The 115,071-nt window shown below is 57.8% G+C and carries 97 protein-coding genes, 3 tRNA genes and 1 pseudogene (2 of these 101 only partly in view); 44 read left to right on the forward strand and 57 right to left on the reverse strand.

Annotation, left to right across the window (positions count from 1 at the left end; translation table 11 throughout):
• Positions 1 to 1,280, reverse strand: the 5' portion of a protein-coding gene (gene pflB / locus NQ519_RS08480) for a formate C-acetyltransferase (protein WP_019151587.1). Its footprint begins 949 nt before the window's first position; the window shows 1,280 of its 2,229 coding nt (coding positions 1-1,280); it begins with the start codon at positions 1,278 to 1,280; its stop codon lies off the left edge, out of view.
• 316 nt (positions 1,281 to 1,596) lie between these two features.
• On the opposite strand from pflB, the gene NQ519_RS08485 reads away from it, so the two are divergent.
• Positions 1,597 to 1,992 carry a DUF2721 domain-containing protein gene (locus tag NQ519_RS08485; protein WP_019151586.1) on the forward strand — a complete coding sequence of 132 codons (396 nt, stop codon included), beginning with the start codon at positions 1,597 to 1,599 and terminating at the stop codon, positions 1,990 to 1,992.
• 269 nt (positions 1,993 to 2,261) lie between these two features.
• On the opposite strand, the gene NQ519_RS08490 is transcribed toward NQ519_RS08485, so the two are convergent.
• From NQ519_RS08490 to NQ519_RS08520, 7 genes are all read right to left on the reverse strand, one after another.
• The gene (locus NQ519_RS08490; RefSeq protein ID WP_019151585.1) at positions 2,262 to 4,487 is read right to left on the reverse strand and encodes an inorganic phosphate transporter; all 2,226 of its coding nucleotides are present in this window, start codon (positions 4,485 to 4,487) and stop codon (positions 2,262 to 2,264) included.
• A gap of 97 nt (positions 4,488 to 4,584) precedes the next feature.
• On the reverse strand, positions 4,585 to 6,033 hold the full coding sequence (locus NQ519_RS08495) for a sensor histidine kinase (RefSeq protein ID WP_026076699.1): 1,449 nt from the start codon (positions 6,031 to 6,033) through the stop codon (positions 4,585 to 4,587).
• Positions 6,011 to 6,691, reverse strand: coding sequence for a response regulator transcription factor (locus NQ519_RS08500; RefSeq protein ID WP_019151583.1), 681 nt, complete (start codon positions 6,689 to 6,691; stop codon positions 6,011 to 6,013). Before NQ519_RS08500 ends, NQ519_RS08495 begins: the two co-directional genes overlap by 23 nt.
• 121 nt (positions 6,692 to 6,812) lie before the next feature.
• Positions 6,813 to 7,880 (reverse strand): bifunctional 3-deoxy-7-phosphoheptulonate synthase/chorismate mutase type II, encoded by a 1,068-nt coding sequence (locus NQ519_RS08505; RefSeq protein ID WP_019151582.1) that lies wholly within the window; start codon positions 7,878 to 7,880, stop codon positions 6,813 to 6,815.
• 31 nt (positions 7,881 to 7,911) lie between these two features.
• Positions 7,912 to 8,757, reverse strand: coding sequence for a prephenate dehydratase (locus NQ519_RS08510; protein WP_019151581.1), 846 nt, complete (start codon positions 8,755 to 8,757; stop codon positions 7,912 to 7,914).
• Positions 8,758 to 8,999: 242 nt separating this feature from the next.
• Positions 9,000 to 9,755, reverse strand: coding sequence for a lipopolysaccharide kinase InaA family protein (locus NQ519_RS08515; protein ID WP_019151579.1), 756 nt, complete (start codon positions 9,753 to 9,755; stop codon positions 9,000 to 9,002).
• 149 nt (positions 9,756 to 9,904) lie between these two features.
• Positions 9,905 to 9,976 (reverse strand) — tRNA-Thr (locus tag NQ519_RS08520).
• Positions 9,977 to 10,090: 114 nt separating this feature from the next.
• On the opposite strand from NQ519_RS08520, the gene NQ519_RS08525 reads away from it, so the two are divergent.
• From NQ519_RS08525 to NQ519_RS08535, 3 genes are all read left to right on the forward strand, one after another.
• A complete protein-coding gene (locus tag NQ519_RS08525; protein WP_019151578.1) occupies positions 10,091 to 11,041 on the forward strand; it encodes an NAD-dependent epimerase/dehydratase family protein in 951 nt (316 codons plus the stop codon).
• Positions 11,042 to 11,044: 3 nt separating this feature from the next.
• A complete protein-coding gene (locus NQ519_RS08530) occupies positions 11,045 to 12,001 on the forward strand; it encodes an alpha/beta hydrolase (protein WP_019151577.1) in 957 nt (318 codons plus the stop codon).
• 74 nt (positions 12,002 to 12,075) lie between these two features.
• Complete coding sequence (locus tag NQ519_RS08535) at positions 12,076 to 12,525, forward strand: hypothetical protein (RefSeq protein ID WP_019151576.1); 450 nt, start codon at positions 12,076 to 12,078, stop codon at positions 12,523 to 12,525.
• Between the two features lie 142 nt (positions 12,526 to 12,667).
• Here the strand turns inward: NQ519_RS08535 and NQ519_RS08540 are convergent, their stop codons facing one another.
• Complete coding sequence (locus NQ519_RS08540) at positions 12,668 to 13,669, reverse strand: class II fructose-bisphosphate aldolase (protein ID WP_019151575.1); 1,002 nt, start codon at positions 13,667 to 13,669, stop codon at positions 12,668 to 12,670.
• Between the two features lie 182 nt (positions 13,670 to 13,851).
• On the opposite strand from NQ519_RS08540, the gene NQ519_RS08545 reads away from it, so the two are divergent.
• The 5 genes from NQ519_RS08545 (at position 13,852) to NQ519_RS08565 (ending at position 19,895) form a co-directional block, all read left to right on the forward strand.
• Complete coding sequence (locus NQ519_RS08545) at positions 13,852 to 15,465, forward strand: fumarate hydratase (RefSeq protein ID WP_019151574.1); 1,614 nt, start codon at positions 13,852 to 13,854, stop codon at positions 15,463 to 15,465.
• A 62-nt stretch (positions 15,466 to 15,527) separates the two neighbouring features.
• On the forward strand, positions 15,528 to 17,396 hold the full coding sequence (locus tag NQ519_RS08550; RefSeq protein WP_390622103.1) for a BatD family protein: 1,869 nt from the start codon (positions 15,528 to 15,530) through the stop codon (positions 17,394 to 17,396).
• A 5-nt stretch (positions 17,397 to 17,401) separates the two neighbouring features.
• Positions 17,402 to 18,220, forward strand: coding sequence for a tetratricopeptide repeat protein (locus tag NQ519_RS08555; protein ID WP_019151572.1), 819 nt, complete (start codon positions 17,402 to 17,404; stop codon positions 18,218 to 18,220).
• Positions 18,221 to 18,823, forward strand: coding sequence for a recombination mediator RecR (gene recR, locus NQ519_RS08560; RefSeq protein WP_019151571.1), 603 nt, complete (start codon positions 18,221 to 18,223; stop codon positions 18,821 to 18,823). It begins immediately after the preceding gene.
• A gap of 73 nt (positions 18,824 to 18,896) precedes the next feature.
• Positions 18,897 to 19,895 (forward strand): malate dehydrogenase, encoded by a 999-nt coding sequence (locus NQ519_RS08565; protein ID WP_019151570.1) that lies wholly within the window; start codon positions 18,897 to 18,899, stop codon positions 19,893 to 19,895.
• A 73-nt stretch (positions 19,896 to 19,968) separates the two neighbouring features.
• Here NQ519_RS08565 and NQ519_RS08570 read toward each other — a convergent pair whose 3' ends face one another.
• Entirely contained in the window at positions 19,969 to 20,397 is a 429-nt protein-coding gene (locus NQ519_RS08570) for an META domain-containing protein (RefSeq protein ID WP_019151569.1), read from the reverse strand.
• Positions 20,398 to 20,473: 76 nt separating this feature from the next.
• Here NQ519_RS08570 and NQ519_RS08575 point away from each other — a divergent pair, with 76 nt between their 5' ends.
• From NQ519_RS08575 to NQ519_RS08585, 3 genes are all read left to right on the forward strand, one after another.
• Entirely contained in the window at positions 20,474 to 20,848 is a 375-nt protein-coding gene (locus NQ519_RS08575) for a RidA family protein (protein ID WP_019151568.1), read from the forward strand.
• Positions 20,849 to 21,041: 193 nt separating this feature from the next.
• Positions 21,042 to 23,594 carry an adenosylcobalamin-dependent ribonucleoside-diphosphate reductase gene (locus NQ519_RS08580; RefSeq protein ID WP_019151567.1) on the forward strand — a complete coding sequence of 851 codons (2,553 nt, stop codon included), beginning with the start codon at positions 21,042 to 21,044 and terminating at the stop codon, positions 23,592 to 23,594.
• 173 nt (positions 23,595 to 23,767) lie between these two features.
• Positions 23,768 to 24,970 (forward strand): OmpA family protein, encoded by a 1,203-nt coding sequence (locus NQ519_RS08585; protein ID WP_019151566.1) that lies wholly within the window; start codon positions 23,768 to 23,770, stop codon positions 24,968 to 24,970.
• Between the two features lie 52 nt (positions 24,971 to 25,022).
• On the opposite strand, the gene NQ519_RS08590 is transcribed toward NQ519_RS08585, so the two are convergent.
• A complete protein-coding gene (locus NQ519_RS08590) occupies positions 25,023 to 25,295 on the reverse strand; it encodes a DUF721 domain-containing protein (protein WP_019151565.1) in 273 nt (90 codons plus the stop codon).
• A 14-nt stretch (positions 25,296 to 25,309) separates the two neighbouring features.
• A complete protein-coding gene (gene recF, locus NQ519_RS08595; RefSeq protein ID WP_019151564.1) occupies positions 25,310 to 26,434 on the reverse strand; it encodes a DNA replication/repair protein RecF in 1,125 nt (374 codons plus the stop codon).
• A gap of 106 nt (positions 26,435 to 26,540) precedes the next feature.
• Between recF and NQ519_RS08600 the strand changes: the two genes are divergently transcribed.
• Together NQ519_RS08600 and ribH are read left to right on the forward strand one after the other, a co-directional pair.
• Entirely contained in the window at positions 26,541 to 27,224 is a 684-nt protein-coding gene (locus NQ519_RS08600; RefSeq protein ID WP_019151563.1) for a tetratricopeptide repeat protein, read from the forward strand.
• A 15-nt stretch (positions 27,225 to 27,239) separates the two neighbouring features.
• A complete protein-coding gene (gene ribH, locus NQ519_RS08605) occupies positions 27,240 to 27,770 on the forward strand; it encodes a 6,7-dimethyl-8-ribityllumazine synthase (RefSeq protein WP_019151562.1) in 531 nt (176 codons plus the stop codon).
• Between the two features lie 35 nt (positions 27,771 to 27,805).
• Here ribH and NQ519_RS08610 read toward each other — a convergent pair whose 3' ends face one another.
• The 4 genes from NQ519_RS08610 to NQ519_RS08625 form a co-directional block, all read right to left on the reverse strand.
• Positions 27,806 to 29,155, reverse strand: coding sequence for a sodium-dependent transporter (locus tag NQ519_RS08610; RefSeq protein ID WP_019151561.1), 1,350 nt, complete (start codon positions 29,153 to 29,155; stop codon positions 27,806 to 27,808).
• Between the two features lie 57 nt (positions 29,156 to 29,212).
• Complete coding sequence (gene folB, locus NQ519_RS08615; RefSeq protein WP_026076696.1) at positions 29,213 to 29,566, reverse strand: dihydroneopterin aldolase; 354 nt, start codon at positions 29,564 to 29,566, stop codon at positions 29,213 to 29,215.
• A gap of 1 nt (position 29,567) precedes the next feature.
• Positions 29,568 to 30,872 carry a tyrosine--tRNA ligase gene (gene tyrS, locus NQ519_RS08620; protein WP_019151559.1) on the reverse strand — a complete coding sequence of 435 codons (1,305 nt, stop codon included), beginning with the start codon at positions 30,870 to 30,872 and terminating at the stop codon, positions 29,568 to 29,570.
• Positions 30,873 to 30,975: 103 nt separating this feature from the next.
• Positions 30,976 to 32,883 carry a DNA polymerase III subunit gamma/tau gene (locus NQ519_RS08625; RefSeq protein ID WP_195497807.1) on the reverse strand — a complete coding sequence of 636 codons (1,908 nt, stop codon included), beginning with the start codon at positions 32,881 to 32,883 and terminating at the stop codon, positions 30,976 to 30,978.
• 165 nt (positions 32,884 to 33,048) lie between these two features.
• Between NQ519_RS08625 and NQ519_RS08630 the strand changes: the two genes are divergently transcribed.
• A complete protein-coding gene (locus NQ519_RS08630; protein WP_019151556.1) occupies positions 33,049 to 33,465 on the forward strand; it encodes a hypothetical protein in 417 nt (138 codons plus the stop codon).
• A 206-nt stretch (positions 33,466 to 33,671) separates the two neighbouring features.
• Positions 33,672 to 36,269, forward strand: a complete 2,598-nt coding sequence (clpB, locus tag NQ519_RS08635) for an ATP-dependent chaperone ClpB (RefSeq protein WP_019151555.1) — start codon at positions 33,672 to 33,674, stop codon at positions 36,267 to 36,269.
• 52 nt (positions 36,270 to 36,321) lie between these two features.
• On the opposite strand, the gene NQ519_RS08640 is transcribed toward clpB, so the two are convergent.
• The gene (locus tag NQ519_RS08640) at positions 36,322 to 37,179 is read right to left on the reverse strand and encodes a CE1 family esterase (protein WP_026076695.1); all 858 of its coding nucleotides are present in this window, start codon (positions 37,177 to 37,179) and stop codon (positions 36,322 to 36,324) included.
• Positions 37,180 to 37,190: 11 nt separating this feature from the next.
• On the reverse strand, positions 37,191 to 38,120 hold the full coding sequence (locus NQ519_RS08645; RefSeq protein WP_019151553.1) for a glycosyltransferase family 2 protein: 930 nt from the start codon (positions 38,118 to 38,120) through the stop codon (positions 37,191 to 37,193).
• Positions 38,121 to 38,185: 65 nt separating this feature from the next.
• Between NQ519_RS08645 and NQ519_RS08650 the strand changes: the two genes are divergently transcribed.
• Entirely contained in the window at positions 38,186 to 39,067 is an 882-nt protein-coding gene (locus NQ519_RS08650) for a hypothetical protein (protein WP_019151552.1), read from the forward strand.
• Between the two features lie 3 nt (positions 39,068 to 39,070).
• On the opposite strand, the gene NQ519_RS08655 is transcribed toward NQ519_RS08650, so the two are convergent.
• The 16 genes from NQ519_RS08655 to NQ519_RS08730 form a co-directional block, all read right to left on the reverse strand.
• A complete protein-coding gene (locus NQ519_RS08655; RefSeq protein WP_019151551.1) occupies positions 39,071 to 39,724 on the reverse strand; it encodes an acylneuraminate cytidylyltransferase family protein in 654 nt (217 codons plus the stop codon).
• 169 nt (positions 39,725 to 39,893) lie between these two features.
• Positions 39,894 to 40,859 carry an acyl-CoA synthetase family protein gene (locus NQ519_RS08660; RefSeq protein ID WP_019151550.1) on the reverse strand — a complete coding sequence of 322 codons (966 nt, stop codon included), beginning with the start codon at positions 40,857 to 40,859 and terminating at the stop codon, positions 39,894 to 39,896.
• A gap of 452 nt (positions 40,860 to 41,311) precedes the next feature.
• Entirely contained in the window at positions 41,312 to 41,929 is a 618-nt protein-coding gene (gene infC / locus NQ519_RS08665) for a translation initiation factor IF-3 (protein ID WP_083871121.1), read from the reverse strand.
• A 37-nt stretch (positions 41,930 to 41,966) separates the two neighbouring features.
• Entirely contained in the window at positions 41,967 to 43,919 is a 1,953-nt protein-coding gene (gene thrS, locus NQ519_RS08670; protein WP_019151548.1) for a threonine--tRNA ligase, read from the reverse strand.
• Positions 43,920 to 44,006: 87 nt separating this feature from the next.
• Entirely contained in the window at positions 44,007 to 45,101 is a 1,095-nt protein-coding gene (pdxA, locus tag NQ519_RS08675; RefSeq protein ID WP_019151547.1) for a 4-hydroxythreonine-4-phosphate dehydrogenase PdxA, read from the reverse strand.
• A gap of 204 nt (positions 45,102 to 45,305) precedes the next feature.
• Positions 45,306 to 46,061, reverse strand: coding sequence for an RNA methyltransferase (locus tag NQ519_RS08680; RefSeq protein ID WP_019151546.1), 756 nt, complete (start codon positions 46,059 to 46,061; stop codon positions 45,306 to 45,308).
• On the reverse strand, positions 46,058 to 46,981 hold the full coding sequence (locus NQ519_RS08685) for a ribonuclease Z (protein ID WP_019151545.1): 924 nt from the start codon (positions 46,979 to 46,981) through the stop codon (positions 46,058 to 46,060). The genes NQ519_RS08680 and NQ519_RS08685 overlap by 4 nt, the downstream gene beginning before the upstream one ends.
• Entirely contained in the window at positions 46,978 to 47,901 is a 924-nt protein-coding gene (trxB, locus tag NQ519_RS08690; RefSeq protein WP_019151544.1) for a thioredoxin-disulfide reductase, read from the reverse strand. Before trxB ends, NQ519_RS08685 begins: the two co-directional genes overlap by 4 nt.
• 214 nt (positions 47,902 to 48,115) lie before the next feature.
• Positions 48,116 to 49,120 carry a WG repeat-containing protein gene (locus NQ519_RS08695; RefSeq protein WP_044118770.1) on the reverse strand — a complete coding sequence of 335 codons (1,005 nt, stop codon included), beginning with the start codon at positions 49,118 to 49,120 and terminating at the stop codon, positions 48,116 to 48,118.
• A gap of 2 nt (positions 49,121 to 49,122) precedes the next feature.
• On the reverse strand, positions 49,123 to 49,980 hold the full coding sequence (locus tag NQ519_RS08700) for a vWA domain-containing protein (RefSeq protein ID WP_019151542.1): 858 nt from the start codon (positions 49,978 to 49,980) through the stop codon (positions 49,123 to 49,125).
• 7 nt (positions 49,981 to 49,987) lie between these two features.
• Positions 49,988 to 51,718 carry a DUF4954 family protein gene (locus NQ519_RS08705; RefSeq protein ID WP_019151541.1) on the reverse strand — a complete coding sequence of 577 codons (1,731 nt, stop codon included), beginning with the start codon at positions 51,716 to 51,718 and terminating at the stop codon, positions 49,988 to 49,990.
• 39 nt (positions 51,719 to 51,757) lie between these two features.
• A complete protein-coding gene (locus tag NQ519_RS08710) occupies positions 51,758 to 52,936 on the reverse strand; it encodes a WG repeat-containing protein (RefSeq protein WP_026076694.1) in 1,179 nt (392 codons plus the stop codon).
• Between the two features lie 339 nt (positions 52,937 to 53,275).
• Entirely contained in the window at positions 53,276 to 53,821 is a 546-nt protein-coding gene (locus NQ519_RS08715; RefSeq protein ID WP_019151540.1) for an FKBP-type peptidyl-prolyl cis-trans isomerase, read from the reverse strand.
• A 233-nt stretch (positions 53,822 to 54,054) separates the two neighbouring features.
• Positions 54,055 to 56,880 (reverse strand): aminomethyl-transferring glycine dehydrogenase, encoded by a 2,826-nt coding sequence (gene gcvP, locus NQ519_RS08720; protein ID WP_019151539.1) that lies wholly within the window; start codon positions 56,878 to 56,880, stop codon positions 54,055 to 54,057.
• A gap of 181 nt (positions 56,881 to 57,061) precedes the next feature.
• The gene (locus NQ519_RS08725; RefSeq protein WP_227901142.1) at positions 57,062 to 58,618 is read right to left on the reverse strand and encodes a YccF domain-containing protein; all 1,557 of its coding nucleotides are present in this window, start codon (positions 58,616 to 58,618) and stop codon (positions 57,062 to 57,064) included.
• 353 nt (positions 58,619 to 58,971) lie between these two features.
• On the reverse strand, positions 58,972 to 60,642 hold the full coding sequence (locus NQ519_RS08730) for a nucleoside kinase (RefSeq protein ID WP_019151537.1): 1,671 nt from the start codon (positions 60,640 to 60,642) through the stop codon (positions 58,972 to 58,974).
• A gap of 70 nt (positions 60,643 to 60,712) precedes the next feature.
• Here NQ519_RS08730 and NQ519_RS08735 point away from each other — a divergent pair, with 70 nt between their 5' ends.
• From NQ519_RS08735 to NQ519_RS08750, 4 genes are all read left to right on the forward strand, one after another.
• Positions 60,713 to 62,158 (forward strand): bifunctional metallophosphatase/5'-nucleotidase, encoded by a 1,446-nt coding sequence (locus tag NQ519_RS08735; RefSeq protein WP_019151536.1) that lies wholly within the window; start codon positions 60,713 to 60,715, stop codon positions 62,156 to 62,158.
• Positions 62,159 to 62,347: 189 nt separating this feature from the next.
• Positions 62,348 to 64,183, forward strand: coding sequence for a 30S ribosomal protein S1 (gene rpsA, locus NQ519_RS08740; RefSeq protein ID WP_019151535.1), 1,836 nt, complete (start codon positions 62,348 to 62,350; stop codon positions 64,181 to 64,183).
• A 142-nt stretch (positions 64,184 to 64,325) separates the two neighbouring features.
• Complete coding sequence (locus NQ519_RS08745) at positions 64,326 to 64,883, forward strand: DKNYY domain-containing protein (protein ID WP_026076692.1); 558 nt, start codon at positions 64,326 to 64,328, stop codon at positions 64,881 to 64,883.
• A 112-nt stretch (positions 64,884 to 64,995) separates the two neighbouring features.
• On the forward strand, positions 64,996 to 65,913 hold the full coding sequence (locus tag NQ519_RS08750; protein WP_019151533.1) for a DMT family transporter: 918 nt from the start codon (positions 64,996 to 64,998) through the stop codon (positions 65,911 to 65,913).
• A gap of 111 nt (positions 65,914 to 66,024) precedes the next feature.
• On the opposite strand, the gene rplI is transcribed toward NQ519_RS08750, so the two are convergent.
• From rplI to rpsF, 3 genes are read right to left on the reverse strand one after another with little or no spacing between them, the layout of a single operon-like run.
• Positions 66,025 to 66,465 (reverse strand): 50S ribosomal protein L9, encoded by a 441-nt coding sequence (rplI, locus tag NQ519_RS08755; RefSeq protein WP_019151532.1) that lies wholly within the window; start codon positions 66,463 to 66,465, stop codon positions 66,025 to 66,027.
• An 18-nt stretch (positions 66,466 to 66,483) separates the two neighbouring features.
• On the reverse strand, positions 66,484 to 66,762 hold the full coding sequence (rpsR, locus tag NQ519_RS08760) for a 30S ribosomal protein S18 (RefSeq protein WP_010265192.1): 279 nt from the start codon (positions 66,760 to 66,762) through the stop codon (positions 66,484 to 66,486).
• A 3-nt stretch (positions 66,763 to 66,765) separates the two neighbouring features.
• On the reverse strand, positions 66,766 to 67,110 hold the full coding sequence (gene rpsF, locus NQ519_RS08765; RefSeq protein ID WP_015547340.1) for a 30S ribosomal protein S6: 345 nt from the start codon (positions 67,108 to 67,110) through the stop codon (positions 66,766 to 66,768).
• Between the two features lie 370 nt (positions 67,111 to 67,480).
• Here rpsF and NQ519_RS08770 point away from each other — a divergent pair, with 370 nt between their 5' ends.
• Positions 67,481 to 68,065, forward strand: coding sequence for a hypothetical protein (locus NQ519_RS08770; protein WP_044118820.1), 585 nt, complete (start codon positions 67,481 to 67,483; stop codon positions 68,063 to 68,065).
• A gap of 7 nt (positions 68,066 to 68,072) precedes the next feature.
• On the opposite strand, the gene thiL is transcribed toward NQ519_RS08770, so the two are convergent.
• Positions 68,073 to 69,107 carry a thiamine-phosphate kinase gene (gene thiL / locus NQ519_RS08775; protein ID WP_019151530.1) on the reverse strand — a complete coding sequence of 345 codons (1,035 nt, stop codon included), beginning with the start codon at positions 69,105 to 69,107 and terminating at the stop codon, positions 68,073 to 68,075.
• A gap of 97 nt (positions 69,108 to 69,204) precedes the next feature.
• Between thiL and NQ519_RS08780 the strand changes: the two genes are divergently transcribed.
• From NQ519_RS08780 to trpA, 8 genes and pseudogenes are all read left to right on the forward strand, one after another.
• On the forward strand, positions 69,205 to 69,780 hold the full coding sequence (locus NQ519_RS08780) for an adenylate kinase (protein ID WP_019151529.1): 576 nt from the start codon (positions 69,205 to 69,207) through the stop codon (positions 69,778 to 69,780).
• A gap of 287 nt (positions 69,781 to 70,067) precedes the next feature.
• Positions 70,068 to 71,270 carry a tryptophan synthase subunit beta gene (trpB, locus tag NQ519_RS08785; protein ID WP_044118819.1) on the forward strand — a complete coding sequence of 401 codons (1,203 nt, stop codon included), beginning with the start codon at positions 70,068 to 70,070 and terminating at the stop codon, positions 71,268 to 71,270.
• A 22-nt stretch (positions 71,271 to 71,292) separates the two neighbouring features.
• On the forward strand, positions 71,293 to 72,693 hold the full coding sequence (locus NQ519_RS08790) for an anthranilate synthase component I family protein (RefSeq protein WP_019151527.1): 1,401 nt from the start codon (positions 71,293 to 71,295) through the stop codon (positions 72,691 to 72,693).
• Between the two features lie 19 nt (positions 72,694 to 72,712).
• The gene (locus tag NQ519_RS08795) at positions 72,713 to 73,285 is read left to right on the forward strand and encodes an anthranilate synthase component II (RefSeq protein WP_019151526.1); all 573 of its coding nucleotides are present in this window, start codon (positions 72,713 to 72,715) and stop codon (positions 73,283 to 73,285) included.
• Positions 73,286 to 73,298: 13 nt separating this feature from the next.
• Complete coding sequence (gene trpD, locus NQ519_RS08800; RefSeq protein WP_026076691.1) at positions 73,299 to 74,294, forward strand: anthranilate phosphoribosyltransferase; 996 nt, start codon at positions 73,299 to 73,301, stop codon at positions 74,292 to 74,294.
• A gap of 23 nt (positions 74,295 to 74,317) precedes the next feature.
• A pseudogene (locus NQ519_RS08805) lies at positions 74,318 to 74,908 on the forward strand (indole-3-glycerol-phosphate synthase TrpC); the annotation flags it as partial.
• Positions 74,905 to 75,528 (forward strand): phosphoribosylanthranilate isomerase, encoded by a 624-nt coding sequence (locus NQ519_RS08810; RefSeq protein ID WP_019151523.1) that lies wholly within the window; start codon positions 74,905 to 74,907, stop codon positions 75,526 to 75,528. The pseudogene NQ519_RS08805 and the gene NQ519_RS08810, both read left to right, overlap by 4 nt.
• Positions 75,525 to 76,298, forward strand: a complete 774-nt coding sequence (trpA, locus tag NQ519_RS08815) for a tryptophan synthase subunit alpha (RefSeq protein ID WP_019151522.1) — start codon at positions 75,525 to 75,527, stop codon at positions 76,296 to 76,298. Before NQ519_RS08810 ends, trpA begins: the two co-directional genes overlap by 4 nt.
• Positions 76,299 to 76,365: 67 nt before the next feature.
• Here the strand turns inward: trpA and rpsT are convergent, their stop codons facing one another.
• The 5 genes from rpsT to NQ519_RS08840 all read right to left on the reverse strand — a co-directional run bounded on the left by rpsT (position 76,366) and on the right by NQ519_RS08840 (position 79,886).
• Positions 76,366 to 76,617, reverse strand: a complete 252-nt coding sequence (rpsT, locus tag NQ519_RS08820) for a 30S ribosomal protein S20 (RefSeq protein ID WP_019151521.1) — start codon at positions 76,615 to 76,617, stop codon at positions 76,366 to 76,368.
• Positions 76,618 to 76,760: 143 nt separating this feature from the next.
• Positions 76,761 to 76,832 (reverse strand) — tRNA-Glu (locus tag NQ519_RS08825).
• A 148-nt stretch (positions 76,833 to 76,980) separates the two neighbouring features.
• Positions 76,981 to 77,739, reverse strand: coding sequence for an ABC transporter ATP-binding protein (locus tag NQ519_RS08830; RefSeq protein ID WP_019151520.1), 759 nt, complete (start codon positions 77,737 to 77,739; stop codon positions 76,981 to 76,983).
• A gap of 2 nt (positions 77,740 to 77,741) precedes the next feature.
• Complete coding sequence (locus NQ519_RS08835; protein ID WP_019151519.1) at positions 77,742 to 78,743, reverse strand: iron ABC transporter permease; 1,002 nt, start codon at positions 78,741 to 78,743, stop codon at positions 77,742 to 77,744.
• A 3-nt stretch (positions 78,744 to 78,746) separates the two neighbouring features.
• Complete coding sequence (locus NQ519_RS08840) at positions 78,747 to 79,886, reverse strand: ABC transporter substrate-binding protein (RefSeq protein ID WP_019151518.1); 1,140 nt, start codon at positions 79,884 to 79,886, stop codon at positions 78,747 to 78,749.
• Between the two features lie 105 nt (positions 79,887 to 79,991).
• Between NQ519_RS08840 and NQ519_RS08845 the strand changes: the two genes are divergently transcribed.
• Positions 79,992 to 80,066 (forward strand) — tRNA-Pro (locus NQ519_RS08845).
• Between the two features lie 140 nt (positions 80,067 to 80,206).
• Entirely contained in the window at positions 80,207 to 81,430 is a 1,224-nt protein-coding gene (locus NQ519_RS08850) for a site-specific integrase (RefSeq protein ID WP_026076690.1), read from the forward strand.
• A 67-nt stretch (positions 81,431 to 81,497) separates the two neighbouring features.
• Here NQ519_RS08850 and NQ519_RS08855 read toward each other — a convergent pair whose 3' ends face one another.
• Positions 81,498 to 82,337, reverse strand: coding sequence for a ParB/Srx family N-terminal domain-containing protein (locus NQ519_RS08855; RefSeq protein ID WP_019151516.1), 840 nt, complete (start codon positions 82,335 to 82,337; stop codon positions 81,498 to 81,500).
• A 1,324-nt stretch (positions 82,338 to 83,661) separates the two neighbouring features.
• Between NQ519_RS08855 and NQ519_RS16260 the strand changes: the two genes are divergently transcribed.
• Positions 83,662 to 83,946, forward strand: a complete 285-nt coding sequence (locus tag NQ519_RS16260; protein ID WP_368202646.1) for a hypothetical protein — start codon at positions 83,662 to 83,664, stop codon at positions 83,944 to 83,946.
• Positions 83,947 to 84,418: 472 nt separating this feature from the next.
• Here NQ519_RS16260 and NQ519_RS08860 read toward each other — a convergent pair whose 3' ends face one another.
• Complete coding sequence (locus NQ519_RS08860; RefSeq protein ID WP_147513231.1) at positions 84,419 to 85,543, reverse strand: sensor histidine kinase; 1,125 nt, start codon at positions 85,541 to 85,543, stop codon at positions 84,419 to 84,421.
• Positions 85,540 to 86,235 carry a hypothetical protein gene (locus tag NQ519_RS08865; protein WP_147513230.1) on the reverse strand — a complete coding sequence of 232 codons (696 nt, stop codon included), beginning with the start codon at positions 86,233 to 86,235 and terminating at the stop codon, positions 85,540 to 85,542. Before NQ519_RS08865 ends, NQ519_RS08860 begins: the two co-directional genes overlap by 4 nt.
• Before the next feature lie 111 nt (positions 86,236 to 86,346).
• Here NQ519_RS08865 and NQ519_RS08870 point away from each other — a divergent pair, with 111 nt between their 5' ends.
• From NQ519_RS08870 to NQ519_RS08880, 3 genes are all read left to right on the forward strand, one after another.
• Entirely contained in the window at positions 86,347 to 86,733 is a 387-nt protein-coding gene (locus NQ519_RS08870) for a DUF6908 domain-containing protein (protein ID WP_019151512.1), read from the forward strand.
• Positions 86,730 to 87,005 carry a hypothetical protein gene (locus NQ519_RS08875; RefSeq protein ID WP_019151511.1) on the forward strand — a complete coding sequence of 92 codons (276 nt, stop codon included), beginning with the start codon at positions 86,730 to 86,732 and terminating at the stop codon, positions 87,003 to 87,005. Before NQ519_RS08870 ends, NQ519_RS08875 begins: the two co-directional genes overlap by 4 nt.
• A 616-nt stretch (positions 87,006 to 87,621) precedes the next feature.
• Positions 87,622 to 90,336, forward strand: coding sequence for a PL29 family lyase N-terminal domain-containing protein (locus tag NQ519_RS08880; protein ID WP_019151510.1), 2,715 nt, complete (start codon positions 87,622 to 87,624; stop codon positions 90,334 to 90,336).
• 1,207 nt (positions 90,337 to 91,543) lie between these two features.
• On the opposite strand, the gene NQ519_RS08885 is transcribed toward NQ519_RS08880, so the two are convergent.
• The 11 genes from NQ519_RS08885 to NQ519_RS08935 form a co-directional block, all read right to left on the reverse strand.
• Positions 91,544 to 91,936 carry a hypothetical protein gene (locus NQ519_RS08885; protein ID WP_019151508.1) on the reverse strand — a complete coding sequence of 131 codons (393 nt, stop codon included), beginning with the start codon at positions 91,934 to 91,936 and terminating at the stop codon, positions 91,544 to 91,546.
• 339 nt (positions 91,937 to 92,275) lie between these two features.
• Positions 92,276 to 92,818, reverse strand: coding sequence for a hypothetical protein (locus NQ519_RS08890; protein WP_019151507.1), 543 nt, complete (start codon positions 92,816 to 92,818; stop codon positions 92,276 to 92,278).
• Positions 92,819 to 92,847: 29 nt separating this feature from the next.
• Positions 92,848 to 93,387 (reverse strand): hypothetical protein, encoded by a 540-nt coding sequence (locus NQ519_RS08895; RefSeq protein WP_019151506.1) that lies wholly within the window; start codon positions 93,385 to 93,387, stop codon positions 92,848 to 92,850.
• A 441-nt stretch (positions 93,388 to 93,828) separates the two neighbouring features.
• Positions 93,829 to 94,920, reverse strand: coding sequence for a hypothetical protein (locus NQ519_RS08900; protein ID WP_019151504.1), 1,092 nt, complete (start codon positions 94,918 to 94,920; stop codon positions 93,829 to 93,831).
• A 9-nt stretch (positions 94,921 to 94,929) separates the two neighbouring features.
• Positions 94,930 to 96,240 (reverse strand): MORN repeat-containing protein, encoded by a 1,311-nt coding sequence (locus NQ519_RS08905; protein WP_019151503.1) that lies wholly within the window; start codon positions 96,238 to 96,240, stop codon positions 94,930 to 94,932.
• Positions 96,241 to 97,012: 772 nt separating this feature from the next.
• Positions 97,013 to 97,957, reverse strand: a complete 945-nt coding sequence (locus NQ519_RS08910; RefSeq protein WP_147513229.1) for a PriCT-2 domain-containing protein — start codon at positions 97,955 to 97,957, stop codon at positions 97,013 to 97,015.
• A gap of 25 nt (positions 97,958 to 97,982) precedes the next feature.
• Positions 97,983 to 98,354, reverse strand: coding sequence for a DUF6291 domain-containing protein (locus tag NQ519_RS08915; RefSeq protein WP_026076687.1), 372 nt, complete (start codon positions 98,352 to 98,354; stop codon positions 97,983 to 97,985).
• Between the two features lie 2 nt (positions 98,355 to 98,356).
• Positions 98,357 to 98,695, reverse strand: a complete 339-nt coding sequence (locus NQ519_RS08920) for a helix-turn-helix transcriptional regulator (protein ID WP_019151498.1) — start codon at positions 98,693 to 98,695, stop codon at positions 98,357 to 98,359.
• Positions 98,696 to 99,287: 592 nt separating this feature from the next.
• Positions 99,288 to 100,196 (reverse strand): nucleotidyl transferase AbiEii/AbiGii toxin family protein, encoded by a 909-nt coding sequence (locus tag NQ519_RS08925; protein WP_019151496.1) that lies wholly within the window; start codon positions 100,194 to 100,196, stop codon positions 99,288 to 99,290.
• The gene (locus tag NQ519_RS08930; RefSeq protein ID WP_026076686.1) at positions 100,189 to 100,956 is read right to left on the reverse strand and encodes a type IV toxin-antitoxin system AbiEi family antitoxin; all 768 of its coding nucleotides are present in this window, start codon (positions 100,954 to 100,956) and stop codon (positions 100,189 to 100,191) included. The genes NQ519_RS08925 and NQ519_RS08930 overlap by 8 nt, the downstream gene beginning before the upstream one ends.
• Positions 100,957 to 100,996: 40 nt before the next feature.
• Positions 100,997 to 102,271 carry a site-specific integrase gene (locus tag NQ519_RS08935; protein WP_019151494.1) on the reverse strand — a complete coding sequence of 425 codons (1,275 nt, stop codon included), beginning with the start codon at positions 102,269 to 102,271 and terminating at the stop codon, positions 100,997 to 100,999.
• 934 nt (positions 102,272 to 103,205) lie between these two features.
• Between NQ519_RS08935 and NQ519_RS08940 the strand changes: the two genes are divergently transcribed.
• The 8 genes from NQ519_RS08940 to NQ519_RS08975 form a co-directional block, all read left to right on the forward strand.
• Positions 103,206 to 103,790: an RNA polymerase sigma-70 factor gene (locus NQ519_RS08940; protein ID WP_019151493.1), complete on the forward strand. Its 585-nt coding sequence runs from the start codon at positions 103,206 to 103,208 to the stop codon at positions 103,788 to 103,790.
• An 84-nt stretch (positions 103,791 to 103,874) separates the two neighbouring features.
• Positions 103,875 to 104,852: a FecR family protein gene (locus tag NQ519_RS08945; RefSeq protein WP_019151492.1), complete on the forward strand. Its 978-nt coding sequence runs from the start codon at positions 103,875 to 103,877 to the stop codon at positions 104,850 to 104,852.
• A gap of 141 nt (positions 104,853 to 104,993) precedes the next feature.
• Positions 104,994 to 108,380, forward strand: a complete 3,387-nt coding sequence (locus NQ519_RS08950) for a TonB-dependent receptor (RefSeq protein WP_019151491.1) — start codon at positions 104,994 to 104,996, stop codon at positions 108,378 to 108,380.
• A gap of 17 nt (positions 108,381 to 108,397) precedes the next feature.
• On the forward strand, positions 108,398 to 109,990 hold the full coding sequence (locus tag NQ519_RS08955; protein WP_019151490.1) for a RagB/SusD family nutrient uptake outer membrane protein: 1,593 nt from the start codon (positions 108,398 to 108,400) through the stop codon (positions 109,988 to 109,990).
• A 27-nt stretch (positions 109,991 to 110,017) separates the two neighbouring features.
• On the forward strand, positions 110,018 to 111,022 hold the full coding sequence (locus tag NQ519_RS08960; RefSeq protein WP_019151489.1) for a DUF6528 family protein: 1,005 nt from the start codon (positions 110,018 to 110,020) through the stop codon (positions 111,020 to 111,022).
• A 7-nt stretch (positions 111,023 to 111,029) separates the two neighbouring features.
• Complete coding sequence (locus tag NQ519_RS08965) at positions 111,030 to 111,932, forward strand: sugar phosphate isomerase/epimerase family protein (protein WP_019151488.1); 903 nt, start codon at positions 111,030 to 111,032, stop codon at positions 111,930 to 111,932.
• 14 nt (positions 111,933 to 111,946) lie between these two features.
• Positions 111,947 to 113,422: an FISUMP domain-containing protein gene (locus NQ519_RS08970; RefSeq protein WP_147513228.1), complete on the forward strand. Its 1,476-nt coding sequence runs from the start codon at positions 111,947 to 111,949 to the stop codon at positions 113,420 to 113,422.
• Between the two features lie 294 nt (positions 113,423 to 113,716).
• Positions 113,717 to 115,071, forward strand: partial view of a KamA family radical SAM protein gene (locus NQ519_RS08975; RefSeq protein WP_019151486.1) — the 5' portion only. It continues 742 nt past the right edge of the window; 1,355 of the gene's 2,097 nt are visible here — the first part of the coding sequence; its start codon is at positions 113,717 to 113,719; its stop codon lies beyond the right edge, outside the window.

Consider the following 115,071-nt stretch of genomic DNA (forward strand, 5'->3'; position numbering starts at 1 on the left):
GCCAGGTTGGTGCGGGCGCCGAAGAACTGGATCTGGCGGCCGATGTCCTGGAACGAGACGCAGCAGGCGATGCCGTAGTCGTCCGAGTGGCGGACCTCACGCATCAGGTCGTCGTTCTCGTACTGGATCGAGCTGGTGTCGGCCGAGACCTTGGCGCAGAAATCCTTGAATCCCTGGGGCAGTTCGGGGCTCCAGAGGATCGTGAGGTTGGGCTCGGGCGAAGGGCCGAGGTTGTAGAGCGTCTGCAAGAAGCGGAACGAGGTCTTCGTGACCTTCGTGCGGCCGTCGTTGAAGCGTCCGCCGATGGCCTCGGTCACCCACGTCGGGTCGCCGGCGAAGATGTCGTTGTAGGACTGCATGCGCAGGTGGCGCACCATGCGCAGCTTGATGACGAACTGGTCGATCAGCTCTTGGGCGAACGACTCGTCGATCGTGCCGTGCGCCAGATCGTATTCGATGAAGATGTCGAGGAACGACGAGACGTTGCCCAGCGACATGGCGGCTCCGTCCTGCTCCTTGACGGCGGCCAGATAGGCCATGTAGACCCACTGCACGGCCTCCTGCGCCGAGTGCGCCGGACGGCTGAGGTCCAGTCCGTAGTATTCGCCCATCGTGCGGATGTCCTTCAGGGCATTGATCTGCTCGGCGACCTCTTCGCGCAGGCGGATGCGGGCGTCGGTCATCGGGCCGGTGAGGTTGCGCAGGTCCTGCTGCTTGGCCTCGATCAGACGGTCGGTGCCGTAGAGGGCCAGACGGCGGTAGTCGCCGATGATGCGGCCGCGGGCGTAGTTGTCGGGCAGTCCCGTCAGGAAGCCCAGCGAGCGGAACGAGCGGATCTCTTCGGTGTAGACATCGAATACGCCGTCGTTGTGGGTCTTGCGGTAGTGGGTGAAGATGTCCCGGACTTTCTCATCGACCTCCACGCCGTTCTCCTTGCAGGCGCGCGACACGACGTTGATGCCGCCGAAGGGCTTGATGGCGCGTTTGAGAAGTTCGTCGGTTTGCAGGCCCACGATCAGCTCGTTTTCGCGGTCGATGTAGCCGGCCTTGTGCGAAGTGATGGTCGAGACGGTCTTGTTGTCCAGCGAACGGACACCGTTATGCTGACGTTCCTCTTCGAGAGCTTTGAGACAGAGATTCCAGATGTGTTTCGTGCGCTCGGTCGGTCCCTGGAGGAACGAGGCGTCGCCCAGGTAGGGCGTGATGTTCGTCTGCACGAAGCTCGTCACGTTGATTTCCTTGCTCCAAAGCCCGTCGATAAAGGTTTTGTTCAGTTCCATAGTTGCGTTATTGTTCGATTTGAGATTGAAATTGTCGCTTTTCGGTTGCAAAGATATGTTATTTTTTTCACAAGAACGAAAGAGCGCTTACATTTTCTTAAAATTTTTGAAAAAATACCTACGATCAGGTATCCCGTGCGTCCGGATTCGGATGCGATCGTTATTTCGGACGTTCCGGCTCCGCTTTTGTCCCGGCTAAGAGCCGGGTTTTAGGGGGCGATGGCAGGTCGGAGAGCTTCGGAAGCGGATATTGCGCTTTTACGGCTTTCTTGTTCGGCAAAATTGCGTATCTTTACCGCATAAAATCCCGACGACGATGGAAGAATTGACTTTGACGACCCCCGCCCTGCTGTTTTCGGCCGTATCGCTGATCCTGCTGGCCTACACCAACCGCTTTCTCTCCTATGCGCAGCTGGTGCGCACGCTCAAAGAGCAGCATTTGCAGCACCCTTCGAAAGTCACGCGTGCGCAGATCGACAACCTCCGCCGGCGGCTCCACCTCACGCGCTCGATGCAGGCGCTGGGCGTTTCGAGCCTGTTCCTCTGCGTGGTGACGATGTTTCTGATCTATGTGGGGATGTTGCTTCTTTCGGCCTATGTCTTCGGGGCGGCGCTGCTGTTGCTGATCGCTTCGCTGGGCGTGTCGCTCTGGGAGATTCAGATCTCCGTCCGGGCACTCGATATTCACCTGAAAGATATGGAGTCCGTTTAAGAAGCGGGATTCAGGATAATTGTCCGGCCGTGTTTAAGTCTCCCTTTTCAAAGGGAGATTTAGAGGGATTGTCGATATTTTGCCAGCGGCATCTTCGTTTATCGGGAATACCCCCGATAAACGAAGATGCCGCGACATCGCGTCACTGCATCTCCCACTAACCTACTTATGTAACCTAAAACCAACTTGTGAATCCGGTTCTCCGGTTTTCACATTGCAAAGATACGGGGCCGTCGTTTCAGCGGAATGACGGCCCCGTTACATTCGTGTTACTTCTGCTGTTCCAGGAAATAATGCTGGGATTTGAGCAGATTCCGCGACTGGAGTATCATCGTCTTGGTCTCGTTGAGGATCGTCAGGTAGAGCACGCTGGCGCGGGTGCTGCCCGAAGGGTTGCTGTGGATGCGCCGCAGCTGGCTCTTGATCGCCTCGACGATCGTGTCGAAGAGCTGGTCGCGCATTTCGAGCACCTTGTCGAGGTCCGAGAACTCCTTCGTCGAGAGCATGTCATTGATCTTGTCGAAGATGGCCTCCACCTGGTCGTTCACGCGCATCAGATCGACGATCTGCTCCTTCGACAGCCCCTCGTGGTTGTTGTCGATGTGTTCGAACGCGGGCCGCGTGATGTGGATCAGCGCCTTGGTCACCTCCGAGAGATAGTCCGTGACCTGCACGTAGAAGTGCCCCGTGTCGATGTCGCAGCGTTGCAGGCGGCGCAGCGTGGGCATGATGTCGTATTTGCGGGCGCGGGCCTCTTCGAAGAGTTTGTTCGAGTCGCGGACCATCTCTTTCAGCACCTTGCGGTTCTCCTTGAAGACGGCGACCAGCGTGCGGTTGTAGATGCGCGTGACCTCCTGCATCGTCGTGCAGACCTCGCCGATGCAGGCGCACAGCACCTCGTCGGGCGTCTCGGCCGTGTCGAGCGGCAGCAGTTCTTTTTCGGCCTCCTCTTTCAGCGCGGGGCTCTTGCGGTGGCTGCGGACGAGCAGCCAGAAGCAGAGCAGCGTGAGCGCCGCCACGGCGATCCAGCCGCCCCACAGCAGCAGGGCCGTCACGGCCAGCGCGATGAGGAATCCCCCGAGCGCCGTGATGAACCACCCCGAGATCACGGCCATCACGCCCGTGATGCGGTAGACGGCGCTTTCGCGTCCCCACGAACGGTCGGCGAGCGACGATCCCATCGCCACCATGAAGACCACGTAGGTCGTCGATAAGGGCAGTTTGTAGGAGGTGGCGATGGCGATCAGGATCGACGCGGCGGTGAGGTTCACCACGGCGCGGATCATGTCGTAGGGGGCCGACGAACGCTCCTCGGCGGGCAGCGGCTCGAAACGGCGGTCGATGGCTTTCTGCATCCGCGCCGGGATCAGGCCGGTCCACATCGTGTTCAGGACCAGCGTGGCGCGCACGAGGCTGCGGGAGATGAGGGTCGAGCCGAAGCGTTCGTCGCCCTCGTGCTGCGAGGCGAGCGAGAGTTCGGTTTCGGTGACGTGCTGCGACTTCTTCGAGAAGAAGAGCGTCAGCACCATGATGATTCCCGAGGCGCCCAGCAGCAGGAAGTTCGCACGGGCGGGACCTTCGAGCGCCCCCATCATCATCGTCTCGCTGCCCGCCTCTCCGGCGATCCGCCAGGCGTCGTAGCCGGCCAGCGGCACGCCGATGAAGTTCACCAGGTCGTTGCCCGCGAAGGCCAGCGCCAGCGAGAAGGTGCCCGAGAGGATGGTGATGCGCATGATGTTGAGGCGCATGCGCTGGAAGATATAGAGGACGAGCGCCGCCGCGGCCCAGAAGGCCAGCAGCGTCAGCACGACGTGTTCGCCGACGTAGTCCGAGACGGCGGAGGGGATCAGCCCCGAGCTTTTCAGCCCTTTGAACAGCGCGAAATAGAGGATGCCGGCGAGCGAGATACCGCACCACACGGCGCCCCAGCGCCTGAACGCGGGGGCGTAGCGGAACGAGAAGATCAGCCGCGAGATGTACATGAAGAGGGTCCCTGCGGCGAAGGCCAGGGCCACCGACAGGAGGATCGCCGCGATGATGACCATCGCCTTGCCCGTGTTGATGAACTGCGAGAGGTCGTGCAGCGAGGTTCCGGGGTCGCCGGCGATGCGGAACAGCGCGGCGGCCACGGCGGCGCCCAGCAGTCCGAAGACCATCGACACGGTGGTCGAGGTGGGCAGTCCCAGCGTGTTGTAGAGGTCCAGCAGCAGCACGTTGCCCAGCATCATGCCCAGGAAGAGCATCATAATCTCCCGGAAGGAGAATTGCCCGGGGTAGAAGACGCCGCTGCGGGCGACTTCCATCATGCCGCTCGATGTGAGCGTGCCGACGAGGATGCCGGCGGCCGCGACCCAGAGGATCACGCGGCGCGGGGCGACTTTCGACCCCAGGGCCGAATTGAGAAAATTGACGGCGTCGTTGGCGACGCCCACGACGATGCCCATCACGGCCAGCAGGGCCAGGACGACGACGATTGCGGTGAAAAGAGGGGACATGTGATTTATCCGATTTGGTTCCTTGTCGTCGCAAAGGTCCGAAACGGATATTACAAAGGTGTTACGGGGGTGTTGCAGGTTTGTGAAATGAAACGGGTCAGCCCTGTTTTTTCAGCGTGAAGACGAATTCCAGTCCGCCGCGGTCGCGGTTGCGGGCCGTGATGGTGCCGCCGTGGATCGCAACGGCGTTCTTGACGATCGCCAGCCCCAGCCCCGTGCCGCCGAGTTTGCGCGAACGCCCCTTGTCGATGCGGTAGAAGCGTTCGAAGATGTGCGGCAGATGCTCTTCGCCGATGCCGATGCCGTTGTCCGCGAAGAGGATCGTGCACTCCTCGGGGGTGTCGTCCACGAGGCGGATGAAGATGTCGCGGCCTCCGGAGTAGGCGGCGGCGTTGTCCGCGAGGTTGCGGAACACCGACGCCAGCAGCGAGGGGCTGCCCACGACCTCGACCCGCCGGGGGAAATCGACGTTCACCCGCAGCCGTTGTTCGGCGGGCTTCAGCTCCATGTCGGCGGCCGTTTCGGCGATCAGGTCGTTGAGTACCACGGGCTCCTTGCGGATCAGCTGGCTCGCTTCGTCCATGCGCGTTATGGTCGAGATGTCGGCCAGCAGGCTGCGCAGGCGTCCGGTCTGCGCGGCGCTCTTTTCCAGAAAGTCCGTGCGCTTGCCGGCGTCGAGGTCCGGGTTAGCCAGCAGGGTTTCCAGATACCCCTGGATCGCCGCCACGGGGGTTTTCAGTTCGTGGTTGATGTTGTTCGTCAGCTGTTTCTTGATGCGGATCTTCTCCTGCTCCTCGTGCAGCGCGAGGGCGTGCTCGCGGTCGCGGTCGGCGGTGGTCTTCTGCAACCGTGCGTAGAGGCGGATGATGTGCTGCGAAATGTCGCCCAGCTCGTCGTGGGGGAAATCCGTGCGTTCGTCGATCCGCTCGCCCCGCTCGGCGCGTTCGGCGAACTCGTTGAGCCGCGTGATGTTCTGCCCCAGGCGGCGCGTGGCGAAGTACCCCGCGACGCTCATCAGCAGCGTGACACCCAGCATGAACCAGAGAAATTCGCGGTCGGCGGCCAGCACCTCGCTCAGCGGCACGGAGTAGGGCACGGCCGTGCGGACGATGCAGCTGTCGCCGAGCATCGCCGAGTAGAAATAATTGCGGTGGGTGCTCTCGGAGTGGCGGCGGATGGTGTAACCCGTTCCGCGGGCCGCGGCTTCGGCCACTTCGGGCCGGTCGAGGTGGTTGGCGGCGGGGAGCGTGTCGAGCGAGTTGTCGAACAGGACGCGGCCGTCGAGGCCGACGATCGTCACGCGCAGGTCGCCGAAGGCGTTTCCCTGGCGGGCGACGAAGGTTTCGGGAGATGTTCCCCCGTCCACGGCGTCGAGCATCCGCAGGTTGAGGAGTTGCAGCCGCGCGTTGAGCTGCTCGGCCTTGAAATGCTTCTCGCGGCCGTACTGGAAGAGGACGAAGCACGCCACCAGCGTCCACGAAAAGAGCAGCAGCAGCAGAAACAGCCTCCGGTGGTAGGAGAGCCTACTCTTCAAATCCGTAACCATAGCCCAGCCGTGTTACGATATGTCCGCCGTAGGGGCCTATCTTGCGGCGCAGGCGGGTGATGTTGACATCGACGGTGCGGTCCAGCACGATCACCTCGTCGCTCCAGATGCGGCGCAAAATCTCCTCGCGCGAGAAGATCACGCCCCGGTGGGCGAGCAGCAGGGCCAGTATCTCGAACTCCTTCTTGGTGAGCGCCAGTTCTTTGCCGTCCAGCGTGCAGACTTTGCGCCGGAGGTCCATGCCGAGCCCTTCGAAGGCGACCGTCTCCTGCTCCGTCGGAACTTCGGCCGTGCGCCGCAGGACGCTCCGCACGCGGGCCAGCACCTCGCGCACCGAGAACGGCTTGGCGATGTAGTCGTCGGCCCCGAGGTTCAGTCCGGCGACCGTGTCGTCTTCGGAGTCCTTCGCCGTGCAGAAGATCACCGGGACCTTCGCCGTCGCGGGGTCGTCTTTCAGCAGCCGGGCCATCCGGAAGCCGCTCATTTCGCCCATCATGACATCGAGCAGGATCAGCGAATAACGCTCGGGGTGCATTCCGAGGGCCTGCTCGGCGCTGTACGCCACATCGACCTCGTAACCCTCGACTTCGAGGTTGAATTGCAGGATCTCGCACAGCGACTCTTCGTCATCGACCACCAGGATTTTGTGTTTTGCCATACATACGAGGTTTGAATCCGCCTCAAAATTACGCAACATTCACCGTTGTTACACGCCCTGCGGGGATATTTAACCGAAATGTAATAACGCTCCCTCCTGCGGCCCGCCGCGGAACGGGCCCTTACGCCCGTCCCAGCACCTCCATCTGCTGACGGATCGACTCTTCGTGGATGGCTTGCAGGACGGTGCGCATGAATTCGCGGTCCATGCCCATCTGCTCGGCCTGCCCGGCGCGGCGCGCCAGCAATTCGTCGTAACGCTGGGCTTGCAGAACGGGCATGTTGTGCTCTTTCTTGTACTGCCCGATGTCGCGCGAGACGCGCATGCGGCGGGTCAGCAGCTCCAGCAGTTCGTCGTCGAGCTTGTCGATCTGCGAGCGCAGTTCGGTGAGGCTCTCGGTGGTGATCGTCTGGTCGCGGATCACGAGGTTGCGGATGATGTAGGCCAGCGCGTCGGGCGTCACCTGCTGGGCCTTGTCGCTCCATGCGCAGTCGGGCTTGCAGTGCGATTCGACGATCAGTCCGCCGAACCCGAGGTCCATGGCCTGCTGCGAGAGCGGGGCGATCAGTTCGCGCTTGCCGCCGATGTGGCTGGGGTCGCAGAAGATCGGCAGCGCCGGGATGCGGCGGTGCAGCTCGATGGGCACGGCCCACAGCGGATGGTTGCGGTAGAGGTTTTTGTCGATCGACGAGAAGCCGCGGTGGATGGCCCCGATGCGGCGGATGCCGGCGTTGTAGATGCGCTCGATGGCGCCGATCCACAGTTCGAGGTCGGGGCTCACGGGATTCTTCACCAGCACCGGCACGTCCACGCCGCGCAGGGCGTCGGCGATCTCCTGCATGGCGAAGGGGTTGGCTGCCGTGCGGGCGCCGATCCAGAGCAGGTCGATGCCGCCCTTCAGCGCTATGGCGACGTGCTCGCGGGTGGCCACCTCGGTGGCGGTGTACATCCCCGTTTCCCGTTTCACGCGCTGGAGCCAGGCGATGCCGGCCTCGCCGACGCCTTCGAAGCCTCCCGGCTTGGTGCGGGGTTTCCACAGTCCGGCGCGGTAGATGCGGAATCCCTCTGCGGCCAGCGAGCGGGCGGTCTCCATGACCTGTTCTTCGGTTTCGGCGCTGCAAGGGCCTGCGATGACCAGAGGTCGCCGGGGATCGACCCCGGGAAGCGTGATGGGTTGAATGTCGTTCATAGTGAGCTGATTTTATTGTTTTCGATTCGTATTAGATTGCGGGGTTGGGGCATTCGGCGTATTCGCCCAAAATGCGGAAGTCGCTGGTGAGGGGCCGGGCGGCGTCGATGGCCTGCCGATAGCGCACCGGGTCGTCGAACGTGACATCGACGTAGAAGCGGTACTCCCATTCGCGGCCGATGATCGGCAGCGACTGTATCTTGGTGAGGTTGATGTCGTAGAACGAGAGGACGGTGAGCACTTTCGAGAGGCTTCCCCGGGTGTGCGAAAGGGTGAAGAGCAGCGAGGCTTTGTTCGTGTTCGCGGGGTCGGCGAAGGCTGCGGCGCGGCTCTCGTCGGCCAGGAGCAGGAAGCGCGTGAAGTTGTGTTTGTTGGTCTCGATGCCGCGGCTGAGGATTTCGAGCCCGTAGAGTTCCGCCGCATCGGCGCCGCAGATGGCGGCCGTTCCCGAGAGCCGCTCCCGGGCGATCTCCCGGGCGCTGCCGGCCGTGTCGTCGCGTTCGACGATCTTCATCGCGGGGTGCGCCTTGAGAAAGTCGCCGCACTGCATCAGCGCGATCGGGTGGGAGTGGACCTCGCCGATCTCGCCGAGCGTCTGTCCGGGCAGCGCGGCCAGCACGTGCGAGATGCGGAGTTTTTGCTCGCCGATGATCCGTGCGCGGCTCTGCTGCAACAATTCGTGGTTGGGGAGCAGGCTGCCCGCGATGGTGTTCTCGATGGCCGCGATGCCCAGCAGCGAGGGGTTCGCCGCCATCCGGGCGAACAGCTCGTCGAAGCTCAGGCAGGGGAGGATGCCGATCTGCCGGCCGTTGAAGTAGCTGCGCGCTGCCGTTTCGTGATAGCATCCTGCGATGCCCTGTATTGCGATCTGTTCCATAGTTCGTTCGAAAAAGAAAATCCCGCTCGGCCGAGCGGGATTTTCGTATCATCATTAATCTATATCTCTAATTTCATACAGTTAATTGCACGCGATCCCGCTTTTTCCCTTGCCGTAAAAGAAAAAGTAATAAAAATAATATGCGAAACCGTATGCTCTCATGGTCGAGATGGACTTTATCATCGGCAAATGTAGCGAAATAATCCGGAAAACCAAACTCCGGAGCCGTTTTTTTGCGAAAATCAGCGTTTGCGGCGCCGGAACCGCTTGCGCAGTTCCTTGCGGCGTCCGAAGGCGAGGCGGAAGAAGGTGCCTTGCAGCAGCGTGTCGTCGATGTTCCAGCCGCGGGCTTCGGCGTAGCGGTCGAGGATGAAGAGGAACGCCACGGCGGGGCAGGAAAGCCTCCGCAGGTTGACCATGCAGGCGCGGGGCCGCAGTGGCCGGTCGGCGAACCGCATGCGGTTGATGTCGATCAGCTGGAAGCGGATGGCGCCCGTCGCCGTGTCGCGGCGCCAGAGGACGTTGCCGTGGTTGAAGTCCCGGTGCTCGATTCCCTGTTCGTGGAGCTGCCCGGCGAAGCGGGCGAAGGCTTCCAGCACGGGGACGGTTCCGGCCGAGGGGAAGTGTCCGGTGGTCTGCGACAGGGGCGTGTAGTCCGAACAGCGCGAGATGTAGTAGCTGTCGCTCAGCAGCCCGTGGCGGCGGTATTCGCTCCACGCGATCGGCTCGGGCGAGTCGATGCCCAGCGCCCGCAGCCGCACGGCGTGTTCGTAGGAGCGGCGGGCTTTGCTCCGGCGGAAGAAGGTGTAGACGAAAGCCTGGAACAGGTTCGGACGGCGGAAACGTTTGACCGCGACCCGATACCCCCCCCCAACGTCGAAGGCTTTGATCGTGTTGCGTCCGGTATGGAGTACCTCGCCGCCGTTTTCGAACAGTTCGGGGAGGTGTTCCGCGAAGCTCCGCAGGCGATCCGAGGCGGGATTGACGTGAATGCGCATGGTGGAAAAATTTTATGCTGCAAAGTTACGTTCCCGCGGCCTATGGCGTTAGTCCTATTTGATTGCGAAGTTGTCCTGAAACGGAAAAGAGCCCTCCCCCGCAAAAGAGAAAAGCGGCAGTTCCGATGAACTGCCGCTTTCGTTGCCTGAGCTGACACCGGGACTTGAACCCGGGACCTCTTCCTTACCAAGGAAGTGCTCTACCACTGAGCTATGTCAGCAACATTCCTCTTTCGAGTGGTGCAAAAGTACATAAGAAAAATGAAAAGACCAAAAAAATGTACACATTTCACAATTATTTTCTATCTTTACTTCCGAATTATAATAAAATACAAATGAAACGTATCCTGATAGTAGGCGCCGGAGGCCAGATAGGTTCCGAGCTGACAGTTTTTCTGCGCGGGATCTACGGCGGTGCGAACGTCGTGGCAACCGATATGCGCGAATGTCGTACTTTGGCCGAGGACGGGCCCTTCGAGGTGCTGAACGCCCTCGATGCGACGGCTATGGCTTCGGTCGTGGCCCGCTACCGCATCGATACGATCTTCAACCTCGTGGCGTTGCTGTCGGCCGTCGGCGAACGCAATCCCCAGATGGCCTGGAACGTCAACATGGGTGCGCTCAACAACTCGCTCGAAGTGGCCCGCCAGCACCATTGCGCGCTGTTCACCCCCTCGTCGATCGGCGCTTTCGGACCTTCGTCGCCCAAGGACGGAACCCCGCAGGATACGATCATGCAGCCCACGACCATCTACGGTATCTGCAAGGTCACGGGCGAGCTGCTCGGAAACTACTACCACCACAAATACGGCGTCGATACCCGTTCGGTGCGCTTCCCGGGCATTATTTCGAGCGTCACGCTGCCCGGCGGCGGCACGACGGACTACGCCGTGGAGATCTACTACGAGGCGATCCGCTCGGGGAAATTCACCTGCCCGGTGCCGTCGGATGTTTACATGGACATGATCTACATGCCCGACGCCCTGCGCGCCTGCGTCGAGCTGATGGAGGCCGATCCTGCGAAACTCCGCCACCGCAACAGCTTCAACCTCGCTTCGATGAGCTTCACGCCCGAGATCATCTGCGCCGAGATCAAAAAGCGGCTGCCCGCGTTCACGATGGACTACAACGTCGATCCCGTGAAGAAGGAGATCGCCGAGAGCTGGCCCAATTCGCTGGACGACACCTGCGCCCGCGAGGAGTGGGGCTGGAAACCCGAATGGGACCTCTCGCGCATGACCGACGACATGCTGGCGCACATCCGCACGAAACTTGCTGCGGAGTAAGCCATGAAACGCATCGTCCGAAGTTTACTCGTCCTTTTGCTGCTGTCGGTGGTCGTCGTCACGGGCGGCAGCCTCTATCTGCTCTCCTATTCGCTGACGCCTGACGCGACGATGGAGGCGAAAAATGCCTCCTCTTATAAATATATGTATGCCGAATACCCCTTCCTGCAACCGTGGATCGACAGCCTCGAACGCACCGGGGCGCTTCGCGATACGGTGATCCTCGGCGCAGAGGGCGAGCGGCTGCACGCGATCTATGCGGCGGCTCCCGAACCGACGGACCGGACGGCGGTGATCGTCCACGGCTACACGGACAATGCCGTGCGGATGCTGATGATCGGCTATCTCTACAACCACGATCTGGGGTGCAACATCCTGCTGCCGGACCTTTATTACCACGGGCAGAGCGAAGGACGGGCCATTCAGATGGGGTGGAAGGACCGCCTCGACGTGCTGCGGTGGATGGAGATCGCCAACGACATCTTCGGCGGGGATACGCGGATGGTGGTTCACGGCATCTCGATGGGCGCCGCGACGACGATGATGGTTTCGGGCGAGGAACAACGCCCCTATGTGAAGTGTTTCGTCGAGGACTGCGGCTACACGAGCGTCCGGGACCAGTTCGCCAAGGAGCTCGAAGATCAGTTCGGGCTGCCGGCTTTCCCGCTGCTCGACGTGGCGAGCTGGCTGTGCCGGCTGAAATACGGATGGGATTTCCGCGAGGCTTCGGCCCTGAAGCAGGTGGCGAAATGTCGGCTGCCGATGCTGTTCATCCACGGCGACGCCGACGGCTACGTCCCTACGCGGATGGTCTATCCGCTTTACGAGGCCAAGCCGGGCGAAAAGGAGCTGTGGGTGGTGCCGGGCGCCGCGCACGCCGTCTCCTACCGGGACAACCGGGCTGAGTACACGCGCCGCGTCAGGGAGTTCGTGGAACCCCGCCTGAGAGGCGGGATTTAGGGGGCGGCGGTAAGTCCGGGCGTTTTTTATCCGGTTCTGCGCATCCGCTTTCGATAATATAAGGGAAACGGAATATGGAAAATGACTATAATTTGCGGCAGGCGCAGGCTTTTTACCGGATTTTGGAGGATGCCGTCGGAAGCCTTCCCGCCGACGTGCGCGGGAGACTTTACCGCCCGGCCGCCGAGAATTGCGTGAAAGGCGCCGTCCTGACGGAACTCCGCAGGCAGTTCGAGGAGTGCGGCTGCGACCTCGACCGGCAGTATGCGAAGTACGGCCGCTCGGAGTACTTTTTCGCCGATGTCATCGAGCCGGGGCGGGTCTATGAGATCGGGTACCCCCGCTGTCTCTGTCCGCAGGTCGAAGCCGGATTCGTCGAGGTCCCAACCCACTGCGAGTGCTCCCGTCAGAGCATCCTTTGCGTCTACCGGGAGCTGATTCCCGGCAAGAGCGTTCGGGTGGAGACGCTCCGGACCGTCCTCGCGGGGGATTCGGAGTGCCGCTTCCGGGTGACGGTCGAATGACCCCGGTTTAAGAAACCGGTTTTAGGGCGGCCGCGGCTCAGGGCGTTTCAGAATGCCTTTTGCGCGGGAAACCGTTTTCCGCCGACATAAAAAACAAGCCGGGCAAACGCCCGGCTTGTTTTCGTATGGCGGAGATCTCCGCTTATTCGGCTTTGCCGTCCGAACCGAGAACCTCCTTGATCTTGTGGATGTAGAGCTTCTTCATGTTGTCGCGGGCCGGACCCAGGTATTTGCGGGGGTCGAACTCGGCGGGCTTGGTGGCGAAGACCTCGCGGATGGCAGCGGTCATGGCCAGGCGCGAGTCGGAGTCGATGTTGATCTTGCAGACGGCGCTCTTGGCGGCCTTGCGGAGCTCCTCCTCGGGGATGCCTACGGCAGCTTTCAGCGCACCGCCGTACTTGTTGATCGTTTCGACCTCCTCCTGGGGTACCGACGACGAGCCGTGCAGCACGATGGGGAAGCCCGGAAGTTCCTTCTCGATGGCGGCCAGCACGTCGAATGCCAGAGGGGGCGGAACCAGACGGCCCGTCTTGGGGTCTACGGTGCACTGCTCGGGGGTGAACTTGTAGGCTCCGTGCGAGGTGCCGATCGAGATGGCCAGCGAATCCACGCCCGTCTTGGTCACGAAATCCACGACCTCTTCGGGTTTGGTGTAGTGGCTGACTTCGGAGGCTACCTCGTCCTCGACGCCGGCCAGCACGCCCAGCTCGCCTTCGACCGTTACGTCATACTTGTGAGCGTACTCCACGACCTGCTTCGTCAGGGCGACGTTCTCGTCGTAGGGAAGCGCCGAACCGTCGATCATCACCGACGAGAAGCCCATGTCCACGCAGCTCTTGCACAGCTCGAACGAATCGCCGTGGTCGAGGTGCAGCACGATCTGGGGCTTGGCCCAGCCCAGCTCCTTGGCGTATTCCACGGCTCCTTCGGCCATGTAGCGCAGCAGCGTCTGGTTGGCGTAGTTGCGCGCGCCTTTCGACACCTGGAGGATGACGGGCGATTTGGTCTCGGCGGCAGCCATGACGATAGCCTGGAGCTGCTCCATGTTGTTGAAGTTGAATGCCGGAACGGCGTAACCTCCTTTGATGGCCTTGGCGAACATGTCGCGCGTGTTCACAAGACCGAGATCTTTGTACGATACCATAATATTAGATTGTTAGTGAATTTTGCGCTCAAAAAACCGTACAAATTTACTAAAAAATCTAAATAATACCCTCTTTTTGTGAAAAAAATAACAGCCGGCGGGAAATAGTTGCGCAATCCGGATTGTTTTTTGTACTTTTGCATGAATTATCCACCGCAAGCAAACAACAAACATATACGATCATGGCAGAATTTATCTATCAGGAGCCGTTCCCGATTCAGGACGACAAAACCAAGTACCGTCTTTTGACGAAGGAGTATGTGAAGGTCGTGGAGTGCGACGGCCGCAAGATCCTCAAGGTCGACCCCAAGGGGCTCGAACTGCTTTCGAAGGAGGCCTATGCCGACGTGTCGTTCTATCTGCGCGCCGCACACCTCCAGAAGCTGCACAACATTCTCGACGATCCCGAAGCCACCGACAACGACAAGTTCGTGGCCTACACGATGCTGCTGAACCAGGCCGTCTCGGCCGAGGGCGAGCTTCCGACCTGCCAGGACACCGGCACGGCCATCTGCATCGGCCACAAGGGCGAGGATGTATACACGGGCGCCGACGACGCCGAGTGCATCGCCCGCGGCGTTTACGAGACTTACAAGGACCGCAACCTGCGCTATTCGCAGGTCGTGCCCTTCACGATGACCGACGAGAAGAACTCCGGCACGAACCTCCCGGCGCAGATCGACATCTACGGCGGCAAGCCCGGCATGGAGTACGAATTCCTCTTCATCACCAAGGGCGGCGGCTCGGCCAACAAGACGTTCCTCTACCAGCAGACCAAGGCGCTGCTCAACGAGGAGTCGCTCACGAAATTCATTCAGCAGCATATCTATGACCTCGGCACGTCGGCCTGCCCGCCCTACCACCTCGCCATCTGCATCGGCGGCACGTCGGCCGAGATGTGCCTCTCGACGGTGAAGAAGGCTTCGGCCGGCTATCTCGACGAACTGCCCACCTCGGGCAACGAGGGCGGCCGTTGCTTCCGCGACCTCGAGTGGGAGGAGAAGGTGCTGAAAATCTGCCGGGAGAGCGGCGTCGGCGCCCAGTTCGGCGGCAAATACCTCGTGCACGACGTGCGCGTGATCCGCGCCCCGCGCCATGCGGCTTCGTGCCCCGTGGCCATCGGCGTCAGCTGCTCGGCCGACCGGAACGTCAAGGCCAAGATCACGCCCGAGGGCATCTTCCTCGAAGAGCTGGAGAAGAACCCCGCGCGCTTCCTGCCGAAAGAGGCTCCCGCCATGTCGCCCGCCGTGGACATCGACCTCGACGAGGGTATGGACAAGGTGCGCGAGATTCTCACCAAATACCCGATCAAGACGCGCCTGAACCTTCGGGGCACGCTGATCGTCGCCCGCGACATCGCGCACGCCCGCATCAAGCGGATGCTCGACGAGGGCAAGCCGATGCCCGAGTACTTCAAGAAACACCCGGTCTACTACGCCGGTCCGGCCAAGACGCCGCAGGGCATGGCTTCGGGTTCGTTCGGCCCCACGACGGCCGGGCGCATGGACCCCTATGTGGACCTGTTCCAGGAGCACGGCGGTTCGCTGGTGATGGTGGCCAAGGGCAACCGTTCGCAGCAGGTGACCGACGCCTGCAAGGCCCACGGAGGCTTCTACCTGGGTTCGATCGGCGGGCCCGCCGCGATCCTTGCGAAAAACTCCATCAAGTCGGTTGAGGTCGTCGATTTCCCCGAGCTGGGCATGGAGGCCGTGCGCAAGATCTACGTCGAGAACTTCCCCGCGTTCATCATCGTCGATGACAAGGGGAACGACTTCTTCGCCGATTTCAAGCACTGAAATCCGTCCCCGGAGATACTAAGGGGCAAAACTTTACGTTGTAAAACCGTACGAACGATTTTATGGCAAGTTCGATGAGAGGTTTTTTTGCAAAAATATTCCTGACGGCACTTCCCGTGCTGGCGATCTTCTCGGCATACGCTGCCGAGAAGGTCACTTTTGAGGCCAATTCGCCGTTGACGGTCGCCGTCGGCGAGGCGTTCCGTGTGGAATTCGCGCTGAACGCCAAACCCGACGAAGACAGTTTCAAGGCGCCTTCGTTCGAGGGGTTCGACGTGCTGGCCGGACCCGCCGTTTCGCAGGGTTCGTCGGTCCAGATCATCAACGGTTCGATGACCAAGAGCGTCAGCTACACCTACACCTTCGTGCTGCTGCCGCAGGCCGCGGGCAACGTGACCGTCGGCGCCGCGGAGGTCAAGGTCGATGGCACGACCTACCGGACCCGGCCGCTGCCCGTCGAGATCGTCAACGAGGGCGAAGGCTCCGGGGCGCGGCAGCAGAGCGGGTCGCACCGCCCGGACGACGCGCAGACCGACGCCCAGAGCCAGATCGGCAAGGACGACATCCTGCTGCGGGCCGTCGTGTCGCGCACGTCGGTCTATAAGAACGAGCCGCTGCACGTGGCCTTCAAGCTCTACACCCGCGTTCCATACGTGAACATCGTGCCCGAATCGGCCCCGTCGTTCAACGGCTTCTGGTCGCAGGACCTCACCGACCCCAATGCGGGCCGCGTGGGGCGCGAGACCTACAACGGCAAGGTCTACGAGACGCGCGTGCTGTACGACTACCTGCTCTATCCGCAGCAGGTGGGGGCGCTGGCCATCGAACCCGTGGAGATGACCGTCGTGGCGCAGGTCGTGGTGCAGAGCCGCAACGCCGACCCCTTCTTCGGAAGCGGCCGCGAGGTCTATAACGTGCCCCGCAAGGTGCAGAGCCAGCGGGCGGCGGTTACGGTCAAACCGCTTCCGACGGGCGCTCCGGCCAGCTTCAGCGGCGCCGTGGGCAACTTCACGATGGACGCCCAGTTCCCCTCGGAACGCATCGCGGCCAACTCGGGCGCGACCGTCACGGTGAAGATCTCCGGTACGGGCAACCTCACCTTCGTCCAGGCTCCGAAACTGCCGCTGCCGACTTCGTTCGAGCAGTATAACGTCAAGACCACCGAGTCGATCAACACCTCGTCGTCGGGCATCTCCGGCTACCGCCAGTTCGAATATCCCTTCATCGCGCGGGCCGAAGGCACCTACGACCTCGAACCCGTCGAGTTCACCTTCTTCGACCCCCAGCGGATGCAGTACGTGACGCTGAAATCGAAGCCGATGACGCTCGAGATCACCCCCGACGCCCGCGGCGGCGGAGGCGATGCGGTGGTGATGCAGGGCCGCGGCATGTCGAAGGAGGAGGTGAAGATGCTGGGGCAGGACATCCGCTACATCAAGCTGAAAGGGGCGCAGCTGCGTTCGGAGCGCGAGCCGTTCATTTTCAGCGCGGCCTACTGGATTCTCCTGGGGGGCATCCTCGTGGTGTTCGCCATGATCTACGTCGCTCTGCGGAGGCAGATCCGCGAGTCGCAGAACGTCGCTCTCGTGCGCGGCAAGCGAGCCAACAAGGTCGCCGTGCAGCGTTTCCGCGCCGCCCGGCGCTACATGGAGGAGCAGAACCGCCACGCCTTCTATGAAGAGATGCTGCGGGCGCTGTGGGGCTACATGAGCGACAAGTTCAACATCCCCGTCGCCAACCTCACGAAGGAGAACGTCCGCGAGGAGCTGCACAAACGGGGCGTTTCGTCCGAGGATTCGCAGCGGTTCACGGCCATCATCACCCAGTGCGACGAGGCGCAGTATTCGCCCGTGGAGTCGGCCCGCATGGGCGACGTTTATTCCGAGGGCGTGAACCTGATTTCGCGCATCGAGTCGGTGATAAAACGATAGTTGTTATGAAGCGATTGACCCTATTTCTGATCCTGTCATTCGGCGTTCCGTGCGCATGGGCGCAGGAGGCCGCCGACACCGCGGCGTACGCTGCGGCCGTCGGGGAGGAACCCGCCGCGGAGGCGGCTTCGCCCGAACAGCTGTGGGACCGGGCCAATACGGCCTATGTCAACGGGGATTACCACGCTGCGGCGGAGATTTACGAAGGGATTCTCGCGCAGGGACTCTCCTCCGTGAAACTCTATTACAACCTGGCCAACGCCTACTTCAAGGAGGGGCAGCTGGGCAAATCCATCCTCTTCTACCGCCGGGCCCTGCGGCTGGCTCCGGGCAGCGACGACATCCGCTACAACCTGAGCGTCGCCGAGGCCCGCACGAAAGACAATATCGAGCAGATTCCCGAGTTTTTCCTCACGGAGTGGATGCGCGGCGTGCGCCACACGATGAGTTGCACGGCGTGGAGCATCCTGTCGCTCGCGGCGTTGGTTTGCGCTCTGGCGCTGTTTCTGGCCTACCTGCTGGCACAGCGTTTGCCGCTGCGCAAGACGGGGTTCTATGGAACGCTCGTCGCGGCGGCGGCGTTCATGCTCACGAGCTGGTTCGCCGTGGGCGAGCGGCGCGAGATGCTGGACGACACGCAGGCCGTGGTGATGTCGCTCTCGACGGCCGTGAAGAGTTCGCCCGACAAGTCGGCCACGGACCTCTTCGTGTTGCACGAGGGAACGCTCGTCGAGATCACCGACCGCCTGGACAACTGGTGCGAGATCACCATTGCCGACGGCAAGAAAGGGTGGCTCGAATGTAAAACGATCGAAACGATTTAGATGTCGAAACTTTTACAGGATGTCGTCGGCGAGCTTTCGAAGCTCCCGGGCGTGGGACGCCGTACGGCGCTGCGCCTGGCCATCCACATCCTGCGCATGGAGCGGGATTCGGTGGCCGAGATGACCGCCAGCATCGACCGCTTCCGCAACGAGGTGAAGTACTGCTCGCTGTGCAACAACCTCTCCGACGAGGAGGTCTGCCCGATCTGCGCCGACCGGGAGCGGGACCATGCGACGATCTGCGTCGTGGAGCAGGTCGCCGACGTGCTTTCGATCGAGAACACGCGCCAGTACCGGGGCATGTATCACGTGCTGGGCGGGGTGATCTCGCCGATGCAGGGCATCTCGCCCTCGGATCTGAAGATCGACCTGCTGTGCGAACGCATCGCCCGCGGCGGGGTGAAGGAGGTGATCCTCGCCATCTCGACCTCGGTCGAGGGCGAAACGACGCTTTTCTACCTGATGAACCGCCTGAGGCAGTTCCCCGGACTGAAAATCACCTCCATCGCCCGGGGCATCGGCTTCGGCGACGAGCTGGAATACGTCGATGAACTGACGATCACCCACGCCCTGTTCAACCGCCGGGAGATAGACCCCGCCTAACGAGCGGGTTGCGGCTGGAGCCGAAATGCGGCCGCCGGCCGCGGCAACGAAGGTACCAAAACACAATATAACTATGGATTTTGTAACGAACGAAAAACTCACCATCGTGGGTGCGGCCGGCATGATCGGCTCGAACATGGCTCAGACGGCGCTGATGATGCGCCTGACGCCCAACATTTGCCTGTACGATCCTTACGGACCGGCGCTCGAGGGCGTGGCCGAGGAACTTTTCCACTGCGCTTTCGAGGGTGCGAACATCACCTGGACGACCGACATCAAGGAGGCCCTGACCGGTGCGTCCTATGTCGTATCGTCGGGCGGCGCAGCCCGCAAGGCGGGCATGACGCGCGAGGACCTGCTGAAAGGCAACGCCGAGATCGCCGCCCAGTTCGGCAAAGACCTCAAAGCCTATTGCCCCGATGTGAAGCATGTCGTGGTGGTCTTCAATCCGGCCGACATCACGGGCCTCATCGCGCTGATCTACGCGGGGCTGAAACCCTCGCAGGTTTCGACCCTCGCGGCGCTGGATTCGACGCGCCTGCGCTCGGAGCTGGCCAAATATTTCAAGATTTCGCCCGACGAAATCCGCAACTGCCGCACCTACGGCGGCCACGGCGAGCAGATGGCGGTCTTCGCCTCGACGACGCTCGTCGCCGGACGGCCCCTTTCGGAACTGATCGGCAAGGAGATGCCCGAGGGCGACTGGGCCGACTTGCAGCAGCGGGTGATCCAGGGCGGCAAGCACATCATCGACCTGCGGGGCCGTTCGTCGTTCCAGAGCCCGGCCTACCTCTCGATCTGCATGATCGCGGCGGCCATGGGCGGCAAGCCGTTCGAATACCCCGCCGGCGTGTTCGTGCACAACGACGAGTTCAAGCATATCCTGATGGCGATGGAGACCACCATCACGAAAGAGGGCGTCGCCTATAAGAACGTGCAGGGCACGGCCGCGGAGCACAAGAAGCTCACGGAGAGCTACGAGCACCTGTGCAAACTGCGCGACGAGGTGATCTCGATGGGCATCCTGCCTCCCGTGGAGGAGTGGGGACGCCTGAATCCGCACCTGAAATAGACCGTTTCCGCTGAAACTGAACATCCCGGTTCTCTTCAACAGAGAACCGGGATGTTTTTGCGGGACGGTTCCGTCAGGGCATCGCCTGGAAGACGGCGCGCAGTTCGCCGTCGCTCAGCAGCAGCAGCATCGGACCGTCCATGTCGTAGTGGGTCGTCGCTTCGAGCGCCTGGGCGAAGGCGTGTTCCCGCTCCATGCCGGGGCAGGCCATCATCGTCGAGGCGATAGGCCCCATTTTCAGGGTGCGTTTGTCGTCGGTCTTGTAGACCCCCGACAGACGGTTGCAGGCTCCGACGGCCGACAGGCGGTTGCCTTCGGTCAGCAGCGTGAGGGTGAACGTGCCCTTCTCGGGACGGACGGTCTCCCCGCCGAGCTGGATCAGTTGCCATTCGGTTCCCACCAGCGGGCGGCGGGCTTTTTTCTGGTAGGCGCGGCAGTTGCAGCATCCGGCGATAAGTGCCCCGGCGACAGCGATAACCGCGATTCTGAGCAAAATCTTCATCTGATTTTCGTTTGTTCGTTGCTGCAAATATAGGGAATTAATTGTACCTTTGGTGTCGCAAACGACATTATTGCCTATGAAAACCATCATCGCATCGCCCCGTGCGCCCAAAGCCGTGGGGCCCTATTCGCAGGCCGTGGAGGCCGGCGGCGCGCTCTATGTCTCGGGACAGCTCCCGATCGACGCCGCGGCGGGCCGGATGGCCGAGGGGATCGAAGCCCAGACGCGCCAGTCGCTCACGAATCTCGGCCACATCCTCCGCGAAGCCGGATACGATTATTCTGACGTGGTGAAAACCACCGTTCTGTTGCAGTCTATCGGCGATTTCGCCGCCATGAACGCCGTCTATGCCGAGTTCTTCACGGCGGAGATGCCCGCGCGCATGTGTTACGAGGTCGCGGCGCTGCCGATGGGGGCGCTGGTCGAGATAGACGCCGTGGCGGTGAAATAACTTCCGCGGACAATCCGCAAGGAGCGTCCCGGATGTCTGGGACGCTCCTTTTCGTTTTTTGTAGATAATTTGTGGATAAAATAGCTCCCCGCCGTTGGTTTTTTATCGGGAAAAGCCGCAATTTTGTAAACCCGGGATCTCCCTCCCCGGCGGAATGCAGAAATCTGAGAAAATAGATAAGTATAAAGTAGTTATGTCAAAAGCCACCAAAGCTGAAGCGCCGCAGAAAGTCAATTATAACGATGCGGTTGCCGAGTCGAAAGTCTATTTCGACGGAGACGATCTTGCCGCCACGGTGTGGGTGAGCAAGTACGCCCTCAAAGACTCTTTCGGAAACATTTACGAGAAGTCGCCGCGCGAGATGCACGAACGCATCGCCGGCGAGATTGCCCGGATCGAACGCAAATACCCCAATCCCCTTTCGGAGGGGGAGGCGTTCGAGCTGCTCGACCATTTCCGTTACGTCATTCCGCAGGGCGGACCGATGACCGGCATCGGCAATAATTTCCAGGTGGCGTCGCTGTCGAACTGCTTCGTGATCGGCCACAAGCATCCCGCCGACTCCTACGGCGGCATCTTCCGCATGGACGAAGAGCAGGTGCAGCTGATGAAGCGGCGCGGCGGCGTGGGGCACGACCTCTCGCACATCCGTCCCACGGGCAGCCCGGTGCTCAACTCGGCGCTGACTTCGACGGGTATCGTGCCCTTCATGGAGCGCTATTCGAACTCCACGCGCGAGGTGGCGCAGGACGGCCGGCGCGGCGCGCTGATGCTGTCGCTGTCGATCAAGCACCCCGACGCCGAGCGGTTCATCGACGCCAAGGTCGATACGGGCAAGGTGACGGGCGCCAACGTCTCGATCAAGATCGACGACGAGTTCATGCGTGCGGCGCTCGCCGGCAAGAAATACCACCAGCAGTTCCCGATCAAGTCGGACGCCCCTAAGTACGAACAGGACATCGACGCCAAAAAACTCTGGGAGAAGATCATCCACAATGCGTGGAAATCGGCCGAGCCGGGCGTGCTGTTCTGGGATACGATCATCCGCGAGAGCATCCCCGACTGCTATGCCGACGAAGGCTTCACGACGGTCTCGACCAACCCCTGCGGCGAGATTCCGCTCTGCCCCTACGACTCGTGCCGCCTGCTGGCCATGAATCTGCTGAGTTACGTGGAGAATCCCTTCAAGGCCGACGCGAAGTTCGATTTCGACAAGTTCCGCGACCATGTCGGCAAGGCGATGCACATGATGGACGACATCATCGACCTCGAATTGGAGAAGGTCGAGCTGATCATCAAGAAGATCGAGGACGACCCCGAAGACCTGGACGTGCGCCGCGTGGAACTGGAGCTGTGGAAGAAGATCCGCGAAATGGCGCAGAAGGGCCGCCGCACGGGGCTCGGCATTACGGCCGAGGGCGACATGCTCGCCGCCCTGGGGCTGCGCTACGGTACGCAGGAGGCGATGGATTTCGCCGTCGAGGTGCAGAAGACCCTCGCGCTGGCCGCTTACGGCGCGTCGGTGAAGCTGGCCGCCGAGCGCGGAGCCTTCCCGATCTACGATGCCGCCAAGGAGGCGAACAACCCGATGATCGCCCGCATCCGCGAGGCCGATCCGGCACTCTACGAGGAGATGACGAAGGTCGGCCGCCGCAACATCGCCATGCTGACCATCGCCCCGACGGGCACCACGTCGCTCATGTCGCAGACCACGTCGGGCATCGAACCGGTGTTCCGCACGGTTTACAAGCGCCGCCGCAAGATCAACCCCTCGGACCACGACACGCATGTCGATTACGAGGACGAAACGGGCGAAAAGTTCCAGGAGTACAACGTCTACCACCACAATTTCGTGAAGTGGCTGGAGGCGAACGGATACGACACGTCGAAGCTCTCGACGATCTCCGACGCCGAACTGGACCAATGGGTCGCCGCGTCGCCCTACCACGGCGCCACGGCCAACGACATCGACTGGGTGGCCAAGGTGAAGATGCAGGGCGCCATCCAGAAGTGGGTCGATCACTCGATCTCGGTGACGGTGAACCTGCCGAACAACGTTTCGGAGGCGCTGGTGGCCGACGTTTACCGCACGGCGTGGGAGTGCGGCTGCAAGGGCGTCACGGTCTACCGCGACGGCTGCCGCGACGGCGTGCTGCTGGAGAAGAACTCCAAGAAAAAGAAGCGCTGCGAGGGGCATCCCGGCGAGGTGCAGAAGCGTCCGAAGTCCATTCCTGCCGACATCGTGCGCTTCAAGAACGGCACCGAAGACTGGATCGCCTTCGTGGGCTTGCAGGACGGACGCCCCTACGAGGTCTTCACCGGCAAGATCGAGGAGGATGCCATGTATATCCCGCCGAAGATCAAGAAGGGATTCATTATCAAAGTGCGCGAGGAGGACGGCACGAAACGCTACGACTTCCAGTACACCGACCGCTACGGCTATACGAACACCATCGGCGGCATCTCGCGCCTGTTCAACGAGGAGTTCTGGAACTATGCGAAACTGATCTCGGGCGTACTGCGCCACGGCATGCCGATCGAGAAGACCGTGTCGCTGATCGAGTCCCTGCATCTGGACAGCGAGTCGATCAACACCTGGAAGACGGGCGTATGCCGCGCGCTGAAACAGTACATCGTCGATGGCACGAAGTCCAAGGGCAAGTGCCCGAGCTGCGGTCAGGAGAACATGGCCTATCAGAACGGATGCCTGACCTGTATGTCATGCGGCTATTCCAAGTGCGGATGATCCTCCGCCGAATGGTCTGACCGGATATTCAGAAAAGGCCGGAAGGGTTCTCTCTTCCGGCCTTTTCTGATCGAAAACGCTCTTTGGCTGAACTTTTGAGGCGGAAGAGAATGGTTTTTGAGAGAAATGCTGTATTTTAGCGCAGTGACAATAACTTTTTAATTTAATTAGTTATGAAGAAAATTTATCTTACCTTCCTGATCGCGGCCTTCGCCTCGGCCGCATGGGCACAAGACACCCCCAAGAAGCCGAGTTTCGCGGGCTTCGTTTCCAACGGATTCTGGGACAACTGGGAAATTTCGGTCGGTGCGGGAGCCGGTACGGCTTTCAGCAACGGCAGCAACCTCAAGTCCTTCGGCGACCGCATCGGGTTCGAAGGCAATTTCTCGCTGACGAAATGGGTGCATCCCGTCGTCGGTCTCCGGGCGCAGCTGCAAGGCGGATGGTTCAATAACTACGATCCCGAAAAGGGCAAGATGGACTGGCCGTACATGTTCGTCCACACGGATGTGATGCTCAACGTCTCGAACTGGATCGGCGGTTACCGGGAGGATCGCGCGTGGTACGCCGTGCCGTTCGTCGGCTTCGGTTATATGGCCTCGAACTTCACGGACAAGAGCCAGCGCGACTTCGGCGCCTCCACCAATCAGGAGCTCGCCTTTACCTACGGTCTGCTCAGCAAGTTCCGCCTTTCGCCGGCCTTCGATTTCAACATCGAGCTCAAGGGTCTGCTCGCCAAGTCGGAGCTGTGCCCCGCCCAGATGAACGGACAGTATCTGCTCGGGTTCTCGGCTACGGCCGGTCTGACCTACCGCTTCAACAAGCGCAACTGGCAGCGCGGCGTGCCGGGCTATACGGCCGCCGACATCCAGGCTTTCCAGGATGCCGTGGCTGCGAGCATGGCCGCAGCGGCCGCCCTCGAAGCGCAGAACGCCCAGCTCGCCCAGCAGCTTGAGGACGCCGAGGCCAAGGCCGCCGCTGCGGATGCCGCTGCCAAAGCCGCAGCTGCCAAGGCTGCCGCCGACGCCGCAGCCGCTGCCCGGAATGCCAATACGCTGAGCCCCTATTCGATCGTGTTCTACGATTACGGCATGTCGAAGCTCACGTCCAAGGACAAGACCCGCCTCGAGCTGATGGCCGACGTTATCAAGGACGGCCCGAAGGACCGCGTTTATACCATCGTGGGCCACGCCGACCAGCAGACGGGTACGGCAGCCGGCAACCGCCGCGTCGCCGACAACCGGGCCAAGAACGTCTACGATTATCTCGTGAAGTGCGGCGTGAACCCCAAGCAGCTGACTTACGAAGGCAAGGGCAACGAGCCGGACATCTACAAGAGCAACCAGAAGGCCAACCGCGCCGTGATCGTGAAGTAGGTTCGGACAGGTCTCATACGAAAAATGCCCCTCCGTGGTGAGGGGCATTTTTTTATCGGATGATCACGGCGTTGACCAGCCGGACTCCCGAACGGCGGTTGATCTCCTCCCGGAGCGCCTCGCGCTGGTAGAAGAGTTCCGAACGCAGCACGCTCGACTGGATGCGCACGTAGAGGATGCGGTTTTCGAGCCGCAGTTCGGTGGTGATCTCCGCGGCGCGGTCGCCGACGATCTCGCGCCACGTGTCGGGCAGTTTGCCTTCGGCGACCTTCGCGGCGACATAGGGGCGTTTGAAGAACTCCTCCAGCAGGTCGCCCATCAGCATCGTTTTGGTCCGTCTCATGATTCCGGGGTGTCGGGGTTTGCGGCCGTCCGTTCCTGCGTCACGCTACCGTCGGTCACCGTGAAGAGGGCGTAGTCGCCGCCGGCCTTGTCGAGGATCGTTTTCAGACGCGTGGGATTGCAGTCGGTGATGAGTATCTGCCCGAAAGTGTCGTCGGAGACCAGCCGGATCAGCTGCTCGACGCGCCCGGCGTCCAGCTTGTCGAAGAGGTCGTCCAGCAGCAGGATCGGCCGTTCGCCCTTGGCCTCGGCGACGATGGTGTACTGCGCCAGTTTGAGGGCGATGAGGAACGATTTCTGCTGTCCCTGCGAACCGTATTTGCGCAGGGGGTAGCCGCCGATCCGGAGCACCAGGTCGTCGCGGTGGATGCCGGCGGTGGTGAATTCGTTGACGAGGTCTTTCTGCCGGGCGGCCAGCAGCACCTCTTCGAAGGGGCGGTCGTTCAGCTCCGATTTGTAATGGAGCTCGACCTGCTCGCGGTCGCCCGAAAGAATGCGGTAATACTCCGCCGCAACGGGTTGCAGCCGCTCGGCGAACTCCTGCCGGCGGGCGTGGATGGCCTTGCCGTGCTCGCACAGCTGCATGTCGTAAATCTGAAGCATCGTCTCGTCGGGCCGCATCTTCAGCAGGCGGTTGCGCTCGGCCAGCACGGCGTTGTAGCGCATCACCGAGTTGAGGTAGGGGCGGTCCAGCTGCGAAATGAAGGCGTTGAGGTATCGGCGCCGTTCGTCCGCGGCGTCCGAGATCAGCGCGCTGTCCGCCGGCGACACGATCACCGCGGGAATCAGCCCCACGTGGTCCGACAGCCGGTCGTACTCCTTGCCGTTGCGTTTGAGGACCTTGCCGCCCTTGCGCGAGAAGGAGCACACCACGCCCTCGCTCTTGCCTGCGTCGGTGGCGTACTGTCCCTCCACGAGGAAGAAGTCGGCTCCGTGGCGGATGCTCTGCGCGTCGGTCATCTGCAACGACGATTTGCACATCGACAGGTAGTAGACCGCATCCACGACGTTGGTCTTGCCCGCGCCGTTGTCGCCCACCAGACAGTTGATGCCGGGGCAGAGCGTAAGCTCCTCTTGAGCCATGTTTTTGAAATTCAGCAGCGCTATTTTTTTCAGATGCATAGGACAAAAGTACAAAAAATCCCGACACGACATTGCACATTGTGAATAGTTTTGTATCTTTGTCATCTACTATGCGCATTATAAACTAATAACACGAATAAGCAATATGGCAAAGCAGAACGTCGCCGAACAGGAAACCCTCGGCGAAGCAATGAACAAAACGGAGCTCTTTTTCGAGCAGAACGGCCGGACGATAGGGTATGTTTTCCTCGGCCTGCTCGTCCTCGCCGCGCTCGTTTTCGGCTATCGTGCGCTGATCGTTCAGCCGCGTGCCGAGAAAGCCGCCGAGATGATCTCCGAGGCACAGGTCCGTTTCGAGGGGGAGAACCCGGATTTCGAACTGGCGCTGCTGGGCGACGCCAACGGCGCGGGCTTCCTCGACGTGGTCGAGAAATACGGCTCCACGCCTTCGGGCAACCTCGCCAAGCACTACGCGGGTATCTGCTACCTGCGCACGGGCGATCTGGAGAACGCCGCGAAATACCTCGCCAAATTCTCCCATGTGAAAGGCATCCCCGGAGCGCTCATCAATGCGCAGAACTACGGTCTGCAAGGCGACATCGCCGTTGAACAGCAGGACTATGCCAAGGCCGTGAAGTTCTACGAGAAAGCCGTGAAGGCCGCCGACAACAACCTGACGGCCCCGATGTACCTGCGCAAGGCGGGTCTTGCCGAGCAGGCTATGGGCAATTCGCAGAAGGCTGCGGCCTATTTCGAACGGATTCTGAACACCTATCCCGCCTCGATGGAGGCCCGGGAGGCTGAGAAACTGCTCGGCAGCGTAAAATAAAAGCGGAGGAAGACGATGGCGACCAAGAATCACAACCTTTCCAAATTCGACTCACCCCTGCCTTCGGCCGCGGACATGCGGTTCGGCATCGTCGTGGCCGAGTGGAACCGCGAGGTCACCGAAGCGCTGCTGGAGGGAGCCGTGCGCACGCTGCGTGCCGCAGGGTGCCCCGACATGAACATCCAGATCAAATATGTCCCCGGCACCTTCGAACTGTCGCTCGGCGCCCAGTTCTTCGCGGAATACACCGATGTCGATGCCGTTATCGCGCTGGGATGCGTTATCCAGGGCGACACGCGCCATTTCGACTTCATCTGCCAGGGCGTGACGCAGGGCATCACGCAGCTGCAAATCCAGTGGAACATGCCCATTGCTTTCGGCGTGCTGACGGTCAACGACATGCAACAGGCTCTCGACCGCTGCGGCGGCCGTCACGGCAACAAGGGCGACGAAGCGGCTGCCACGGCTATCAATATGGTCAAGTTGCAGATCGACATGGAGGCGGCCTCTCCGGATCACGAACCGGACCGGCGCAACATCAACTGAAAAAAAGAGAGAGTCCTTCGCGGCTCTCTCTTTTTTTAGAACAGTCCCAGATTGTCGAGGAAGATCAGCAGCAGCACCGCCGGGCAGATGTAGCGCAGCAGGAAGATGAATACGTCGTAGATGCGGAATTTCAGCTCTCCGTCGTTCGAAATCTGCCCTTTGAGCACCTTTTGGTCGAGTCGCCAGCCGACGAAGATGCAGGTGAAGAATCCGCCTGCGGGAAGCAGGATGTTGGCCGTGAGGAAGTCGAGCGAATCGAAGACGCTGAGCCCGAAGATCCGCCAGCCGTCCAGCAAGCCCAGCGACAGCGACGCCACGGCGGCCAGCGCCATGCAGGACCCGGTCGTGGCCCATGCCGCGGCGCGGCGGCTCATGTGCCACTCTTCGTGCATGTAGGCCGTGATCACCTCGTGCAGCGAGATGGTCGAGGTGAGGGCCGCGACGACCAGCAGCAGGAAGAACACCGATGACCAAACCATGCTCAGCGGCATCGAGTTGAAGATGCCCGGCAGGGTGATGAACACGAGCGACGGCCCTGACGAGGGCTCGATGCCCACGCTGAAGACCGCCGGGAAGATCACCACGCCGGCCAATATGGCTACCAGCGTGTCGAGGATCGTGACGTTGAGCGCCGTGTGGCGCAGGTTGGTGTCGGGCTTGAAATAGGAGGCGTAGGTGACCATCGTGCCGATGCCGATCGAGAGCGAGAAGAACGCCTGCCCCAGCGCCACGAGCACCGTAGAAGGAGTCACCTTCGAGAAGTCGGGCCGGAAGAGGAACCGGACGCCTTCGCCGCCGCCCGGCATCAGCAGCGAGTGGATCGACAGCGCGATCAGGATCACGAACAGCAGCGGCATCAGCACCTTGGCCGAGCGTTCGATGCCCTTCTGCACGCCCATCGTGATAACGAAATGCGTCGCCAGCACGAACAGCGAGGTGTAGACCACGGGCCGCCACGGGTTGCGGATAAAGGTCTCGAAAACGGTTTTGTACTCCTCGGCGGAGCTGTATTCCGCCAGACTGCCCGTCAGCGAATGCACCATGTATTCGGCGGTCCATCCCGACACCACGAAATAGAAGCCCAGGATCAGGAACGCCGCCACGACGCCGTTGTAGCCCAGGAAGCTCCATTTGGGATCGAGGGCCCGGTAGGCGCCCACGGCGTTGCGGTGCGAGGCGCGTCCGACCGAGAATTCGGCCACCATGATCGGCAGCCCCAGCAGCAGCACGCAGCCGATGTAAATCAGCAGAAAGGCTCCGCCGCCGTTGTCGCCGGCCACGTAGGGAAACCGCCAGATGTTTCCCAGCCCCACGGAACTACCTGCCGCGACGAGCACGGCGCTCAGTTTGCCACCCAGCGTGGCACGACCCTGTGAATGGTGCATGGCTAATCCTGTTTATATAAAGGTATGCGCGCACGCGGAGGCGTGCGCGCATACCCGTTATTTCTCCAATACGACGCTGACCCGTTCGAGCTTGCCGCCCAGCGGCGGGGCCAGTTTCGAGACCGTGCATTTTACGTGCCGGACCTGCCCGAAAGCGGCGTAGACCGCTTCGATGATGTTCATCGCCACACGTTCGATCGTGCGCTGCGTGATGCGCATTTGCAGGCTCACGACCTCGTAGACCGTGAGGTAGTTGACCGCCTTTTCGACATTGTCTTCCGCGGCCACGTCGCCCAGTTCGGCCGTGATCTCCAGATCGACCGTAAAGCGGTTGCCGACCTTGCGCTCCAGTTCGTAACAGCCGTGCAGCGCCCGGAACTCCATGCGTCGGAGGACGATACGATACTCCATGCTATTCGGCGATCACGAGGTAGTAATTCTTCTTGCCGCGCTGTACGAGCAGGTATTTGCCCGCGATCAGATCGGCGTCGGTCACCGGGCGCATCGCGTCGGCGACCTTCTCCTTGTTGAGCGACACGCCGCCGCCCTGCACCATCTTGCGGCACTCGCCCTTCGAGGGGAAGATGGCGCATTTCTCGGCGCAAAGCTCCACGAACGGGATGCCGGCCGCGAGCTCCGTGCGGGCCGCGCGGAATTGCGGAACCCCTTCGAAGACCTGCAACAGGGTCTCTTCGTTCAGTTTGCGCAGGGCCTCCGACGTGGCGCCTCCGAAGAGGATCGCCGAAGCCTCCACGGCTTTCTCGTACTCCTCGCGCGAGTGGATCATGCAGGTGATCTCCTCGGCCAGCCGCTTCTGGAGCACCCGCAGATGGGGAGCGGCGTCGTGCTCGGCGATGAGGCCCTCGATGGTTTCGCGGTCGAGCAGCGTGAAGATCCTGATGTAGCGCTTGGCGTCCTCGTCGCTGACGTTGAGCCAGAACTGGTAGAACTTGTAGGGCGAGGTGTAGCGCGGGTCGAGCCATACGTTGCCGCTCTCGGTCTTGCCGAATTTCGTACCGTCGGCCTTGGTGATCAGTGGGCAGGTGATGGCGAAAGCCTCGGCTTCGGGGCCCAGCTTGCGGCGGATCAGCTCCGTGCCGGTGGTGATGTTGCCCCACTGATCGGCGCCTCCCAGCTGGATCTTGCAGTTTTTCGTCTGGTAGAGGTGCAGGAAGTCGTAGCCCTGGACCAGCTGGTAGGTGAACTCGGTGAACGACATGCCGTCGCCCTCGCCGTTGAAACGCTTCTTGACCGAATCCTTGGCCATCATGTAGTTGACGGTGATGCACTTGCCGATGTCGCGGATGAAATCGAGGAACGTGAATTCCTTCATCCAGTCGTAGTTGTTGACCATCTGTGCGGCGTTCGGGGCGTCCGACTCGAAGTCGAGCAGTTTGGCCAGCTGGCGCTTGATGGCCTCCTGATTGTGGCGGAGGGTCTTTTCGTCGAGCAGGTTGCGTTCCTGCGACTTGCCCGAGGGGTCGCCGATCATGCCCGTGGCGCCGCCGATGAGCGCCAGCGGACGGTGGCCGCACATCTGGAAATGTTTGAGGATCATCACACCCACGAGGTGTCCGATATGCAGCGAGTCGGCCGTGGGGTCGATGCCCAGATAGGCCGTCGTCATCTCTTTTTCGAGTTGTTCCTTCGCGCCGGGCATGATCGTGTGGACCATGCCGCGCCATTCGAGTTCTTCGATGAAATTCTTTGTTGCCATTATTGCATTACTTAATTTTCGTTTTGTATGGATGGAGGCGCAATCGGGTTTCTGTCCTGATAACTTTCCATCGCCTATAAATCCCGCTTTTTAAGCGGGCGGGTTATTCCACTTCGAGGTCCAGCGCTTTGCGGAGCTCCGCGATGAGCGGGTTTTTCTCCGTCATGTGTTTCACTCTGTCCTCCAGTTTGATCGGGCGCGCGGCCCTGATCTCCTCATTGACGATCACCTCCAGTTCGATGGCTTCCGAGATGCCCGCCAGTTCGGCGATGCGCATCAGCATCCCGGTCTTGTTGCGGAGAATCTCCTCGCGCAGCTCCGTCGTCGGGACGCTGACCGAAATGGTGTTGCCCCGGACGGTCATCAGCTCGAAGGCGGGGACGAACCGCGGACGCTTCGTCCTGAGCAGGTTCAGAATCCCTTCCCGGGCCCGCACCAGCTTCTGTTCGCAGGCCGGATCGACCTCCACGGCTGCGGGTTCGGCCTGCGTTTCGGCCTTGGCCTCCTCCGTGTCCGGAGTGTTGCCTCCCGAGGCGAGCAGCTCCGAGAGCGACGTTCCCGAGATCATCGGCCGCCGGATCGGCTTCGCAGGCTGCGGGGTTGCCGCCCCTGCCTGTGCCGCGGAGGGTTGCGGAACCTCCGGGGCGGGTTGCGCTGCCGCTGCGTTCTTCGGCTCGGGTTGGACCGCGGGCCGGGGTTCGGGCTGCGTTTCCGGTTGCTGCCGGGCCGCAGACACCGCAGCTGCCGTCGGGGTTTCCGGGGCCGGTCGGGGCTGCGCCGGGGCCGCCGGAGTTGCCGGAGCGGGTGTCGGGACTTGCGCCGTTGCCGCCGGATTGACCGGGGCCGATGCCGGGACCTGCGCGCGGACGGTCAGTTCGGGAAGCGGATACTCCCCGGGGGATGTCAGTGTGTCATTTTTTTTTTGGCCGAGTCCTGCGATTTTCATCAGGCCCAGCTCTACGAGCAACCGCTGGTTCGACGATTGCCGTATCTTCCCGTCGAGCTCCGTCAGCACGGAGATGGCTCCGAACAGAAACTCGACATTGCAGGCGCCCGCCTGCGTCCGGTATCGTTCCAGCAGGGTGCCGGTCATCTCGATCAGCCGCAGGGTGTCGGGTTGTTTGGCCATCAGGAGGTCCCGCATGTGGCGGTTCAGACCCGCCATAAAGGTCTGGCCCGAGAAACCTTTCGACAGCACCGTGTCGAAGGTCACCAGCGCATCGACGTAGTTGCCTGCCAACAGCATCTCCGTCACGCCGAAATAGGTGTCGTAGTCCAGCACGTTCAGCGTCTGGGCCACGTTGCGGTAGTCCAGCGCCGTGCCGCAGAACGACACGGCCTTGTCGAACATCGACAGCGCGTCGCGCATGCCGCCGTCGGCCTTCTGGGCGATGAGGTTCAGCGACTCTTCGTCGGCCGTGACGCCTTCCTGCGAGGCGATGTAGCGGAGATATTCGACCGAATCTTCGACGCGGATGCGGTTGAAATCGTAGATCTGGCACCGCGAGAGGATCGTGGGGATGATCTTGTGCTTCTCGGTGGTCGCCAGGATGAAGATGGCGTGCGCGGGCGGCTCTTCGAGGGTCTTGAGGAAGGCGTTGAAGGCTGCGGCGGAGAGCATGTGGACCTCGTCGATGATGAACACCGAGTAGCGTCCCACCTGCGGGATGATGCGCACCTGTTCGATCAGCGTGCGGATGTCCTCCACGGAGTTGTTCGATGCGGCGTCGAGTTCGTGGATGTTGAGCGAGCGGCCCTCGTTGAACGAGCGGCACGATTCGCATTCGTTGCACGCCTCGGCGCCGTTGGGCGCGAGGCAGTTGATGGCTTTGGCGAAGATGCGGGCGCAGGTGGTCTTGCCTACGCCGCGGGGGCCGCAGAAGAGGTAGGCGTGGGCCAGCTGGCCGCGCTCGATGGCGTTTTGGAGCGTCGAGGTGATATGTTTCTGTCCGACGACCGATCGGAAGGTCGCGGGGCGGTATTTGCGTGCGCTGACGATGAAATCACTCATAATAGTGCAAAGATACGAATAAGCCGAGAGAAAAAAGCAAGCTCGCTTGCATTTTTTCCGAGGCGGAGTATCTAAGGCAATGTCAAAGATACGAAAAAAATACGCTGAATTTTGCATATTCCGGCCGAATAATCTACATTTGAATGCACCTTTATATTTTTCGTCATGAAACGCATATTGCTCTTTTTGGCGGTCGTGTTGTTCCAGAGCTGCGACTACGCTATTTTCTATGAATACAAAGTGACGAATGATACGGATCAGGTCTTGGACATGGTGCTTTCCGGCAACAGCCCGGATGATCGTAGAGCCATTCATATTCAGCCTCATTCCTCGATGCGGGTTTACATTGATTGTGCGTCGCATGGTGGCAAATTCGATATTCCCGGCGATCTCATTCGAGAAGACTCTCTGCTGCCGAGTTGCCGTGTATATGAATTTTCGGCCGCCGGCAGGCCGATCCCGGAACATTTCCGGCAGAGGCGGTATTGGAACTTCGAAGCCTCGATACGGTTGGGGGTATATACCTTGACTGTCGTTCCGGCGATGATGGATGGTGCAGGGGCTGAAGATACGGACTTGTAACGAACCCATCTCTGTTTTTTAGGAGCACATCTGTTGTTTTTTCTATTTCGGCCTGTCATAAAGTCGGGCTGAAGTACGGATTGTCGTATCGGAAATGACAATTTGTGACAAAAGATGACAATGTGTCGTAAATTCCGGGTTGGCAGGGGTTTTGATGAAATTAAAAATGAAAAATTCAGAATTAAAAATTTAGAAGACAAAATACCATGAACATTAACACATTAACCATCAAGGCGCAGGAGGCGCTGCAAGCGGCGCTCGACCTTGCGCGGGAGCGGGGACAGCAGGCTGTCGAACCGCTCCATCTGCTGAGTGTCCTCGTCCGTGAGGACGATTCGCTGGCGGCGTTCCTGTTGGGGCGCGTCGGTGTGAACGTGCGTTCGCTGCGCGACGAGACGGAGCGTGCCGTGGGTGCGCTGCCGCGGGTCGAGGGCGGCGGCGAGCAGTTCTTCGCCCAGGAGACTTCGAAAGCGATCCAGCGCGCCGTGGACTTCACGAAGAATTTCGGTGACAAGTACGCTTCGGTCGAACACCTGCTGCTGGCGCTCGTGGCCGAGCGCGGCGCGGCCGCCGACATCCTCAAACGCAACGGCGCCACGGAAAAGGAGCTGATCGAGGCCGTCCGGACCTTCCGCAAGGGGGCGACGGTCGATTCGCAGACCGCCGAACAGCAGTTCGACGCGCTGGGCAAGTACGCCATCAACCTGAACGAGCAGGCGCGTTCGGGCAAGCTCGACCCGGTGATCGGCCGTGACGAGGAGATTCGCCGCGTGCTGCAAATCCTTTCGCGGCGCACGAAGAACAACCCGATCCTCGTCGGCGAAGCCGGTGTCGGCAAGACCGCCATCGCCGAGGGCATCGCCCGCCGGATCATCGACGGCGACGTTCCCGAGAACCTGAAATCGAAGTCGATCTACTCGCTCGACATGGGAGCCCTGATCGCGGGCGCCAAGTATCAGGGCGAGTTCGAAGAGCGTCTGAAAGCCGTCGTGCAGGAGGTCACCGCCAGCGAGGGCGAGATTCTGCTCTTCATCGACGAGATTCACACGCTGGTCGGCGCCGGCAAGTCGTCGGGGGCGATGGATGCCGCGAACATCCTCAAACCGGCCCTCGCCCGGGGCGAACTGCGGACCATCGGCGCCACGACGCTCGACGAGTTTCAGAAATATTTCGAGCAGGACAAGGCCCTCGAACGGCGTTTCCAGAAAGTGATGGTCGATGAACCTACGCAGGAGGACGCCATTTCGATCCTCCGCGGTCTGAAGGAGCGTTACGAGAACCACCATCAGGTGCGGATCAAGGACGAGGCCATCGTGGCCGCCGTCGAACTCTCGACGCGCTACATCACGTCGCGGTTCCTGCCCGACAAGGCCATCGACCTGGTGGACGAGGCCGCCTCGCGGCTGCGTCTGGAGATGAACTCCGTGCCCGAGGAGATCGACACCCTCGACCGGAAAGTCCGCCAGCTGGAGATCGAGCGCGAGGCCATCCGCCGCGAGAAGGACAAGGAGCGCGTGGAGCACCTCACCAAGGAGATCGAGGAGCTGAAGGCCAAAGAGGCCGGGATGCGCGCCAAGTGGCAGGGCCAGCGCGACCTGCTGAAGAAGATCCAGGCCAACAAGGACCGGATCGAGTCGCTGAAGATCGAGGCCCAGCAGGCCGAGCGTCAGGGCGACTACGGCAAGGTGGCCGAAATCCGCTACGGCAAGATTCAGGAGGCCGAAAAGGAGATCGCCGCTTTTCAGGAGGAGTACAAGCTCGCTTCGGCCAACGGCTCGATGATCAAGGAGGAGGTCGATGCGCAGGATGTCGCCGAAGTGGTGTCGCGCTGGACGGGGATTCCCGTGACGCGGATGCTGGCCTCGGAGCGCGAAAAGCTGCTGCACATGGAGGACGAGCTTCACAAGCGCGTCATCGGGCAGGAGCAGGCCATCGCGGCCATCTCCGACGCCGTGCGCCGTTCGCGCGCCGGGCTGAACGATCCCCGCAAGCCGATCGGTTCGTTCATCTTCCTCGGCACCACGGGTGTCGGCAAGACCGAGCTGGCGAAGGCCCTCGCGGAGTTCCTCTTCAACGACGACCAGATGATGACGCGGATCGACATGAGCGAATACCAGGAGCGGCACGCCGTGTCGCGGCTCGTCGGAGCGCCTCCGGGATACGTCGGATACGACGAGGGCGGCCAGCTGACCGAGGCCGTGCGCCGCAAGCCCTATTCGGTGGTGCTGCTGGACGAGATCGAAAAGGCGCATCCGGATGTCTTCAACATCCTGCTGCAAGTCCTCGACGACGGCCGTCTGACCGACAACAAGGGCCGCACGGTGGATTTCCGCAATACGATCATCATCATGACCTCCAACATGGGGTCGCAGGTGATTCAGGAGAACTTCTCGGGGAACTTCGGCGGCGAAAAGGTCCCTGCGGAGGTCGTCGAACGGACCCGCCGCGAGGTGATCGACCTGCTGAAACAGCAGCTCAAGCCGGAGTTCCTGAACCGTATCGACGAGATCGTGATGTTCGAGCCGCTGACGCACAAGGACATCGAACGCATCGTCGATATACAGCTGGGCATCGTCAGCAAGATGCTCGCCGAGAACGGCATCCGGCTGGAGTACACCGACCGGGCGCGCGAATGGATCGCCGCCGCGGGTTACGATCCGCTGTACGGAGCGCGGCCCGTGAAGCGCACCATCCAGCGTTACGTGGTCAACGACCTCTCGAAGCGGATTCTCGCCGGGGATGTCGATCGCTCGAAGCCGATTTCGATCGACGCAGGCAAGGACGGGCTTACGTTCTCGAACTGACGCCGCCCGGCAGAGTGAAAAAGGGTTCCGAATCATCGGAACCCTTTTTCGTTTACCGGACGTATCTGCTGAAAAACTTCCACAGCTCTTCGCCCGTGTCTACGCCCGTCTCTTTCCAGGAGTGCTTTCCGCCGACGGTTTCGTAGAGCCAGACCTCGTTTCCGTCCGTGCCCTCCGTGTAGCGGTGGGCGATGACCTGCAAGCCGCCGGGGCGGGAGGGCAGGGTGTCGATCCGCTCTGCGAGGCATTTGTTCTTGGCGGCCCAGTAGCCGACCGCGGTCGGGACGGAGACATAGGCGCCCCAGCCCCCTTCGTTGCCGAGGTCGCCTTCCCAGCGGGTCGTCCGGTCTTCGGTGCCGTGGATTTCGAACAGCGGAATCGGATGCGGATTGCGGTCCGAACGGAGGATTTCGACGGACATGAACCCGGCGACCGGTCCGAGGGCCGCATAGGTCTCCGGACAGCGCGAGGCCAGCAGGTAACACATGTCCCCGCCGTTCGACATACCCGTGCAGAAGACGTTGCGGCGGCTCAAACCATGTTTTTTCTGAAGGTGCCGGATCAGTTCGGAGAGGAACCGCACGTCGTCGACGGCCATATCGGCCTGAAAGGGGTAACCCACGTTCCAGCATGTCTTGCCGCGGCCGTCGCGTTCGCCCTGCGGGTAGCAGACGGCGAAACCGTGGCGGTCGGCAACGCGGTTCATGTCGAACCGTTCCGGGTCGCCCTGTCCTCCGTAGCCGTGGAGGACAATGACCAGCGGCGCGCCGTCGGGCAGCCCTTCGGGCAGGTGGAGGCGGTAGGTGCGGTCAATGCCGCCCGAACGCAGCGTGTGGCCGGGCGTCTGCGCGAGGCAGGTTCCCGCTGCGAAAAGCAGCAGGCCGGAAAGGGTGTGCAGGAGGTATTTCATCATTTTGAGTATTAAAGTCCTTTGCGGGCGAGGCGCCAGGCCAGCGCGTTGTAAAGCCGGATCACGGGACCGCGCCAGCCGGCGGGCAGGGCGTTCAGGGCGCGGACCTTGCGCAGCGTGCGGCGGTAGGTCCGCGTCCAGGCGAAGAACCGGGCGGCGCGGGCGGCCTCCTTCGTGCCGCCTTTGGCGCTGATGATAAGCGCTTTTCCCAGTGCGGCGCGGGCCACGAACTCCCGGTCCTCCTCGGGGACCAGCGGGTCGTACAGTTCCTCGAACGAATGGACGGTCTTCTCGGGTGTGTAGCTTGCCGCCGAGCGGTTCGAAGCCACCCGCGAGTAGCGGACCAGCCGTTCGGGCGAGAAGCAGACTTCGTAGCGGCGGGCGATCCTGATCCACATGTAGAGGTCTTCGGCGATCTTCATGCCCTCGGGAAACAGCCCCACGGTGTCGAACACGCGCCGCGGGATGCAGCTGGCCGACGGGATGGCGATGTAGCGGTGGGCCGATTCGCGGAAGAAATTCGCCACGACGCCCCGCTCGGAGGGTGTCGGGGCCGGATAGGTCCCATCGTGGCTTATTATTGAAAACGCCGTGCAGTAGAGTCCGCAGCCGGGGAACTCGCGGATCATGGCGGCGATTTCGGCGAGAAACCCCGGCTCCCAGGCGTCGTCGGCGTCCAGCAGGGCGATGTATTCGCCTGTCGACTCTGCGATGCCGCGGTTGCGTGCGGCGCAGACCCCGGCGTTGGGCTGCCGGACGAGCCTTACGAGCGGCGAGCCGATCGCACGCACGACCTCCGCGCCGCCGTCGGTCGAACCGTCGTCCACGACGATGATCTCCTGCGGGGGGCGGGTCTGCGCCAGGACCGAACGTACGGCCGCGCCGATTTCCAGCTGCTTGTTGTAGAGGGGTATGACGACCGAAATGGTGGGTTCTGACATCTGTTCTGCCGGGTTTTGTTGCGAAGATATTGATCTTTTGCTACTTTTGCAAATAAAACCGTACCATGACCGTATTCGAAAAAACCGACCGATTCCTGCGCAACCTCTATGAGACGGCGTTTTACTTTGCGGTGATGGCCGTGAAGGAGAATTTCCGCAACTACGTGGGCCGCGCCGGCACGGTCGGCGCGCCGAAGCCGTCGATGCTGATCCTCGGCAATGGCCCTTCGCTGGCCGAAGACCTGCCGCGGCTGATCGAACGACGGGAGCACGAGACGAAGGATGTGATGGCGGTGAACTTTTTTGCGTTGGACGAGCGTTTCGAAACGGTGCGTCCCGCCTATTACGTGCTTTCCGACCCGATGTTCTTCCGCGACAGCGCCTGCCGCGACCGGGTGGCGGAGCTCTACCGCGTGCTCGACGAAAAGGTGACGTGGCCGATGAATCTCTACGTGCAGTACTACAATCCCGAACGGTTCGACTACCGCGCCGCGCTGCCCAACCCCAATATCCGCATCGTGCGCTTTCATACGCAGCTCTACCGCGGGTTCCGCGGCGTGGAGTTTTGGCTGTTCCGCCGCGGCCTCGGGAGCGCCAACTTCGGGACCGTGGTGCAGGTGTGCGAATACGTCGCCCTGCTCCTGGGGTATAAGACGCTGGAATTGTACGGGGTGGATCACACGCTGCTGGACGGCCTGTGCGTGGATGAGGAGAACCGCCTCTGCCGCGCCGACGGGCACTATTACGACGCTGCCCCGGCCACTCCGAAGCCGATTTTCCAGAAGGTTCCGCACCGTCCCTACACCATGTCGGTCTATCTGGCGGAGGTCGCCGAACTCTTCCGCGGCCACGAGGTGCTGCGCGACTACGCCGCCTCGCTCGGAGCGCGGATCATAAACCGCACGCGCGGTTCGATGATCGACGCCTACGAACGGGGAGCGGAATAGCTTCTATGGTTGCAGGTTGCGGCTGGCCGCGATGATCTCGGCCATCGTGAAGTCCTCGGGGTAGTCGATGTCCAGCCCCTCGATATGGTCTACGACGGCCATGTAGGGCCGGTCCCCGATGCGCCGCCCGCGGCCGCACCACAACTCCCGCGAAAAGATGAAGAAAGCGCTGGTCTCGACGTAGACCGGCTCGATGGTCTGTGTGCGGGGGATGTCGTCGAGGCTGTAATTGAGCGGTTTGCTCCCGAACCACGCGAAAGTCTGGATCTTTTCGGCGCTGAACGCCGAGTCGTATTCGCCCGAACGGACCTTTGCGAGTGCCCCGGCGACGGTCGCGGCGCGGATGAAGGGCGACGTGGCGTGGGCGAGGATGTAGAGGTCCGCATCGACCGACGCCGTGAAACTGTCGTAAATCTCCCTGCCGAGCGTGGTGTCCCGGTCGAGCGACGGGTCGCGGCGCAGGAACCGCACCCCTTCGGGCAGCAGCGGGCGGATGCTTTCGTCGCTGCAAAAGACATAGACTTCGTCGATGCCCTCCACCGTGGTCAGGGTTTTCAGGATATGGCACATCAGCGGCGAACCGCTCAGCGAACGAAGGTTCTTGCCTGCGACGCGCTGGCTGTTGAGCCGGATGGGAACGAATGCGACGGTTTTCATAGAGTCTGATAATTTGTAAAGGGGTTCGTAGCGACACTTTGCCGCTTGCGGCATTCAACTCCCCGCCCCGGGCGGGGATTCAGGGGTGGGGCGGATTTGCAAACACGGCGGAACGCCGTGGGAACGGCATTCGGAACTGCGATACATTCCTGATATTTCAACCGGTATTTCATTGTACCAGCAGGTTGCAGCCGCGGATGTCGGAGTGGTCGATGCGGCCCTCGACCAGAAACGATCCGTCCGCCTCGACGCGCCCCACGTCCTGGGTCTGGATGAAGGCGCAGGACCACCGGTTGGCGAGGTCGGCGATGTTCAGCCCGCCGCGCGAGCCGGGCGGCAGCAGGTCGAACGGGTCGTTGACATCGCGGACCGTGACGCGCATCCACGCCGGGCAGCGGAACCGGTTGCCGCCCTGCGAATAGGCTTGCGAGGTGAGTTCGGCCATGCCGTACTCCGAGTGGATTTCGCGCACCCCGAAGGCGTCGCAGAGTATTCTGTGGAACTCCTCTTTCGGAATCTCCTCGCGGTAGCCCTTCATGCCGCCGGTCTCCATCACCACCGTGTCGCGGAGCTTCGGGGCATGGCGTTCCGCGAGGTCCCACAGCGCATAGCTCACGCCCAGCAGGATTTTCGGTTTCGGGTCCGCCTCCATCGCGGCCAGCAGGGCTTCATAGTCGTCGAGGTAGAAGCCGCCCGAGCCGCAGTCGGCGATCAGCCGGTCGGCCATGTAGACCAGCGACGAGCCCTTGCGCCGCAGGTAGTTGGGTAGCAGGGCGTAGAGGCTCCAATGCGCGGGGTCGCCGTAAAAGGTGCGGAACGAGGCGCGGAACGCCTGTTCGTAAAGCGCCAGCGACTGCATCGGGTGGCGCGAGGGTGTCATGCCCGTGGTCGCCGACGAGGTGAAGACCGCCTCGGGGGGCGTCTCGCCGCAGTAGATGTCGTGCGTCTTGAACAGTTCGATGGGCAGGTGCGGAATCTCCTCCGGCGTGCGCACCTCTTCGGGGCGGATGCCCGCGAGTGCGAGATACTCCCGGTAGGGGGCGCATGCGACGGCCTGACGGCGGAATGTCTCCAGGGCCGTCCGGGCGAAAGCCGCGTCGTCCGCGATGCCGAATATGTCGTTTGGGGCGATCATTTTCACAAAGATACGAATAAGCGAGGGCAAAAGCAAGTTTACTTGCTTTTTGCCGAGCGAGAGTATCTTCGGCATAGCCAAAGTACGAATAAGCCGAGAGAAAAAAGCAAGCTCGCTTGCATTTTTTCCGAGGCGGAGTATCTGAAAGACTCTGCGATGGAAAAAGAACGAACGGTTTCAAACCCGGATTGCGGGCGGCCCGGCAAAAGGTCCCGACACCCTGAAAGCGCCGTTACGGCGCCGCAGCCGAAGATCGGGAAAAGAACGGACGGTGCCGAACCCGGATTGCCCGCGGCCTTGTAAACGATAAGGTAAATCGGCTGTCGGGGATGTTCCGGAAGCCGGGATCGCCGTTTCATAAAAACGAAAACAACAACTTGCGACCCGGATGAATCCGTTTCGCCGTCGTTGTTTTCGCGTATATGCCTGCGGGCCCTCTTCCTGCCCTGGCGTCACTTTTTCGTTTTCGGCGCGAGCATCATGTTCATCTTCTTGCCGTCGAGTCGGGGCATCGCCTCCACTTTGGCGAATTCTTCGAGGTCGGTGGCGAAGCGGAGCAGCAGGATTTCGCCCTGCTCCTTGAAGACGATCGAACGGCCGCGGAAGAAGACGTAAGCCTTGACCTTGGCCCCTTCCTTGAGGAAGTTCTGCGCGTGTTTGAGCTTGAAATTGTAGTCGTGGTCGTCGGTCTGGGGGCCGAAGCGGATCTCCTTCACGACGACTTTCGTCTGGTTGGCCTTCAATTCCTTGGCCTTCTTCTTCTGTTGGTAAAGGAATTTCTGGTAATCGGCGATGCGGCATACGGGCGGCTCGGCCTTGGGCGAGATCTCGATCAGGTCGAGTTCCATCTCGTCCGCCAGGCGCAGTGCGTCGCGGATCGGCATCACCTGCGGCTGGGGGACGTTGTCGCCCACCACGCGCACCTCGGGAGCCGTGATCTGCTCGTTGATGCGGTGGGGGTTCTCCTTCTCGGGCGGTCTGCGTCCGAATCGGGGATTGCCTGCTGCCGGTTTCGGTCTGTTATTCCCGGGGGTAAACGGCCTCGGCGGGAATGGTTTCGGTGCTGCGATAGTTGTACGTATTAGTTAAGTGAATAATAGTGTTGTCTTATTTCTTTTCCAGTTTGTTGGCCTCGACCTCCTCCTTGACCAGTCCGGCGATCAGGTCGCGGAACGCCTCCATCGGCATCTGGCCCTTGTCGCCCTCGCCCTGTGCGCGGACCGACACGAGACCTTCGGCCTCCTCCTTCTCGCCGACGATCAGCAGGTAGGGGATGCGTTTGAGCTCGTTGTCGCGGATCTTGCGGCCGATCTTCTCGTTGCGGTCGTCGATCTCGGCGCGGATGTCGCTGCCGTTGAGGAACTCGGCGACTTTCTGGGCGTAGTCGTTGAACTTCTCCGAGATGGGAAGCACCACGACTTGCTGGGGCGAGAGCCACAGCGGGAATTTGCCGCCCGTGTGCTCCAGCAGCACGGCCACGAAACGCTCCATCGAGCCGAACGGCGCGCGGTGGATCATGATCGGGCGGTGGAGCCGGTCGTCGGCGCCCTTGTACGTGAGGTCGAAACGCTCCGGCAAGTTGTAGTCCACCTGGATCGTGCCCAGTTGCCACTTGCGGCCGATGGCGTCCTTGACCATGAAGTCGAGCTTCGGACCGTAGAACGCGGCTTCGCCCAGCTCGACCACCGTGGTGAGACCCTTCTCCTTGGCGGCCTGCATGATGGCCGACTCGGCCTTCTCCCAGTTCTCGTCGGAACCGATGTATTTCTCCTTGTTGTTCGGGTCGCGCAGCGAAATCTGTGCCGTGTAGTTGTCGAACTTCAGCGTCTTGAAGATATAGAGCACGATGTCGATCACGCGTTCGAACTCTTCGAGAAGCTGATCCGGCCGTACGAACAAGTGCGCGTCGTCCTGCGTGAATCCGCGCACGCGCGTCAGTCCGTGGAGCTCGCCCGACTGCTCGTAGCGGTAGACCGTGCCGAACTCGGCCAGACGCACAGGCAGTTCCTTGTACGAACGGGGCTTCGAACGGTAGATCTCGCAGTGGTGCGGGCAGTTCATCGGTTTGAGCAGGTACTCCTCGCCCTCGATCGGGGTGTGGATCGGCTGGAACGAATCCTTGCCGTACTTGGCGTAGTGGCCCGAGGTGACGTAGAGTTCCTTGTTGCCGATATGCGGGGTGATCACCTGCTGGTAACCGTATTCTTTCTGCACGTTGCGCAAAAACTGCTCCAGACGGTCGCGCAGGGCGGCGCCTTTGGGCAGCCACAGCGGCAGGCCCTGGCCCACGCGCTGCGAGAAGGTGAACAGTTCGAGGTCCTTGCCCAGCTTGCGGTGGTCGCGCTTCTTGGCCTCCTCCATCATCGCCAGATACTCGTCGAGCATCGACTTCTTGGGGAACGAGATGCCGTAGATGCGGGTCAGCATCTTGTTCTTCTCGTTGCCGCGCCAGTAGGCTCCGGCCACGGAGGTGAGTTTCAGGGCCTTGATATATCCCGTGTTGGGAATGTGCGGTCCGCGGCAGAGGTCCGTGAACGCGCCGTTGGTATAGAACGAGATGGTGCCGTCTTCGAGGTCGGAGATCAGTTCGACCTTGTACTGGTCGCCCTTTTCGGTGAAAGCCGCCAGCGCTTCGGCCTTGGGAACCTCGCGGCGGATCAGCGCCTCCTTGTTGCGGGCCAGCTCCGCCATCTTGTTCTCGATGGCCGGGAGATCGGACTCGGTGATGGGCACCGGGGAATCCACGTCGTAGTAGAACCCGTTTTCGATGGCCGGGCCGATGCCGAACTTGATGCCCGGGTAGAGCGCTTCGAGGGCCTCGGCCAGCAGGTGCGACGAGGTGTGCCAGAAGGCGTGCTTGCCCTCTTCGTCGTCCCATTTGTAGAATTTGACCGAAGCGTCGGCCTCGATCGGGCGCGTCATGTCCACCGTCGCGCCGTTTACCGAGGCCGCGAGCGAGTCGGCAGCTAAACGAGGGCTGATGCTCTCTGCGATCTGGTAAGCAGTAGTCCCTTCGGCGTATTCTTTGACGGAGCCGTCGGGAAAAGTGATTTTGATCATTTGTTTGTATGAATTAAGTTTTCGGGTCCTTCGGCGCTTCCACAATTACGAGACGGAATACGCCTCCGGGTTGCCCGGTGTTTTCGTTCAGTTTTCCTTTTCGGTCTGCGGCAGATCCTTGACCGAAACGTCGCGGCCGCCTCTTTCGCGTTCGGCGCGCTGCAACGGGTTCGCCGTCCATGCGGCCCATGCGCGGCGGTGCTCCACGATGTCGATGGCCGCGTAGATCGCGTTGCGCATCGACTGCGGGTCGGCCTTGTCCTTTCCGGCGATGTCGAACGCCGTGCCGTGGTCGGGCGAGGTCCGCACGGCCGAAAGCCCCGCCGTGAAGTTCACCCCGTCGGGCGAGAGCGTCTTGAACGGCGCGAGCCCCTGATCGTGGTACATGGCCAGAATGCCGTCGTATTTGGCGTATCCGCCGCCGGCGAAGAGCCCGTCGGCCGCAAAGGGCCCGAAGGCCAGCACGCCTTCGCCGAACGCCTCGACGATGGCCGGTTTGATGATCTCCTGCTCCTCGCGGCCCAGCAGTCCGCCGTCGCCGGCGTGGGGGTTGAGGGCCATCACGGCGATGCGCGGCTCGACGATGCCGAAGTCCTCGACGAGCGAGCGGCGCAGCGTGTGCAGCTCTTTGACGATGCGTTCTTTGGTGATGCTGCGGGCGATCTCCGAAACGGGGATGTGTTTGGTGACCAGCCCCACGCGCAGCACGTCGCTGCACATGATCATCATCGCTTCGCCGCCGAGTTCGGCGGCCAGATATTCGGTGTGCCCCGTGTAGCGGAAGTCGTCGGCCTGCACGGTCTCCTTGTCGAAGGGGGCCGTGACGATGGCGTCGAGATGCCCCTCCTTCAGGTCGCGCATGGCGGTCGACAGCGCCTCCACGGCAGCGCGGCCCGCATCGGCGGACGCTTTGCCCGGCACGATCTCGGCTCCCTCGCCGCAGGCCGCGAGATTGACCTTTCCGCGGCGCGCCTCGGCGGCCGAAGCCACGGGGTTGAAGGAGACGGGTTCGATCTCCGCGATGGTATTTCGGTAATAGGCGGCGGCTTTGGGCGAACCGTAGACGACGGGGGTGAAGAGCTCCGTCATGCGCGGGTCGGCGAGCGCCTTGAGGATGACCTCCCAGCCGATGCCGTTCGTGTCGCCCTGCGTGATGCCTATTCTGAGTTTGTGTTCCGGCATAATCAATTTTGTTTCAACTTACAAAGTTATAAAATATTCAGAATACGCAATGCTCCGAAGCCGATTAAAATGATTTTTCAGGCCGCTTTGCGCCCGCATGTGCTATTTTTCGGCGCCTTTGCGGCGGGAGGCGGGGGATTCCGGGATTTCCGGACCGGGGCGTCCGGAGTTCGCGCGGGTGCCGGGACGCGGGATGATCCGGGCCTACCGTTTTGCCTCGGAGTGCGTCCGTCGCCGGAACTCCGAGCAGACGATCCCTGTCGCCATAGCGACGTTCAGCGATTCCGAACCCCGGCGGCCGGCCGGCCAGGGCGGGATGAAAAGTTTCCGGGTGACGGTGCGCGCCACCGCTTCCGTGACGCCGCGGCCCTCGTTGCCCATCACCACGATCCCCTCCGGCGTGAGCTCCGTGCCATAGATGTTCTCCCCTTCCAGAAAAGTCCCGTATACGGGAATCTCCTGCGCGGCGGCCGCGGCGAGACACGCGGCGAGCGCCGTGTAGTGGACCCTCACGCGGATGACGGCACCCATCGTGGCCTGCACGACCTTGGGGTTGAAGCAGTCGGCCGAACCCGGGGAGCAGACGATGTCCGTGATGCCGAACCAGTCGGCCAGCCGGATGATCGTCCCCAGGTTGCCGGGGTTCTGCACGTCGTCCAGCGCCAGCGTCAGCCGCCCTTTCAGCGACCCCGTGTCCAGTCCGTAACGCGGTATCTCGACCAGCGCCAGCGAGTTGCCGGCGGTCTTCAGCAGCGAGAGACGCTCCATGTCGCGCGGGGCCACGGTCTCGACCTCTGGGCCTTCGAAAATCCCTTCCAACGCGAAAATCTTGCGTACCCGCAGGTGCGAGGCGCGCAGTTCGCCGATGAGTTTCTCCCCTTCGGCGACGAACAGTCCGTGTTCGGTGCGGCCGCGTTTGTCGGCCAGCGCGCGGACGAGTTGTATTTCGGCTTTGGTCATCGTTCCTTTTCGATGCTGTAAGTGGTTCCTTCGGTGGCGGGGTAGCTCTCGGGGAAGAGCGCGCGGGCCTCTTCGACCAGCTGCGATTCGTCCTTGTAACGCGACGAATAGTGGCCGATCACGAGCCGCCGTGCGCCCGCTTTCAGGGCCGCTTTCGCGGCGTCCGCGGTGGTCGAATGCCCCCGGTCTTTGGCCGACCGCTGCTCCGCGGCGGCGTAGGTCGCCTCGTGGTACATCAGATCGACCCCCTTGCAGAGCCCCGCGGCCTTGGCCGAGTAGTTCGTGTCCGAAAGGTAGGCATACGAACGCGGCGCATAGGGACGGTAGGTCAGGCAGGCGTTGGGGATCGTCTCGCCGGAGTCCAGCACGACATCCTCGCCCCGCTTGGCGGCGGTGATCTGCGCGATCGAGAGACCGTATTTGGCGATCTTGAACTTCTCGACGTTCAGCGGCGGCTCCTTCTCCCGGAAGAGGAACCCGGCGCACGGCACGCGGTGGCGCAGCGGGATGCTCCACACCTCCAGCGTGCGGTTCTCCATCAGCAATGCGTGTTTGGTGGTGTCTACCTCGGTCCACGCCACGTCGTAGGGCAGTTCGCTGTCGAAATAGCGGAGGTGGCAGGCCAGAATCTCTCCGAACGGCGCCGGGGCGAAGACCCGCAGCGGGGTCCTGCGGCCGTAAAGCGCCAGCGTCGAGATGAGCGGGAACAATCCGAAAACATGGTCGCCGTGGAGGTGCGAGATGAACACGGCGCGGATTTTCAGCGGATTGATGCCGTAGCGGACCAGCTGCTGCTGCACGCCCTCGCCCGCATCCACGAGATAATATTGTTCGTGGACGTTGACCGCCTGGGCCGACGGATGCCGGTTCGCGGTGGGTTTGGCCGAGGAGGAGCCTAATATGGTGACGCTGAAGCTCACTTCAGCAGGAACCGTTCGCAGTCGAGCGCCGCGATGCACCCCGACGCTGCTGCCGTGATGGCCTGACGGTAGTGGGGATCGCGGACATCGCCGGCGGCGAAAACCCCCTCGACGCTGGCTTTCGACGTGCCCGGCTCGACCTTGACATACCCTTCGGCGTCGAGCGCCAGTTGTTCGCTGAAAAGCTCCGTATTGGGGTGGTGGCCGATGGCCAGGAAGAATCCCGAGATGTCGATCTTCCTCTCCGTGCCGTCGTTCCTGCGCAGCAGGGCTCCCGTGACGCCCGATTCGTCGCCCAGCACCTCGGCGGTGTTGTGCTCGAACAGCACCTCGATGTTGGGGGTGTCGAACACCCGCTGCTGCATCGCCTTCGAGGCGCGCAGGTGGGGTTTGCGGACGATCATGTAGACCTTGCGGCAGAGCGATGCCAGATACGACGCCTCCTCGCAGGCCGTGTCGCCGCCGCCGACCACCGCCACGTCCTTCTTGCGGTAGAAGAACCCGTCGCAGGTGGCGCAGGCGCTGACGCCCTGGCCGCGGAACTTGGTTTCGGAAGGGAGTCCGAGGTATTTGGCCGAGGCTCCCGTGGCGATGATGAGCGTCTCGGCCTTGATCTCCCTGGTGCCGTCCACGACGACGTGGAACGGGCGTGACGCGAGGTCCACGCGCGTGATGGTTCCCGTGCGGATGTCTGCGCCGAAACGCTCGGCCTGCCTGCGCATCCGGTCCATCAGGTCGGGGCCCGTGACGCCGTCGGGATACCCCGGGAAATTCTCGACATCGGTCGTCGTCGTGAGCTGCCCGCCCGGCTCGATGCCTTCGTAAAGCACCGGGGCGAGGTTGGCGCGCGAGGTATAGATGGCGGCGGTGTACCCTGCGGGGCCGCTGCCGATGATCAGTACTTTTACTGCTTCTTCCATGATCGTTGTTATTTTTTGTAAGTTTTTTATGCTGTTGGTTGTCCTTGTCGCGGCCTGTGGCCGCGTTTGCAAATTGGACCCACCCAGGCTAAGAGCCGAGTTTTAGGGTGATGTCCGGTTTTTGCGGCCCGAAAGCAATTCTCCGCTGCCACCTTTTCTGAAGCGGCTTCTTAAGCCGCCCTTGGCGGGGGCTTGTCGCATTGCGACCGGAATGTCAGCCGGAATATGCCTGGGATGCGGACGTTGCGTTTTCTTCACGATTCGTACCGAATTCCGTCAGTTGCTGTCCCAGGTAGTCGAATTCCGCCCAGCGGCCGTTCCGGCGCACCCGGGCGATGCTTTCGGCCGGGATGTAGTCCACGATTTCGTATTCGGGCGGGATGACGTAGTTTCCGTTCCGGTCGATGAGCCCCATGCCGCCGGGCGTCTCGACCTCGGCGCGCCCTTCGCGGAAGTCGCCCGCCCAGACGAAGTGCGACGCGATGACGGGGTTGTTGTCCGTGTCCACGAATCCGAATCCCTCGTCGTCCTCGACGCAGACGAGCCCTTCGAACACGTGGCTGGTCCAGCGGTGCCCGGTCAGGCGGCGCAGCGGAGCGTAGTCGGCCTCGATGTCCGAAACCTGCATCGGGCCGCCCGCTTCGCGCACCCGTCGCCGCAGGGCCTCGAACGCTTCGGCGTCGCCGTCGGAGGTGCCGAAACGGGCGTCGTGGTAGCGCAGGGGGATGAACCGGCCGCCGCTCCAGCGCAGGTTGTCCGGCCGGAGGTTGTTGTGCGAGAAGCCCAGTTCGCGCAGGGCGGATTGGAGTGCGTCGAGCCCTGCGAGCAGCCGCTCGGCGGGTTCCGTCAGCAGCGCTTCGGCGAAACTGCGGCCTGCGGGCAGGTGCTGGAGCACCAGATCGCAGGTTTGCGGATGCTCCTCGGCGTCCACCCAAAGGAGCTCGCCCCGGAGGATGCGGTATTCGGCCAGCCACTCCGTGTTGAGGCGTCCCGCCTGCGATGCGGTCCGTTCGACGGCGGCCAGCGCCGCGGGGGACAACGGCAGCGAGAGCAGCCATTGCCGGCCGCGCCAGACGATTTCGGCTTCGGCGAAGCGTGTCGTGCGCATCAGCTGCGGAATGCCGCCCGCTTCCGTCGCGGGACGGGCGTCGGCGAGCGTCGTGAACGAGATGTCGGGCGTTTGGAGCGCCTGTATGAAGGTGTGCAGGGTCGGTGTCATGGTCATTCGGTCTTTACGCTGATGGACCCGATGTTGAGCATCGTGATGAGCTGTTCGGCCGAGGCGTTGTAGCTCATGCCCCGGAACGGCGGCGTGGCGCCGGGGCCTTTGGCTTCGCGGATCGCCTCGTCGAACACCTCGGGCATGAGGCTCGAACACTCGTAGAGCACCGCTGCATAGCGGTTGGGATAGCCGGCCTCCTCCGTCGAGGGGAAGAAGACCGTCCGCGGAGTGTCGCCCGCGGCAATGTGGATGTTCACGAGCAGCACGTTGCCGTCGGCCGTGCGCAGCGACTTGATCTGCTCGGCCACGGCGCAGAGCTCCTCGTCGTCGCAGTCGGTGGCCTCGCCGTCGGTGATGTTGAAGACGATGGGCGGAAAACTCTCCGCATGGACCGGATCGGCGCACCATTTCGCGGCGATGTCGCGCACGCGGCGCAGCGCTTCGCACATCGGGGTCTGTCCGACGGCTTCGGGCTCCACCCACGCCGGAGTCGAGATTTCGCGCAGGGCGTTGCTGCCGTCGGGAAGCCGGTACTCCACGATCTCGGTTTTCAGCGGCGGCTCTCCGGCGGCCAGTTCCGTCACGGAGATCGCCTCACGGCTGCCCGGCAGCAGGGAGTAGACCTCGTCGTCGCCCGAATAGCCCAGTACGGCGATGTCGTAGTAGTCGCGGACGCCGTCGCTGCGGCGCGCCCGTTCGATCAGCTCGAACAGCATGCCGTTGGTGATCGAGGCCACGGCGTCGGCCTTGGTCATCAGCCGTCCGCGGAAGCGGATCTTCTCGGCCATCGACCCCGAGCCGTCGATGACGAAGATGAAGGCCGTGCGGTGGGTGCGTGTGATGCTCTGTGTGTACATATTCGAATTATTTCAGTCCGCGGACCGTGTAGTAGTCTTCGCGCCGGTCGTCGTCGTTGTCGCAGTCGAGGCCGTAGCTGACGGCCATGTCGAGCGAGCAGTCGCGGTCGCGGTCGGCGTCGGTGGTGCGGCGCATCGCTTCGTGGGCGTTGCGGCCTGCGGTGACGGCGTCGTCCAGCTCCCCGGCCGTCGGCATGTGGCCCAGCATCGAGGCGTAGACCTGTACGGCCCAGCTGTGGGCATAGTCGTCGTAGTGGACGGCGAAGACCCGGAAGCGGTTGTCCACGGCGGCCGTCGTCGTGAGCTCGCCGCGGTCCACGGCGTTGAGAATCGACGCGACCTCGCGGTGCGTGATGTACTGTCCGGCCAGGTCGAGCCAGCGGCCGCCGCCGTTGCGGTGCGGGTCGAGGCTTCCCTTGCCGAGCATCGCCCCCAACGCCGCCACGATGGCCTTGTTGTAGAGTTTCAGTCCGCGGCGCAGTGCCGTGGCGCGGATGATGGCTTTGTTGTAGGTGTAGACCGGGGCGTCGGGGTCGCGCTCTTCGAGCCCGTGGAGAATGTTCACGGCCTCGATCATGGCGCCTGCGACGTAGGGGTTGTACTCCTCGAAGTTGATAACGTCGCGGCAGACCGAACGCCGGTCGCGGGCCGGCCATTTCTCGATGTCGCGCACGGCGCCGAAACTGGTGAGGTTGGCGCCCGGCATCAGGTGGGAGTGCCCCTCCTTCTCGATCAGGTACGAGTAGGGGAACGCCGAGGTGTCGTGGTGGTAGGAGTGGTGTCCCATGACCATCGTGAAGGCCCCTTCGAGGGCCGGTGACATGATGTAGGCGCTCGAGGCGAACTTGCAGCCCCTCAGATGCACCGCCTGATGCACGGCGCCGCTTTTGAAGAGGTGGTTGCTCTGGTTCGAGCCGCTGCCGGCGTTGAAGAACGAGAACATGCCGGCGATGAGCAGCGACGATTTGTGGTGCGAGACGGTGTAGGGGCCTGCGAAGATCGAGGCGGCCTCGCCGTTCTCGCAGTGCGAATTGGCGAAGAAGAGCGATTCGGCGGCCGTGAAGCCCTTGTCCAGCCGGCAGCTTTCGCCGACGAAACAGCGCTCGACGATCGAGCCGTTGTCGATGACGGCCCCTTCGGCCGCGATCGTGTCGTAGGCTTTGACATCGACGCCGATGCGGACGCCGTCGCAGAGGGTGGCGTTTTCGAGGATCGACGCGCCGTCGATCTCCACGTCGTTGCCGATGCGGACCTCGCGGATGAAGCGCGCGCCGACGATGCGGCACCCGCGGCCCACCTCGCCCATCTCCGACGAACGCGCCTCCGCGTACTCCCCGACCATCCTTTCGAGCGCCGCGATGGTCTGCGGACGGTGGCGATAGACGGCCATCACGTAGGCGACCTGCGCCGACATCGTGTCGAATATCTTCACCGTGCGGCCGCCGCATTCGTTCATCGTGGCGACGCCCGTGCCGTTTCCGAACGCCGAGCGGCGGCGGCATTCGAGCGCCGTGACGCCCTCGACGAGCGACTCTTCGCCGATGCGGTAGCCGGCGACCCGCGAACGGACGATCCGGGCTCCCCGGGCGATTTCGACGCGACCCTCCAGATGGCTTTGGCGAAGCTGGCCGGGTTCGAAGTCCGGAGCGACCGTCACTTTCGTCCAATCTTCGGCCGAATTGCCGAGCGTTTCGAGTGCGGCGATCTCCGCGGGGGTCAAATTTCGGAATGAAGTCATTGTTTCGTGGGTTTTGAATGCAAATATAGCAATTTGCGGCTAAACGGCAAATTCATTTTCCGGCACGGGAAACTCCCTTCCCGCGCGGTCGATTTCGATCCGGCGGCCGCTGCGCACGACCTGCGCCCGGCCGTTGCGGAAGGGTTTCACGGCCTCGCAGCCGGGAAAGCTCAGCCGGGTGCGGCCCGCCGTGTCGATGTAGTGCCACGTCGAACCCAGCAGCACGGCGGCCAGCCCCTCGGTGAAGTCGAAGCCGCTGTCGTAAAGCGGCGGAACGATCGTCCGCTGCGGCGTTCGGTAACCCCAGCGGCCGTTCCCGACGAACAGTTCCGGGGTCTCGTCGTCGGAGGAGGGGTCTCCTGTGCCGGCCTGCCGGACCGCTTCGCCGAGCAGCTCCGCGAGTCCGAAAAGTTGCAGGGTCGGGGAGCAGAGCAACTGCGCCACGCGGTATTGCACGGCTTTGCCGCGGCGTTCGAACAGGCCGAGGACTTCGCGGTAGGCCGGGTCGCCGGGAATCTTTCCGGGCGAGAACAACAGTCCGTCGGCGGTGCCGTAACGCTCCCAGAGCGTCGGTTCCTCGGCCAGCGCGTGCAGGGCCGTGGAGATCAGGGCCGCGGGGTAGTCGTCGAGCCGTTCGTTGAAATCCGCCGCCGTGCGGGCCGGATGCTGGTAGGCCGCTGTGCCCAGTTCGGGGCTCGTCTCTCCGGCGAAGGCGGGCAGGAATGCGGCGTCGAAGTCGATCGGATGCAGCTGCCGGTCCCGGCCTACGATGATGTTCGCGGGCTTCAGGTCGCCGTGGGCGCGGTCGTCGGCGACCATGCCGGCGGCCAGGGAGTCGAATGATTCCGCAAGGCTCCGGAGCTTTGCCGTATCGTGCGCGAGGGCGGCTTCGGCGACCGCTTCGTGGAGGGTCGCGCCGTCGATCCAGTCGCCCAGAATCGCATCGACCCAGACGCCCGTTTCCGACGAAGTGTAGAGGTAGAGCTCCTTTTCGAGCACTCCGTCGCCGTAGATCTCCCGCAGGTGGCGCATCCTGCGCAGGTAGCAGCGCAGCGACCGGATGCGTCCGTCGCGGCGGATGCGGAAGACGACGGCCGAATTGCCGATGCTGTAAAGGGGGCGTCCCTGCCCGTCCCGGCATAACTCCACCTCGCCCAGCGTGCGTGTCAGGCCGTGGGAATCGGTGAGTGTGAGCAGGTATTGGCGAAGGGTGAACACGTCGTGCGGTGGGTTTTAAGCGTCGTCCGGTCTGTCGGAGACGGCGCAAGATGCGAAAAAGTCCGATGACGAAGCCGGACCCGAGGGCCCGGCTTCGTCATCGGGAGTGCTTGTTGGATTGGGAGCAGACACCTGATTCGAAAATGTTCGGTGCTTCGGCCGCACCCTAAGACAGGCGTTATGCCTGCGCCCGAAAGCGCAACATCTGCCCGAAAGCGTCCCGGCTTGCGGGCGCACTCTAAAACAGGCGTCTTACGCCTGCGCCTGGGTGCACGGAGCCGGACCGAGAGCGTCCGGACCTCCGGTTGCCTCTGAAACAGGCGTCTGCGCCTGCGCCTGTCAATGGCAGTTGCAGTGTCCGTGTCCGCTCTGGTCGCCGCAGCCTTCGCCGCAGCCGTCCCCGCACTCTCCGCACGAACAGCCGCCCTGCAAATCCTCGGGCGTCACGTCGCGCACCGAAATCACGTCTACCTCGAAGTTGAGCGTTTTGCCCGCCATCGGGTGGTTGAAGTCCATCTTCACCGTCGTGTCGCCGACCTCCTTGACGATGCCCATCATGCGGTTGCCCTGGGCGTCGCTCATCGGGACCTGGCTGCCGACGAAGAGGATGTCTTCGGCCAGCTTGCCGTCCACCATGAATATATCTTTCGGCAGATCGACGATGGCTTCGGCGATGATCTCGCCGTAGCCGTCCTTGGGCTCGAGGGTGAACGCGACCGATTCGCCGATCTCCTTGCCCAGAATCGCTTCCTCGAATTTGGGAAGCAGCATGCCCGTTCCGAAGATGAATTCGAGCGGCTGGCCCGGGCGCGACTGGTCTGCGATCTGTCCGTCAACGGTGAGCTTGTAGTCTACGCCGACCATTTTGTTTTGTTCTACTTTCATACGATTGTTATAAAGTTTAGTTGTTTTTATCGTCGTTTTTCAGGGACATTGCCCGGCATTCACGGCTCAAAAGCGATTTTCCGCCGCCATCTTTCTAAAGGCGGCTTTTTAAGCCGCTCAAAGGTACGCACTTCGGAGCGAGTTGCCAAATAATCGCATGAAATAATTGTGCCGCAACAACCGAAAACGGCGGCGATGTCTCTACCGCCGCCGTTTCGTCTTTCCGGAAAACGCTACTCGCAGTTGCGGCAGCAGAGGTTGCGGTCGCCGTAGCCGTTGTCGATCTTCGACACGTAGGGGAAGAATTTCGACTCGCCGATCCACCGGAGCGGGAACGCCGCCTGCTCGCGCGTGTAGGGGTGCGACCACTCCCCGGCCAGTTCGCGGGCCGTGTGGGGTGCGTTGGCCACCACGTTGTCCGCCTCGCCGGCCGCCGCCTCGCATTCGCGCTTGATCTGCACCAGCGCTTCGATGAAGCGGTCCATCTCCTCCTTGGGCTCCGACTCCGTGGGCTCGACCATCAGCGTCTCGTGCACGGGGAACGAGAGCGTCGGGGCGTGGAACCCGTAGTCCATCAGCCGGTGGGCGATGTCGCCGCAGTCGATGTTGTAGTCCTTCTTGAAATTTGTCAGGTCGAGGATCATCTCGTGGCCCACGCGGCCCGTCTCGCCCGAATAGTAGGTGCGGAACTCCGAAGCCAGCGCCGCCGACATGTAGTTGGCGTTGACGATGGCCATTTCGGTGGCTTTGCGCAGTCCGTCGGCCCCCAGCATCTTGATATAGCCGTAGGTGATCGGCAGGAGCAGCGCCGAACCCCACGGGGCCGAAGCGACCGCCGTGATGCCCTCGTCGCCGCCCGTGGCTACGACCGAATGCGAGGGCAGGAAGGCTTTGAGGTGCTCGGCGACGCAGATCGGGCCGACGCCCGGACCGCCGCCGCCGTGGGGCATGGCGAAGGTCTTGTGGAGGTTGAGGTGGCAGACATCGGCGCCGATGTAGCCGGGGTTGGTGAGCCCCACCTGCGCGTTCATGTTGGCGCCGTCCATGTAGACCTGCCCGCCGGCGTCGTGAACGGCGTCCACGATCTCGCGGATGCGGCTCTCGAAGACGCCGTGCGTCGAGGGGTAGGTCACCATCAGTCCGCACAGCTCCGAGGAGTGCTCTTTGGCCTTGGCTTCGAGGTCGGCCACGTCGATGTTGCCGTTGGCGTCGCACGCCACCGTCACGATCTTCATCCCCGCCATCGCGGCCGACGCCGGGTTGGTGCCGTGGGCCGATGCCGGGATCAGCACCACGTTGCGGTAGCCCTGACCGCGGCTCTGGTGGTAGGCGCGGATCACCATCAGCCCCGAGTATTCGCCCGCGGCGCCCGAGTTGGGTTGCAGCGAGCAGGCCGCGAAGCCGGTGATCGTCGCCAGGTCCTTTTCCAGCTCCGCGATGAGCTGCCGATAGCCCTCGGTCTGGTCCGCCGGGGCGAAGGGGTGCATGTTCTGGAAGCCCGCGAGCGAGAGCGGCTGCATGAGCGCCGCGGCGTTGAGCTTCATGGTGCAGGAACCCAGCGAGATCATCGAGTTGGCCAGCGAAATGTCTCTCAGTTCCAGCTTTTTGATATAGCGCATCAGGGCGCTTTCCGAACGGTAGGCGTTGAAGACCGGCTCCCGGAGGTAGCCCGACTCGCGCCGCAGGCCGGCCGGGATGCAGCTCTCGGCGACGGCCTTCACCGCTTTGGCTTTCTTGCCCTTGGCCGCGGCGAAGATTCCCGCGACGGCCTCGATCTCCGCCGGGGTGGTCACCTCGTCGAACGACATCCGCACCGATCCTTCGGAGGGGTAGTAGAAGTTGATGCCCTGTTCGAGCGCCAGCGACTGCACGACGGCGGCCTCGGCCTCGACCTCCAGCGTGTCGAAGAACTCCTTCGATGCGAGTTTGTAATCCATCGCTTCCAGCGCACGGGCGACCGTCGCAGCGGCGAAATGGGCCGTCTCGGCGGCGCGCTTCAGCCCCTCGGGACCGTTGTAGACGCAGTAGAAGCCCGTCATCGAGGCCATCAGCGCCGAGGCGGTGCAGATGTTCGACGTGGCGCGCTCGCGCTTGATGTGCTGTTCGCGCATCTGGAGCGCCATGCGCAGGGCCTTGTTGCCCATCCGATCGACCGAGACGCCGATGATGCGGCCCGGCATGTTGCGCTTGAACGCCTCGCGCGTGGTCATGTAAGCCGCGGCGGGGCCTCCGAAGCCCATCGGCGTGCCGAGGCGCTGCGTCGAACCCACGGCGATGTCGGCGCCCCACTCCCCGGGGGCTTTCAGCAGGGCCAGCGACAGCGGGTCGGCGACGGCCGTGACGAGCGCGCCCCGGGCGTGCGCCGCGGCGGTGAACTCCGCATAGTCGCGCACCGATCCGTCGGCGGCAGGGTACTGCACGATGGCGCCGAACTCGCGGCCCGTGAATTCGTATTCGTCGTATTCATCGACGATCAGTTCGATTCCGAACGGTTCGCTGCGCGTCAGCAGCACGTCGAGCGTCTGCGGGAAGACGTTGCGATCGACGAAGAGCTGGTTGCGGCCCTCCTTGACGGCTTCGCGCGAACGCAGCGAAAACATCATCGCCATCGCTTCGGCGGCGGCGGTGCCCTCGTCGAGCAGCGAGCAGTTGCCGATCTCCATGCCCGTGAGCGAGATCATGGCGGTCTGGAAATTCAGCAGCGCTTCGAGGCGTCCCTGCGAGATCTCGGCCTGATAGGGGGTGTAGGAGGTGTACCACGCGGGGTTCTCGAAGACGTTGCGCGCAACGGCGGCCGGCACGGCCGAAGGGTAATAGCCCATGCCGATGAACGAGCGCAGGGGGCGGTTGCGGTCGGCCAGCTCGCGGATGTGGGCGGCGAATTCGTATTCGCTCATCCCCTCGGCGGGCAGCGCCAGCGGTTTTTTGAGACGGATGGACTGCGGAATGACCTGTGCGATGAGCTCGTCGGTCGATTTCACACCGATCACGTCGAGCATGGCTTTGAGGTCTTTTTCGTTGTTGACGCCGATATGGCGTTCGGAAAACTTGTCGAACATACGAATATGGAGGAATTAAGTTACGATATTTTAGCTTTCGGGGACTTTATCTGTACAAATGTAAGACAAACGGAGCGGACGTGCAAAAAAATCCGCCGAAACTTTTTTCGGCGGAAAAAGATGCGGGGCTTCGCGTCGGCGGGTCAGCAGCGGAAACTGCTGCACCGGAGCGGCCCGGGAATCAATACGACTTGATCCATAGCGCATTTTTTACATACGGTTTTGAACGCACGTCGTATTCCGTACAGTTATGGGTTTCCCAGGAGGTTGCCTCCATGTTGCAGAACCACACGATGCCGTTTCTGCGTCCGCTGAGCCAGTAGCTTCCTTCGATGCAATCGCCGTGCGCCTGTTTCAGCGTAAGATTCAGGGTCTTGCGCAGACGATATATCTCTTTCATTTCGTCCATTGAGGGAAGTTTCCCTTCTATGTTCGCGGAAGACCACGACATGAAGCGGCCTTGTTTTAACCGGATATACTGGCCGTGCGTACCGTTCGCGGTGAAAACGACGCCTTTTACGCCGTCTTTTTCATAAAGTTCGCCGGGTTTGTAATATCCCGCTTCCCGGCGTTCCCGGTCCGCTCTGCGCTGCGCTTCTGCCTGCTGCTGCCGTTCGGCGGCCAGACGCTCTGCCTCTTTGCGCCGTTTCTCCGCAGCAATTCGTTCCGCTTCGGCCCGTTTCTGTTCGGCGATGCGCTGCTCTTCGGCGCGCCGTTCCTCGGCAATGCGCCGTTCTTCGGCTGCGATGCGCTCTTGTTCCAGTCGCACCTGCTCTTTGCGGTAATTATGATACTTGATGCCGGCGCCGGCCAGAATCAGAACGGCCAAGGCTGCAATGAGATACGGCCGGTTTTTCTTCCACAGGACGGCCCGCCGTTCCGCCGCCTCTTTCTCCTCCTGCTCGCGCCGGAGACGGAGCTTCTCCTCCTCTTTCGCCTGCTCTTCACGCCATACGCGCCGCCGTTCGGCCTGCTCCAGCGTGCAGGCATAGATCAGCTCCTCGGCGTAGAGCTGCGGACTGGCGAGCACCTCGTGCAGTTTGTCGTTGTCCATCGCCCGGACCTGCGCCGTGAACTCCGCGCTCCGGCTGCGAATCTCCAGCTCCCGGCGGCACTCTTCGACCAGCGAGGCCCGGTACATCGCGGCACCGGAGACGATTTCGTGCAGTTTTTCGTCGTCGTACTGCCGCACCTCGGGCATCGGGGGAAGCGTTTCGCCGGGGTCCTCCGTGAAATGACGCTCCGCCGAATGCGTCTCCGGCTCTCCGGTTTCGCCCTTGTAGCGCCGGACGGTGTCGCCGGCCTTGATGCGTGCGATCTCGTCGGCCACGGCCTTCGGAACGCAAATCTTGTCAACGGGCATGAAGATCGCGGGCAGAGCCTTGAACCAGACGATGCCGCACGGAATGCCGATGATGCTCAGAAACTCCCCGATCATGGCGAACAGCGCTCCTGCGGCGGCGATCAGTCCGAAGGGGAAATAGAGAATCGTGATGACGGTCGAAAAGGCCGCGGCGGCCGTGCTGCGCTCTTCGGGCCGCACCAGGTCGAGTTCCTTGCGGGTGACCAGCGCCGACGAAAAGGGCGTGAGCAGAAACCGTGCGATCTGGAAAAATCCGAGCCCCACGGGATAGAGCACCACCGTGCAGCACAGAATCGCACCGAACAACGCGTAAAAAAACGCGAACAGGAATCCGAAGAATGGAAAATGCCAGAGAATGTTCAAACAACCGTTCATATTCATTTGATTTAAGGGTTAGTCTTTCACGGGCGTACGAAAAAAAAGGCGTGAGCGAATTTTCCCGAATCCACTCACGAGGTATTAGGCGACCCACCAAGTAGAATTACGGACAAATGCTCACGCTGAAAAACAGCGAGAGCACCAACCTTAATCTCTTACTTGGTTACGAAAGTGCCTAATTTTCGTGAGTAAGAAAAAAGCCGATGCGCTTTTTTATCGTTCGTATGTCGGCGGCCCTCGCAGACCGCACGTCGCAAAGATAGGAAAATCAATCAGAATTCGTGCAGCGATCCGGATAAAAAAATCGGGCCCCGGCGAACAATCGTGCCGGGGCCCGTTCCGTGCGGGGGTCAGTACTGAAAACTGCTGCCTCCGATGAACTCGCGCAGGATCGACGTGGGCGGGATTTCGTCGGGCGGGATGGGGATGAAATTGTCGAGGAATTTGAGCATCCGCTGCGCCTCGTCGTACTCGGGGACCGTGTCGGGGACTTCGCGCAGGATCTTTTCGGCGAAGGGCCGCAGCACCGAAATCTCGTAGAAGAGCGACGAATTGAGCATCACGTCGGCGTTTTCCTGATAGGGGAAGATGTGCTTCTCCTCGCCGCGGCGCACCGAGGCCCAGCGCGAGAGCGTCGAGAGCGCGTCTGCGCCCCGCTGGCGGTAGTCACGCGTCAGGCGGCGTAGCAGGCGGTTGTCGGTCGTGGCGATGCGCGAAAGGTTGTCCATTGCCACCGACGTGAAGCACGAGATGTAGATGCGGAATTTCTGCGAGTCGGGGATCGAGGGCGTCAGCCGCGGATTCAGTCCGTGGATGCCCTCGATGATGAGGATCGAACGCTCGTCGAGCGTCAGCGGGTTGTCGTGCTGCATGCGGCGTCCCGTGATGAAGTCGTAGCGCGGAATATCGACGCTCTCGCCCCGGATCAGCCGCCGCAGGTGGTCGTTGAACAGTTCGAGGTCGATGGCTTCGAGCGCCTCGTAGTCATAGTCGCCGTTCTCGTCGAGCGGGGTCTTCTCACGATCGACGAAGTAGTCGTCGAGCGAGATCATCACCGGGCGCAGCCCCAGCACACCGAGCTGTATGCCCAGCCGCTTGGCCGAGGTGGTCTTGCCGCTCGACGAGGGGCCCGAGATGAGCACCATGCGGATGCCGCGGCTGACGACGGCGTCGTAGATGGTGTCGGCGACCCAGGCGAATTTGCGTTCGTGGAACGCCTCGGCGAGTTTGATCATGCCCCCGGCGTCGCCCGCGAGAGTACGGGCGTTGACCGCGCCGATCGTCGGCACGCCCATCAGCGCCACCCACGACTGGTACTCCTGGAAGATGCCGAACATCTTCTCCTGCTGGACGTTTCTGTGGAGCGTATCGGGGGCTGTGCGCAGCGGCAGGGCGAGGTAGAAGCCGTTGTAGTAGGGCTGGATGTCGAAGAGCGTGACGTAGCCCGTCGATGGGGCCAGCGAGCCGTAGAAGTAGCCCACCGTGTCGCCGAGCGTGTAGAGCTGGCTGTAAAGCCGCGGGCGGGTGTCCAGCAGGGCCACCTTGTCGGTGAAGCCCTCCTCGGCATAGCGCGCCCGGACCTCGGTCGTGAGCATCCGCTCGCGGGTGATGGGCAGGTTGCGCACGGAGAGTTCGCGCATGCGGCCCTGCAACCGCGCGGCATCGTCGGCCGTGAATTCGTCGATGCCGTCGATCTCGCAGTAGAAGCCGCTGTGTCCCAGCGAGTGCCGGATGTGGAGCGTCTGCCCGGGGTAGAGGTCCCGGACCGCCTTTTGCAGCAGGAACCACGCCGTGCGCTGGTAGACCCGGATGCCGGCGAACGAGGTGACATCGACGAAACGGATCGTGACGGGGGCATATATCTTGTAACTGAGTTCTTTGAGGCGGTTGTTGACGAAGGCCGCGAGGAACGGATAGCGTCCGGGCGTCAGGCGTTTGGCGACCTCCGAGAGCGGGGTGCCCATCGGTACGTCGATCTCGGTGCCGAGGTTTTCACAGATGACTTTGATGATGTCGGTCATAGAATAGTTTTTACGGAATAACGTATGTAAAGATAGGAATTATTTGTACTTTTGACAAATATTCGTCCAAATGAAAAACAGTGTCAACCATATGAAAAAAATGTTTCGGACGCTTCTGATCGCCGCTGCGGCGGTCGCTGCGGCCTGCGCTCCCCGCGAGCGGACCCTCGTGCTGCTTTCGACGAACGACATGCACGCCAAGATTCAGAATTTCCCGCGGCTGGCGGCGGCCGTCGGGGCCTGCCGCGATACGGCGCAGCTGGTGGTGCTGGTCGATGCCGGAGACCGCTGGACCGGCAACGCCTATGTGGACATGGCGGCCGCGCCCGGAATGCCGATGATCGCCCTGATGAACCGCCTGGGCTACGATGTGGCGACGCTCGGAAACCACGAATTCGACCACGGGCAGGCGTTTCTGGGCCGCATGATCGACAGCATGGATTTCGAGGTCGTCTGCGCCAACGTGGTGAGCGACACGTGCACTTTCCCGCAGTTGTCGCCCTACGTCGTGATCGAGGAGGGCGGCCTCCGCATCGGGTTCGTCGGCGTGGTGACCAACTACGAGGGCCCCGGGCATCCCGCGGGCAATGCCGCGTGTTTCAAGGGGCTGGAGTTTCCCGATCCGCAGCTGATGGCGGCGAAGTATGCCGCCGAACTGCGTCCGAAGGTGGACGTGCTGGTGCTGATCTCGCACATGGGCGACGACCGAGACCGGGAGCTGCTCGAAACGGAGACGCTGTACGACGTGGTGGTCAGCGGGCACACCCATGTGGAGGTCGATTCACTGGTGAACGGCACGATGCTGACGCAGACCGGCAAGTATCTGAAAAATATCGGCGTTACGGAGATCAGGCTCCGGGGCCGGAAGATCGAAAGCATCGAATCCCGGCTGGTGCCGCTGGAGGGCTATGCCCCCGATCCCGTCTATCAGGCCGAGGTGGACCGCTACTACGCCGATCCCGGGCTGAACAAACCCGTGGGAGCATTCGCCGCGACGGCCGACAAGTGGGGTCTCGCCAACTGGATGGCCGAATCGGTGGCCGACGAGACCGATGCCGACATCGGATTCTACCACATCGGCGGCGTGCGTCTCGACTCGATTCCGGCGGGCGATGTCGGTGCGGCGAGAATCTATGATCTGGAGCCCTTCGGCACGGAGATCGCCCTGATGCGGATGACCCCGGCCGACATGCGCCGGATGATCGTTTCGAAGTACAACGACGAGGAGAACCGCAAGGAGGCCCACCGCATCGACCTGATCTCGACGACCCCCTATGTCATCGTGACCGACGCGCAGGACAACGCCCTCGACGTGCGTTTTCCGAAGCTGCGCGAGGGCAGGACCTACGAAGTCGCCGTCAGCGATTACGTGTTCAAGAACTACAAGGATCTGAACTACTCCGACGGGAAGATCTCCGGCATAGCGGTCGCCGGCGTGCTGCTCGAAGAGCTCGGCGACGACACGCCGCTGACCCCCGACAACAAGCCGCGGCAGGAGATCAGGAGAGGGCTATGATTCGCAATTCGCAATTTGATGGAGCCGTTCCCGGCAGCAAACTGAATAATTGTGAATTATGGATTTTGAATTGTGCATTTAATGTGCTATCTTTGCAGTCCCGTATGCGCGCACGTAGCGCGCAGGCGAGGGCTATAACTTTCAATATTAACCAATTAACGAGCGATTGTATCGCAATCATTTCCGCAAATGGAAGAAGTAAAGAACGTAGTCGCAAACGAGAATTTCGACTGGAATGCGTTTGAAAACGACCTGGGCGTTTACGACCAGGACAAAACCCAGATCACCGAGGCGTATGACAAGACGCTGTCGAACGTCAACGTCGGCGAAGTGGTCGAAGGTACCGTAACCGCCATCACCAAGCGCGAGGTTCTGGTGAACATCGGCTACAAGAGCGAGGGTGTCATCTCCATCTCGGAGTTCCGCTACAACCCCGATCTGAAAGTGGGCGACAAGATCGAAGTCTATGTCGAGTCGGCCGAGGACAAGAACGGACAGCTGGCCCTTTCGCACAAGAAGGCCCGTCAGCTCAAGAGCTGGGATCGTGTCAACGAGGCTCTGGAGAAGGACGAGATCATCAAGGGTTACATCAAGTGCCGCACGAAGGGCGGTATGATCGTCGATGTGTTCGGCATCGAGGCGTTCCTGCCCGGCTCGCAGATCGACGTGAAGCCCATCCGCGACTATGACGTATACGTTGACAAGACCATGGAGTTCAAGGTCGTGAAGATCAACCAGGAGTTCCGCAACGTGGTCGTTTCGCACAAGGCCCTCATCGAGGCCGAGCTCGAAGCTCAGAAGCAGGTCATCATGTCCAAGCTGGAGAAGGGCCAGATCCTCGAGGGAACCGTCAAGAACATCACCTCCTACGGCGTATTCGTCGATCTGGGCGGCGTGGACGGTCTGATCCACATCACCGACCTCTCGTGGGGTCGTGTGAACCACCCCGAGGAGATCGTGGCGCTCGATCAGAAGATCAACGTCGTGATCCTCGACTTCGACGAGGCCAAGAAGCGCATCGCCCTGGGTCTGAAGCAGCTCACCCCGCATCCGTGGGAGGCGCTCGACCAGAACCTCAAGGTCGGCGACAAGGTCAAGGGCCGCGTGGTCGTCATGGCCGATTACGGTGCCTTCGTGGAGATCGCTCCCGGCGTGGAGGGACTGATCCACGTGTCGGAGATGTCGTGGAGCCAGCACCTGCGTTCGGCTCAGGAGTTCATGAAGGTCGGCGACGAGGTCGAGGCCGTCATCCTGACCCTCGACCGCGAGGAGCGCAAGATGTCGCTCGGCATCAAGCAGCTCACGCCCGATCCCTGGGAGAACATCGAGACCAAGTATCCCGTAGGTACGAAGACCACCGCCAAGGTGCGTAACTTCACGAACTTCGGCGTATTCGTCGAGATCGAGGAGGGCATCGACGGCCTGATCCACATTTCGGACCTCAGCTGGACCAAGAAGGTGAAGCATCCCGGCGAGTTCACGTCGGTAGGCGCCGATATCGAGGTCGTGGTGCTGGAGATCGACAAGGAGAACCGCCGTCTGTCGCTGGGCCACAAGCAGCTCGAGGAGAACCCCTGGAACGAGTTCGAGAATCAGTACTCCGTAGACAGCGTTCACGAGGGTACGGTGACCGAGCTGACGGACAAGGGCGCCGTGGTCGCTCTGGGCGAGAACATCGAGGGCTTCTGCCCCGCACGCCAGCTGGTGAAAGAGGACGGCACGACTCCGAAGGTGGGCGACAAGCTCGACTTCAAGGTGATCGAGTTCTCGAAGGCCACCAAGCGCATCACCCTCTCGCACCTGCGCACCTACGACGAAGCCCGTAAGGAGGCGTTCGCTGCCGAGAAGGCCGAGAAGCGCGCCGCTGCCGACGCTACGAAATCGACCGTGAAGAAGATCAACGCTTCGGTCGAGAAGACGACGCTCGGCGACATCGCCGGACTGGCCGCTCTGAAGAGCGCTATGGAGGCTGCCGAGGCCAAGTCGGCCAAGAAAGCCGCTGCCAAGAAAGAGGGCGAGGAGTAATCCCCGCATCCGGGGCGGGGAGGGCGCAACTTCCCGTATCCCGATAACCGGACCCCCGCACGAATTTCGTGCGGGGGTTTTTTTGGCCGTCAGGCAATAAGTCGGTATATTTGAGGGTTCTTAGAATAAAGGTTCGAATGCGATGAAGAGATTCGTTTTGTTTTTGTGGATCGCCATTGCCACTGTTCCGAGCGGCTCGTGGGGCGTCGTGCGTGCGGCTGGGGCCGATGTGGTGCAGCGGGGACCCGAACGGCGTCACCGCGGGTATGTGAAAGACGACTGGTCGGTCTGGTATCGGGGCCGCAAGGTCGAAGGCGCCGTGGCTTCGTCGTTCTCCGACCTCGGCGGGGGCTACGGCAAGGATGCCTGGACGGTCTTTTACGGCGGCCGGAAGATGGAGGGGGCTGCCGCATCGTCGTTCGCCGTGCTCGGCGGCGGGTACGGCAAAGACTCCTGGTCGGTCTGGTTCCGGGGCTGCAAGATCGAGGGGTTGTCGGCCTCGTCGTTCTCCGCTCTGGGCGACGGCTACGGCAAGGACCCCTGGAAGGTGGTTTTCGAAGGCCGCACGGTGAAGGACGCCGCGGCCTCGTCGTTCGAAAGTCTCGGCAGAGGCTATGCGAAGGATGCGTGGAGGGTCTATTACCGGGGCGAGGCGATTCCGGGAGTGTCGCCGAGGTCGTTCAAGATGCCGCGGCGGTAGGATTTTCCGGCCGTTTTCCGCCTGTTTTCCGATCGAAGGCTTTCCCCGCGGGGATGGCCTTTTTTTCATCCGGGCATTGTTTTTGTCTTTTCCGGGTAAAATTATCGGACGGATGAACAGACTGAAACCCCATTTGGCCCTGTTGCTGTGCAACGTGCTCTGGGCTATGGACTACCCGTTTTATAACTATGTGCTGCCGCGCTACATTCACCCTATGGCGCTGGTCTCGGCATCGCTCGTGGCGACGGCTCTGCTGTCGCTCGTGCCCCTGCTGTGGCAGAAGGCCGAGAAGGTCGGCTGGGCCGACGGCCGCAAGCTGATCGGTGCCGGACTGCTGATCGGCGTGTTGCGCAAGGTCTTCATCATGTACGGACTGTCGATGACCTCGCCGATCGACGGTTCGATCATCGACACCATCGTGCCGCTGCTGGTGCTGGCGCTCTCGGTGGCGCTGGGGATGGACCGCTTCACGAAACTCAAAGTCGCGGGGCTGGTGCTCGGAATGGCGGGGGCCGTGGCGGTGGTGTTGTCGGGGGCCGCGTCGGCGCATGCGCACTCGCATCTGTGGGGCAACGTGATGATCTTCCTTTGCGCCTACGTCACCTCGCTGTACATGGTGTGGTTCAAACGCCTGATCGCCAAATACCGCATCACGACCGTGCTGCGCTGGGTCTATTGCGCTGCGGCCGTCATGGCGCTGCCTATCGGCATCGGGCCCATTGTCCACACCGATTTCGCAGCCATCGCCCGTCATGCCCTCTTCCCGGCGCTGTTCGTGCTGATCGTGCCGACCTACCTGCCCAACCTGATGCTCAACTATGCGCTCAAAACCGTGCCGGCCACCGTGTCGAGCATCTACACCTATCTCCAACCCGTGCTGGCGATCGCCATTTCGATCGGGATGGGGCTCGACAAACTCCATGCGGACACGGTGATCTTCGCGCTGGTGATCTTCGCGGGCGTGGGGCTGGTGCTCCGCTCCTACATCGTGAAGCCGAAGCATCCCGCGGACTTAAAAAGCCAGTCTTAAAGGCTGCGGTAGCTGTTCTCGGGGCATAATTCCTGCCCCTCCCCCTCCCGCTAATCAAAAAAAGAGCTTTCCGAAACCGGAAAGCTCTTTTCGTATGCGGTGCGTATCGCGTTACTCGGCAGCGGTGACCGAGAACTTGATCGTGGCCTTGACCTCCTTGTGCAGACGGGCCGTAGCCTCGAACTCGCCGACGGTCTTGATGGCATCGACGCTGATCTGCTTGCGGTCTACGGTGATGCCCTTGGCGGCGAGCGCCTCGGCGAGGTCCGTAGCGGTGACCGTACCGAAGAGTTTGCCCTCCTCGGCCTTCACGGCCAGCGACAGCGGCAGGTTGGCGATGGTCTCGGCCAGGGCCTGAGCGTCGGCCAGGATCTTGGCGTCCTTGTGGGCACGCTGTTTCAGGTTCTCGGCGAGGACCTTCTTGGCGGAAGCCGTGGCGGCTTTGGCGTAGCCCTGGGGAATCAGGTAGTTGTTCGCATAACCGGGCTTCACGTTCACGATGTCGTTGGCGTAGCCCAGGTTCTCCATATCTTTGATCAGAATAACTTCCATGTCTTGTCCTCCTTTTAATTATTTCATGCAATCGGTTACGAAGGGCAGGATGGCGAGGTGGCGCGCACGTTTCACGGCCTGTGCGACCTTCTTCTGGAACTTCTGCGAAGTGCCCGTCAGACGGCGGGGAAGGATCTTGCCCTGCTCGTTGAGGAATTTCTTCAGGAACTCTCCGTCCTTATAGTCCACGTATTTGATGCCGAGCTTCTTGAAGCGGCAGTATTTCTTCTTTTTGACGTCTACCGATACCGGGTTCAGGTAGCGGATTTCCGACTGTGCTTTGTTGTCCTGTGCCATGGTTTACTCCTCCTGCTTGTTAGAAAGTTTTGCACGACGCTTCTCCGAATATTCCACGGCGTATTTGTCCTGCTTGAAAGTTAAGAAACGGATCACGCGCTCGTCGCGGCGGTACTGCGTTTCGAGCGTGTTGACGAGCGAGCCTTCGCCCGTGAACTCTACCAGGAAGTAGAAACCGGTGGTCTTCTTCTGAATAGGGTAGGCGAGCTTGCGAAGGCCCCACGACTCCTTGTTCACGATCTGACCGCCGTTTTCGGTGATGACACCCTGGAATTTGTCAGCGACTTCCTGCACCTGTGCATCGGACAGAACCGGCGTGACAATGAAAACGGTTTCGTAATTGTTCATAATGCTTTTAATTAGTTAATTAAATCCCCAAAGGGACCGCAAAGATACACATTTAAATTAAAAATGAAAAATTAAGAATTAAAAATTTATCAGTATTTGGATTATCTCTGCTTTTTCCTATCTTTGTGGAACATACTGACAAACACGGAAAGTGTAAGTTTATTCCCGATAAGCGAACGTAGGAAATTCTCTTTGGCGAGGAATAGGCAGACTTCTTGCCGCTTACGCAGGCTCCCCGCAGGGCAGAACTGCGGGGGGCCTGCTCTCGACTGCGCTTCGGGCGGACTTCCGCAATTTGTTTCCTGAAAATGGTGCCGGATTATGGGATTTTGCGTATCTTACCGGCGAATTCAATCCCAACGCTGACCCGATGATAAGATGCTGCATTTTTCTGATTTTCGCCGTGCTTCCGTTTTGCGGCTTGCAGGCGCAGGATACGGCCATAAGCCCCCGTTATCCGGGGGCCGGGCGTTTCGAGGGTGAGGTGGCTGTCGGGGCGACCTTTGGCTATGCCTCGCTCGGAAGCTTTGACAACGATGCGGCGGGCTTTTGCCTGGTCGCTGAAAGTCGTTACAATTTCCGGAGAACTCCCTTCGATGTGGGTTTGCGGCTCGGCGGGGCGTGTTACTCGCGGCTGGCTGCGGGCGTCTGCTCGAAGGACCCTTTTATGATGTTCAGCCTGATGGCCGTTGCGGATTACAACCTGCATCTGACGCCGAAAGTGGCGTTGTTCGCGGGAGCAGGGATCGGTGGGGCGTATGTCCTCCGAATGGCCGAAGGGGCTGTCTCCGATACTCCGTCCAGCGACTGTGCGGCATTTTGCGTGATGCCGCGCGTTGGCTGCGAATGCTGGAACCGGCTGCGTGTCACGCTGGGTTACATGTGCACAGAGCGGGCCAACCGCCATCTGTCGCTTACGTTCGGAATAGCCATCGGCGGCAGCAGCCGGCGGTAGAGGCCGGTTACTCCTCGGGGAACCCCTGCGCCTTCAGCTTTATGTCCTGCCCGTCGGGCGTCACGAGGTAACAACCTGTGGATGCGGGCGTGATGTGGCCGATGACATCCACGAGCCCCGACTTCATGATCTGCTCCTGCATCGAAAGAGGCACCGTGAAGAGCAGTTCGTAGTCCTCGCCGCCGTTCAGCGCCGCAACGACCGGGTCGGTGTGCATCTCCTCGGCGAGGGCCGTGGTCTGACGCGCGATCGGGATGCGCTCGAGGTAGATGCGCGCCCCGCAGGCGGACGATTTGCAGATCTGCATCAGGTCGCTCGCAAGTCCGTCCGAGAGGTCGATCATCGCCGTCGGGACGATCTTCTCCGCCGCCAGCGCCTCCACGATGTCGGTGCGGGGACGCGGTTTCAGGTATTTTTCGAGCAGGTATTCGTACCCTTTGAACTGCGGTTCGGGATTCTCCACGTCGGCGAGCACCCGCTTTTCGCGTTCGAGCAGTTGCAGGCCCATGTAGGCGGCCCCGAGGTTGCCGGTGATGCAGATCAGGTCGTTCTGCCTGGCTCCGCTGCGGTAGACCACCTTCTTCTTTTCGGCATGGCCCAGCGTGGTGACGTTCACGACCAGTCCGGTCATCGAAGCCCGCGTGTCGCCGCCCACGAGATCGACGCCCTGTTCGTTGCAGGCGAAGGCGATCCCTTCGTAGAGGTCCTGCAACGCTTCGACGGGCAGTTTCGAGGAGACGCCGAGCGATACGGCGATCTGCGCCGGGAGGGCGTTCATGGCCAGAATGTCGCTGATGCCGGCCGTCACGACCTTGTAACCCAGGTGCTTGAGCGGGAAGTAGGTGAGGTCGAAATCGACACCCTCGAAGAACGAGTCGGTCGTGCAGAGCACCGCTTCGCCGCGCGCCGGGGCGATCACGGCGGCGTCGTCTCCGACCCCTTTCGTCGTCGAGGCGTGCTTGGCGGAGAACTCTTTGGTCAGCAGGTCGATGAGGCCGAATTGTCCGAGCGAGGCGATCTCGGTGCGCTTTTTCTGGTCCATAGTTACTGAAATTTTTTACAAAATTAAGGAAATCGTGTTATTTCCCCAAAAAATAATGTATTTTTGCCGAGTCCAATCATCACAAAAAGGGTTAGTTATGATAAATATCGTCTTATTCGGCGCTCCGGGATGCGGCAAGGGCACCCAGGCCCAGCGCCTGAAAGAGCACTACGGAATCGACCATGTTTCGACCGGCGAGGTGATCCGCGACGAGATCCGGCGCGGCACGGAGCTCGGACGCAGCATGGAACAGTACATCAGCGAAGGCAAGCTGGCTCCCGACGAGATCGTCATCGGCATGATCGGGAATTACGTCGCCGAGCACAAGGATGCCCGCGGGTGTATTTTCGACGGGTTCCCCCGTACGACGGTCCAGGCCGAGGCGTTCGACAAAATCCTGGCCGGACACGGTTTGAAGGTGGATATTATGGTGGACATCCATGTCCCGGAGGAGGAGCTGGTGCGCCGTATCCTGCTGCGCGGCAAGGATTCGGGCCGTGCCGACGACGCTTCGGAGGAGGTGATCCGCGGACGGCTGGACGTTTACCGCATGCAGACGGCCGTGGTGGCGGAGTACTACGCCGCGCAGGGCAAGTACGCCTCGGTGAACGGCACCGGAACGATGGATGAGGTGTTCGGCCGCATCGCCGACGTGATCGGCGGACTGGAATAACCGGCGCTTTATATATAGGTGGCGCCGGATTTATCGGCGGCGCGCAGAAAAAACGGCGATTTTATTTGGTTTTTCGGGCAAAGTCCCTATATTTGCAACCAAGAAGTCAGACGATGAACAATTTTTCGATCAATAACGCATGGTGGTGGCGCTCGCAATTTTCCGTTGTGAGTGACTCGCCGCATGCAGTTGTTGAACGATAGATCAACGATAATCCAGAAAAGGGCCTGTTGTACTCATGACAGGCCCTTTTTTCGTGTGCGATAATTCCAAAAAAATTGATGAATATGAACTATCAGGTCGATGAGAAAGGTTATTACGGACGCTTCGGGGGCGCATACATCCCCGAAATCCTGCACAAATGCGTCGAAGACTTGCGGCGGAACTACCTGCGGGTGCTCGAAAGCGAGTCGTTCCGCGAGGAGTACCGCACGCTGCTGCGCGACTACGTGGGACGGCCTTCGCCGCTCTATTTCGCGCGCCGGCTGAGCGAACGCTACGGCTGCCGCATCTACCTCAAGCGCGAGGATCTCAACCACACCGGCGCCCACAAGATCAACAACACCATCGGACAGATTCTGATCGCCCGGCGGATGGGCAAGACGCGCATCATCGCCGAGACGGGGGCCGGGCAGCACGGCGTGGCCACGGCCACGGTCTGCGCGCTGATGAACATGCCCTGCGTGGTCTACATGGGGCGGACCGATGTCGAGCGTCAGCAGGCCAACGTCCGGAAGATGGAGATGCTGGGCGCGACGGTCGTGCCCGTGACCTCGGGCAACATGACGCTGAAGGACGCCACCAACGAAGCCATCCGCGACTGGTGCTGCCACCCCGCGGACACGTTCTACATCATCGGTTCGACGGTAGGGCCGCACCCTTATCCCGACATGGTGGCGCGTTTGCAGTCGGTCATCTGCGAGGAGATCCGCGTGCAGCTGCGGGAGAAGGAGGGGCGCGACTATCCCGACTACCTGATGGCCTGCGTCGGCGGCGGCAGCAACGCCGCAGGGACCGTCTATCACTACCTGGGCGACGAGCGCGTGAAGATCGTGCTGGCCGAGGCCGGGGGCGAGGGACTCCTTTCGGGACGCAGCGCGGCGACGATCCAGCTGGGGCGCGAGGGTATCATCCACGGCGCCCGCACGCTGGTCATGCAGACCGAGGACGGGCAGATCGAGGAGCCCTATTCGATCTCGGCGGGCCTCGATTATCCCGGCATCGGTCCGCTGCACGCCAACCTCGCGCAGACGGGGCGTGCGAAGGTCGTCGCCGTCGATGACGACGAGGCGCTGCGCGGAGCTTTCGAGCTGACGCGCCTCGAAGGGATCATCCCCGCCCTCGAAAGCGCCCATGCCCTCGGTGCGCTGCCCCGGATGGAGTTCCGCCCCTCGGACGTGGTGGTGCTGACCGTCTCGGGCCGCGGCGATAAGGATATGGAGACCTATCTTGCGAATATGGACCGTCCGGAGATCTCCGGCAATTTGTAAAATCCGAAAAACACCCGATACCATGTACCGATTTACCACGGCAACCAAAAAACTCCTCGGAGACCTGCATACGCCGGTCAGCCTCTACCTCAAACTCCGGGATGTCTATCCGCAGTCGGCGCTGCTCGAAAGTTCCGACTACCACGGCGGTGAGAACAGCCTTTCGTTCATCGCCTTCCGCCCCGTCGCCCGCATCGGCGTGAACAACGGCGAGGCGCTTCTGGAATACCCCGACGGCCGGAGCGCTGCGAAGCCCCTCAGCGAAACCTGTGCGGCGGCGGACGCGCTGAAAGAATTTCTGAACGAATTCCGCGTTGACGGCGACGGGAGCGAGCTTTGCGGCCTCTTCGGCTATACGGCGTTCGACGCGGTGCGCTATTTCGAGAACATCCCCGTCCGGGAGTTTCACCACCGCGATTCCGACGCCCCCGACATCTGCTACATCCTCTACAAGTTCCTGCTGGTCTTCGACCACTTCAAGAACGAACTGTCGATCGTCGAGCTGTGCGCCGACGGCGAGCGGGACCATATCCGCGAGGTCGAGACGCTGATTGAGGACCGCAATTTCGCTTCGTACAACTTCCGCACGGTCGGCGAGCGCCGTTCGAACCTCACCGACGAGACCTACCGGGAGATGGTCCGCGAGGGCGTGCGCCACTGCCTGCGCGGCGACGTGTTCCAGATCGTGCTGAGCCGCCGCTTCGAACAGCCGTTTCAGGGCGACGATTTCAAGGTCTACCGCGCGCTGCGGAGCATCAATCCCTCGCCCTACCTCTTCTATTTCGATTTCGGGGGCTTCCGCATCTTCGGCTCCTCGCCCGAGACGCACTGCAAGGTCGAGAACGGCCGCGCCACGATCGACCCCATCGCGGGCACGGCTTTCCGCTCCGGAAACTCGGCGCTGGACCGCGAGCGGACCGAACGGCTTCTGGCTGACCCCAAGGAGAACGCCGAGCACGTCATGCTGGTCGATCTGGCGCGCAATGACCTGAGCCGCAATGCCCACGGCGTGAGGGTGGACTTTTACCGCGACGTGCAGTATTACAGCCATGTCATCCACCTCGTTTCGCGTGTCAGCGGGGAGATCGACGCCGACAGCGATTCGGTCCGCACCTTCATCGACACCTTCCCGGCCGGAACGCTGAGCGGCGCCCCCAAGGTGCGGGCCATGCAGCTCATCTCGGAGATCGAGCCCGACAACCGCGGCGTCTACGGCGGGTGCATCGGCTTCATCGGGCTCGACGGCGATCTCAACCAGGCCATCGCCATCCGCACGTTCGTCAGCCGCAACAACACCCTTTACTATCAGGCCGGGGCGGGCATCGTCTCGAAGAGCGACCCCGAACGCGAATTGCAGGAGGTGTCGAACAAGCTCGGCGCGCTGGACAAGGCCATCCGCGAGGCCGGGAAACTGATCAATTAACCGCAAAAAAAACGAAGCCATGAAATGTCTGCTTTTCGATAATTACGATTCGTTCACCTACAACCTGCGGCACATGCTGCTCGAACTGGGGCTCGAAGTCGATGTGCGCCGCAACGACCGCATCGCGCTGGACGAGGTCGCCGCCTACGACCGCATCGTGCTCTCGCCCGGTCCGGGCATCCCTTCCGAAGCGGGGCTGCTGCTGCCGCTGATCCGGCGTTACGCCGCCTCCAAACCCATTTTGGGCATCTGTCTCGGCGAACAGGCCATCGGCGAGGCGTTCGGCGCCAGGCTGGAAAACCTTGCCGAAGTCCATCACGGCGTCTGCTCGGACATCCGCGTCGTGGCCGACGATCCGCTCTTCGACGGGTTGGGGACGGGGTTCCGCGCCGGACGCTACCATTCGTGGGTGGTTTCGGCCGAGGGGCTTCCCGACTGTCTGGAAGTCACGGCCACCGACCGCAGCGGCCTGATCATGGGCCTGCGCCACAAAACCTGCAACCTGCGGGGCATCCAGTTCCACCCCGAATCGGTCCTCACGCCGCAGGGCAAGACGATCCTTGCGAACTGGATCACGAAATGCAACCGTTAAACGCACTCGAACCATGAAAGATTTACTATACCGCCTTTTCGAACATCAGTACATGGATCGTTCGGAGGGACAGCAGGTTCTGGCGGGAATCGCCGCCGGGAAATACAACCCCGAGCAGGTCTCGGCGCTGATCACCGTCTTCCTCATGCGCAGCATCTCGGTCGAGGAGCTGGCCGGGTTCCGTGACACGCTGCTCGAAATGCGCCGTCCGGCGGACCTCTCGGACTACGGGCCCATCGACATCGTGGGCACGGGCGGCGACGGCAAGAACACCTTCAACATCAGCACCGCGGCGTCGTTCGTGGTGGCGGGGGCGGGTTACAACGTCGTCAAGCACGGCAACTACGGCGCCACCTCGGTGAGCGGCGCGAGCAACGTCATCGAACGCCACGGCGTGCGGTTCACCGACGATCCCGACCGCCTGCGGGCTTCGCTCGACGCCTGCCGCATCGCCTACCTCCACGCCCCGCTGTTCAACCCCGCGATGAAGGCCGTGGCCCCGATCCGCCGGAACCTCGCCGTGCGCACGTTCTTCAACCTGCTGGGGCCGCTGGTCAATCCCGCGCTGCCGAAGTATCAGCTTCTGGGGGTCTACAACCTCTCGCTTTTCCGCCTCTACAACTACGCCTACCAGTCGGGCGGCACGCGCTTCGGCGTGGTTTACAGCATGGACGGCTACGACGAAATTTCGCTCACCTCGGAATTCAAGGTCGCCACGCCCGAGAAGGAGCAGGTCTTCACCCCCGAGCAGATCGGCTTCGGCCGCTGCCGTCCCGAGGAGCTCTCGGGCGGCGACACCCCCGAGGAGGCCGCGCGCATCTTCGACTCCGTGCTGGACAACACCGCGACGGCCGCCCGGCGCGACTGCGTGCTGGCCAACGCCGCCTTCGCCATCCGGGTGATCTGTCCCGAAAAGGAGGTCGCCGAGTGCCTCGACGAGGCGCGCGAATCGCTCCTCGGCGGAAAAGCCGCGGCGGCGTTCCGGAAATTCGTGGAGATAAACAGCTGAGCGATATGGACATTCTGGAAACCATCACAGCCAATACGCGCCGCGAGGTCGCCTCGGCCTGCTCGGTGCTGACCGACGGCGAGTTCTTCGGCGGAACGCTGGAGGACCTGAAGCAGGCCCGCCGGCTGGTCCGTCTGCCCCTGCTGCGCAAGGATTTCGTCGTCGATGAATACCAACTTTATCAGGCCCGCGCGGCGGGAGCCGCCGCCGTATTGCTGATCGCCGCGGTACTGTCGCCCGACGAATGCCGCCGTTTCGCCCGCACGGCGCATGAACTGGAGCTCGAGGTGCTGCTCGAAGTGCACACGCCCTCGGAACTCTCCCGTCTGAACGGATATGTCGATATGCTCGGGGTCAACAACCGCGATCTCGGGACTTTCCATACCGATGTCGAAAATTCGTTCCGGATGGCCGATCTGCTCCGGCGCGAGGTCGGCGGCGGGGCGGGGCCGCTGCCGGTCTCCGAAAGCGGCGTCTCCGATCCGGAGACCGTCGTGCGGCTGCGCGAGGCGGGTTTCCGGGGATTCCTGATGGGCGAAGCCTTTATGAAGAGCGGCGATCCGGGGTGCGCGCTGGCGGAGTTCATCGCCCGGCTTAAAGAGGCGCGGCCATGATCGTCAAGGTGTGCGGGTTGCGCGATCCCGACAACATCCGCGCCGTCGAACGGCTGCCGGTGGACCTCTGCGGCTTCATTTTCTATCCCCGCTCCCCGCGCTGCGTACCCGACGACGAGTTCCATGCCGCGGCCGTGCGCAGCTGCCGCAGGCCCGCGGTCGGGGTCTTCGTCGATGCTTCGCCCGCCGAGATGCTCCGCACGGCCGAACGCTTCGGCCTCGGGTGGCTCCAGCTCCACGGCGACGAGTCGCCCGAAGCGTGCGGGGAGCTTCGGCAGCGCGGCTTCCGGATCATCAAGGCGATCCGCGTCGCGTCGGCCGGCGACCTCGCGGCGGCCCGGGCCTACGAAGACTGCGCCGACTATCTGCTGTTCGACACCCGCTGCGACGGCTACGGCGGTTCGGGACGACGCTTCGACTGGTCGGTGCTCGACGCCTATGCGGGCCGCGTTCCGTTTCTGCTCAGCGGCGGAATCGACGCGGAGTGCGCCGAAGCGGTCCGGGGATTCGTCCATCCCCGTTTCGCGGGCGTGGATCTCAACAGCGGATTCGAAACGGTCCCGGCGGTGAAGGACGCCGGAAAACTCGGAAAATTCATTTCAAAAATCCAATTATCATGAACAGAATCAATCAGTTATTCGCCTCCGGCAGGCGGGATATACTCTCCATCTACTTTTGCGCCGGGTATCCCGATCCGGAGAACACCGCCGAGGTGATCCGTGCGCTCGAAAACAACGGCGTGGGGATGGTCGAGATCGGCATTCCGTTCAGCGATCCGATGGCCGACGGCCCGGTCATCCAGCACGCGGCCCAGCAGGCCCTGCGGGGAGGGATGTCGCTGCGGAAACTCTTCGCCCAACTGGCGGATATTCGTCCCGGCGTGCAGATTCCGCTGCTGCTGATGGGCTATCTCAACCCCGTCATGCAATACGGATTCGAGAACTTCTGCCGCTCCTGCCGCGACTGCGGCATCGACGGCTGCATCATCCCCGACCTGCCGTTCGACGACTACCTCGCCGACTTCAAGCCCGTCGCCGACCGTTACGGTGTGAAGGTCGTCATGCTCATCACGCCCGAAACCTCCGAGGAGCGCATCCGGCAGATCGACGACCACACCGACGGATTCATCTACATGGTCTCGTCGGCCTCGACGACCGGGGCGCAAAGTGCGTTCGACGAGCGGAAGCAGGCTTATTTCCGCCGCATAGACGCGCTCGGACTGCGCAATCCGCGCATGGTGGGGTTCGGCATCAGCAACCGTGCGACTTTCCGCGCCGCGGCGGACAACGCTGCGGGCTGTATCGTCGGCAGCCGTTTCGTCACCCTGCAAGGCGAGATCCCGGGGCCGGAGGAGGCCGTCAGGCAGTTGCTGGAGGAGCTGAAACGCTGATCCGCAACGAAACGAAGGCCGGACTCTCAGAGTCCGGCCTTCGTTTTATTGTCCGCGCGGCGGCTGATTAAAGCGCGTTCACGTGCAGCTGCATGGCGCTTTTCAGGTTCGCAGCCTTGTTCTTGTGCACGATGTTGTGCTTGGCCAGCTTATCGAGCATGGCGGTTACCTTCGGAAGCAGAGCCTCGGCGGCGCTCTTCTCGGTGGTTGCGCGCAGGGCCTTCACAGCGTTGCGGGCCGTCTTGTGAAACAGCCGGTTGTGAGCACGCTTCGCGGCGGTCTGGCGAATACGCTTTTTCGATGACTTATGGTTTGCCATAATCCGTTAGTTTTTATTTTTTACTTTTTTAAGTTCTGCTTGTCCGCGAGCCGTGGCCGCGTTCGGATGGGCCCGAAGCCCGCTCCTGAAAAGTAATTTACCGTCCGTCATCCCGGCGTCGAGCCCCGGATGCCGCATTTTCGTAGCCCATAGGAGAGTCGAACTCCTCTTTCAAGAATGAAAATCTTGCGTCCTAACCGATAGACGAATGGGCCTTACCGCTATCGCATCCTCCTTTTACAGGGGAACTTTAGCGGTGCAAAGGTAAGCAAAAAAGTGACTTGTACAAAAAATATGTCGAAAAATTGCGGTTTTTTTATCCCGGGGCCTCCGGATGCCGCGTGCGGGGGCTTCCGGCAGGGGTCAGCGCACGCGGATCGTCCGCGTTTCGGGGTCGAACGAGGCGTTTTCGCCCGAGAAGAGCCGCTCGATCAGTCCGCTGCGGGACATGGCGTCGGCCGGCAGGTGGTGGAGCGACGGCGTGTCGATCAGCGCCACCGAGTCGCAGAGCGAAAGGGCGATGTCGAGGTCGTGGGTCGAGAAGAGGATGCACTTCCGCTCCTCGCGGGCCAGCCGCCGGAGCAGCGTCGCCAGCGTGTAGCGGTTCGGCAGGTCGAGGAAGGCGGTCGGTTCGTCCAGCAGGATGACGGGGGTGTCCTGCGCCAGCACGCGGGCGATCATCACCCGCTGGCATTCGCCGTCGGACATGCGGTCCATCGTCTTGCGGGCGAACCCCGACATGCCCACCAGCTCCAGCGAGCGTTCGACGACGGCGCGGTCGGCCTCCTGCATGCGCCCGATCCAGTTGGTGTAGGGCGCGCGCCCCAGCGCCACGACATCCTCGCAGGCGAGGTTGGCGATGCGGACCCGGTCGGTGGTGACGAATCCGACGGTGGTGGCCCGTTCGTGGGGCGTGAGCGCGCTCAGCGGGCGGCCGCAGAGTTCGATCTTTCCCGCGGAGACGGAACCCAGCCCGGCCAGGGCCCGCAGCAGGGTGCTTTTGCCCGTGCCGTTGCGGCCGATCAGGGCGGTCAGCTCCCCCTGTCCGAACGAGGCCGAAACATCCTCCAGCAGCGTGCGGCTGCCGTAGGAGAGGGCGATATGGTCGAGGCGGATGCTCATGGTCAGAAGATATTGCGGTTGCGGACGACGACGTAGATGACGACCGGGATGCCCATCAGGGCCGTGATGGTGTTGATGGGCAGGGCGAGGAGCTTGGCGACGAGGTCGCAGACGAGCAGCAGGGCGGCGCCGGCGAGCATCGAGGCCGGCATGAGGATGCGGTGGTCGGCCGAGGCGAAGAACATGCGGGCGAGGTGCGGCACGGCCAGTCCGATGAATCCCACGGGGCCGCAGAAGGCGGTGACGGTGCCGGCGAGCAGGACCGTCGAGAGGAAGATCAGCGTGCGCGTGCGCTGGATGTTGAGCCCCATCGTGCGGGCGTAGTTCTCGCCCAGCAGAAGCAGGTTGAGCGGCTTGATGACGGCGACGGCCAGGACCAGTCCCGCCGTGACGACCGGCAGCAGCAGGGCCAGCCGGCTGCCCGTAACGTCGCCCAGCGATCCCATGGTCCAGATGACGAACGATTTGAGGGCCGCCTCGCTCGACAGGTATTGCAGGATCTCGACCACCGAGCCGATGCCCGAGCCGAGCATCATGCCGAGGATCAGGATGACCATGATGTCCTTGATGCGGCGGCTGACGGCCATGACGATGCCCAGCACGAGGGCTGCGCCCAGCCACGCGGCGCCGGCGATGCCCAGTGACTGGACGAACGAGTGTCCGGCGACGCCCAGCAAGGGGGCGCCGAGCAGGAACAATGCCACACCGAGCCCTGCGCCCGAACTGACGCCCAATACGTAGGGGCCTGCCAGCGGATTGCGGAAGAGGGTCTGCATCTGGAGGCCGCTGGCGGCGAGCGCCGCGCCGGCGAAAAGTGCCGTGACGGCTTTCAACAGGCGGATTTTCACGATGATGTCTCTCACCGTAGGGTCGCATGCCCCTCCCGTGAGGGCTGCCCGGATGTCGCGCAGGGGCACCGCGACCGAACCGACGGCGAGGTCGGCGACGAAGAGTGTGGCGGTGAGCAGCGTGAGCAGCGTGAAGAGAAGGGCGGTGCGCTTCATCGGCTATTCGAGGCGTTTGTAATAGAAAGTCGGCTCGCTGCCGCCGGAGAGGATCGTGCGCAGGTCGCGCAACACGACATCGGGGCGCACGACGGCCGATTCCCAGAAGTCGGAACCCCCGGCCGGAGTCTGACGGGCGTTGTTGTTGTAGACCCGGCGGTTGCGGACGACGGGGATGTCGGCGAACTTGGGGTTTTGAGCGGTCAGCTCGGCGAGGGTGTTGCAGGCGCCGACGTTGATCCAGATGTCTGAGGCATTGGCCAGCAGGTAAGCCTCTTCCAGATCGACCGCCACCGACGCGTCCGACGTGTTCCCGGTATAGACGTATTCCCCGCCGGCGTCCTCGATAAGGCGGATCATGTAGCTGTGCGACGACGGCATGAACCACGTGTCGCGGTAGGGGGTGTTCAGCATCACCTTCGGACGTTTGCCGCCCGGTGCGGGCTGCGACCGCAGGGCTTCGTAATCCCGGGCGATCCGCCGTAGCGTGTCGGCGCCGGCCTGGCGCAGGTCGCAGAGTTCCGCGGCGACGACGAGCCATTCGGCTTTGCCCAGCGGCGACTCCTCGACGTAATCGCCGATGTATATATAGGGTATGTTCAGTTCGCGGAGTTTGCCCGTGATGACGGTGTTCTCGCCCGTCACGCCGTAGAGCAGGATGATTTCGGGACGCATGGCCGCGAGCAGTTCGAAATCGAGGTTCGTGTCGTAGCCCACGTCGCGGACCTCGCCGCAGAGGCGGTGCTCCCGGACGTAGGGATTCGAGATGTAGTCGATGCCCGAAACGCCCGCGACGCGCCGGACCTGTCCGACGGCGTCGAACATCGCCACATGGCTCGACGACATGCAGACTACGCGCCGCACGGGGGCTTTGACGATCTGTCCTTCGAAATCGGAAGGGGCTTCGGCGTCGTCGCGCAGCACCAGCAGGTATTGTTCGGCGGTTGCGGCGCCCTGCCACGGTTTGCGGATCGTGATGAGTGTCGAGGCGTCTTTTTCCGTGCCGAGGATGTCGAATCCCGAAGCATGGGCCGGGGTGTAAACCTCGGTTGTAAAGTCGCTTAGGGTGTGCTTCACAGGACCGGAACAGCCGATCGCAAAGGCCGCGGCGAGCAGCAGCAGGAGATGTGGAAATGCTTTCATTTCCGCAAAAGTAGAAAAAAATCTTGCAGAAATGTGTTTGTTTTTGAAAAAAAGACTATATTTGCAGTCCCAAAGCGAGAGGTTTCGGCCTTTTGCGGGCGGAATCGGGGCGTAGCTCAGTCCGGTTAGAGTACACGTCTGGGGGGCGTGTGGTCGCTGGTTCGAATCCAGTCACCCCGACTGATGAAAAGGCTTGGTAATCTGATGATTGCCGAGCCTTTTTTCGTTTGTTGGCGGTTGGTCGGTTCGTGGCTTTCGACCCCGTTTTTACGTTGGTTTACGCGGTCTGTGTAAACCGTGGTGTAAACCGCCAAAAGGCTATGGACGCCACTATTTCAGTTATTTGTTTCAAAAGCAAAACCCTCGCCAACGGGGAGCATCCGCTCATGTTGCGCATTACGAAAGACCGTAAACGGACGATGAAGAGTTTAGGCGTGTCGGTGCATCCGTCTAACTGGGATTTCGACCGTAACGAGCCTAAACCCAAGTGTCCCGACCGCAAGTACATCCAGCAAATCATTCTGAAAGTCAAATCCGTGTATCAAACCAAGTTGCTGGAGAAAGCTGCCCGCGATGAAGACTATACGGCTGAAACGCTCGTAAAGGAACAGACCCGTGAGCAAATCCAGTCCGAGACGGTCGAGAGTTTTTATTTGCGGACGGTGGAACAACTCAAGCGGGAGGGAGCGGTTGGTAATGCTTATGCCTATCTGAACTCCTACAATGTGCTCAAATCCTTTAACGCTGACAAACCGCTGTCCTATACGTTCGGTCAGATAGACGAAGCGTTTTTGAGTGCTTTCGAGGGATGGATGCGGTCGAAAGGCAACAAGGAAACGACATTGAGTTTTCAAATGCGGACTTTACGGGCTATGTTCAACCGAGCAATTAAGGCAAAGATTGTCAGCAGGGAGAAAAACCCATTCAACGAGTACAAGATTAGCAAATTCAACACCCGTACACCGAAACGAGCGTTGAGCAAGGCAGACATGATGAAGATTATCGACGCTGATTGTTCACAGGGAAAGGAGATAGAGCAGTTTGCACACGATATTTTTGTGTTTTCGTACTTGTGCGGTGGCATATCGTTCGTGGACATTGCCAATCTGACCCCTACCAACATTGTAGACGGACGGCTGATTTACCACCGTCAGAAAACACATGGGGCAATCAATGTCCCGCTGTCAGAAAAGGCAAAGGCGATTATTGCCAAGTATGACAGCCATTGTGAACAGGCAGGTTATCTGTTTCCGATATTGGATGAACGGGTGCATATTACGCCCCTGCAAAAGAAGAACCGAGTGCATAAAATGTGCAGTAGGGTGAATGTGGCTTTGCGGGATGTTGCCAAACGGTTAAAGATTAAAGCGACCGTTACAACCTATGTCGCAAGGCATTCATTTGCCACCGTATTGAAGAAATCGGGTGTGAATATTGGTATTATATCGGAGGCATTAGGCCACCATAGTCTGAAAACCACACAGATTTACTTGGACAGTTTCGAAAACAGCCAAATCGACGCGGCTATGCAACACTTATTGTAAAGGTAAAAAGGAGGTCGGGAACCAATAAATAATCCCGACCTCCACAAACCTTACACAGTTGTTATTTTTAACCGAGATACTGTGTCAGCATATCCATAATCAACTGCTCCCGTGCCATACCTTCTGTTTTGTGAGGATTCATAATCTGGTCTGCTTGGTCGCGCGTGAGGTCGTTTATCTTCCGTTCCATTTCCGCCGTGAACACCTCGAAATCTTCATCGGGTTTCTGTTGCTTGATGATAAAATCTATCAAATACCTGTTCATTAAAAACTTATCCTTGAATATCTTCTGTGCAGACATAAACCACCTGCTGCTGGCACGAAACCAAGTTTTATCCTCAAAGATTTCAGGCAGTTTCTTCGTGTTCAGACACTCCACCAAGTCTTTTGCTTGCAGGGTTTTCTTGCCGAAGCACCACAACGAAATCGTGGAGAGGGGACACGCCTTGCCGTGCAGGAACATGGCGAAATCGAATACCTCGTTGTCTTCTTTGAGCATCATGGCAGGTGCGGCCATGTAATCCGATTTTTTCCAAACGGTGGTGCAGATGTTCATTTGCGCTATGACCTCTGTAATGGATAATTCAGCATTGAGTGGTTCGCAAATTACAAGGTCATCCAAATCCAATCCCAAATTCTGATAGGCCATCAATCGGTGCTGACCGTCCAATACAGCGTAATACTTTCCTGCATCCTCGTTGGGGATTTCTCTCCCTTTCAAATCCATCAGACGACCGCCCATCTGAATTACCTTTTCTCCATCGGTTACCGTGATAGGGGTTAGCTGCCCATAGGCTTTCATGGATTTCTCTTTCTGTTTCACGGTTCTGACGTTTACAGGCCGATTGCCTTTGACGAATGCAAAGTGACGATTGGCGTCATCCATTGAAATAACCATCTTTTTCATGGCTTTTAGTTACTCTGTCCTTTATGCAGAGGGGCTGATAATGACTGCAATCCCTGCCCGAAGATTGCAGACCGCAAAGAACATCCTTACGGCAGGACAAAGGTACTGGAGCATAGGCCATAATAGATAGTGAACAGATGCTTCTCTCTAAATCAGTAAGTTATAATAAACCCTATAATATTATGTAAAATAATTGCCAAATTACTTGACTTTTGGACAGATATGTTGTATCTTTGCAAAGCAATTCAGCAAAGAATCCCACACTACAAATTGAGCAGTTCTTATAAGGGCAGATTCGTCTGCCTTTTCTTTGCGTTGTGTTACCACATTTTTTGAGTACGAAATGAACATTCCCTTTAATAAGATAGTTTCAGAATCAAAAAATATGGAATCATTGAAAAGTGCATTCACTAAAAACAGCCACTTTTAATGACACATCATGTAAGAGTGAGAACAATTTATTTGTGCAAAAAAACTTTTCATCGAAAAAGCGATGCACTATTTTTTGCGATAATTTTTTTCTCACAACTCGTGTGATGAAAAACTTTTTTTGCCTGTTTTTTTATTCACGCATTTTTGCGCGTTAAAAAAATGTCACTTAAAAAAGTATTCATCTTAATAAGTGGTGAATCTATTTTTCGTGATTAAAACTGTTCTTCATTTATCTGTTACCACATTTTTTGAGTGTGAAATGGATTTTTCCTTTATAAATACAATTACAGGATTAAAAAATATGGAAAGCAGAATAGAAACGGATAGCAAGATTTGAGAGTTGAAAACTTGTTGCTATTTTCTCATTATTTGGAATATTCCATTTAATGATACCATACTCTCTTACTTTATAAAGATGAAAGATTACCACATTTTTTGAGTACGAAATTGATATTTCCTATATAAGTATCTATTCAGAATCAAAAAATATGGAAGATTCCAATTAAAGAGATAGTAGGTTTTTGAATGACGGAATAGAGAGTTGCTCAAATCTGTCCTATGCAAACTGCTCAAAAGTGTCCTATATATACATTACCTACTTATACACTACCTATTAAAGTCGTACCGACCATGTACTACCATATCAAAGACCGCAGGTGATTCGATAACCGCAAACAGGCCAAAGAGCATTACGGCGTGGCCTGCTTCCGTAAACTGCTACACTTAAAAGAAATCATATTTACGAACAATCAAAATTCCATTGCTAACGATGAATTATACAGTAATCCCCAAATCAATCGTGAACTTTCAGACGGGCAACAGTAAGCCTACTGATATTTACGTGTGAGCAACCATTAAATATTGCTCCAATCACAAGACGAACATATCCCATATAACAGAAGAAAAACTATCCCTGCTTACAGGCTTGGATGAACGAACCATCCGCCGTGTTATTAAACGCTTAAAGGATGCAGGTTGTCTGACCGTGCAGACCATCATTAAAGAAGATGCAGACAGAGGATTTATAAAGCGAAATTCCTACTATATAAAGCCAGAAAAGAGCAACTATTTCTTCCTCGATAACAGTTACTTTAAGAGGAACTATCCCGCCAAGATTGCAGGCTTTCTGCTCTTATTAAAGGCAATCTGCCTTAATAATACGGATACCATTCAATGAAGTATATCCCAAATTGCAAAGAGTATCGGTTTATCGAGAAATACGATAACAGCCCTTATTAAAGAGTGTCAGCAATTAGGGCTTATAAAGCCTATTTCTAACGGCTACGAACTGACAGCAGGCTGTTTTATCAATTCCTCGGTTAAAAAGACCAATGCAGGGATTTATAAAGAGATATGCGAGTTCTGCAAGATGAAAGGTGTTGCTGCTCCCAAGTGGGATAAACGGGCGATGTCCGTACTGCTTACCAAGTATAATGCAATAGGCTTATCGAGAACAGAGCCAATAAGCATTACCTACCAACTCGATAAACGATGCAAGAACCTGCCTGATAAGGTATCGTTGCCCTACTTTATAACGGCTCTCGATATGCAGGAGCGGTATCGGGAGATATTGGAACGAAATAAACAGAACGAGCAGAACAAAGAGATTTTCAGCGGTTTCGCATTTTTAGATCATATATGCTAATGAGTTATTCTTCATATGGTATTATCATTTTTCTAAAGAATAATTTAACGATAAAGGGGGAATACCTTATTCCATTTTCATAATAATTTTCTGTTCCAATATCTAATTTTAATTCGACATTATTTGAAGCACAGATTTGATGTAATAAGTACAAACCAAGACCTCTTCCCTCAATATCTTGCTCAATCGCTATTTTCCCTCTCTGCCCTCTGTTAAATAATAACTTTTTTTCCTCGTCAGATGGCCTTAATCCAAAATTGTTGAATTTCAGTTGCAAACTATCCTCCTTTTCATTAAATGTGATTATTATATCTTTCCCCTTTGGTGAATATTTTATGGCATTATCCAAAATGATGAAAAAAGCTATTTCAATCAGATTATTAGCATTAAAGGAATTGTGAGATTGGCCCTCCAATTTGACATTCAAATTCTTTTTTTGGATGTCACCTCGTAAACATTTATAGACTTTTTCAATTTTTTTATATATAGCTATGGGCTTTTTTCCTGCATCCAAATTCAATTCTGGATTAACCTCCAAATCATAAGTATCTAATCTGATGGTCATTAAATTAGAAATAGAGTATACGTCTAAATTTAGTGACTCGATATAATCTGTCCGATTTCTTATGTTGGAAAGAGCAGCTGTTAATTTTGATGTAACACCTTTCAACTGGGTATTCAACTTTCTTATTTCATGAATTGTATTTTCCAACAATTCTTTTTTCTCTTTTAGTTTTTCTGTTTCAATTGTATTGTTTACAGATAAATCAAAAGCATTTTTATTTTCTGAAATTATGGATGTAAAACTATCTTTATATCTTTGATAGTCTAATGTGGAAATACGCGGATAGAATTCCGATGTTTTTAAATGTTTACGTATAGAATTTCTGTCGGATATTTTCTCCACATTTAGGCAAGTGAAAATTATATTCTTCCCTGCCCAATCTAATACCTCAACTCCAAAACCATATGGACATTGATATATACCCGTTTTTTTCAAACTTTGATAAAAGCGTTTACACTTAGGGTTGTTTTTATTTGTACAACAAAATTTAGGTGTATCGAAAAGTATGCCTGACATTATGTCCCCACCAGCAGTTATTCGATAGGAAAAAGGAAATAAATTCATGCAATGATACTAAATATAACGTTAGCAACTAAAGATTGTATTATTGACCGCACATCAGAACTGACTTTTAAGGTTTTTTCTGAAGGAAATTCTCTGAAATTACCACCTTTGTTGATAAGTATATCAACATAATCATTTTCCAGCTTAGCAATCATTAAAGTGGGAACCTCCTCTTTAATAAGGGTATTTCTAATAGTTTCCCATATAATACGAGGATCAACAGATTTTTTAATTAGTAGATCTATTTCGGTACACCAATCATCAATCTCAATATCTTTTTTGATAATATGAACACCTTCAAGATAGCTATTTAGTGAAATATCATAAGTTGAACCTGTATAAGCTGCAAAGATTTTATAGGGATAACGTTTCTTCAATTCTCTGATTAAATAAGCCCCTTCAGATGGAGAATTAAATGCCTTTCCAACCCCTTTTATATCACAAATAATAACACCAAATTCGCCTAATGTCTGGAGGTCAGGTACATCTTCATAGTGGGTTATATGGAATCCACTGCGAATTAATTCATCATAATAAACAAATTTTTCATCGTCAATAAAAACGATCTTAACCTTATCTCTAAAATCTTGATTCAATTTTCGAGAAGGTAGATTTAAATCCCGAATTGTGTATACCTGTCCAAAAGTAAATATATGTCCTTTCATCTTATGCATTTTTACAAAAGTAGCCATAATTTTAGAAATATGTTAATGTTTGTTTGAATTTAGTTATATGCCTTCCACGAACAGAGTAACAGATCAAAGCCCCCTCCCCTTATCTAATGTGAAATCAATAAAAAAGCCATGAAAACATTGGACAAAAAGGCGGCAGAAATCTTACGAGGATTATTGGCCCTACAAACCACAAAGATTGACAACACAGGCGGAGTGTATATGCCTGTTCATATCGAAATCATTGACCGAACAGACAAGTACAACCACATTTCGCTGGCTCATTATGGACGGCAGAACGGAGATGTCATGCGTGACCCTGAAATGATTATCGCCCTGCACAAAGAAAGCCAACAATTCGTTCCCTACTATTACCGTAACGATTATATGGGTATGGAGCAGTACAGCGTTAGATGGACAGACGAGGGCATTTTGCTGAACCGTCGTTTACAGGCAGACCACACGACATTCGCTAATCAATGGCTCCGTAATATCGCCACACAACAGCACCTATTATGACTGCACGGCGATTAGTGGAGAACTGCGTACTGACGAATCAAACCGCAGTTGTGGATGAAATGCTGAACAAGCACCTGCTACCAGAAGAATATATCTATCCCTTTGTAGGTGATGTGATGGAATGGTGGTTGGTTGACAGCTGGCTGGCAGAACGTCTGAAGCGAGAGGGAGAGGTTATCATTGAGGAATACGGTTGCTGTTGGTGGGGCAGGTTAGCGAGCGGACAGTCTATCTGCATGGATAGCGTGATACAGAAGATTGCAGGAGAGTGAAACACGGCCTGCATATCGACATAGCAAATTTGTAAATTACAGAGATTAGGGGCTTTGCAAATTCGAGGAGATTTTGTAACCTCTAATTTCTGTTTTTATGTTGGCGTAAAGTCGATTATTGTAACCACGAACTATCTGCCACTCATAATTACAGGGTTTATGCAGGTGTAACAACAAAATCTTCTACTCCAATTTACAGATAACAAAGTTTTGAATCCATAAGCCGTGCTATTGGAAAGATGCTTTGTTTTAGAGAACTTTGCAACTACAATACCCCAAGAGTGTTGCGTATTGAGAAACATTTTCTAACTTTGTGGCATCGTCCTAATGGGCGGTAACATATTAGTTTAGTGAAAGTGTTTCGCTAATCCTTATCACGAAATCTGACAGTTTCTACAAAGACGAGGATAACGACAACGCTCATCACCGCATATAGGCATATATCATGCGATATATACTATTCGGTGTGGGGTATTGTTTCTTATTCGTCTTTGGGTTTTGTCAGAACCTCGTGATAGATAACGAACAACTCCACACTTTCTTTTTTGTATTAATCCACCGCATAGGAGTTGTACGGTAAAACGTGCGTCACTTGTTTTACTTAAATAATCTCATTATGAAAAAATTATTGACCTTTGCCGCATTACTTGCGGTGGTTGCGTTCACATCGTGTAAATACGATGACGACGACATTTGGAACAGCGTTCACGGATTGGAAAACCGTGTTGCAAAATTAGAGGAACTCTGCAAACAGATGAACACGAATATTTCATCGTTGCAGACCATCGTAACCGCATTGCAGAATAACGACTATGTTACAGGCATCACACCCGTTATGCAAGGCGGGAAAGAGGTCGGCTACACTATTACGTTTAGCAAAAGTAATCCCATTACTATCTATCACGGGAAAGACGGACAAAACGGTGAAGATGGAACAGATGGTAAAGATGGCGTAACACCCACTATCGGTGTAAAGCAGGATACGGATGGTATCTACTATTGGACACTCGATGGCGACTGGCTGACTGACAAGCACGGCGACAAGATTAAGGCCGAGGGCAAGGACGGTGCAGACGGTTCGGATGGAGAAGACGGGAGCGATGGTACAGACGGTACAAATGGTAAAGATGGCATTACACCCCAATTCAAAATAGAGAATGATTATTGGTTTATTTCCTACGACAATGGCAATACTTGGACGCAGTTAGGTAAAGCGACTGGCGAGAATGGCAAAGATGGAGAAGATGGTGTTGGTGGGGATTCCATGTTTACAGGTATAGACTATAAAACCAGCACCGACTATGTAATTTTTACATTGGCTGATGGCACGCAAATCAAACTGCCTACATGGTCTGCTTTTGAAGCCTTACAGCGTCTTTGCAACGAAACGAATACCAACCTTTCAGCCTTACAGACGATTGTAACAGCACTCCAAAACAACGATTATATCACGAGTGTAGACCCGCTGACCGAGGACGGCAAGGTGGTAGGCTATACAATTAAGTTTGCCAAGAGCAACCCGATTGTGATTTACAACGGCAAAGACGATACGGATGGTGTCGATGGAAATACTCCTATTATCGGTGTGAAGAAAGACACGGACGACATCTATTATTGGACGCTGGATGGAGAGTTTATCGTTGTGGATGGACAGAAGATAAAAGCACAAGGGACAGACGGTAATAATGGCGTGGATGGTTCAGACGGAGTTACGCCAAAACTCGAAATTCGAGAGAGCTATTGGTGGATTTCCTATGACAACGGAACGAATTGGACGCAATTAGGAAAGGCTACGGGTGAAAATGGAGCAGATGGGAAAGATGGCGATAGCATCAAAATTACACAGGACGAGAACAATGTCTATTTCGAACTGGTAGACGGAACTATAATCACCATTTCAAAGACGGGAAGTCAAAGTTCCAACATCATTATATTTGCAGACAAAGACGTAAAAAAGCGGTGTGTCGGATTGTGGGATACAAACGGAGATGGTGAATTATCGCATGAGGAAGTGGCTGCCGTAACCACGATTGGAACTGTTTTCCAAAATAATACAGACATTGAATTCTTCAATGAATTAAAATATTTTAGTGGATTGACGGCTCTTGAAGCCAATGCATTTAATGGTTGTTCTAATTTATGCAACATTGCCATTCCAGCTAATGTTGCGACAATTGATGTGTCGTCATTCAAAGGTTGCTCCCAACTAATGCAAGTTACATTCGATAAAAATTCGTGCATTACTATATTTGAAGGAAGTTATAATGAAAACGGGGGTTCTTATAATGGCGTATTTGCAGATTGTAGAGCTCTCAAAACCATACGAATTCCAGCGAGTGTTACGGAAATAAAGGCGTGTGCATTTCAAAATTGTACAAGTCTATCAAGTGTAACATTTGAGGATGATTCAAATCTCCAAACAATTGGAGGGGGATATACATGTTATAGAGGTAACTATGATAGTTATGATTTTGGTATTTTTGGTGCTTTTGCGGGCTGCACATCATTGACATCAATAGAAATTCCCAATAGTGTAAAAGAAATAGGGGTATGCGCATTTCAAGGATGCTCTCAATTACAATCCGTTACTTTTCAAAAAGGATCATTAATCACGACATTAAGTGGAGGATACATTTCCAAAGGGTATGGAACTTCTATTGAAAATGCGTCAAATATGATTTTTGGTGTTTTTGCTAAATGTTCTACATTATCATCAATAGAAATACCTGCAAATGTTGAAACTATCGATGCTTGTGTATTTCAAGATTGCATAAATCTTTCAGTTGTTACTTTTGAACAAGGTTCGAAATTAAAAGAATTTGGAGATGGGTATGCGAAAACGGGATATCGTCCCTTTGTAACAGGAGCTTTCGCAAATTGTACAGCCTTAGAATCGATTCAAATTCCTGCTAATGTAGAGAAGATTGGCGTTGGCACATTTAAGAATTGCTCACAACTATCATCTGTAACTTTTGAACCCGATTCTAAATTAAAAACAATAGGTGGGTATTGTGATGGGAATTGGTCATCAGAAGTTGGCACTAAACATTATGGGGCATTTGCCGATTGCGAGGCCTTGACAAATATTGAATTGCCAGCAAGTCTAACCGCCATAAATAGCGTTGCATTTAGCAATTGCCGCAAATTGATAGATGTGTATTGTACTGCTTTAACTCCGCCAACTATTAAGACAGGGAGCTCAGGAACATTTACTAATATTTCATCTGCTGCAAGATTTTATGTTCCATTAGAATCGGTAGATGCTTACAAAGCCGCAACTGGCTGGGAAAAATATGCAAATCAAATTGTTGGATATAATTTTACTGAATAATGTCCTTGTAAAGATTGTGAACGATAAAAGATAAAATTATAAACACCTCTTGATTTAATCGAGAGGTGTTTTGTGTATATTTTATTGCATATTTCATAGATTTTAGCTATATTTACGTCATAATCAAAGATTTAATAACACTATAAATTTTAGCTAAAATGAAAAGAAAAACACCAAGTATTGATTGAAAAACGGGCACAGAGACTATCGACGATATTCAAATATCGTATACCGCCAAAGGGGTATCTTATGATAATGACCATGGCGTTTGTCTGTTTGTAGGACGTAGAACTGATGACCCTACACCGCGAGAGTTTCACTATATCTTTGAACTCGACATCGACCCTACGAAAGATATGACCATCTGTTTTCAGAGACGGGGTCGTTATATGGCAGGATTCTCCTATCTGCTAAATCCAAAAGCCGTAGAGGAGGGTTGTCTCGCCATTATATTACCTAACATGGTAGATATTCCCAAGTCCAACTGCAAACTCAATCTTTTAGAAGCCCATATTAAGAGCGATACGGTCGTATTCGGCTACACATCGACGGAGGGAAAACAGAGTTCTTTCAAATTCCCGCTAACTGGGTTCAACGAGAAATATTTAGAGCAGTTCATATAGAAACAAAAGCAACACAACATTCTTAAAAGGAGAGAGCAGGGAGGAGGGGAAAATTTTCTCGCGCGTTTTTTCCTTATTTTAGTGTTGTTTTTAATTTGTATCTATAATATTTTCAATAGATTAACCTATTTATTAACTAATCACGGCTTATATAGCCGTGTAAACCAACGTGTAAACCGCAGAACGGTCGTCTTTGTAAATTGCTGTATAATAGCAATTTATTTATTTTGAGGAACGTCTGGGGGGCGTGTGGTCGCTGGTTCGAATCCAGTCACCCCGACTGATGAAAAATCCTTGATATTCAATCGAATATCGAGGATTTTTCTTTTGTGGTATATAGTCCGAAAAATGGCGGTGGTACACAAGTGGTACATAAATTGTCGCTATCCGAAAATTTCAATCTCAGTCGTTAAGTATTTGGTTGTTGGGCGGTTGCTGTATTTGGGCCTATACAGTCGCCCCAAACAGGCGGATAATGAATTTTATCGGGTTCGCGGCTATATGAGCTGTAATCGCGTCGCAGTATCTTCTGTTCCGACGAAACAAAACGACCTGCCAATATGTTTTTGGCAGGTCTTGCAAATTTACTCTGCCGATGTCCCGATCAGCAACAGAATCGAATAGTCGGTTTCCGCCAGTTTTGCATCCGTACCGCAACCCCAGACGATATTTACCTGCGGGGCAAATTCATGGATGACGGTTAAAAGGCTGCATAGGTCGTCGAAACTAATTTCCGATGCGGGATGATAGCTTACTTTTACAATCACGTCGAGGTCGGCTCCGATGTGTAGGGCTTTCAATTCGGTGCTGAGTCGCTCCGCCAAGACGGGTATTGCGCCCTCGACCGTAATTAGGGCGCAAGATGCCGCGCTATTCAAAATGCGGTCTAAATCGTTCCGGACGATTTGCACCATGTCGTCTTCCGACGGGCTGAATTGGGTGTCGAGATAGTGCCTGATTTCTTCTTTGGTTTTCATGTGATTTTGTTTTTGGGTGATACATTCCGGTTGTGAATACGCAGGCCGTTTCAGCCGATATGTACTCATTGCGGTTTGCTTATTTAAGCCCTATACACTGGCTTGAAATAGGTGGTTAATGAATTTTATCGAGTTCCTGACTACATGAGCCGTAATCGCATCGCAGTATCTTCTGTCGGGATTTAACAAAGCGACCTGCCGGGTTGCGGCAGGTCGGGACAACTAAGAATGGTCGGGATAAAGATTCGGAAAAAGATGTGGATAACAACTTACAACTATGTGCTTTATCCGCGACCGGAATTATATACGAAGGAGAAAATTATGATAAAATATGCAAGATTATTTAATATTGTAATGTTCTTTGTACTTGGCTTGCAATACCTTAAATACTTCTTTGTAGTCAGTGTCTTCTGAAACCAGTTTTATTCCGTCTTTGTCTCGGAAACTTGCTGTTACCATCATATCAGGAGCTTTCAGCGTGAAGCTCCATGGATAACAGAAATCTTCGGTGCTGTCTCCGAAGTCAAATATAATATTAAACGGACTTGTATTGTCCAAACCAATACATTCTAATACGACAGTGCTATTTGCTGAATATTCCTTTGCGATCTTCGTATTTCGGACAGTGAAAAGCATACCCGTTCCGGCAATGTTGGCTATTCCCATAATAGGATAACCTACTTTTTGGGTGAAGAAGAACTGCATATCGAATCCCCTCCGAGAGTTTTGATCTGTAAATGCTTTCGTACTCTCTTTGAACGAGTAGAACGCATTGTCGATTGCCAGAGCATACCCCTGCACATTCGTAGTTTTTGCCTTTTCTTGCGCTTCTACAAAGAGGCACATTGCCAACCCCATAAGGAGTAAAATAATTTTTTTCATGATTGTCTGTTTAAGGTTCGTTGATTTCTTTACGATAAAAACAATGCGCCTAATGATAGTATCCCGAGAATGGGTAGCAATAATGTGAGAAGCAAGCCTGCAATAAATAAGAAAATCGCCTCTCCTGCACTGAATACCCGGCAAAGAGCTAAAATAATGAGTGCAATGAAATAACCAATGAAATTAAAAAACACGGAGGCTACTATCAGCACAATTAAGCCCAATAACGTCCATAAACAACCTCGATCCTCTTTCTTCTCCGGTTGAACATTGATAACAGTTTCATTGTGTGTCGATTCGGTTGGGCATATCGGATGTCCGCATTTAAGGCATGCTGGAGCATAGCGGGAAACTTCAGTGCCGCAAGCCGGGCAATGAATCAAAAGAGGTTCTGGTTCCGGTTCTTCGGCAGGAGTTTCTTCCGGGGCTTTTTTCGTCAAAGTCATTTTGGGATATTTCCGTCTTAAGTACATAAATCCGATGATGAACAACAGAATGATGATGATTGATCCCATAATGCCGTATTCACCGAAATATTCCTGTATAAAGGTTGGTGTGGTTTTTTCCATGGAAGGCTAATTTATTCGTCTTTCTCCAATTTTCGGGTGCGATAGATGATTAACAATTCTAAACAAAAAGCAGTTACGGCTATTCCGATGGCGAGCCCTGCCCCAATAGAGAGAAGTAGATGATCGATTGAGTCGATAAGGTCCGTTAAAGAGGGGTTTTCCTTGAAATCTTTTGAAAAATCATAAAGGTCTTTAATAGCATCTCCTATTAAGTACATAATAACAGCGGGTGCTATTAGGCACGCAAGCATAAAGAGCGATTTGAGATAGCTTATGCCTCCCAACTTTATCTTGATTGCAATTCTTTGTAGTTTCGAATGTTCTTCAGTCTCTTTATATAATCGGCGGCCTTCCCAATAAAATATGAGGCCTAATACTAAAGTTATAGATACAATTAGTCCCAATAATAATGCAAGTTAGTAATTATGCAGTACGTTAAGTTTATTCTTTACAAGACGAAGAATACGCTGCGGAGTATAATTCGCGGCATTTTTGAACTATTCTTTGTTGGTTGTTATTGTATTTCTTTCGGATTAAGTCATCACATCCTAACACGCGGATTGCAGCTTCATATCCTTTCAGCATAAAATAGAATCCGAAATTCTTTTGATCGCCAGTTATTAAATCATAAAATTCTTGAGGATCGTGTATTTGTTTAATTAGACCGAAAGTGTCCATTTCCGGAAGGTCGTTTTGGTAGTTCTCGGTTAAAATTTCTTGGGGTGTCATACCCGCCGTTTGTTTTGCATGCTTGAAAAATTGTTGTGCGGTACAATCTCCATCGTTTAATCCGACAATAAATCCCATTGCGTAGATCTGTTCAAAGGTCGCTTTGTATATTGAGTTGTCCAGTTGGGAGGATTGCCGTGCTGATGCTACAAATGCAGTTGTCATAGCTTCCCAATCCAACATGCTTGCATCGGTTGTAAGGTCTTCGAGAAAATATAATTCCGGGTAATCTTTTTTATATTCAGCCATATTGAACATTAAGACTGAATCTTGTCCTTGAACTTTGTAATACCAGTATACATCGAAAGTTTCGTCGGTGTAGGAATAGATAATAGAATCTTGTATGGCGGCAAAGCATGGAGAATCACAGCATTCCGAGATACAACGAACTACCTCCGAAACTAAAGCATTCATTTCTGAATAAGGCTTATTTGTTATTTGTGATAGGATACTTGCTCTTTGTGCAACATCTAATGTGTCACAATATAAAATGTTATTAAGGGATTCGCTCATGCCCACCAATTCCTGAAAAGCACGCCCCTTAAACGGTTGCATAAATTGAGTCTTAAGCTGCTTTAATGGCGACGGAGCAATTTCCCTCCTTTCAAGTCTCTGATTTGTGTAGTCAATCACATCTTTCCGAACGTGCGAGGATGCACGTTCTTCATCGTTGTTGCGTTCGTTTAGGTACTGCTGGAGTCCTTCGTTCACTTCCTTTTGATAAACGATAGTCTTTTGTTTTTCATAAAAATATCCGCATAGTACCGTTATTATAAACAGCAGAGAGATGATTATTCGTTTCATGATATTTGGTTAATAAAGGCTTGTCAATTTCCCGTCGGTGAAAACTAAAATAGAGTATTTGGGCGTTGATGCACCTACGCTGTCGGCAAATCCCATCAGTAAGGCTAAAGCCATTGCTTCTTCGCCGGAAAGTTGCGTCATCGCTGCGGCGACTTGCATGTCTTGTTTGTCCTTATTGAAAGTCCATGTTTCAACCCTATGCCCGGATCGCATGCTTTTTCCTATATCGTATGATTTTATGTCAATTACCTCCTGACACATTTGTTGGGTCATGCCGAGTTCGAGTTTTCCTTGATAAATAAGCGAGCCGTATCGTTGACCATATTTTCGGATAAATGCTTGCTTTTTTTGTTCTTCAGTCTGATGTTTCTGCTTTTCATCTGCGAGTTTCAGAGAATCTTTTATTCGTTGTTGTGCCACAAACGCCTTAGTAATTGAGTCTCGTGCTCGTTCTTTGGCGCGCTGCTGAATCTGATATTCACGAGGGGATAATCCGTCTTTCCATTTCCCTGTTTCGGTATGTCCGGTGGCGGCAAAAACCATTGTTCCCTCGTCCGGTGCGCCGTTATAGAGCCGCCCGATAAACTTGTCCCCGGCTGCGTCGGTAATTTCCATGTTGACTGTTCCTGTAAATGGGACGATATTACCCTCAAAAACACATCCGGCTGGAATTTCCCATTTGTGATTTGCTCTTGTTATTTCTGTGATGCTTCCGTAGCGATATTTGCCGCTTGACGGGGCGTCGGATATGAAATTTCCCTCGAATGTGTCGCCATTGGCGTATTCGATTTTACCATACCCGAAGTGTCCGTCGGATAGCCTTCCAGTAAAACGATCCCCATCTTCTGTTGTTAATGTGCAATCAAAAATGCCAGTAGAAGGTTTTTTATCTTTGATTGTTCCGGTGAAATGACAATTAGCTGGATAGGTCCATGTTTTATCGTTCAATCTGATAACACCCTCAAGCGCAAAAGTCATTATTCCGTGATTGGAAGAAAAAATCATCTTTCCATCCTGAATGGAACTTGCGCTAATTTCTCCCTCGAAAATATTTCCGCTGAAAAATTTATAGGTTCCGCGTTTGCATTGATCATTACTCCATTCTCCGTCGAGTTGATCCCCATTGGCGAAATACATAATGCCGTTGCCATGTTTAAGTTTCGTCTTCCTTTTGGGACTGCCTTTCCGGATTTCTCCGACATATTTGACGCCATTCTCGTATTTAATGGTGGCGCGTTTGGGTTTGGATGATTGGGCGAAACTGTTAGGGCTGGTGAGCAGTAAGCCGATTAGGGTTGTAAGTAAAAGTAGACGTTTCATAATTGCGAAGTTTTATGCCATATACGAGCCGGAGACTTTTTGCCATTCATATTGATAGATATGCGTTTGGGGCCTTTCTCAATTTGTAACAAATCACGATTCCGATTAAGGAATTTTCCGATTTCAGAAGATATTGTTTTGTTCCGTTCTTCAATCGTGCTCTTATGTGCATATAGCCCCTGCATCTGAATATACTGGGTTGCAAAATGACGTTCGAAGTTCCTTGTGAAATCGTGCGAGTGGAAATCCGGTGCAGGGAGGTACTTGTAGATATACTCGCGTAATGCGCGAATGCCAATTTCTTGCAAGATCGTGTGTACGGTAGTTTTAGGCATGGTAGTAAACATTGTTGCCACCCAGCTCCGACTTGGCATGATTACAAAAAGAAAGTGTGGAGCTGCCCGTTTTATTCGAATAGAGGTTCTGGAATACCTTTGCTGAAATAAACTGACACAAGACCCCACACCTGTATAGTATGGGGATTATGATCTCGCATACCAATACAAGTGATGAGTGCCGTCGTTTACCCTCAGCAAATTGAATTTTCCAGATTCCTATTCGAGGTTAAATCGAAACACTTTCACCAATATACGCCGCTTGCACGACAAGACAAAGGTAAAAAATATTTCGCAATTGACGACACCCATCGGGGCCTTGTTGTGCAAATTTCGCCAAACATGCTTTTGGGTACTATCTACGCAGGGATGCAGATATAATAAAAAGAAGCCGGAACCTGTCGACAAGGTTCCGGCTCCGCGTGCGGGACGGTGGGCTACTTGAACGTCACCCCGTGCTTTTTGCAAATCCATAGGAAGGTCTCAATCCCGATTTTTCGGCTTCGCAGACATTTGGCGAACTGCTCGTTGCAGTCGGTCGGGTAATACTTCTTGGAGTGCATGCTGACCAGATGAAATAACCGCAGCCCCTCCTCCTTGCCGTATTCGTGTGCCAAGGCGCATCCGATGCAATACCAGTCGTGATAGTCGTCGGTGATATCCTTTTTCTCTTCACGGATTTTCTTTATTAATTTATAGACCTTTTCATCGAGCAGCTCCTTTTCCCGGGCCGTCCGGACTTTGGCCCTTGCGGTTCTTTCTTTCAGCACGCCCCGATAAGGCTTCGCGTGCGGATTGATGTATGGGTAGGCATCGTAACTGGCTCCCCGCAAGCGGCAGACATCGCAACATCCTTGGTCGGCGACGAGTCCCGTTTTCTCGTAGATCTCCCGGACCAGAGCGTCGAATTGTGCCAGGTGCATGTCCGGGTGAGCGATGCGGAAAATCAGGCACAGGCCATTCCCGCTGATCGACATGCTTGCACACAACAAGCTGTCGAAGGTCTTGGCGACGAGTTTCTTCTTCTCGAACCACTCCGGCCCGAATACGCCGTTGTCCTTGTGGTCGATGTCGATGCATATGAACCCGGTGTGCTGAACCAGCCCGTCACGGCTCCGAGTCTTGAATATCCCGCTGGGAGTGATGCACGGCAGGTTGCGTTTAATTCGTTGGCGAACCTTCTCGTCGGAGGTCGTGCGGAACGCGATAACCTGCTCCTTGAATTTGGCAGTCTTACACCACTTTATCAGGTCAACATCGCCGAGTGGTTTCTGTGCGAAGTAGTTCTCGAACACGGAGACCCTGATCTGAGGAAGTTCCGGGGGATTCGAACTGACTGTTTGCCTTTCTATGTACCCATTGTCATATTCGTTTTCTTTCATGTTAGAATTATCTTTTAGGAGCGACCTATTCATATTGTATATCGTTGAGTATTCGTAGATTGTCATTTTCTTCGTCTTCGGTTTTTGTGAAAAATTTGTTGAGTTCTTCGTCGTTATTCTTTTTGATTGCCTTCTTTTTGTACTTTGCTTGCCGTTTCCGTTCGTTGGCATCCAGCTGGGGACGGATCAGTATGAAGGTTCGCATCTGCTCCCCGTTGAGATCCGTCGGTTTCTCGCCATAGAGGGCGTATTTCATGATTGCGTCATAGAGGCGTAATCTTGTCCTGTTCTTCATCGAGGCCAACGCTTCGTAAAAAGTGCGGTAGAAGATGAACCCTTCACGGGGCGGAACCTCTGGGTCGAATGCAGGTTTAGATGGCAGTTTTTCGTTTTTCATAATTAATGCTTTTTTAATTGGTTTATTCTTTGGATGTTTTCCTGTTCGATCGTTGGGTGTGATTCGCTCTGCAACCAGTCGAGAATCTCCTCACGCTGAAAGTAGAGCCGCCGTCCGCCATGCTCCGGCTTGCGAAACGGAATCTTTCGGTCGCTCGTAAATTTGTAAATCGTCGCCTTGCTGTATCCGGTCAGGCGCACGACCTCCTCGATGGTCATTACTTGCTCGGTCGGAGCTTGATTCGCAGTAAGGTTACCCAAGATTCGGTCGATGCCGAGAATCTCTTTCAGTTGTCCCACGGTCAGCATTGCGATCGGGGTTTCATCGGTGAATTTGTTCATGTTTTTATTGAATTATATGGGTTTTCGTCTGTTTCTATCATAATGTATACTTAGTTGGACTACATATGAAAAAATCCCCTGAAATCCGAGGATTTCAGGGGAGTGTCATTGAAAATATCCCTATAAGTACAAAAAACAGGTCTATAATATTCTGTGAAGCGATGCGAATAAATTGTCTCTGTCGGAAGCATCTGTCTCATCGAACCAGCGTGCCAGTTTGCGGTTGATGCGACACAGTGATTTGTAGGTGGTTCCCTGCATGTCCCGCTGTAAGGCTGCTATGTTGAGGCGATCGATTATCATATCTGTTTGCATTCGGTAATGCAGATACCCGATGTAGAGCCAAAATCTGAAGTCTGTCTCCTTTCGAACGAAAATCGTATCTTTCAATATCGAGAATTCCTTATGGCATTTTTTGCAGTAAGCCATGTAGGGCTTGTCGTCTCGTAAATAAGAAAACTGTTTATCCCCACATGAGGGACAATAGATTCCACAACTCTTCTGATAAAATTGAAAAGCGTTTGCTTCCGTCGGGAATTTTTGTAGGAAATCATTGTATTTAATAGGCGGGGAATACATGGCAAACGTAGATTTATGAACCGAAAAAGAACGTTTTTAATTTCCTCAATCCATCATCGTGTTTCTTTTGGTTGCGAAGCTTTAATTTCTGTATATTAAGCAGTTTCCATTGCACCGACGGATAATGCTGGAAATCCCGGTATTCCGATGCGTCCCAATCCGGTGTCCCGTCCTCGAATCCGAGTAAAAATGCTTTGTCGGTCGGTGTCAGATGGTCGTTGATATACTCGACCAGTCGGCGGCGGGTCGCTTCGTACTGCTCGTAGGTGAACGGCGTCGAGGACATGCCCTCGAATTGGTTGGTCAGAGCGTCGCGTTGGTCGTTGAAATTGGGATTGAGCGACTCCAAGATCGGGCGGTCGCTTCCCAGCAGGCAGAAGATGAAGCCTCGTTTGATTTCGCTGAAATCTTGGATATAATCGAGCATCAGGCTTGCGTCGAACAAGTCGCGCGGGTGCTGGCGGTCGAGTGCCGCCGTGATCTTGCCGCCGTAGAGTTGTGACAGCGGTACGATGCGGGCTTTGCAGAATACGCCGAAATCTTCTTGGGCGAGGTCGCATAAGGGCAATTCGACGGGCGGCGCGATGATGCCGCGCTTCACGTCGTTTACCTCGACTTTGACGAAATACCCGTTATGGGTGCAGATCAGTTTGTTGGGAATTTCGCGTACCGTAATGCCCGGTATTGCGGCCTCGATTTTTGCCTTTACCGCTTTCAGCCGTTCTTTGATATGGGCGAGGCTTGCTTCCCGCGGTTCGACAGGAATATAGGTCAGGTCGATGTCTACCGAATAGCGCGGTAAATTTTGCACGAACAGATTGATTGCCGTGCCGCCGTGAACGGCAAAACATTCTTCCGCCGAAATAATCGGGATAATGCGGAGCAACAACCGCACGCGCTCTTTGTACTCTTGATTAATCATTTTTCAGTTCTGCCGGAATAGTGATTTGGTACTTCTTATCGTAAACGCCCCCTTTGGCGATTACCCGTTTGCCACTGCCGAGGTCTATTTTGTCGAGGTCGAGGGCCTCGAACCACGCATGACGGGCCTTTTCGGCCATAAAGAGGAACAGCCGCTTCACTTTGACGGAACGACACTCCTCCAACAGCCGTTGTACATTCTTCGGCGGAAGTATCGATAACATTTCCATCACATAATAGAGGTCGGTAATGTCGTAATATTGCGGAGCGAGGTGCAGACACTCCATAAACGCCCGTTCCGGGGTAGAGATCGGCAAATCGAAAACCCCTTGTCGGGTGGTAGTGATTCCGGTGTTGGAGTTGAATATTTCGGTGGTAAACAGCCGGAGAGTAACGCCCCAGTCGTATTTTCTGAACCAAAGCGGTAAATACTCTTTTTGCGGAGCAGACAGCGAAACGGTCGGCCTGCCCATCGGAAGGTAGTGCGAATAGCCATGTATCTCCAATGCCGACATGGCTCCGATTGTCAGGTGTTTGCCGGTCTGCGTATTGAGGCTGTATATGGCTCCGTATAACGTCGGCGTATCGCCCGTGCGGATCATTACACCTGTGCCTATGGGAGTCAGCCAAGCGGATTTTATGTAGCGGTGCTGTAAGTCGTTGGAGATGTTTTTGAGTTTCATCCATGACGACAAATAGACTGCTCCGGGTGGGAGGGACTGTAATAGTTGGTTTATTTTTGTTTGCGATGTTGTACTCATAGTACAAATATACAAAAAATATTAAACTATTGTTGGCTTATTACAAAACTTTCGCCGCCTCGTTGATCACTCCGTTGTCGAAGCTGTCGAGGTATATGTTCGTGGTTTCCAGATCGGCATGGCCGAGCATCTGTGAAATCACCTCGCGCGGGATGTGGTTGCGCTGCAAGGTCATGGCCGCCGTATGGCGGGAAACGTAGCTCGTCAGGTGGAAATCGATTCCGAGTTCCTCGGCGAGCAGGCGCAGGTATTTCTGGTATTTGCTGTAACGGGTTCGAATGTGCATGTAGAGCCGCTCGCCCGTATAGCCGGAGCGGGTGACGATCGGCAGCAGGAAATCGTCCACGGTCGGCGAGGCCGCTTGCAGGCTCCCGATCAGTTGCCGGATCGCGGGCGTGATCTTGATCGAAATAGGTTTGACACCTTTCTGCCGCTTGATCTTCTGCCGCTTGTAGACGATATAGTCGCCGTCCTCCATCTGTTTGATATGGGCAGTCGTGAGCATCGCCATGTCGATGAATGATATGCCGTAACAATAGTAGGAGAATAGAAACAGCTTGCGGGCGTATTCGCATTGCGGATTGCTGGCCGTGCTGCTTTTGAGTTTCGACAGCTCGGCGGCAGGCAGGTAGCGTTTGGCGGTCGCCTCTTCGAGTTTGGAGACCTCGAACCCGCCCCGTCCGAACGGATAGGTCGCCGCCGAGCCGACACCCTCCGCATTGGCCCGGTTCAGAATGGCCCGCAACGCTTTGAAATAGAATTTACGCGTGTTGCCGCAACAGCCCCGCTTTTGAAGAAACATATCGAATCCCCGGACATAACGCAGGTCGATGTCGGAAAAGAGCCGTTGATCCAGCTTCCGGTCATAGCTTCTCAACATGTCCTGCTTCTGCTTATAGGTTTGGGAATTGCCGATATGCCCCGTCGCGTGCAGTTCCGCGATACGGTCGGTGAAATAGGCGTTGAACTTTCCCTGTTTGGAGGTGTTCAGAAAGGCGTCCTCGAACTGATTCAGCGTCCAGTCGATGCCTTCGATCTCGAAACGTTCGACGATCTCGCGGGCGCGGACCTTGTATTTCGCCAGCAGCGCATTGTCGGCTTCGCGTTGTTTATTCTCGGCTTTTTGCTCGGCTCCTTTCAGGTTGCGCAGGATGATGAATTGCTCGCCGGCCTCGTCCCAATATGCGGGATCGGCATAGAGGTCGAGTGCGATATATTTGCGCCGCTTGTTTTTGGTGATACACAGTCTGACCGCATAACGGCCGTTGCGGTCGGCTTTGTCGTGACGACGGAGAAACCGGATGGAATAAGCCATAGCTTTGCACAGTTTTTCTTCTTGATTCGCTGATAGTTATCGAAATGTCATACGACAAGCGAATGAAGATACTGTCAAAGCTGGATTCGATAGATCCGGCCGAAGCACTAACCGCCTACCCGAGAATTGCAGAGTATGATGCGATTACTAAATTGCCCATCTGTCGTAGACGGGGCAAAAATAATATGTCGATGAAGCGATTGCAAATATTTTTTGGTTTTAATTATAGACCTAATAATAAATCTGTACATTGTGTTGTCACAAACAGTGGATTCGCATTTGTATAGATAAAAATATCGAGATTTTGCAAAAATCTCGATATTTTTAACAATTTACTCATAGCTTCGTTTATCAGGAATCAGTTAAAAGGTATAATTATTCGATTTGCATAATTCGAATCGAATATTTTTTCAGGAAAATATATTCTATGGCGAAGAGTATAAATCCATTCATCTGACCGAAAAGATCGCTCCGAAGTATTTTTGCGATTGAGTGGGCAGACGGCGCGTGGTACACAAGTGGAACACGCGAAATCGCAACAACTCTCGATAATGGTAAGTTGCAACTCTTTGAAAGTATGTAAAATCCGCTGGAATATAGTTCGTTAAATTTATTGGAAAAAGTAAAATTTAATTCTGGGGGGCGTGTGGTCGCTGGTTCGAATCCAGTCACCCCGACTGATGAAAGGCTTGGTAATCTGATGATTGCTGAGCCTTTTTCGTTTGTGGGCTTTGAGAACGCGGGTAGGGCGGTTTAAGTGCGATGAATCGACCGTAAAGTCAACCGAATCCGATCCTGTGGCTGGTGGAGCATTGCCCCCCCCCTCCCTCTGCATCGGAAAGCTCTGCTTTTTGTGTCTGTCATGGAAATTTCATCGGCTTCGGTTTGTCCGGTCCCATTTTTTTCATACCTTTATTCTCGCTTTTTCGCAACAATGGACGCAACGAAGATACATGCATTGGGGACCGGAGACCGGGAGCTTTTCGACAGCCTGATACAGGAGTATTATCCCCGGCTGATGGGGTATGCCTGTATTCTGCTCGATGACGAAGCTGCCCGCGATGTCGTGCAGGATGTCTTTCTATACGTTTGGGAACATCGTTCCCGATTGACTTTTTCATCCGGGATTCAGACCTATCTTTTCCGGGCATGCCATTCCCGCATGCTGAACAGCCTCAAGCGCAGCAAAAATTTCGCGGGAGGCGGTTCGCTGGATGCGCTCGCGCAGAGCGAGGCCGAGTGGCTCCGGGCCAATAACGACGATATAGTCCGTACGCTCTGCAACAAGGAGCTGCTCGAACGGGTGCTCGGCATCATCGAGGAGCTGCCGGACAAGCGGCGGGAGGTTTTCCGGCTCTCATTTTTGCACGACATGTCGAACGCCGAGATCGCCGAACTGCTCGGGATGCCGCGTCGCACGGTCGAAGGGCATCTTTACTTGGCGCTGAAGTTCCTGCGGGGCCGGATTTCCGCCGAAGAATTGTTCGCTTTGATGTTGGCATCGATTCCCATGATCTGAGTTTTTTCAACGGATTTTCAAATAAATCCAGGATCGGCTGCGTAAATTCCGGTTCTGGATTGTTTATTCAGTAAAACGGCAACGATGAAAACGATCAGCCCTCAGAAAATTGTCGATTATCTCGACCGCCGCTGTGACGGACAGACCCGCAGTATGGTCGAGGAGTGGATGGCGCGAAGCGAGGAGAACCGGAACGAGTTCTTTCGGATCAAACAGCTTTGGGCTTTGAAGAACACCTATAAACATGCTTCGGTCCCCGAGGTCGAAGGGGCTGTCCGCAGGATAAACCAGCAGTTGGACCAGCGCCGGCGTATCCGGCGGTTGCAGTATCTGGCCCGCACGGCGGTCGCCGCAGCGCTGCTTTTCGGGGCGGTACTGGCCGGGATCGGGATTGACAGATACCGGGAGCGTTTCGAGTGGCATACGATCGCCAATACGGTTCCGGGCGAGGTGCTCGACTTCGTGCTGGACGACGGCACCCGGGTTTATCTGAACCGGGGCGGGGAGCTCTCGTTCCGGGAGGATTTCGGCGCGCGCCGCCGCCGGGTGAAACTCTCCGGAGAGGCTTTTTTCGATGTCAAGTCCGATCCGGTCCATCCTTTCGTGGTCGAGACCCGGGGTGTACATATCCGGGTGCTGGGCACTTCGTTCAATGTCAAGGCGGGCGAGCGGATCGAAGCGACGCTCGAAAAGGGGCGCATCGCGCTCGAAAGCGCCTCGGGCGAGGAGCTGGCCACGCTGCGCCCGGGACAGCAGGCCGTGGTGGACGCCCGGAGCCGGCGTCTGCTGTCGGTCAGCGAGGTGCAGACGGGGAAATACACGGCCTGGCACTACAACCACAAGGTCTACGAATGTATCTCTTTCAGCGAGATCGTCGGCCTGATCGAGGAGCGTTACGACGTGTCGGTCATCTATGACCCCTCGTCGTTCGACGATACGGCCTACCGCCTGGTCGTGGGCAACAACGAACCGCTCGGACAGATGCTCGATATACTGAATCTGATCGTACCGATCGAATACACCGTTCAGGACCGGCGCGTCCTGATCAAACGCAAACGCTGACCCGGAAGAAATCGCGCGACCGATGATAATTTTTGAAGAAACCCAAACGGAAATGCCTATGACGACAGCCTGACTTGTACCGCGGGAGAGATCCCGACCGTCTCATCCGAAATCCAATCTTAAACCTTAAAATCTCACTATATGAATTACATTCCGAACGTCGCCCGCAAGGGCGCGGCGGGTACGCTGTTGCCTGTTCGAAACGGTGTCGGGAGGCTGCGGACAGTGCTGGCGGCGGCGCTGCTCCTGCTTGTGATCCTCCCGGCGTCGGCTCAGCGGATCGTCGTGAACGTCACGGCGAAAAAGCAGACGCTCGCCGACATCCTGCCGCAAATCTCGAAACAAACCGGCATTGAATTTTCGTATGCGCTCGAATTGGTCAAAACGCGCTCGAACGCTGCCGGGCGACTCGAAGGAGACGTCAAGGACGTTCTCGGCCGGATTCTCGCCGGCACCGGCATCGACTACCGGATGCAGGGTTCCAACCGGATCTTTCTGAGCCGCAAGGCCGGCCCCGGGCCCGAATCCCCGGCGGCTCCCGGGAAATACCGCCTGACCGGAACCGTCCGCGACGGGCAGGGACAGCCGCTTGTCGGCGTGACCGTCATCGTGGGCGGCACGGACGGCACGGCCACCGGTTCCGACGGTTCCTATTCGCTGATGGTCGCTCCCGATGCGACGCTCACGTTCCGCTATATCGGTTACGGGAGTGTCACGGAGGCTGTCAACAACCGTTCGCAGATCGACGTGGTGATGAAAGACCAGTCCACCGAACTGGAGGAGCTGGTCGTCGTGGGGTATCGTACCGTGAAAAAGCTCTCGCTCACCGGATCGGTGGCCTCCGTGGACATCAAGCGCAAGGAGAACCAGCCCATCACCAATTCTACGCAGATGCTCTACAACACGCCGGGTATCTGGGTCAACCAGGGCGGTTCGCAGCCTGGCCGCGACAACGCCACGATCTCGATCCGAGGCGTCAACTCGCTGAACTCCACGGGCGGCGCACCGCTGGTGCTGCTGGACGGCGTGGAATACGACTTCTCGGAGATAGACCCTTCGACCATCGAGTCGATCTCGGTGCTGAAAGACGTGTCGGCCGCCATCTACGGCCTGAAAGCGGCCAACGGCGTGATCCTTGTGACCTCGAAGAAGGGTTCCAAAGGGCGTCCCCGCATCGAGTACAAGGGCAAGTACGGCGTGCAGCGGGCCACCTATCTTCCGGACGTGGTCACCGATCCGATCCTCTACATGCGGCTGCGCAATCTGGCCGAGATTAATTCCGGCATCAGTCCCGGCGCCGTGTCGTACAGCAACGGCCAGATACTCGAATATATGGAGGGCATGAAGACGGACCGGTCGGTCTATCCCGCGTCGGACTGGTTCGACATCTGCCTCGAAGACGGCTACGTGCAGCAGCACAGCGTGCGCCTTTCGGGCGGCACCGACGCCGTGACCTATTCGATGGGCTTCGGCTACACCGATCAGAAGGGTGTCCTCATCGACAACGACGACGCCCAGCGTTATGCTTTCGACCTGAAGCTCAACGCGCGGGTGTGCGACGCGCTCAACGTCAGCGGAACGTTCCAGGGCAACCTGCGGACCTTCGACGAGGTGGGGTATTCGACGGGGACCGTGCTGAATACCATCATGCGCGGTCTGCCGATCTTCTCGGACTACCACCGCAACGGCCTTTACGGTTCGACGTGGCTCTTCACTCCGGGACGCAACAACATCGAGAATCCGCGCATGGAGGTCGAGCAGGGCTTTGTCTACCGGAATTACCAGGAGCTGCTCGCCACGATCAATGCCGACCTGCGGCTGGCCCCGCATCTGAAATATTATGTGACGGTCGGATTCCGCAAGACGGACCATTACAGCAAGAACTTCATTCCGCAGATGTACACGGTCAATCCCAAGACGGGCGATACGAAGAAGTTCAATTCGGCGGCCCCGCGCTTGAAGGACTGGGATGCCGTCGCTGCGCAGTACACCGTCTCCCACCGCCTCGTCTGGGAGAACGATTACGACCGTCACAACATCCATGTCATGCTGGGACAGGACTGGCAGCACAACGACAGCCGGAATTTCCAAGCCTACAACTACGGGTTCAACGACAATACGCTGACCGAATTCGAGGCGCTCACGAACCAGACCAACGCACAGGCTACCGGCAGTTCGTGGATGAAGCGCATGATCTCGGTCTACGGGCGTCTGGCCTACACCTACGACGACCGCTACATGATCGAGGGCACGCTCCGCTATGACGGTTCGAGCAACCTTTCGCGGGACAACCGCTGGCACATGTTCCCGTCGGTCATGGTGGCGTGGAACCTCAGCCGGGAGAAATTCTTCGCGGTGAAGCAGATCGACCTGCTCAAACTGCGCGCCTCCTACGGCGTGATGGGCAGCGAGTCCGTGAGTCCGTACAGCTATCAGATGACCTACGACGCCATCGACCAGAACTATTCGTTCGGGGGAACTCCCGCGGCCGGATTCGCCGTGACGCAGCTCACCGACCGCATGCTGGGGTGGGAGAAGACCCGTTCGTACAACGTGGGTCTGGATTTCGCGGCCTTCAACAGCCGGCTGACTCTCGACGCGGACTATTTCCACAAGGAGACCTTCGACATCATCATGACCCGCACGATCCCGTCGCACGTCGGCGGCCTCAGCGGTCCCAAGAGCAATGTCGGCACGGTGCTCAACAAGGGTTTCGAGCTTTCGGGCGCCTGGCGCGACCGGGTCAAGAACTTTTCTTACGGGGTGAACGGTTCGGTGAGTTTCGTCCGCAACCGCGTGAAGTCGCTCGACGGCGGGCAGATTCTGGCCAACAGCAATACGCTCATCACCCGCGAGGGCTATCCGATCCGCTCGTTCTATGTCTATGAGGCCGACGGTTACTACCAGTCGCAGGAGGAGATCGACAATGCGGCGGTCGTTTACGGCGACCGTACGAAACTCCGGCCGGGGTATCTCAAGTACAAGAATAATTGCGACGACGACGTGATCGACGACAAGGACAAGATCGTCGTCGGCAACACCATCCCCGAGGTGACCTATTCGTTCGGCGTGCACATGGGTTGGAAGGGGCTTTCGCTCGAAGCGCAGTTTCAGGGCGTGGGCGAGGTGTATACCTATCCGAGGGCGAATCTCGCGGTGCCGTTCAACAACGGCGCCGGCGTGACCCGGGACTGGGCCACCGATTCGTGGACCGAGAGCAACCGCCATTCGAAACTGCCGCTGCTGACCACCTACACCGACGCTCCGGAGAACTTCATCCCCTCGACCAAATGGCTCCGCAACGCCTCCAACCTGCGGATGAAGAACATCCAGCTGACCTACGACTTCCCCAAACGGCTGCTGAGGCCGCTGCGGATCGAGGCGTTGCAGATCTATGTCAGCGGCCAGAACCTTTGGACGATCTCCGATTTCGATCTTTGGGACCCGGAGATCACCACCACCCGCACGGACCTCTACGAATACCCCAATCTGAAGACCGTTTCGATCGGTCTGAACCTGAGTTTCTAACGACAAAAAGCTGGAAAATGAAAAAGATCATATACTTCGGGCTGAGCCTGCTGCTGTCCGCTGCGGCCGTCTCGTGTTCGATGGACTTCGAGCCGACGGGCGCTTACAGCGACAAGACCTTCTGGTACAGCGCCAAAAACGCGGAGAGCGGACTGACGGGCTGTTATCTCCCGCTGCGCAACGGCAGCATGTTCGGCGGGATGGCCATCGTCATGGAGGAGTGCGCGACGCCCAACGCCTACAACTATGCCAATACGCTCAACTGGAACGATCTCGCCAAGGGCAGCCACACGGCCGACGGAAGCATCTTTGCCGGCCGCTGGAAGGATGCCTACACCGGCATAGGCCGTTGCAACATGTTGCTTCAGCATATCGGCCTCAACAAGGAGCTTTCGGCCGAAGCCGTCACCCAGATGAAGGCGCAGGCGCGTTTCCTCCGCGCCCTTTACTATTCGGTGCTGACGACCTATTACTACAAGGCGCCGCTGATCGTCGATTCTCCCGACATCTCGCAGGTCGGACGCACGCGCACCGACCGGGCGGAGATGATCCGCTTCATCGTCGATGAACTGGGGGACATTGCGAAGATTCTGCCCCGCACGTATACGGCCAAGAGCGATCAGGGACGTCCCACCGCAGGCGCCGCATTGGCGCTTCGCGCCCGGGTGCTCAATTTCGAGGCCAGCGCCCTGTGCAATCCCGGGCACGAGACGAAGCCCTGGGAGGAGGCCGCCGATGCCGCGTGGAAAGTCATGGAACTGGGCGTCTATTCGCTTTATCAGGACGGCTATGCGAAACTTTTCACCGAGGCGGCCGAGCATTCTTCGGAGTCGATTTTCAACGTCGAGGCCGTCGCCAATCCCCTCGGGCTGGGACACAGCACGGACATCGTGATGCGCCAGTACAACAGCGCGGCCCCGCTCCGGAATTTCATCGACAGCTATTGGATGAAGGACGGCAAGCCCCGCGAAGAGTCCGCCTATGCCGATTCCGAAGAGTATGCCGACCTCGATCCGCGATTTGCGCAGACGATCGTCTATCCCGGATCGACCTGGATGGGCGAGACCGTGAAAACGGACAATACCAACGTCCGCTTTACCAACAAGCAGACCGGGTTCATCTATAAGAAATACACGGTGTACACCGAAAAGGTCCCGGGCGATCAGGAACTGAACCTGGGCGAGAACTGCTCGCCGACGAACATCATGCTGCTGCGCTATGCCGACATACTGCTGATGTACGCCGAGGCCAAGAACGAGCTGGGCGAGATGACCGAGGAGATCTGGAACCGGACGGTGAAGGCCATCCGCCAGCGTGCGGGATTCACCACCTCCTCCGCATGGGCCTATCCGGGCGGCGATGCCGACGAGATACGCCGTCAGATACGCTATGAACGCCGCATCGAGCTGGCGGGCGAGGGCACCTATTACAACGACCTGCGCCGTTGGCGCGAAGCCGAGAACGCGATGAACAACCTCAGTATCTACAAGAGCGACGGCACGCTGATCGGTACGCGCAATTTCAACAAGGAACGGGATTACTGGTGGCCCGTGCCGTCGAGCCAGCTCGAAATAGCCCCGACGCTGCGGCCCAACAATCCCGGCTGGTAGTCGAGTAATTCCTAAAAACGTACAACCATGACATACAATCACAGATTTTCGAAATTCTTTATCGGCGTGTGCGCGGCCGTCGCGTTATGTGCGGCCTGCGAGGACGACGACCGGCCGATCATTCCCCTGCCGCCGCTCGATCCGCCCGCATCGGCCGGCGATAAGGTGATCGCACTCGTCGAACAGAACCCGAGCCGTGTCGCTCTCGTCGATCGTGCGAGCGGCGAAATGCTTTGGTCGTGGACTCCCGCCGATTCGGACCTGACGGCCGCCGAGCAGGCTTGGTTCGAGCTGCCCGACGAGGTCAAGCCGATCTATGACTGCGAGTATCTGCTCGTCACGGCGACCCGGGGCGGTGTGGCGATCATCCGCATCGAGGACAAACGGGTGATGTTCTACGCCTGTCCGAAGGGCCAGCCCCATTCGGCCGAACTGCTGCCCGACGGCAATGTCGTCGTGGCCTCCTCGACCGACGGCACGGCCGACGGCGACAAGCTGCGCCTTTATGAGGTCGATTTCACGAAGCGGTTCGCCTCCGAACCTGCGGCGGTCTATCCGCTGAATTTCGGCCATAACGCCGTCTGGGACCGCACGAACGAACTGCTGTGGGCCACGGCCGGCGATGTGCTCCATGCTTACCGCTACATCCGGACCGACGGCAGGCCGGCGCTGGCGTTGCAGGAGACCTATCCGCTTCCCGACGGGCAGAAGGACGCTCACGACCTCTTCCCGGTGCACGGGCTCAACCAGCTTTGGCTCACCACACCCAATGCGATCTGGAAATTCAATGTCTCCACCAAGGAGTTCGCCCGTTTCAATGCCAGCGCGACGGTCAACGTCAAGTGCGTGTCGTCGGGCCCGGCCGACTACGAGACGATCTTGCTTTATCCGACGCAAAGCTACTGGTCGGACAAGCTGATCGACACCGGCGGCCGCAGCGTTTACCAGCGCGACGGCGCCCAGATCTACAAGGGCCGCTGGATGCTTGCCAATACGTTCAGCTATCCCGAAAATCACCGACCTGAAATCTGACAGACTTATGAAAAACATCGTAAAATGGATCGTACCCCTGCTCCTGGCCGCCGTGGCGGCGGGATGCGGAACGGAGCGCCGCAGTGCGCTCGAAGCCTATCGCAGCTGGCCCAAGGGGCTGTCGGTATCGCTGACCATGCCGGCTGACAAATTGCAGCAGGTCAAAGAGGCCGGGTTCGGCCATGTGGAGGTGACGCTCAATTCGCTGCGCGGGAAATCCACGGAGGAGCGGCTCGCGGCCATCGAGCGTTTCCGCGTCGATGCCGGGCGGGTCGGACTGACCGTCTGGTCCGTGCATCTTCCGTTCGGCCGCGCCTGGGACATCAGTTCGCCGAACGATTCGCTGCGCACGGCGGTCGTGGAGCAGATCGCCTGGTTCATCGGCGCCGTACAGGCGCTCGGACCCCGGAAAATGGTTCTGCATCCCAGCGCGGAACCGATCGCCGACTCGCTGCGCGCCGTTCATTTCGAGAACAGCGTGAATTCGATCAACGCGCTGGCCGAGGCGGCCCGCGGTACCGGCGCCCAGCTGCTGGTCGAGGACCTGCCGCGGACCTGTCTCTGCAACACCTCGGACGAAATGCTGGCCTTGTTCGGGCGGTTGGACCCTTCGGTCGGCATCTGTTTCGACACCAATCATTTGTTGCAGGAGACTCCCGAGGCTTTCGCCCGGGCCGTGGGCGACCGCATCGCCAGCCTCCACGTGTCGGACTACGATGCCGTGGATGAAAAGCACTGGGTCATGGGCAAGGGCGTGATCGACTGGCCCGCAGTGATCGAGGCCATCGCCTCGACGGGCTACGACGGCGTATTCATGTTCGAAGTCGGAGGTTACGATAGCTTCGGACAGGTGGCCGACACCTGGCGGGCCGTGGAGCGGCGCCTCGAAGAGATTGAAAACCGAAAATAAAAACCTGCGATACGATGAAACGATTTATTGGATATGCGGCCCGGGCTCTTGCGGGCGCACTTCTTATGGCCGCGTGCGGCGACGACGAACCTGCGGTCCCGGGACAACCCGACTTTATCGCCGTGGGGCTCGAAGCCCCCTATACCGTCCGGATGGGTGATTCGTTCGAACTTTCGGTTCCCGAAGAGTCCGGAGCGGAGGATTATTTCTGGAGCCTGCCCGAGATGCTCAATGTCATCGAGGGCGAAAACACCTCGCGTCTGCTGGTGGCCGGGCTGGTCGAGGGCGTCATTCCGGCCGGCGTCATCACCGTCGAGGCCCGCAATGCTGCGGGAGCCAGCGCGCCCCGCACCCTGTGGAAAGAGATTACGGTGACGGGGCTGCCGCCGCGTCCGGCCTACGTGCAGACTTCGATCGTCGGTTCGCTGACGGTGGATTTGGACGAGGAGTTCGCGGTCTACGTGCCCGAAGACGATCAGGTGGCGACCTATGCGTGGAGCGTCCCTGAGGCGCTGACCGTCGTGAGCGGAGGCGATACGGAGCGCGTCGTGCTCAAAGCCAACCGCAAGTCGGTGAACATTCCGGCGAACAGCATCTCGGTGACTACGGTCAGCAGAACGGGGCTTTCGGAAACCCACCGTTTCGGGAAGATGATCTGCGTGCTTCCGACCGACGGGTATCCGGCCAAGCGGTACGGCTCGAAGACCTGGATGACCGTGAACCTCAACTACGCCGGCGAAGACGGTTCGGTCGGCCGGACGGCTCCCGACGATCCCGACGGTTCGAAATACGGACGTTACTACACGTGGGCGGAGGCTATGACCGGACTTTCCGCCGGGGAGAATCCCTATGTCTACGGGGCGTCGGGAACCGACGACATGGGCAACTCCTATACGCTCAATAACGGCGTCGCCTCCTACAACATCCAGGTCCGCGGAATCTGTCCCGAGGGATGGCACGTTCCCAACGCCTATGATTTCTACGATCTGGCTGCGGGCGTCGCCGACGATTACGGGCTTCGCATGAGTTCCATTCAGGCCGTAGTGGATGCGGGGGCAGGAATCTATATGCCCGACAACCGCGAGACGAACCCGATGGCCGCCATGAATATGGTCGATCACGGATTCATCGCCTCCTACCTGCGCGGCAGCCGCCCGGCGGCCGAAGGCGGGCTGTGGGCGGCGAATGCCAATGCCGTGGACGGCGGCACGATGTTCAATCTGGCGAAACCCAGCGGCATCTTCCCGGCGGGAAAATACCCGATGTATTTCCCCGATGCAATCGAGCGGATCGGGTTCAATATCCTGCCCTGCGGCAAATATACGGGCGATAAATTCGGCAACTTCGGGACCTATTCGTTCCATTGGACTGCCACCGTGACCAGCGATAACAAGAATTACCGCATTACGATCGGCAACAACAGCTGCAATTTCTCGACCTATGCCGAGACGGGTTCTTCGAACAACGTCCGGTGCGTGGCCAACTATTAGCCGATCTGCAACGGATTTCGGCAGGATTCGCCGCTGTTTGCATCGGATGCCTGCACGGAAATCCCTCCCGCAGCGGTGAATCGCGGCCCGAATGGAAAGAGGCTGTCTGCGACTTGTCAGACAGCCTCTTGTTTTTTTATGTGTTTCGTGCGAATGCGGAAGATTTGCACGAAATATGCTTGAATATATTAAAAATTTTTACTATATTGTTCCCGCAAAATGCAATCCGGAGGTGACGCTCCGGTGCGAATCGGTAATTTTGCGCCTGCCTTAACCTTATAAATAAAAATGCTTATGAAACAAAAGAAAATGCTTGCACTGACCCTTTCCCAGCTCGGACTGCTCTACCGCCAGGAGTTACCCGATCTTGCGGCCCTCGCCGACGCCTGCTGCGACGGTGCGGAGTTCCGCATGCGCCTCGGGGAGTTCGTGGACCGGCATGCCGCTGCGGAGAGCGAAGCTGCGGAGCAGATTCGACTGTTGATCGGTTACGACGGACAAGAAGTCCACGAATTATCCACGGACTGCCGATTGGAAATACAGACCTTGACGCTGTTGTGGCAGTTCCTGACCGGACGGCTCGAAAATCCCGAGATGCCTTCCGATCTGTTTGTCGATCTGTTCCATCTGTTCCGCCTGCTCGACGGGGCGGAAATTCCGCTGCCCTCGCCGCAGCGCGTGCGCAGCCGCACCGAACGCTGGCCTTCGGGGCTGGACGAGGCGGTGCGGGCGATCCGCGCCGACAACCGCGAGCGGATGCTGCACCTGCTGGTGCAGAAGATCGAAAACCGCAAGTCGAAAACCCCGTCGCGCTACCGGTTCGCCGAGGGGATGACTTACGACGAAAAATACCGGCAGGTGGCCGCCTGGTGGGACGATTTCCGCTTCCAGCTGGCTATGGCCGTGAAAAGCCCTTCGGAGCTGAACCGCTTTCTGGCCGGGTCGCTCTCGTCGGAGACGATGTACCTGCTTTCGAAGGCCCGCAAGAAGGGGATGCCCTTCTTCGCCACGCCCTATTACCTCTCGCTGCTCGACGTTACGGGCGACGGCTACGACGATGCCGCCATCCGCAGTTACATCCTCTATTCGCCGCAGCTGGTCGAAACCTACGGACGGATTCGCGCCTGGGAGCGCGAGGATGTCGTCGAGGCGGGCAAGCCCAATGCCGCCGGGTGGCTGCTGCCCGACGGACACAACATCCACCGCCGCTATCCGGAGGTGGCGATCCTGATTCCCGACACGATGGGCCGCGCCTGCGGCGGGCTGTGCGCTTCGTGCCAGCGGATGTACGATTTCCAGAGCGAACGCCTCAATTTCGAATTCGAGGCGCTGCGCCCCAAAGAGTCGTGGGACCACAAACTGCGCCGGCTGATGAACTATTTCGAGGAGGACACCCAGCTGCGCGACATCCTCATCACGGGCGGCGACGCGCTGATGAGTCAGAACAAGACCCTGCGAAATATGCTCGAAGCGGTTTACCGCATGGCCTGCCGCAAGCGCCGGGCCAACGCCGGGCGTCCCGACGGCGAGAAATACGCCGAATTGCAGCGCGTGCGCCTCGGTTCGCGCCTGCCTGCCTACCTGCCGATGCGCGTGAACGACGAACTGGTGGAGATTCTGCGCGAATTCCGCGAGAAAGCCTCGGCCGT

The organism is Alistipes senegalensis JC50, assembly GCF_025145645.1.
GTDB lineage: Bacteria > Bacteroidota > Bacteroidia > Bacteroidales > Rikenellaceae > Alistipes > Alistipes senegalensis.

What these genes read in the sequence shown, in the direction of transcription:
- NQ519_RS08540 (WP_019151575.1), bottom strand. Translation starts at nt 13,669, where the DNA reads ATGGTATCGTACAAAGATCTCGGTCTTGTGAACACGCGCGACATGTTC.
- NQ519_RS08890 (WP_019151507.1), bottom strand. Translation starts at nt 92,818, where the DNA reads ATGAAAAAAATTATTTTACTCCTTATGGGGTTGGCAATGTGCCTCTTT.
- NQ519_RS08780 (WP_019151529.1), top strand. Translation starts at nt 69,205, where the DNA reads ATGATAAATATCGTCTTATTCGGCGCTCCGGGATGCGGCAAGGGCACC.
- NQ519_RS08925 (WP_019151496.1), bottom strand. Translation starts at nt 100,196, where the DNA reads ATGATTAATCAAGAGTACAAAGAGCGCGTGCGGTTGTTGCTCCGCATT.
- NQ519_RS08505 (WP_019151582.1), bottom strand. Translation starts at nt 7,880, where the DNA reads ATGAACGACATTCAACCCATCACGCTTCCCGGGGTCGATCCCCGGCGA.
- trpB (WP_044118819.1), top strand. Translation starts at nt 70,068, where the DNA reads ATGAACTATCAGGTCGATGAGAAAGGTTATTACGGACGCTTCGGGGGC.
- NQ519_RS08695 (WP_044118770.1), bottom strand. Translation starts at nt 49,120, where the DNA reads ATGACACCGACCCTGCACACCTTCATACAGGCGCTCCAAACGCCCGAC.
- trpA (WP_019151522.1), top strand. Translation starts at nt 75,525, where the DNA reads ATGAACAGAATCAATCAGTTATTCGCCTCCGGCAGGCGGGATATACTC.
- NQ519_RS08945 (WP_019151492.1), top strand. Translation starts at nt 103,875, where the DNA reads ATGAAAACGATCAGCCCTCAGAAAATTGTCGATTATCTCGACCGCCGC.
- rpsT (WP_019151521.1), bottom strand. Translation starts at nt 76,617, where the DNA reads ATGGCAAACCATAAGTCATCGAAAAAGCGTATTCGCCAGACCGCCGCG.
- thrS (WP_019151548.1), bottom strand. Translation starts at nt 43,919, where the DNA reads ATGATCAAAATCACTTTTCCCGACGGCTCCGTCAAAGAATACGCCGAA.
- NQ519_RS08640 (WP_026076695.1), bottom strand. Translation starts at nt 37,179, where the DNA reads ATGAAATACCTCCTGCACACCCTTTCCGGCCTGCTGCTTTTCGCAGCG.
- rplI (WP_019151532.1), bottom strand. Translation starts at nt 66,465, where the DNA reads ATGGAAGTTATTCTGATCAAAGATATGGAGAACCTGGGCTACGCCAAC.
- NQ519_RS08965 (WP_019151488.1), top strand. Translation starts at nt 111,030, where the DNA reads ATGAAAAACATCGTAAAATGGATCGTACCCCTGCTCCTGGCCGCCGTG.
- NQ519_RS08600 (WP_019151563.1), top strand. Translation starts at nt 26,541, where the DNA reads ATGGCAAAGCAGAACGTCGCCGAACAGGAAACCCTCGGCGAAGCAATG.
- NQ519_RS08735 (WP_019151536.1), top strand. Translation starts at nt 60,713, where the DNA reads ATGAAAAACAGTGTCAACCATATGAAAAAAATGTTTCGGACGCTTCTG.
- NQ519_RS08630 (WP_019151556.1), top strand. Translation starts at nt 33,049, where the DNA reads ATGAAACGCATATTGCTCTTTTTGGCGGTCGTGTTGTTCCAGAGCTGC.
- clpB (WP_019151555.1), top strand. Translation starts at nt 33,672, where the DNA reads ATGAACATTAACACATTAACCATCAAGGCGCAGGAGGCGCTGCAAGCG.
- tyrS (WP_019151559.1), bottom strand. Translation starts at nt 30,872, where the DNA reads ATGGCAACAAAGAATTTCATCGAAGAACTCGAATGGCGCGGCATGGTC.
- NQ519_RS08870 (WP_019151512.1), top strand. Translation starts at nt 86,347, where the DNA reads ATGAAAACATTGGACAAAAAGGCGGCAGAAATCTTACGAGGATTATTG.
- NQ519_RS08515 (WP_019151579.1), bottom strand. Translation starts at nt 9,755, where the DNA reads ATGCGCATTCACGTCAATCCCGCCTCGGATCGCCTGCGGAGCTTCGCG.
- NQ519_RS08525 (WP_019151578.1), top strand. Translation starts at nt 10,091, where the DNA reads ATGAAACGTATCCTGATAGTAGGCGCCGGAGGCCAGATAGGTTCCGAG.
- NQ519_RS08905 (WP_019151503.1), bottom strand. Translation starts at nt 96,240, where the DNA reads ATGAAACGTCTACTTTTACTTACAACCCTAATCGGCTTACTGCTCACC.
- NQ519_RS08655 (WP_019151551.1), bottom strand. Translation starts at nt 39,724, where the DNA reads ATGAAAACCGTCGCATTCGTTCCCATCCGGCTCAACAGCCAGCGCGTC.
- trxB (WP_019151544.1), bottom strand. Translation starts at nt 47,901, where the DNA reads ATGGAAGAAGCAGTAAAAGTACTGATCATCGGCAGCGGCCCCGCAGGG.
- trpD (WP_026076691.1), top strand. Translation starts at nt 73,299, where the DNA reads ATGAAAGATTTACTATACCGCCTTTTCGAACATCAGTACATGGATCGT.
- recR (WP_019151571.1), top strand. Translation starts at nt 18,221, where the DNA reads ATGTCGAAACTTTTACAGGATGTCGTCGGCGAGCTTTCGAAGCTCCCG.
- NQ519_RS08490 (WP_019151585.1), bottom strand. Translation starts at nt 4,487, where the DNA reads ATGTCCCCTCTTTTCACCGCAATCGTCGTCGTCCTGGCCCTGCTGGCC.
- NQ519_RS08795 (WP_019151526.1), top strand. Translation starts at nt 72,713, where the DNA reads ATGAAATGTCTGCTTTTCGATAATTACGATTCGTTCACCTACAACCTG.
- gcvP (WP_019151539.1), bottom strand. Translation starts at nt 56,880, where the DNA reads ATGTTCGACAAGTTTTCCGAACGCCATATCGGCGTCAACAACGAAAAA.
- NQ519_RS08535 (WP_019151576.1), top strand. Translation starts at nt 12,076, where the DNA reads ATGGAAAATGACTATAATTTGCGGCAGGCGCAGGCTTTTTACCGGATT.
- NQ519_RS08625 (WP_195497807.1), bottom strand. Translation starts at nt 32,883, where the DNA reads ATGAGTGATTTCATCGTCAGCGCACGCAAATACCGCCCCGCGACCTTC.
- NQ519_RS08660 (WP_019151550.1), bottom strand. Translation starts at nt 40,859, where the DNA reads ATGATCGCCCCAAACGACATATTCGGCATCGCGGACGACGCGGCTTTC.
- NQ519_RS08485 (WP_019151586.1), top strand. Translation starts at nt 1,597, where the DNA reads ATGGAAGAATTGACTTTGACGACCCCCGCCCTGCTGTTTTCGGCCGTA.
- folB (WP_026076696.1), bottom strand. Translation starts at nt 29,566, where the DNA reads ATGGAGTATCGTATCGTCCTCCGACGCATGGAGTTCCGGGCGCTGCAC.
- NQ519_RS08850 (WP_026076690.1), top strand. Translation starts at nt 80,207, where the DNA reads ATGGACGCCACTATTTCAGTTATTTGTTTCAAAAGCAAAACCCTCGCC.
- thiL (WP_019151530.1), bottom strand. Translation starts at nt 69,107, where the DNA reads ATGGACCAGAAAAAGCGCACCGAGATCGCCTCGCTCGGACAATTCGGC.
- NQ519_RS08900 (WP_019151504.1), bottom strand. Translation starts at nt 94,920, where the DNA reads ATGAAACGAATAATCATCTCTCTGCTGTTTATAATAACGGTACTATGC.
- NQ519_RS08830 (WP_019151520.1), bottom strand. Translation starts at nt 77,739, where the DNA reads ATGAGCATCCGCCTCGACCATATCGCCCTCTCCTACGGCAGCCGCACG.
- NQ519_RS08955 (WP_019151490.1), top strand. Translation starts at nt 108,398, where the DNA reads ATGAAAAAGATCATATACTTCGGGCTGAGCCTGCTGCTGTCCGCTGCG.
- NQ519_RS08910 (WP_147513229.1), bottom strand. Translation starts at nt 97,957, where the DNA reads ATGAAAGAAAACGAATATGACAATGGGTACATAGAAAGGCAAACAGTC.
- NQ519_RS08495 (WP_026076699.1), bottom strand. Translation starts at nt 6,033, where the DNA reads ATGGTTACGGATTTGAAGAGTAGGCTCTCCTACCACCGGAGGCTGTTT.
- NQ519_RS08950 (WP_019151491.1), top strand. Translation starts at nt 104,994, where the DNA reads ATGAATTACATTCCGAACGTCGCCCGCAAGGGCGCGGCGGGTACGCTG.
- NQ519_RS08835 (WP_019151519.1), bottom strand. Translation starts at nt 78,743, where the DNA reads ATGAAGCGCACCGCCCTTCTCTTCACGCTGCTCACGCTGCTCACCGCC.
- NQ519_RS08930 (WP_026076686.1), bottom strand. Translation starts at nt 100,956, where the DNA reads ATGAGTACAACATCGCAAACAAAAATAAACCAACTATTACAGTCCCTC.
- NQ519_RS08940 (WP_019151493.1), top strand. Translation starts at nt 103,206, where the DNA reads ATGGACGCAACGAAGATACATGCATTGGGGACCGGAGACCGGGAGCTT.
- NQ519_RS08880 (WP_019151510.1), top strand. Translation starts at nt 87,622, where the DNA reads ATGAAAAAATTATTGACCTTTGCCGCATTACTTGCGGTGGTTGCGTTC.
- NQ519_RS08810 (WP_019151523.1), top strand. Translation starts at nt 74,905, where the DNA reads ATGATCGTCAAGGTGTGCGGGTTGCGCGATCCCGACAACATCCGCGCC.
- recF (WP_019151564.1), bottom strand. Translation starts at nt 26,434, where the DNA reads ATGCATCTGAAAAAAATAGCGCTGCTGAATTTCAAAAACATGGCTCAA.
- NQ519_RS08725 (WP_227901142.1), bottom strand. Translation starts at nt 58,618, where the DNA reads ATGAACGGTTGTTTGAACATTCTCTGGCATTTTCCATTCTTCGGATTC.
- rpsF (WP_015547340.1), bottom strand. Translation starts at nt 67,110, where the DNA reads ATGAACAATTACGAAACCGTTTTCATTGTCACGCCGGTTCTGTCCGAT.
- NQ519_RS08590 (WP_019151565.1), bottom strand. Translation starts at nt 25,295, where the DNA reads ATGCTGATGGGCGACCTGCTGGAGGAGTTCTTCAAACGCCCCTATGTC.
- NQ519_RS08545 (WP_019151574.1), top strand. Translation starts at nt 13,852, where the DNA reads ATGGCAGAATTTATCTATCAGGAGCCGTTCCCGATTCAGGACGACAAA.
- NQ519_RS08650 (WP_019151552.1), top strand. Translation starts at nt 38,186, where the DNA reads ATGACCGTATTCGAAAAAACCGACCGATTCCTGCGCAACCTCTATGAG.
- NQ519_RS08715 (WP_019151540.1), bottom strand. Translation starts at nt 53,821, where the DNA reads ATGAAAGTAGAACAAAACAAAATGGTCGGCGTAGACTACAAGCTCACC.
- NQ519_RS08840 (WP_019151518.1), bottom strand. Translation starts at nt 79,886, where the DNA reads ATGAAAGCATTTCCACATCTCCTGCTGCTGCTCGCCGCGGCCTTTGCG.
- NQ519_RS08745 (WP_026076692.1), top strand. Translation starts at nt 64,326, where the DNA reads ATGAAGAGATTCGTTTTGTTTTTGTGGATCGCCATTGCCACTGTTCCG.
- rpsA (WP_019151535.1), top strand. Translation starts at nt 62,348, where the DNA reads ATGGAAGAAGTAAAGAACGTAGTCGCAAACGAGAATTTCGACTGGAAT.
- ribH (WP_019151562.1), top strand. Translation starts at nt 27,240, where the DNA reads ATGGCGACCAAGAATCACAACCTTTCCAAATTCGACTCACCCCTGCCT.
- NQ519_RS08730 (WP_019151537.1), bottom strand. Translation starts at nt 60,642, where the DNA reads ATGACCGACATCATCAAAGTCATCTGTGAAAACCTCGGCACCGAGATC.
- NQ519_RS08960 (WP_019151489.1), top strand. Translation starts at nt 110,018, where the DNA reads ATGACATACAATCACAGATTTTCGAAATTCTTTATCGGCGTGTGCGCG.
- NQ519_RS08705 (WP_019151541.1), bottom strand. Translation starts at nt 51,718, where the DNA reads ATGACTTCATTCCGAAATTTGACCCCCGCGGAGATCGCCGCACTCGAA.
- NQ519_RS08895 (WP_019151506.1), bottom strand. Translation starts at nt 93,387, where the DNA reads ATGGAAAAAACCACACCAACCTTTATACAGGAATATTTCGGTGAATAC.
- NQ519_RS08885 (WP_019151508.1), bottom strand. Translation starts at nt 91,936, where the DNA reads ATGAAAACCAAAGAAGAAATCAGGCACTATCTCGACACCCAATTCAGC.
- NQ519_RS08580 (WP_019151567.1), top strand. Translation starts at nt 21,042, where the DNA reads ATGTCAAAAGCCACCAAAGCTGAAGCGCCGCAGAAAGTCAATTATAAC.
- NQ519_RS08550 (WP_390622103.1), top strand. Translation starts at nt 15,528, where the DNA reads ATGGCAAGTTCGATGAGAGGTTTTTTTGCAAAAATATTCCTGACGGCA.
- rpsR (WP_010265192.1), bottom strand. Translation starts at nt 66,762, where the DNA reads ATGGCACAGGACAACAAAGCACAGTCGGAAATCCGCTACCTGAACCCG.
- NQ519_RS08855 (WP_019151516.1), bottom strand. Translation starts at nt 82,337, where the DNA reads ATGAAAAAGATGGTTATTTCAATGGATGACGCCAATCGTCACTTTGCA.
- pdxA (WP_019151547.1), bottom strand. Translation starts at nt 45,101, where the DNA reads ATGCCGGAACACAAACTCAGAATAGGCATCACGCAGGGCGACACGAAC.
- NQ519_RS08865 (WP_147513230.1), bottom strand. Translation starts at nt 86,235, where the DNA reads ATGGCTACTTTTGTAAAAATGCATAAGATGAAAGGACATATATTTACT.
- NQ519_RS08770 (WP_044118820.1), top strand. Translation starts at nt 67,481, where the DNA reads ATGATAAGATGCTGCATTTTTCTGATTTTCGCCGTGCTTCCGTTTTGC.
- NQ519_RS08680 (WP_019151546.1), bottom strand. Translation starts at nt 46,061, where the DNA reads ATGACCAAAGCCGAAATACAACTCGTCCGCGCGCTGGCCGACAAACGC.
- NQ519_RS08500 (WP_019151583.1), bottom strand. Translation starts at nt 6,691, where the DNA reads ATGGCAAAACACAAAATCCTGGTGGTCGATGACGAAGAGTCGCTGTGC.
- NQ519_RS08530 (WP_019151577.1), top strand. Translation starts at nt 11,045, where the DNA reads ATGAAACGCATCGTCCGAAGTTTACTCGTCCTTTTGCTGCTGTCGGTG.
- NQ519_RS08750 (WP_019151533.1), top strand. Translation starts at nt 64,996, where the DNA reads ATGAACAGACTGAAACCCCATTTGGCCCTGTTGCTGTGCAACGTGCTC.
- NQ519_RS08510 (WP_019151581.1), bottom strand. Translation starts at nt 8,757, where the DNA reads ATGGAACAGATCGCAATACAGGGCATCGCAGGATGCTATCACGAAACG.
- NQ519_RS08935 (WP_019151494.1), bottom strand. Translation starts at nt 102,271, where the DNA reads ATGGCTTATTCCATCCGGTTTCTCCGTCGTCACGACAAAGCCGACCGC.
- NQ519_RS08700 (WP_019151542.1), bottom strand. Translation starts at nt 49,980, where the DNA reads ATGTACACACAGAGCATCACACGCACCCACCGCACGGCCTTCATCTTC.
- NQ519_RS08610 (WP_019151561.1), bottom strand. Translation starts at nt 29,155, where the DNA reads ATGCACCATTCACAGGGTCGTGCCACGCTGGGTGGCAAACTGAGCGCC.
- NQ519_RS08645 (WP_019151553.1), bottom strand. Translation starts at nt 38,120, where the DNA reads ATGTCAGAACCCACCATTTCGGTCGTCATACCCCTCTACAACAAGCAG.
- NQ519_RS08575 (WP_019151568.1), top strand. Translation starts at nt 20,474, where the DNA reads ATGAAAACCATCATCGCATCGCCCCGTGCGCCCAAAGCCGTGGGGCCC.
- NQ519_RS08915 (WP_026076687.1), bottom strand. Translation starts at nt 98,354, where the DNA reads ATGAAAAACGAAAAACTGCCATCTAAACCTGCATTCGACCCAGAGGTT.
- NQ519_RS08860 (WP_147513231.1), bottom strand. Translation starts at nt 85,543, where the DNA reads ATGAATTTATTTCCTTTTTCCTATCGAATAACTGCTGGTGGGGACATA.
- NQ519_RS08565 (WP_019151570.1), top strand. Translation starts at nt 18,897, where the DNA reads ATGGATTTTGTAACGAACGAAAAACTCACCATCGTGGGTGCGGCCGGC.
- NQ519_RS08555 (WP_019151572.1), top strand. Translation starts at nt 17,402, where the DNA reads ATGAAGCGATTGACCCTATTTCTGATCCTGTCATTCGGCGTTCCGTGC.
- NQ519_RS08920 (WP_019151498.1), bottom strand. Translation starts at nt 98,695, where the DNA reads ATGAACAAATTCACCGATGAAACCCCGATCGCAATGCTGACCGTGGGA.
- NQ519_RS08790 (WP_019151527.1), top strand. Translation starts at nt 71,293, where the DNA reads ATGTACCGATTTACCACGGCAACCAAAAAACTCCTCGGAGACCTGCAT.
- NQ519_RS08970 (WP_147513228.1), top strand. Translation starts at nt 111,947, where the DNA reads ATGAAACGATTTATTGGATATGCGGCCCGGGCTCTTGCGGGCGCACTT.
- NQ519_RS08875 (WP_019151511.1), top strand. Translation starts at nt 86,730, where the DNA reads ATGACTGCACGGCGATTAGTGGAGAACTGCGTACTGACGAATCAAACC.
- NQ519_RS08570 (WP_019151569.1), bottom strand. Translation starts at nt 20,397, where the DNA reads ATGAAGATTTTGCTCAGAATCGCGGTTATCGCTGTCGCCGGGGCACTT.
- NQ519_RS08585 (WP_019151566.1), top strand. Translation starts at nt 23,768, where the DNA reads ATGAAGAAAATTTATCTTACCTTCCTGATCGCGGCCTTCGCCTCGGCC.